General features: G+C 61.7%; 110 protein-coding genes, 6 tRNA genes, 3 pseudogenes and 1 riboswitch (1 of these 120 running past the window's edge). Of the genes and pseudogenes, 57 read left to right on the top strand and 62 right to left on the bottom strand.

Translation table 11 applies throughout. The annotated features are described in order from the left end of the window. A protein-coding gene (guaD, locus tag PQQ51_RS05205) for a guanine deaminase (protein ID WP_408495368.1) crosses the window boundary here: on the top strand, nt 1-799 show its 3' portion. Its footprint begins 539 nt before the window's first position; 799 of the gene's 1,338 nt are visible here — the last part of the coding sequence; its start codon lies beyond the left edge, outside the window; it ends in the stop codon at nt 797-799. Nucleotides 800-894: 95 nt separating this feature from the next. Next, nucleotides 895-1,115: riboswitch (yybP-ykoY riboswitch) on the top strand. Nucleotides 1,116-1,125: 10 nt separating this feature from the next. Next, on the top strand, nt 1,126-1,698 hold the full coding sequence (locus PQQ51_RS05200) for a TMEM165/GDT1 family protein (protein WP_408495366.1): 573 nt from the start codon (nt 1,126-1,128) through the stop codon (nt 1,696-1,698). A 120-nt stretch (nt 1,699-1,818) separates the two neighbouring features. Here PQQ51_RS05200 and PQQ51_RS05195 read toward each other — a convergent pair whose 3' ends face one another. Continuing rightward, entirely contained in the window at nt 1,819-2,523 is a 705-nt protein-coding gene (locus PQQ51_RS05195; RefSeq protein WP_408495364.1) for a DUF4136 domain-containing protein, read from the bottom strand. A gap of 219 nt (nt 2,524-2,742) precedes the next feature. Here PQQ51_RS05195 and pepN point away from each other — a divergent pair, with 219 nt between their 5' ends. From pepN to PQQ51_RS05170, 5 genes are all read left to right on the top strand, one after another. Beyond that, nucleotides 2,743-5,448: an aminopeptidase N gene (pepN, locus tag PQQ51_RS05190; protein ID WP_408495362.1), complete on the top strand. Its 2,706-nt coding sequence runs from the start codon at nt 2,743-2,745 to the stop codon at nt 5,446-5,448. A 196-nt stretch (nt 5,449-5,644) separates the two neighbouring features. Continuing rightward, a complete protein-coding gene (locus tag PQQ51_RS05185; RefSeq protein ID WP_408495360.1) occupies nt 5,645-5,926 on the top strand; it encodes a type II toxin-antitoxin system RelE/ParE family toxin in 282 nt (93 codons plus the stop codon). Between the two features lie 16 nt (nt 5,927-5,942). After that, entirely contained in the window at nt 5,943-6,398 is a 456-nt protein-coding gene (locus PQQ51_RS05180) for a HigA family addiction module antitoxin (RefSeq protein ID WP_408495358.1), read from the top strand. Between the two features lie 132 nt (nt 6,399-6,530). Continuing rightward, the gene (locus PQQ51_RS05175; protein ID WP_408495356.1) at nt 6,531-7,547 is read left to right on the top strand and encodes a class 1 fructose-bisphosphatase; all 1,017 of its coding nucleotides are present in this window, start codon (nt 6,531-6,533) and stop codon (nt 7,545-7,547) included. A 55-nt stretch (nt 7,548-7,602) separates the two neighbouring features. After that, nucleotides 7,603-7,678: transfer RNA gene (locus PQQ51_RS05170), tRNA-Thr, on the top strand. 71 nt (nt 7,679-7,749) lie between these two features. Here PQQ51_RS05170 and PQQ51_RS05165 read toward each other — a convergent pair. After that, nucleotides 7,750-7,953 (bottom strand): hypothetical protein, encoded by a 204-nt coding sequence (locus PQQ51_RS05165; protein ID WP_408495354.1) that lies wholly within the window; start codon nt 7,951-7,953, stop codon nt 7,750-7,752. A 178-nt stretch (nt 7,954-8,131) separates the two neighbouring features. On the opposite strand from PQQ51_RS05165, the gene PQQ51_RS05160 reads away from it, so the two are divergent. From PQQ51_RS05160 to PQQ51_RS05150, 3 genes are all read left to right on the top strand, one after another. Beyond that, nucleotides 8,132-10,834, top strand: a complete 2,703-nt coding sequence (locus PQQ51_RS05160) for an ATP-binding cassette domain-containing protein (RefSeq protein WP_408495351.1) — start codon at nt 8,132-8,134, stop codon at nt 10,832-10,834. A 566-nt stretch (nt 10,835-11,400) separates the two neighbouring features. Next, the gene (locus PQQ51_RS05155) at nt 11,401-11,550 is read left to right on the top strand and encodes a hypothetical protein (protein WP_165614451.1); all 150 of its coding nucleotides are present in this window, start codon (nt 11,401-11,403) and stop codon (nt 11,548-11,550) included. A gap of 305 nt (nt 11,551-11,855) precedes the next feature. After that, nucleotides 11,856-12,452: a chorismate mutase gene (locus PQQ51_RS05150; RefSeq protein WP_408495349.1), complete on the top strand. Its 597-nt coding sequence runs from the start codon at nt 11,856-11,858 to the stop codon at nt 12,450-12,452. Between the two features lie 88 nt (nt 12,453-12,540). Here PQQ51_RS05150 and PQQ51_RS05145 read toward each other — a convergent pair whose 3' ends face one another. Together PQQ51_RS05145 and PQQ51_RS05140 are read right to left on the bottom strand one after the other, a co-directional pair. Continuing rightward, entirely contained in the window at nt 12,541-13,692 is a 1,152-nt protein-coding gene (locus PQQ51_RS05145; protein WP_408495347.1) for an exonuclease domain-containing protein, read from the bottom strand. 355 nt (nt 13,693-14,047) lie between these two features. Then, nucleotides 14,048-14,251 (bottom strand): cold-shock protein, encoded by a 204-nt coding sequence (locus tag PQQ51_RS05140; RefSeq protein ID WP_408495345.1) that lies wholly within the window; start codon nt 14,249-14,251, stop codon nt 14,048-14,050. 435 nt (nt 14,252-14,686) lie between these two features. Here PQQ51_RS05140 and PQQ51_RS05135 point away from each other — a divergent pair, with 435 nt between their 5' ends. From PQQ51_RS05135 to PQQ51_RS05125, 3 genes are all read left to right on the top strand, one after another. Next, a complete protein-coding gene (locus PQQ51_RS05135; RefSeq protein WP_408495343.1) occupies nt 14,687-14,929 on the top strand; it encodes a hypothetical protein in 243 nt (80 codons plus the stop codon). 562 nt (nt 14,930-15,491) lie between these two features. Beyond that, nucleotides 15,492-16,640, top strand: coding sequence for a porin (locus tag PQQ51_RS05130; protein WP_408495341.1), 1,149 nt, complete (start codon nt 15,492-15,494; stop codon nt 16,638-16,640). A 113-nt stretch (nt 16,641-16,753) separates the two neighbouring features. Beyond that, nucleotides 16,754-17,062 carry a transposase gene (locus tag PQQ51_RS05125; RefSeq protein ID WP_408495339.1) on the top strand — a complete coding sequence of 103 codons (309 nt, stop codon included), beginning with the start codon at nt 16,754-16,756 and terminating at the stop codon, nt 17,060-17,062. A gap of 50 nt (nt 17,063-17,112) precedes the next feature. Here the strand turns inward: PQQ51_RS05125 and greB are convergent, their stop codons facing one another. Beyond that, a complete protein-coding gene (gene greB / locus PQQ51_RS05120) occupies nt 17,113-17,682 on the bottom strand; it encodes a transcription elongation factor GreB (protein ID WP_408495337.1) in 570 nt (189 codons plus the stop codon). Nucleotides 17,683-17,803: 121 nt separating this feature from the next. Here greB and PQQ51_RS05115 point away from each other — a divergent pair. Continuing rightward, nucleotides 17,804-17,880 (top strand) — tRNA-Arg (locus PQQ51_RS05115). A gap of 86 nt (nt 17,881-17,966) precedes the next feature. After that, nucleotides 17,967-18,043 (top strand) — tRNA-Arg (locus tag PQQ51_RS05110). Between the two features lie 100 nt (nt 18,044-18,143). Here the strand turns inward: PQQ51_RS05110 and PQQ51_RS05105 are convergent. From PQQ51_RS05105 to PQQ51_RS05085, 5 genes are all read right to left on the bottom strand, one after another. After that, entirely contained in the window at nt 18,144-18,632 is a 489-nt protein-coding gene (locus PQQ51_RS05105; protein ID WP_408495335.1) for a phage protein NinX family protein, read from the bottom strand. A gap of 167 nt (nt 18,633-18,799) precedes the next feature. Continuing rightward, entirely contained in the window at nt 18,800-21,157 is a 2,358-nt protein-coding gene (locus PQQ51_RS05100) for a RelA/SpoT family protein (protein WP_408495333.1), read from the bottom strand. Nucleotides 21,158-21,276: 119 nt separating this feature from the next. Then, complete coding sequence (rpoZ, locus tag PQQ51_RS05095) at nt 21,277-21,480, bottom strand: DNA-directed RNA polymerase subunit omega (RefSeq protein WP_006025620.1); 204 nt, start codon at nt 21,478-21,480, stop codon at nt 21,277-21,279. 141 nt (nt 21,481-21,621) lie between these two features. Next, entirely contained in the window at nt 21,622-22,302 is a 681-nt protein-coding gene (gene gmk / locus PQQ51_RS05090) for a guanylate kinase (RefSeq protein WP_408495331.1), read from the bottom strand. Nucleotides 22,303-22,320: 18 nt separating this feature from the next. Further along, a complete protein-coding gene (locus PQQ51_RS05085; protein ID WP_408495329.1) occupies nt 22,321-23,244 on the bottom strand; it encodes a YicC/YloC family endoribonuclease in 924 nt (307 codons plus the stop codon). Between the two features lie 220 nt (nt 23,245-23,464). Here PQQ51_RS05085 and rph point away from each other — a divergent pair, with 220 nt between their 5' ends. The 4 genes from rph (at nt 23,465) to PQQ51_RS05065 (ending at nt 26,207) form a co-directional block, all read left to right on the top strand. After that, nucleotides 23,465-24,205, top strand: coding sequence for a ribonuclease PH (gene rph / locus PQQ51_RS05080; protein WP_408495326.1), 741 nt, complete (start codon nt 23,465-23,467; stop codon nt 24,203-24,205). Beyond that, nucleotides 24,198-24,836, top strand: a complete 639-nt coding sequence (rdgB, locus tag PQQ51_RS05075) for an RdgB/HAM1 family non-canonical purine NTP pyrophosphatase (protein ID WP_408495324.1) — start codon at nt 24,198-24,200, stop codon at nt 24,834-24,836. Before rph ends, rdgB begins: the two co-directional genes overlap by 8 nt. Next, nucleotides 24,833-26,062 carry a radical SAM family heme chaperone HemW gene (gene hemW / locus PQQ51_RS05070; protein WP_408495322.1) on the top strand — a complete coding sequence of 410 codons (1,230 nt, stop codon included), beginning with the start codon at nt 24,833-24,835 and terminating at the stop codon, nt 26,060-26,062. Before rdgB ends, hemW begins: the two co-directional genes overlap by 4 nt. Nucleotides 26,063-26,117: 55 nt before the next feature. After that, nucleotides 26,118-26,207 (top strand) — tRNA-Ser (locus tag PQQ51_RS05065). A gap of 88 nt (nt 26,208-26,295) precedes the next feature. On the opposite strand, the gene PQQ51_RS05060 is transcribed toward PQQ51_RS05065, so the two are convergent. The 4 genes from PQQ51_RS05060 to PQQ51_RS05045 form a co-directional block, all read right to left on the bottom strand. Then, nucleotides 26,296-27,195 carry an SGNH/GDSL hydrolase family protein gene (locus PQQ51_RS05060; RefSeq protein WP_408495320.1) on the bottom strand — a complete coding sequence of 300 codons (900 nt, stop codon included), beginning with the start codon at nt 27,193-27,195 and terminating at the stop codon, nt 26,296-26,298. Nucleotides 27,196-27,199: 4 nt separating this feature from the next. Then, the gene (locus tag PQQ51_RS05055; protein WP_408495318.1) at nt 27,200-28,363 is read right to left on the bottom strand and encodes an acyltransferase family protein; all 1,164 of its coding nucleotides are present in this window, start codon (nt 28,361-28,363) and stop codon (nt 27,200-27,202) included. A 153-nt stretch (nt 28,364-28,516) separates the two neighbouring features. Further along, nucleotides 28,517-28,747, bottom strand: coding sequence for a hypothetical protein (locus tag PQQ51_RS05050; RefSeq protein ID WP_408495316.1), 231 nt, complete (start codon nt 28,745-28,747; stop codon nt 28,517-28,519). A 121-nt stretch (nt 28,748-28,868) separates the two neighbouring features. After that, nucleotides 28,869-30,089 carry a Bcr/CflA family multidrug efflux MFS transporter gene (locus tag PQQ51_RS05045; protein WP_408495314.1) on the bottom strand — a complete coding sequence of 407 codons (1,221 nt, stop codon included), beginning with the start codon at nt 30,087-30,089 and terminating at the stop codon, nt 28,869-28,871. Between the two features lie 264 nt (nt 30,090-30,353). Here PQQ51_RS05045 and PQQ51_RS05040 point away from each other — a divergent pair, with 264 nt between their 5' ends. From PQQ51_RS05040 to PQQ51_RS05025, 4 genes are all read left to right on the top strand, one after another. Next, nucleotides 30,354-30,812 (top strand): hypothetical protein, encoded by a 459-nt coding sequence (locus PQQ51_RS05040; protein WP_408495312.1) that lies wholly within the window; start codon nt 30,354-30,356, stop codon nt 30,810-30,812. 174 nt (nt 30,813-30,986) lie between these two features. Next, nucleotides 30,987-32,270, top strand: coding sequence for a glutamate-1-semialdehyde 2,1-aminomutase (gene hemL / locus PQQ51_RS05035; RefSeq protein ID WP_408495310.1), 1,284 nt, complete (start codon nt 30,987-30,989; stop codon nt 32,268-32,270). A gap of 68 nt (nt 32,271-32,338) precedes the next feature. After that, on the top strand, nt 32,339-33,496 hold the full coding sequence (ribD, locus tag PQQ51_RS05030) for a bifunctional diaminohydroxyphosphoribosylaminopyrimidine deaminase/5-amino-6-(5-phosphoribosylamino)uracil reductase RibD (protein ID WP_408495308.1): 1,158 nt from the start codon (nt 32,339-32,341) through the stop codon (nt 33,494-33,496). A 15-nt stretch (nt 33,497-33,511) separates the two neighbouring features. Next, entirely contained in the window at nt 33,512-34,147 is a 636-nt protein-coding gene (locus PQQ51_RS05025) for a riboflavin synthase (protein WP_408495306.1), read from the top strand. Nucleotides 34,148-34,171: 24 nt separating this feature from the next. Here the strand turns inward: PQQ51_RS05025 and PQQ51_RS05020 are convergent, their stop codons facing one another. Beyond that, nucleotides 34,172-34,975 (bottom strand): PTS sugar transporter subunit IIA, encoded by an 804-nt coding sequence (locus tag PQQ51_RS05020; protein WP_408495304.1) that lies wholly within the window; start codon nt 34,973-34,975, stop codon nt 34,172-34,174. A 419-nt stretch (nt 34,976-35,394) separates the two neighbouring features. Between PQQ51_RS05020 and PQQ51_RS05015 the strand changes: the two genes are divergently transcribed. Further along, nucleotides 35,395-36,174: a TraB/GumN family protein gene (locus PQQ51_RS05015; RefSeq protein ID WP_408495302.1), complete on the top strand. Its 780-nt coding sequence runs from the start codon at nt 35,395-35,397 to the stop codon at nt 36,172-36,174. Between the two features lie 57 nt (nt 36,175-36,231). Then, nucleotides 36,232-37,647, top strand: coding sequence for an aminotransferase-like domain-containing protein (locus PQQ51_RS05010; protein WP_408495300.1), 1,416 nt, complete (start codon nt 36,232-36,234; stop codon nt 37,645-37,647). Nucleotides 37,648-37,928: 281 nt separating this feature from the next. On the opposite strand, the gene cyoD is transcribed toward PQQ51_RS05010, so the two are convergent. From cyoD to cyoA, 4 genes and pseudogenes are all read right to left on the bottom strand, one after another. After that, nucleotides 37,929-38,312, bottom strand: coding sequence for a cytochrome o ubiquinol oxidase subunit IV (gene cyoD / locus PQQ51_RS05005; RefSeq protein ID WP_408495298.1), 384 nt, complete (start codon nt 38,310-38,312; stop codon nt 37,929-37,931). Next, nucleotides 38,309-38,922: pseudogene (gene cyoC / locus PQQ51_RS05000) on the bottom strand (cytochrome o ubiquinol oxidase subunit III). Before cyoC ends, cyoD begins: the two are co-directional and overlap by 4 nt. Continuing rightward, nucleotides 38,919-40,901, bottom strand: a complete 1,983-nt coding sequence (cyoB, locus tag PQQ51_RS04995) for a cytochrome o ubiquinol oxidase subunit I (RefSeq protein ID WP_408495296.1) — start codon at nt 40,899-40,901, stop codon at nt 38,919-38,921. The pseudogene cyoC and the gene cyoB overlap by 4 nt, the downstream one beginning before the upstream one ends. A 5-nt stretch (nt 40,902-40,906) precedes the next feature. Then, complete coding sequence (gene cyoA, locus PQQ51_RS04990; protein WP_408495294.1) at nt 40,907-41,914, bottom strand: ubiquinol oxidase subunit II; 1,008 nt, start codon at nt 41,912-41,914, stop codon at nt 40,907-40,909. Nucleotides 41,915-42,119: 205 nt separating this feature from the next. Between cyoA and PQQ51_RS04985 the strand changes: the two genes are divergently transcribed. Continuing rightward, the gene (locus PQQ51_RS04985; RefSeq protein WP_408495292.1) at nt 42,120-43,514 is read left to right on the top strand and encodes an aminotransferase-like domain-containing protein; all 1,395 of its coding nucleotides are present in this window, start codon (nt 42,120-42,122) and stop codon (nt 43,512-43,514) included. A 57-nt stretch (nt 43,515-43,571) separates the two neighbouring features. On the opposite strand, the gene PQQ51_RS04980 is transcribed toward PQQ51_RS04985, so the two are convergent. Next, nucleotides 43,572-43,964 (bottom strand): winged helix-turn-helix transcriptional regulator, encoded by a 393-nt coding sequence (locus tag PQQ51_RS04980; RefSeq protein ID WP_408495290.1) that lies wholly within the window; start codon nt 43,962-43,964, stop codon nt 43,572-43,574. Nucleotides 43,965-44,308: 344 nt separating this feature from the next. Then, the gene (gene ilvD / locus PQQ51_RS04975; protein ID WP_408495288.1) at nt 44,309-46,171 is read right to left on the bottom strand and encodes a dihydroxy-acid dehydratase; all 1,863 of its coding nucleotides are present in this window, start codon (nt 46,169-46,171) and stop codon (nt 44,309-44,311) included. Between the two features lie 230 nt (nt 46,172-46,401). Between ilvD and ribBA the strand changes: the two genes are divergently transcribed. From ribBA to PQQ51_RS04955, 4 genes are all read left to right on the top strand, one after another. Continuing rightward, complete coding sequence (gene ribBA, locus PQQ51_RS04970; RefSeq protein WP_408495286.1) at nt 46,402-47,538, top strand: bifunctional 3,4-dihydroxy-2-butanone-4-phosphate synthase/GTP cyclohydrolase II; 1,137 nt, start codon at nt 46,402-46,404, stop codon at nt 47,536-47,538. Nucleotides 47,539-47,588: 50 nt separating this feature from the next. Beyond that, entirely contained in the window at nt 47,589-48,095 is a 507-nt protein-coding gene (ribH, locus tag PQQ51_RS04965) for a 6,7-dimethyl-8-ribityllumazine synthase (RefSeq protein WP_408495284.1), read from the top strand. Next, on the top strand, nt 48,092-48,526 hold the full coding sequence (nusB, locus tag PQQ51_RS04960; RefSeq protein ID WP_408495282.1) for a transcription antitermination factor NusB: 435 nt from the start codon (nt 48,092-48,094) through the stop codon (nt 48,524-48,526). Before ribH ends, nusB begins: the two co-directional genes overlap by 4 nt. 67 nt (nt 48,527-48,593) lie before the next feature. After that, nucleotides 48,594-49,790 (top strand): pyridoxal phosphate-dependent aminotransferase, encoded by a 1,197-nt coding sequence (locus PQQ51_RS04955; RefSeq protein WP_408495280.1) that lies wholly within the window; start codon nt 48,594-48,596, stop codon nt 49,788-49,790. Nucleotides 49,791-49,917: 127 nt separating this feature from the next. Here the strand turns inward: PQQ51_RS04955 and PQQ51_RS04950 are convergent, their stop codons facing one another. Further along, the gene (locus PQQ51_RS04950; protein ID WP_408495278.1) at nt 49,918-51,102 is read right to left on the bottom strand and encodes a transglycosylase SLT domain-containing protein; all 1,185 of its coding nucleotides are present in this window, start codon (nt 51,100-51,102) and stop codon (nt 49,918-49,920) included. A 615-nt stretch (nt 51,103-51,717) separates the two neighbouring features. On the opposite strand from PQQ51_RS04950, the gene PQQ51_RS04945 reads away from it, so the two are divergent. Together PQQ51_RS04945 and PQQ51_RS04940 are read left to right on the top strand one after the other, a co-directional pair. Next, nucleotides 51,718-53,286, top strand: coding sequence for a UbiD family decarboxylase (locus PQQ51_RS04945; RefSeq protein ID WP_408495276.1), 1,569 nt, complete (start codon nt 51,718-51,720; stop codon nt 53,284-53,286). A 69-nt stretch (nt 53,287-53,355) separates the two neighbouring features. Next, nucleotides 53,356-54,033 carry a LysE family translocator gene (locus tag PQQ51_RS04940; RefSeq protein WP_408495274.1) on the top strand — a complete coding sequence of 226 codons (678 nt, stop codon included), beginning with the start codon at nt 53,356-53,358 and terminating at the stop codon, nt 54,031-54,033. Nucleotides 54,034-54,115: 82 nt separating this feature from the next. Here the strand turns inward: PQQ51_RS04940 and PQQ51_RS04935 are convergent, their stop codons facing one another. From PQQ51_RS04935 to PQQ51_RS04925, 3 genes are all read right to left on the bottom strand, one after another. Further along, nucleotides 54,116-55,081 carry a threo-3-hydroxy-L-aspartate ammonia-lyase gene (locus PQQ51_RS04935; RefSeq protein ID WP_408495272.1) on the bottom strand — a complete coding sequence of 322 codons (966 nt, stop codon included), beginning with the start codon at nt 55,079-55,081 and terminating at the stop codon, nt 54,116-54,118. Nucleotides 55,082-55,345: 264 nt separating this feature from the next. Then, entirely contained in the window at nt 55,346-55,657 is a 312-nt protein-coding gene (locus PQQ51_RS04930) for a hypothetical protein (protein WP_408495270.1), read from the bottom strand. Between the two features lie 386 nt (nt 55,658-56,043). Further along, on the bottom strand, nt 56,044-56,448 hold the full coding sequence (locus tag PQQ51_RS04925; protein ID WP_408495712.1) for a hypothetical protein: 405 nt from the start codon (nt 56,446-56,448) through the stop codon (nt 56,044-56,046). Here PQQ51_RS04925 and PQQ51_RS04920 point away from each other — a divergent pair. The 14 genes and pseudogenes from PQQ51_RS04920 to PQQ51_RS04855 all read left to right on the top strand — a co-directional run bounded on the left by PQQ51_RS04920 (nt 56,447) and on the right by PQQ51_RS04855 (nt 69,274). After that, complete coding sequence (locus PQQ51_RS04920; RefSeq protein ID WP_408495268.1) at nt 56,447-57,385, top strand: Rossmann-like and DUF2520 domain-containing protein; 939 nt, start codon at nt 56,447-56,449, stop codon at nt 57,383-57,385. The genes PQQ51_RS04925 and PQQ51_RS04920 overlap by 2 nt on opposite strands. Nucleotides 57,386-57,462: 77 nt before the next feature. Further along, nucleotides 57,463-57,783, top strand: coding sequence for an EthD family reductase (locus tag PQQ51_RS04915; protein WP_408495266.1), 321 nt, complete (start codon nt 57,463-57,465; stop codon nt 57,781-57,783). A gap of 250 nt (nt 57,784-58,033) precedes the next feature. Continuing rightward, a complete protein-coding gene (locus PQQ51_RS04910; RefSeq protein WP_408495265.1) occupies nt 58,034-58,597 on the top strand; it encodes a YggT family protein in 564 nt (187 codons plus the stop codon). A gap of 535 nt (nt 58,598-59,132) precedes the next feature. Further along, nucleotides 59,133-59,408: a hypothetical protein gene (locus tag PQQ51_RS04905; RefSeq protein WP_408495264.1), complete on the top strand. Its 276-nt coding sequence runs from the start codon at nt 59,133-59,135 to the stop codon at nt 59,406-59,408. Then, nucleotides 59,405-60,310 carry an HlyD family secretion protein gene (locus PQQ51_RS04900; protein ID WP_408495263.1) on the top strand — a complete coding sequence of 302 codons (906 nt, stop codon included), beginning with the start codon at nt 59,405-59,407 and terminating at the stop codon, nt 60,308-60,310. Before PQQ51_RS04905 ends, PQQ51_RS04900 begins: the two co-directional genes overlap by 4 nt. A gap of 49 nt (nt 60,311-60,359) precedes the next feature. Further along, on the top strand, nt 60,360-62,531 hold the full coding sequence (locus PQQ51_RS04895) for a peptidase domain-containing ABC transporter (RefSeq protein WP_408495262.1): 2,172 nt from the start codon (nt 60,360-60,362) through the stop codon (nt 62,529-62,531). A 381-nt stretch (nt 62,532-62,912) separates the two neighbouring features. Beyond that, nucleotides 62,913-63,410: a MerR family transcriptional regulator gene (locus tag PQQ51_RS04890; protein WP_408495261.1), complete on the top strand. Its 498-nt coding sequence runs from the start codon at nt 62,913-62,915 to the stop codon at nt 63,408-63,410. Between the two features lie 187 nt (nt 63,411-63,597). Further along, entirely contained in the window at nt 63,598-63,918 is a 321-nt protein-coding gene (locus PQQ51_RS04885; protein ID WP_408495260.1) for a hypothetical protein, read from the top strand. A 266-nt stretch (nt 63,919-64,184) separates the two neighbouring features. Continuing rightward, entirely contained in the window at nt 64,185-64,706 is a 522-nt protein-coding gene (locus tag PQQ51_RS04880; protein ID WP_408495258.1) for a fimbrial protein, read from the top strand. An 87-nt stretch (nt 64,707-64,793) separates the two neighbouring features. Next, nucleotides 64,794-65,369, top strand: coding sequence for a fimbria/pilus periplasmic chaperone (locus tag PQQ51_RS04875; RefSeq protein ID WP_408495257.1), 576 nt, complete (start codon nt 64,794-64,796; stop codon nt 65,367-65,369). Nucleotides 65,370-65,389: 20 nt separating this feature from the next. Further along, nucleotides 65,390-65,867, top strand: a pseudogene (locus tag PQQ51_RS04870) (FimD/PapC N-terminal domain-containing protein); the annotation flags it as partial. Nucleotides 65,868-66,005: 138 nt separating this feature from the next. Further along, the gene (locus PQQ51_RS04865) at nt 66,006-67,949 is read left to right on the top strand and encodes a fimbria/pilus outer membrane usher protein (RefSeq protein ID WP_408495702.1); all 1,944 of its coding nucleotides are present in this window, start codon (nt 66,006-66,008) and stop codon (nt 67,947-67,949) included. Beyond that, nucleotides 67,936-69,114 carry a fimbrial protein gene (locus PQQ51_RS04860; protein WP_408495255.1) on the top strand — a complete coding sequence of 393 codons (1,179 nt, stop codon included), beginning with the start codon at nt 67,936-67,938 and terminating at the stop codon, nt 69,112-69,114. Before PQQ51_RS04865 ends, PQQ51_RS04860 begins: the two co-directional genes overlap by 14 nt. A gap of 86 nt (nt 69,115-69,200) precedes the next feature. Continuing rightward, nucleotides 69,201-69,274 (top strand) — tRNA-Gly (locus PQQ51_RS04855). A 72-nt stretch (nt 69,275-69,346) separates the two neighbouring features. Here the strand turns inward: PQQ51_RS04855 and PQQ51_RS04850 are convergent. Then, nucleotides 69,347-69,730 (bottom strand): aggregation-promoting factor C-terminal-like domain-containing protein, encoded by a 384-nt coding sequence (locus tag PQQ51_RS04850; protein WP_408495254.1) that lies wholly within the window; start codon nt 69,728-69,730, stop codon nt 69,347-69,349. A 318-nt stretch (nt 69,731-70,048) separates the two neighbouring features. Between PQQ51_RS04850 and trmB the strand changes: the two genes are divergently transcribed. Further along, nucleotides 70,049-70,834, top strand: a complete 786-nt coding sequence (gene trmB, locus PQQ51_RS04845; RefSeq protein WP_408495253.1) for a tRNA (guanosine(46)-N7)-methyltransferase TrmB — start codon at nt 70,049-70,051, stop codon at nt 70,832-70,834. A 110-nt stretch (nt 70,835-70,944) separates the two neighbouring features. On the opposite strand, the gene PQQ51_RS04840 is transcribed toward trmB, so the two are convergent. From PQQ51_RS04840 to PQQ51_RS04830, 3 genes are all read right to left on the bottom strand, one after another. After that, complete coding sequence (locus PQQ51_RS04840; protein WP_408495252.1) at nt 70,945-71,781, bottom strand: undecaprenyl-diphosphate phosphatase; 837 nt, start codon at nt 71,779-71,781, stop codon at nt 70,945-70,947. 75 nt (nt 71,782-71,856) lie between these two features. Continuing rightward, nucleotides 71,857-72,450, bottom strand: coding sequence for a DUF1439 domain-containing protein (locus tag PQQ51_RS04835; protein WP_408495251.1), 594 nt, complete (start codon nt 72,448-72,450; stop codon nt 71,857-71,859). A gap of 66 nt (nt 72,451-72,516) precedes the next feature. Beyond that, nucleotides 72,517-72,846: a YkgJ family cysteine cluster protein gene (locus PQQ51_RS04830; RefSeq protein ID WP_408495250.1), complete on the bottom strand. Its 330-nt coding sequence runs from the start codon at nt 72,844-72,846 to the stop codon at nt 72,517-72,519. A 231-nt stretch (nt 72,847-73,077) separates the two neighbouring features. Here PQQ51_RS04830 and hemN point away from each other — a divergent pair, with 231 nt between their 5' ends. From hemN to PQQ51_RS04815, 3 genes are all read left to right on the top strand, one after another. Next, nucleotides 73,078-74,463, top strand: coding sequence for an oxygen-independent coproporphyrinogen III oxidase (hemN, locus tag PQQ51_RS04825; RefSeq protein ID WP_408495701.1), 1,386 nt, complete (start codon nt 73,078-73,080; stop codon nt 74,461-74,463). Between the two features lie 106 nt (nt 74,464-74,569). Next, nucleotides 74,570-74,654 (top strand) — tRNA-Leu (locus tag PQQ51_RS04820). 173 nt (nt 74,655-74,827) lie between these two features. Further along, on the top strand, nt 74,828-76,051 hold the full coding sequence (locus tag PQQ51_RS04815; protein WP_408495248.1) for a tyrosine-type recombinase/integrase: 1,224 nt from the start codon (nt 74,828-74,830) through the stop codon (nt 76,049-76,051). A 371-nt stretch (nt 76,052-76,422) separates the two neighbouring features. Here the strand turns inward: PQQ51_RS04815 and PQQ51_RS04810 are convergent, their stop codons facing one another. Beyond that, nucleotides 76,423-76,710: a hypothetical protein gene (locus tag PQQ51_RS04810; protein ID WP_408495246.1), complete on the bottom strand. Its 288-nt coding sequence runs from the start codon at nt 76,708-76,710 to the stop codon at nt 76,423-76,425. Nucleotides 76,711-76,812: 102 nt separating this feature from the next. Here PQQ51_RS04810 and PQQ51_RS04805 point away from each other — a divergent pair, with 102 nt between their 5' ends. Next, nucleotides 76,813-77,535, top strand: coding sequence for a hypothetical protein (locus PQQ51_RS04805; RefSeq protein ID WP_408495245.1), 723 nt, complete (start codon nt 76,813-76,815; stop codon nt 77,533-77,535). A 25-nt stretch (nt 77,536-77,560) separates the two neighbouring features. Here PQQ51_RS04805 and PQQ51_RS04800 read toward each other — a convergent pair whose 3' ends face one another. From PQQ51_RS04800 to PQQ51_RS04690, 23 genes are all read right to left on the bottom strand, one after another. Next, nucleotides 77,561-77,854 (bottom strand): hypothetical protein, encoded by a 294-nt coding sequence (locus PQQ51_RS04800; RefSeq protein ID WP_408495243.1) that lies wholly within the window; start codon nt 77,852-77,854, stop codon nt 77,561-77,563. A gap of 53 nt (nt 77,855-77,907) precedes the next feature. Continuing rightward, a complete protein-coding gene (locus tag PQQ51_RS04795) occupies nt 77,908-78,396 on the bottom strand; it encodes a hypothetical protein (RefSeq protein WP_408495241.1) in 489 nt (162 codons plus the stop codon). Beyond that, nucleotides 78,378-79,250 (bottom strand): DUF6731 family protein, encoded by an 873-nt coding sequence (locus PQQ51_RS04790; protein WP_408495240.1) that lies wholly within the window; start codon nt 79,248-79,250, stop codon nt 78,378-78,380. The genes PQQ51_RS04795 and PQQ51_RS04790 overlap by 19 nt, the downstream gene beginning before the upstream one ends. Before the next feature lie 191 nt (nt 79,251-79,441). After that, a complete protein-coding gene (locus PQQ51_RS04785; RefSeq protein WP_408495239.1) occupies nt 79,442-80,008 on the bottom strand; it encodes a hypothetical protein in 567 nt (188 codons plus the stop codon). A gap of 69 nt (nt 80,009-80,077) precedes the next feature. Further along, the gene (locus PQQ51_RS04780; RefSeq protein ID WP_408495238.1) at nt 80,078-80,833 is read right to left on the bottom strand and encodes a hypothetical protein; all 756 of its coding nucleotides are present in this window, start codon (nt 80,831-80,833) and stop codon (nt 80,078-80,080) included. 218 nt (nt 80,834-81,051) lie between these two features. Continuing rightward, nucleotides 81,052-82,164 (bottom strand): tyrosine-type recombinase/integrase, encoded by a 1,113-nt coding sequence (locus tag PQQ51_RS04775; RefSeq protein WP_408495237.1) that lies wholly within the window; start codon nt 82,162-82,164, stop codon nt 81,052-81,054. A 3-nt stretch (nt 82,165-82,167) separates the two neighbouring features. Beyond that, on the bottom strand, nt 82,168-82,761 hold the full coding sequence (locus PQQ51_RS04770) for a phage baseplate assembly protein V (protein ID WP_408495235.1): 594 nt from the start codon (nt 82,759-82,761) through the stop codon (nt 82,168-82,170). After that, a complete protein-coding gene (locus PQQ51_RS04765) occupies nt 82,758-83,906 on the bottom strand; it encodes a phage baseplate assembly protein (protein ID WP_408495700.1) in 1,149 nt (382 codons plus the stop codon). Before PQQ51_RS04765 ends, PQQ51_RS04770 begins: the two co-directional genes overlap by 4 nt. A 32-nt stretch (nt 83,907-83,938) precedes the next feature. After that, the gene (locus tag PQQ51_RS04760; RefSeq protein ID WP_408495233.1) at nt 83,939-84,109 is read right to left on the bottom strand and encodes a hypothetical protein; all 171 of its coding nucleotides are present in this window, start codon (nt 84,107-84,109) and stop codon (nt 83,939-83,941) included. A gap of 234 nt (nt 84,110-84,343) precedes the next feature. Continuing rightward, complete coding sequence (locus PQQ51_RS04755) at nt 84,344-84,838, bottom strand: pentapeptide repeat-containing protein (protein WP_408495232.1); 495 nt, start codon at nt 84,836-84,838, stop codon at nt 84,344-84,346. A gap of 279 nt (nt 84,839-85,117) precedes the next feature. Further along, nucleotides 85,118-86,077 carry a substrate-binding domain-containing protein gene (locus PQQ51_RS04750; RefSeq protein WP_408495231.1) on the bottom strand — a complete coding sequence of 320 codons (960 nt, stop codon included), beginning with the start codon at nt 86,075-86,077 and terminating at the stop codon, nt 85,118-85,120. 179 nt (nt 86,078-86,256) lie between these two features. Further along, nucleotides 86,257-86,925 carry a hypothetical protein gene (locus PQQ51_RS04745; protein WP_408495230.1) on the bottom strand — a complete coding sequence of 223 codons (669 nt, stop codon included), beginning with the start codon at nt 86,923-86,925 and terminating at the stop codon, nt 86,257-86,259. 114 nt (nt 86,926-87,039) lie between these two features. Continuing rightward, nucleotides 87,040-87,528, bottom strand: a complete 489-nt coding sequence (locus PQQ51_RS04740; protein WP_408495229.1) for a TubC N-terminal docking domain-related protein — start codon at nt 87,526-87,528, stop codon at nt 87,040-87,042. Beyond that, entirely contained in the window at nt 87,525-89,744 is a 2,220-nt protein-coding gene (locus PQQ51_RS04735; RefSeq protein ID WP_408495228.1) for an AAA family ATPase, read from the bottom strand. Before PQQ51_RS04735 ends, PQQ51_RS04740 begins: the two co-directional genes overlap by 4 nt. Next, complete coding sequence (locus PQQ51_RS04730; protein ID WP_408495227.1) at nt 89,741-90,073, bottom strand: hypothetical protein; 333 nt, start codon at nt 90,071-90,073, stop codon at nt 89,741-89,743. Before PQQ51_RS04730 ends, PQQ51_RS04735 begins: the two co-directional genes overlap by 4 nt. After that, nucleotides 90,066-90,278 (bottom strand): hypothetical protein, encoded by a 213-nt coding sequence (locus PQQ51_RS04725; RefSeq protein WP_408186114.1) that lies wholly within the window; start codon nt 90,276-90,278, stop codon nt 90,066-90,068. The genes PQQ51_RS04730 and PQQ51_RS04725 overlap by 8 nt, the downstream gene beginning before the upstream one ends. Then, the gene (locus tag PQQ51_RS04720) at nt 90,268-90,498 is read right to left on the bottom strand and encodes a hypothetical protein (RefSeq protein WP_408186115.1); all 231 of its coding nucleotides are present in this window, start codon (nt 90,496-90,498) and stop codon (nt 90,268-90,270) included. Before PQQ51_RS04720 ends, PQQ51_RS04725 begins: the two co-directional genes overlap by 11 nt. Then, nucleotides 90,491-90,655, bottom strand: coding sequence for a hypothetical protein (locus tag PQQ51_RS04715; protein ID WP_408495226.1), 165 nt, complete (start codon nt 90,653-90,655; stop codon nt 90,491-90,493). Before PQQ51_RS04715 ends, PQQ51_RS04720 begins: the two co-directional genes overlap by 8 nt. Nucleotides 90,656-90,765: 110 nt before the next feature. After that, on the bottom strand, nt 90,766-91,032 hold the full coding sequence (locus PQQ51_RS04710; RefSeq protein ID WP_408495225.1) for an XRE family transcriptional regulator: 267 nt from the start codon (nt 91,030-91,032) through the stop codon (nt 90,766-90,768). 213 nt (nt 91,033-91,245) lie between these two features. Further along, entirely contained in the window at nt 91,246-91,557 is a 312-nt protein-coding gene (locus tag PQQ51_RS04705; RefSeq protein ID WP_408495223.1) for a transcriptional coactivator p15/PC4 family protein, read from the bottom strand. Continuing rightward, nucleotides 91,554-91,766: a helix-turn-helix transcriptional regulator gene (locus tag PQQ51_RS04700; RefSeq protein ID WP_408495222.1), complete on the bottom strand. Its 213-nt coding sequence runs from the start codon at nt 91,764-91,766 to the stop codon at nt 91,554-91,556. Before PQQ51_RS04700 ends, PQQ51_RS04705 begins: the two co-directional genes overlap by 4 nt. Nucleotides 91,767-91,893: 127 nt before the next feature. After that, nucleotides 91,894-93,357: a hypothetical protein gene (locus tag PQQ51_RS04695; RefSeq protein ID WP_408495221.1), complete on the bottom strand. Its 1,464-nt coding sequence runs from the start codon at nt 93,355-93,357 to the stop codon at nt 91,894-91,896. A 625-nt stretch (nt 93,358-93,982) separates the two neighbouring features. After that, complete coding sequence (locus tag PQQ51_RS04690) at nt 93,983-95,368, bottom strand: amino acid permease (protein ID WP_408495220.1); 1,386 nt, start codon at nt 95,366-95,368, stop codon at nt 93,983-93,985. 213 nt (nt 95,369-95,581) lie between these two features. Here PQQ51_RS04690 and PQQ51_RS04685 point away from each other — a divergent pair, with 213 nt between their 5' ends. Next, entirely contained in the window at nt 95,582-96,505 is a 924-nt protein-coding gene (locus tag PQQ51_RS04685) for an alpha/beta fold hydrolase (protein ID WP_408495218.1), read from the top strand. A 23-nt stretch (nt 96,506-96,528) separates the two neighbouring features. Here PQQ51_RS04685 and PQQ51_RS04680 read toward each other — a convergent pair whose 3' ends face one another. From PQQ51_RS04680 to PQQ51_RS04645, 8 genes are all read right to left on the bottom strand, one after another. Then, nucleotides 96,529-97,368, bottom strand: a complete 840-nt coding sequence (locus PQQ51_RS04680; protein WP_408495217.1) for a M55 family metallopeptidase — start codon at nt 97,366-97,368, stop codon at nt 96,529-96,531. Then, nucleotides 97,368-98,453 (bottom strand): DmpA family aminopeptidase, encoded by a 1,086-nt coding sequence (locus PQQ51_RS04675; RefSeq protein WP_408495216.1) that lies wholly within the window; start codon nt 98,451-98,453, stop codon nt 97,368-97,370. Before PQQ51_RS04675 ends, PQQ51_RS04680 begins: the two co-directional genes overlap by 1 nt. Continuing rightward, nucleotides 98,450-99,355: a glutathione ABC transporter permease GsiD gene (gene gsiD / locus PQQ51_RS04670; protein ID WP_408495215.1), complete on the bottom strand. Its 906-nt coding sequence runs from the start codon at nt 99,353-99,355 to the stop codon at nt 98,450-98,452. Before gsiD ends, PQQ51_RS04675 begins: the two co-directional genes overlap by 4 nt. 7 nt (nt 99,356-99,362) lie before the next feature. After that, entirely contained in the window at nt 99,363-100,283 is a 921-nt protein-coding gene (gene gsiC, locus PQQ51_RS04665; protein ID WP_408495214.1) for a glutathione ABC transporter permease GsiC, read from the bottom strand. A 101-nt stretch (nt 100,284-100,384) separates the two neighbouring features. After that, the gene (gene gsiB, locus PQQ51_RS04660) at nt 100,385-101,947 is read right to left on the bottom strand and encodes a glutathione ABC transporter substrate-binding protein GsiB (protein ID WP_408495213.1); all 1,563 of its coding nucleotides are present in this window, start codon (nt 101,945-101,947) and stop codon (nt 100,385-100,387) included. A 72-nt stretch (nt 101,948-102,019) separates the two neighbouring features. Continuing rightward, on the bottom strand, nt 102,020-103,942 hold the full coding sequence (locus tag PQQ51_RS04655; protein ID WP_408495212.1) for a dipeptide ABC transporter ATP-binding protein: 1,923 nt from the start codon (nt 103,940-103,942) through the stop codon (nt 102,020-102,022). Nucleotides 103,943-104,003: 61 nt separating this feature from the next. Then, a complete protein-coding gene (locus PQQ51_RS04650; protein WP_408495211.1) occupies nt 104,004-104,996 on the bottom strand; it encodes an isoaspartyl peptidase/L-asparaginase family protein in 993 nt (330 codons plus the stop codon). Next, nucleotides 104,993-106,054: a MurR/RpiR family transcriptional regulator gene (locus PQQ51_RS04645; RefSeq protein WP_408495209.1), complete on the bottom strand. Its 1,062-nt coding sequence runs from the start codon at nt 106,052-106,054 to the stop codon at nt 104,993-104,995. The genes PQQ51_RS04650 and PQQ51_RS04645 overlap by 4 nt, the downstream gene beginning before the upstream one ends. 253 nt (nt 106,055-106,307) lie before the next feature. Here PQQ51_RS04645 and PQQ51_RS04640 point away from each other — a divergent pair, with 253 nt between their 5' ends. Beyond that, nucleotides 106,308-107,015, top strand: coding sequence for a pseudouridine synthase (locus tag PQQ51_RS04640; RefSeq protein WP_408495208.1), 708 nt, complete (start codon nt 106,308-106,310; stop codon nt 107,013-107,015). Between the two features lie 177 nt (nt 107,016-107,192). After that, entirely contained in the window at nt 107,193-107,381 is a 189-nt protein-coding gene (locus PQQ51_RS04635; RefSeq protein ID WP_408495207.1) for a hypothetical protein, read from the top strand. Between the two features lie 9 nt (nt 107,382-107,390). Here the strand turns inward: PQQ51_RS04635 and PQQ51_RS04630 are convergent, their stop codons facing one another. Continuing rightward, entirely contained in the window at nt 107,391-108,461 is a 1,071-nt protein-coding gene (locus PQQ51_RS04630; RefSeq protein ID WP_408495206.1) for an NAD-dependent epimerase/dehydratase family protein, read from the bottom strand. 90 nt (nt 108,462-108,551) lie between these two features. On the opposite strand from PQQ51_RS04630, the gene PQQ51_RS04625 reads away from it, so the two are divergent. From PQQ51_RS04625 to PQQ51_RS04615, 3 genes and pseudogenes are all read left to right on the top strand, one after another. Continuing rightward, the gene (locus PQQ51_RS04625; RefSeq protein WP_408495204.1) at nt 108,552-109,583 is read left to right on the top strand and encodes a CDP-6-deoxy-delta-3,4-glucoseen reductase; all 1,032 of its coding nucleotides are present in this window, start codon (nt 108,552-108,554) and stop codon (nt 109,581-109,583) included. Between the two features lie 364 nt (nt 109,584-109,947). Then, entirely contained in the window at nt 109,948-111,132 is a 1,185-nt protein-coding gene (locus PQQ51_RS04620; RefSeq protein ID WP_408495202.1) for an acetylornithine transaminase, read from the top strand. Nucleotides 111,133-111,145: 13 nt separating this feature from the next. Further along, nucleotides 111,146-111,616: pseudogene (locus PQQ51_RS04615) on the top strand (GNAT family acetyltransferase); the annotation flags it as partial. Nucleotides 111,617-111,689 lie beyond the last annotated feature (73 nt).

Genomic DNA, 111,689 nt, shown 5'->3' with positions numbered 1-111,689 from the left:
CAGCGCCGAGCTGATCGGCCGCTGGCACAATCGCGGCCGCCAGATGTACGCGCTCACGCCGCGCTTCGCGCCGACCTCGACCGAAGCGCAGCTCGAAGCGTGCGGCGTGCTGGCGGCCAAACATCCGGATATTTTCATTCAAAGCCATGTCGCGGAAAACACCGACGAGGTGAAGTGGGTCGCCGATCTGTTTCCGGGCCATCGCAGCTATCTCGACATTTACGATCACTATGGGCTGCTGCGTCGTCGCGCGGTGTACGGCCACTGCATCTACCTCGACGCGGAAGATCGCAAGCGCATGGCGCAGACCGGTACGGTCGCGTCGCACTGCCCCACTTCTAACCTGTTCCTCGGCAGCGGCCTGTTCGACTTCGACAAGGCCGACGAAGCAGGCATGCCGATCGCGCTCGCGACCGACGTCGGCGGCGGCACGTCGTTCTCGATGCTGCAAACGATGAACGAGGCGCACAAGGTCGCGCGGCTGACCGGCCATCACCTGACGGCCACGCGCATGTTCTACCTCGCGACCGCGGGCGCGGCCGAAGCACTCGATCTCGCGGACAAGGTCGGCACACTGAAGCCGAAGTCGGAAGCGGACTTCGTCGTGCTCGATCCGCAAGCGACGCCGCTGCTCGCGCGCCGCACCGCGCGCACCGAATCGCTGGAAGAACTGCTGTTCGCATTCGCACTGCTCGGCGACGACCGCGCCATTTACGAAACTTACGCGGCGGGCAAACGCGTGCATCGCCGTGACGATGGGCGGCAGCATGCGGTGCGGGCGGCGCAGATCGCGGCTTGATGGAGCGGCGATGGTGAGCGCCTGACGCCGTCGCCATTTCAAGCGTCTTACATCACGCATTGCCCCTTATGGCCGACCATTCGCCCTGCTATACTCCGTCGCTCATTGGGGAGTAGCCGCCTCGCGAGACCTCTGCACCGCTGTCATCCGGGTGTGTCGAGCGTTCGATTCGCGGGGGCGCCTGTCAACAGACTTGGCCAGCATTGGCCATGGCAGACGCAGCCTCTGGCCTGGCGAGACCGATGATCCACACACGCCGCATCAGGGCCCGGCGATGTCGTGGGTCGTCGCTCGTTCATATCTCGGCCCCGGGGGAAAAACATAAAGTGGATCACGCCTTCGTCATCTCGACGGGCGCGGTTGCGCTCGCCGAAATCGGCGACAAGACGCAATTGCTCTCGCTCGTCCTTGCCGCCCGCTATCGCAAACCGCTGCCGATCATTCTCGGTGTATTCACCGCCACGCTCGTCAATCACGCGTGCGCCGGCGCGCTCGGCGCGTGGCTCGGCACGCTGCTCACACCAACCGTCATGCGCTGGGCGCTGGCCGCGTCGTTCATCGGCATGGGCCTGTGGATTCTGGTGCCCGACAAACTCGACGACGAAGAAGCCAACACCAGCCGCACGCATTTCGGCATGTTCGGCGCAACCGTGGCGACCTTCTTTCTCGCGGAAATGGGCGACAAGACGCAGATCGCGACTGTTGCGCTCGCTGCGCGCTTTCACGATTTCTTCGGCGTGGTGGCGGGCACGACGCTCGGCATGATGATCGCCAACGTGCCGGCAATCCTGCTCGGCGACCGCTTCGCGCATCGGCTGCCGACCACAGTCGTGCACGGGATCGCCGCTGTGATGTTCGTGATTCTCGGCACACTGGCGTTGCTCGGTATCGGCGTGTGACGCGCTTCGATCGCGCAAAAAAAGAAGGCCCGGCAGGATGAACTGCCGGGCCTTCCTGATCGAAGCACGCCTATCGCACTACGGACCGAAACCGTCAGTGCATTTTCAACTTGCTGCCGCTCACTGCGCAGCCTTCGCACCCGACGCCGGAGCCGGCGCGGCCGCAGGCGTAGCGCCGATCTCGTTCGACGCGCCGCCGTTCTTGTCGAGCGGAATCTTCACCGTGTGGACCACGCCGTTGCCGAGCGGAAAGTCCGACAAAGCGCTACGCGCCAGATACGGCATAGCCCGCACCAGCGACGATTCCTCGCCCGCATTACGCGCGGTCACGTTATAGACCTCTTTCCCGGAAGCCCGCTCAGTGATCCGCACGCCGAGCAGATGCGTAAATACCGGATAGCTCTGGTTCACGTAAGCAGTCGCATACGGCCCGTACGGACCCCACGGGCCCCACGGATCGAACGGCCGGCCCCAGCCCCAGTAAGGCGCGGGCCACGGGTTGTAGTACACCGGCTGGGCGACCGTCACCATGTCCGAGCGAATCCCATACGACAAACCGACCAGATAACGCGCGGCGCCGGCATCGACCTGCCGGAACGCATGGGTGGCGAGTTCGTTGGCGACGATCCGTTCGTAAGTGGTGAGTTCGAGATTGTTCTGCTGGTCCGCCGTGCGCGTGAACGCGTACGTGCGGGTGGCGTCGCTGCCGCTCCAGTCGGAGAACGCCGTGACCTGGGTGGTCACATAGGTCGTGCAGCCGGACAGCAGCACCGTCATCGTCGCTAGCAGCAGCGCGGCGTGGCGGGTCCATCGATGAAAGTTCATGGTCTAACCTCGTATTACCTGTTTTGACTCCGGCACCGCCGGGTTCCTCGGTGCGCAGCGCTTCCACGCGCACAGCGCGCCCGATAATACGCTGACCAGGCGATTCGGTAAAAAGTTCGCGCCGCACGATCCGCCGAGGCTTTGTACAATGGCTCGACAAGCCCGGCTCGCGCGCCCTCGGCGCGCATGACGGCTCGAGTCCCATCACTACAGAACGCCATGGCCGATACCGCAACGCCCAATGTGATCCGCCGCGCCGATTACGCGCCGCCCGCCTTCCTGATCGACACCGTCGCACTGGAGTTCGATCTGGTTCCCGAACGCACGGTCGTCAGGAATACGATGCGTGTGCGCCGCAATCCCGACGCGGCGCGCGCCGCGCACTTCGAGTTGATGGGCGAGCAACTCGAGTTCGTCGGCGCAACGATCGACGGCGCGCCGTTCGCCCACGCGCGCGCGCACGAGCACGGCCTCACGCTCGACAACGTGCCGGACAGCTTCGAAGTCACGCTCACCAATGTCTGCAATCCGGCGCAGAACACCACGCTGTCGGGCCTGTACGTGTCGGGCGGCAACTTCTTCACGCAGTGCGAGGCCGAAGGCTTTCGCCGCATTACCTACTTCCTCGATCGCCCGGACGTGATGGCCACGTTCACCGTCACGCTGCGCGCCAGCAAGGCCGACTATCCGGTGCTGCTGTCGAACGGCAACCTGCTCGAAGAAGGCGAGTTGCCCGACGGCCGCCATTTCGCGCGCTGGGAAGATCCGTTCAGGAAACCGAGCTATCTGTTCGCGCTGGTCGCGGGCAAGCTCGTCGCGCTCGAAGAACGCGTGAAAAGCGGTTCGGGCAAGGACAAGCTGTTGCAGGTGTGGGTCGAACCGCACGATCTGGACAAGACCCGCCACGCGATGGATTCGCTGATCAACTCGATCCGCTGGGACGAGGAACGCTTCGGCCTCGAACTGGATCTCGACCGCTTCATGATCGTCGCGGTGAGCGACTTCAACATGGGCGCGATGGAGAACAAGGGGCTCAACATCTTCAACACGAAGTACGTGCTGGCGAACCCCGAAACGGCGACGGACACCGACTTCGCGAACATCGAGGCGGTGGTCGGCCACGAGTATTTCCACAACTGGACCGGCAATCGCGTGACCTGCCGCGACTGGTTCCAGCTGAGCCTGAAAGAAGGCCTGACCGTATTCCGCGACCAGGAATTCTCGGCCGACATGGCCGGAGGCCAAAGCAACAGTAGCGATGAAGCCGCCCGCGCCACCAAGCGCATCGAAGACGTGCGCGTGCTGCGCCAGATGCAGTTCGCCGAAGACGCGGGTCCGATGGCCCACCCGGTGCGTCCGGAAAGCTACGTCGAGATCAACAACTTCTACACGATGACGGTCTACGAAAAAGGCTCGGAAGTCGTGCGGATGTATCAGACGCTGTTCGGCCGCGACGGCTTCCGCAAAGGCATGGACCTGTACTTCAAGCGTCATGACGGCCAGGCGGTGACCTGCGACGATTTCCGTCATGCGCTCGCCGACGCGAACGGCCGCGATCTCGCGCAATTCGAGCGCTGGTATAGCCAGGCCGGCACGCCGCGCGTGTCCGTACGCACGCAGTACGACGCCGCGCAACGGCGCTACAGCGTGACGCTCACGCAAGGCTACGGCGAAGCCGCGCCGTCCGCGCGAGATACCCAGAAGGGACCGCTGCTGATTCCGTTCGCGATCGGTCTGATCGGCAGCGACGGCACGGATCTTCCGCTGCAACTTGAAGGCGAAGCGCAGGCTTCCGACGCCACGACCCGCGTGCTCGAATTCACGCAGACGGAACAGACTTTCACGTTCGTCGATGTCGCACAGGAACCGCTGCCCTCGCTGCTGCGTAACTTCTCCGCGCCGGTGATCGTCGAATACGACTACTCGGCGCAACAGCTCGCGTTCCTGCTCGCGCACGACAGCGATCCGTTCAACCGCTGGGAAGCCGGTCAACGGCTCGCCACGCGCGAATTGCTGACGCTGGCGGGCCGCGCGGCCACCGGCGTGCCGCTGCAACTCGACGACTCCGTAGTCGACGCATTCGCGCGCGTGCTGACCGACGAGACGCTTTCACCCGCGTTCCGTGAACTGGCGTTGATGCTGCCGTCGGAGGCGTACCTGGCCGAACAGATGGCCGAGTCGAACCCGGCCGCCGTGCACGCCGCGCGGCAGTTCGTGCGCAAGCGCCTCGCGAATGCGCTGAAGAACGAGTGGCTGGCCGTGTACGACAAACATCGCACGCCCGGCGAGTACGAGGCCACGCCCGAGGCTTCCGGCCATCGCGCGCTGAAAAATCTCGCGTTGTCGTATCTCGCCGAACTGGACGATCCGGCCGAGACCGTGCGCGTCGCGTCTGCGCAATACGATGCGGCGAACAACATGACCGACCGCTCGGCGGCACTCTCGGCGCTGCTCAATGCGTCGGCGGCGAACGGCGGCAGCGCCGAAGCGCAGCGCGCGCTCGACGACTTCTACCAACGCTTCGAGAAGGAGCCGCTCGTCATCGACAAATGGTTCGCACTGCAAGCCACGCAGCGCGGCAGTGCGAAGCGTCCGGTGATCGACGTCGTGCGCAAGCTGCTCGCGCATCCGGCATTCAACCTGAAGAACCCGAACCGCGCCCGCTCGCTGATTTTCAGCTTCTGTGCCGCGAACCCCGCGCAGTTCCATGCCGAAGACGGCTCCGGCTACGCGTTCTGGGCCGAGCAGGTGATCGCGCTCGACGCGATCAATCCGCAAGTGGCGGCGCGTCTCGCCCGCTCGCTGGAACTGTGGCGCCGCTTCACGCCGACGCTGCGCGACGGCATGCGCGCGGCGCTGGAGAAAGTGGCATCGCAGGTGAAATCGCGCGACGTGCGGGAGATCGTCGAGAAGGCGTTGGCATGATGCCCGTCTGAACAGGTTTCAGACATCGGAGAGCCGGCACAGTGTTGCCGGTTTTTTTCGTCCTGCGCCGGTGGCGTCGCACGCCGGATGCGGCACACGTTAGCCATCTGGACGACTGTTCTTATCCACGTCACAGGGTGAAAGTAAACGCATTCATTTAACGGTTTACGTTTAACGCATCGCGTTATATCATCCCATGATCACGACATTCGGCGACAAAGCTACGGCAAGAATTTTTCAGGGCAGGTTCGTGGATTCGCTGCCGCATCACATGCAGGCGCTCGCGCGCCGCAAGCTGCTGATGATCGACGCCGCGCATTCGATTCACAACCTGCACGCACCGCCCGGCAACCGGCTCGAAGCCTTGCAGGGGCAGCGCAGCGGGCAATGGAGTATCCGCATCAACGCGCAGTGGCGGATCTGTTTTCATTTTGTCGAAGGCGAGGCGCTGAATGTCGAAATTGTCGACTATCACTGATTACTGGGAGACCAGCATGGTCATCAAACGCTCCGAACTGGCGAGCATCGATTTCTCGGACATCGACACGGGCGAAAGCATCCCTGAGATACACCCCGGCGAGATCCTGCGCGGCGAGTTTCTCGAACCGCTCGGCATGTCCGTCAATGCGCTCGCACTCGCGCTGCGGGTACCGGCGCCGCGCATCAACGACATCGTTCGCGGCAAGCGCGCCATTTCGGCAGACACCGCGCTGCGGCTCGAACGCTACTTCGGCGCGAGCGCGCAGTTCTGGCTGAACCTGCAGATCGGCTACGACTTGCGCGTCGCGACGGCAGCGGCCGGCGAGCAGATCGAGCGCGAGATCGAGCCCATGCCCAAGGCGGAGCGGCCGAAACTGCCCAAAATGTCGGCTGAACATGCGCGCGCGGCGGCACTCGCCGCCAGCCTGAGCGGCAATGCCGCCGCCGGCAACGCACGCCGCAAAGCCTGAGCACGCGTCGATTTCACCGCGCGCGGCAGCGGCCGGCCGCATCGCCCCGTACGTTCGCGAGTCAAAAGCACGGAGCCGACACAACGAACGGTTAAAATCGAGATATTCCTCAAGCCTCCCCGGAGTACAGCAATGGCTTTGCAACGTCGTACCACTCTCACGAAGTACCTGATCGAACAGCAGCGCGAGACCAACAACCTGCCGGCGGACCTGCGCCTTTTGATCGAAGTCGTCGCGCGTGCATGCAAAGCGATCAGCTACCACGTCAGCAAGGGCGCGCTGGGCGATGCGCTCGGCACCGCGGGCAGCGAGAACGTACAGGGCGAAGTGCAGAAGAAGCTCGACATCCTGTCCAACGAAATCCTGCTCGAAGCGAACGAATGGGGCGGCAATCTGGCCGGCATGGCTTCGGAGGAAATGGAACAGTTCTTCCCGATTCCCGCGAACTATCCGAAAGGCGAATACCTGCTGGTGTTCGATCCGCTCGACGGTTCGTCGAACATCGACGTGAACGTGTCGATCGGCACGATCTTTTCGGTGCTGCGCTGCCCGGACGGCCAGCAGCCCACCGAGCAATCGTTCCTGCAACCCGGCACCCAGCAGGTCGCGGCGGGCTACGCGGTGTACGGCCCGCAGACCGTGCTGGTGCTGACCACCGGCAACGGCGTGAACTGCTTCACGCTGGATCGCGAGCTCGGTTCGTGGGTGCTCACGCAAAGCGACATGACGATTCCGGTGGAAACGCGTGAATACGCGATCAACGCGTCGAACGAACGTCACTGGTATCCGCCGGTCGAGCAGTACATCGGCGAGTTGAAAGCCGGCAAGGACGGCTCGCGTCAGAGCGACTTCAACATGCGCTGGATCGCGTCGATGGTGGCCGACGTGCACCGTATCCTGAACCGCGGCGGCATATTCATGTATCCGGCCGACAAGCGCACGCCGGACAAGCCTGGCAAGCTGCGCCTGATGTACGAAGCGAATCCGATGGCGTTCATCGTCGAACAGGCGGGCGGCGCGGCGACCAATGGCGAGAAGCGCATTCTGGACATTCAGCCGAAAAGCCTGCACGAGCGCGTGGCGGTGTTCCTCGGCTCGAAAAACGAAGTCGACCGCGTCACCCGCTACCATCTCGAAGCAAAAAAGTGAGCGTGGGGGCTTGCCAAGCCGATAAAGAAGTCCCTATAATCTCGTTTCTCCTGATGCCGGAATAGCTCAGACGGTAGAGCAGCGCATTCGTAATGCGAAGGTCGGGGGTTCGATTCCTCTTTCCGGCACCACAAGATTCAAGCAAAAAGCCCAGTCCTCGTGACTGGGCTTTTTGCTTTTACGGCGTCTGTTTTCCGCTTGATTACGCGCCGAAATTCTGCCGCTCGAACGAAGCGGTCACGCCGAAGTTGTGCGCAACCACCGCATCTTCCCGCGCGCTGCTTTCCGTGCGCTGCGGCGAACCATACGCAACCACGGCCTCCTGCGGCGCCGACGCAAACCACGAAATCCGGCCGGCACATTCGATTCCGACCTGACGTCCATTCCAGTAGACAGCGTTTTCCATGGCGAACTCTCTGAGGGGCAAAAACCGCCATCTTCCGCGCGAGTGGTCGCGCGTCCGTTAGCTAACGCACTCTGCAGCGCGAATAACTGTCTTTCCGTGATAGATATTGTCGGGCACGCTCCGTGCAGCCTCGCCAGCAATCGCCGGCCCGGCGACGCCCCACTCCAGACCGACACTCATGGACGTTATCCGCAAAAAGCCCCGCCCGACTCCGAAACCGAATACCAGCAACACGCCCTCACCTGCGGGTTTCGTCCGCGTGCGCGGCGCTCGCGAACACAACCTGAAGAACGTCGACGTGGATATCCCGCGCGACGCGCTCGTCGTGTTCACCGGCGTGTCAGGTTCGGGCAAGTCGTCGCTGGCCTTCGGCACGCTGTACGCCGAGGCGCAACGCCGTTACTTCGAATCGGTGGCGCCGTATGCGCGACGCCTGATCGACCAGGTCGGCGTGCCCGAAGTCGACTCGATCGAAGGTCTACCGCCCGCTGTCGCCTTGCAGCAGCAGCGCGGCACGCCGAGCGCGCGTTCGTCGGTGGGCAGCGTGACGACCTTGTCGAGTCTCGTACGCATGCTGTATTCGCGCACCGGCGACTACCCGCCGAAACAACCGATGCTGTTCGCCGAAGACTTCTCGCCGAACACCGTGCAAGGCGCTTGCCCCACGTGTCACGGACTCGGCCGCGTCTACGAGGTGACCGAAAAATCGATGGTGCCCGACGACTCGCTGACCATCCGCGAGCGCGCGATCGCCGCATGGCCGCCCGCGTGGCACGGCCAGAATCTGCGCGACATTCTGGTGACGATGGGCTACGACGTCGACACCCCCTGGCGCGACTTGCCGAAGAAAGACCGCGACTGGATTCTCTTCACCGACGAACAGCCGACCGTGCCCGTCTACGCCGGTTTCACGCCGAAGGAAACGCGCGCCGCGTTGAAGCGCAAAGCCGAACCCAGCTATATGGGCACCTTCACCGGCGCGCGCCGCTACGTGTTGCACACCTTCGCGAACACGCAAAGCGCGCTGATGAAAAAACGCGTGTCGCGCTATATGGTCGGCAGCATCTGTGCGACGTGCCACGGTAAGCGGCTCAAGAAGGAAGCCCTGTCCGTGAAGTTCGCCAGTCTCGATATCGGTGAATTATCACAACTACCGCTCGCGCAACTCGCGGCGCTGCTCGAACCGATCGCCCGAGGCACGTGGCCCGACGAGCCAGCAACGGCCACGGGCAGCAAAAGCAGCGTGCTCAGCAAACATGCGATGCGCGAAGCCGTCGACAAGCGGGTCGCCGCCGGCGGCTCCGCGCACAAGGCGTCACCGGATGTGCGACGCACGCCGAATCTCTCCGAAGAAAAACGCGTCGCCGCACAGCGGATCGCGGCCGAACTGCTCGAACGCCTGAGCACGCTGATCGACCTCGGCCTCGGCTATCTGGCGCTCGAGCGCAGCACGCCGACGCTGTCGTCGGGTGAGTTGCAGCGCTTGCGGCTGGCGACGCAATTGTCGTCGCAACTGTTCGGTGTCGTGTATGTACTCGATGAGCCGTCCGCGGGCCTCCATCCCGCCGACGGCGAAGCGCTCTTCACCGCGCTGGAAGGCCTGAAGGCGGCGGGCAATTCGCTGTTCGTCGTCGAACACGATCTGCAGATGATGCGCCGCGCGGACTGGCTGGTCGACGTCGGCCCCGCGGCCGGCATTGCGGGCGGCCACATCGTCTACAGCGGTCCGCCCGCGGGACTCGCCGAAGTCGAAGCGTCGCAAACGCGCCGCCATCTGTTCGCGCCGGCCGCTTCACCGACGTCTATCGATCGCTCGCCGCGCTCGCCTGCCGGTTGGCTCAAGCTTGCCGGCATCACGCGCAACAATCTGCACGGACTCGACGTCGCGTTTCCACTCGGCTGCCTGACGACCGTTACCGGCGTGTCGGGCTCCGGCAAATCGAGCCTCGTGAGTCAGGCGCTGCCGGAACTCGTGGCGAGCCGGCTGGGACGCATCGTCGAAAGCGCCGATGAAGACGAGCAGGACCCGTTGCTCGCCGTGCTCGCCGCCGAAACCGTGCCGACAAGCGGCCACATCGCCGACGGCATGGACGCGCTGCGACGCCTCGTGCGCGTCGACCAGAAGCCGATCGGACGCACGCCGCGCTCGAATCTCGCGACCTACACCGGCCTGTTCGACCACGTGCGCAAGCTGTTCGCCGACACACCGCTCGCGCAAAAACGCCGTTACGGCGCGGGCCGCTTTTCGTTCAACGTCGCGCAAGGCCGCTGCCCGACCTGCGAAGGCGAAGGCTTCGTCAGCGTCGAGTTGCTGTTTCTGCCGAGCGTCTACGCACCGTGCTCGACCTGCCACGGCACCCGCTACAACCCGCAGACGCTGGAGATCACGTGGCGTGACAAGAACATCGCCGAGGTGCTCGATCTGAGCGTCGACGCCGCGTGCGATTTCTTCACCGACGAAGCGCAAGTCATGCGCGCACTGAATGTGTTGCGCGACATCGGCCTCGGCTATCTGCGGCTTGGCCAGCCCGCCACCGAACTGTCCGGCGGCGAAGCGCAGCGCATCAAGCTCGCCACGGAGTTGCAACGCGCGCAACGCGGCGACACGCTGTACATCCTCGACGAACCCACCACCGGCCTGCATCCCGCCGACGTGGACCGCTTGATGGTGCAACTGCAAGGTCTCGTCGACGCGAACAATACGGTCGTAGTGGTCGAGCACGACATGCGAGTGGCCGCACAAAGCGACTGGGTCATCGATGTCGGCCCGGGCGCGGGTGATGCCGGCGGCACGATTGTCGCGAGCGGCACACCGGGCGAGGTGGCTCGCGCGAAAGACAGCCGTACCGCCGCATACCTGAAGCAGCGGCTCGCGGTGTGAACGTCAAGTCAAGCGCCGACGTCAGCGACCACAATCCCTGCACCCACCGCGTGACGGACCCATGTCGCTAAGGCGCTGAGTTCGACCGGAACACGGCGCCTACTAATTTGCGTAAAACGCCTTAAAAACTATTTTCGACCGTCAACGAAGTCGCGGAATGAGTCGTTAACCAAAATATCAGGCGCGGTGAATCGACTGAACAAAACGGTAATTAACGAACGTTCGGACGGGCGCGCGGAAAATCATGCAGATGTGGCAACGCACAAAATATGCGGCAATCCTTTTTTATCGCCAATTGTGAACCAGTGGTATTGAACTGGAATGCAGTTAATCCACCAAAGGTCGGCGGGACAAGCTCAAGCGGGGAAGCGACAGAGAAATACCTGAGGTAAACCACGAGCGGCAGCAATTACAGCTAAAGCAAAGTGAACCGGTAAATTCTATTTAAAAATTCTGCCTGGATGTGCGTCTGTGCCGTTAATGCAACACACAACATGTGATCCGCATCAGACACTGGTGCAAAACGGGGACCGAGGCAGATAATCGGTTTGTAAAGGAGAGAGATCATGGATGCCAAACCAACGAAAATTCCGACCCCGGATAAAGTTTTCAGCCCGGATCCGGAACCCGCTGGCGTCGAGTTTTTGGGTGCAGAACTGCCGGAGCACGTTCGCGCCTTTTTCGACGAACAACGCAAGTCGTGCGACTCGAAGTAATTGTGTTGCAGCGCGAGGCGGTATCGAACTCCGCGTGTTTCTCGCGCGGAGAATGCGAGCACGCGCGTGACAATTCTTTTAGCGCTTGCCTGGTGACGCGGATTACGATCGTCCCGATCGGGTCTTCGATCGCCTGATTACGACGCCTGGCCTGACGGTTCGGCGTCAGTTTGCTCATGGCCGCGAGCAAACGAATTCGGAAAACTTCCTTTGCTGCGTGTGAATGCCAGCGCAACTCGAGCGTTCAGGCCGCATCGTCTATTCTTCTGTTTTTCTTCCACGGTCGTTTGACCCAATCCGCCTTCATGAATCGTTCGTATCGCTTCGGCGCGTCATGCGCACTTGCGTTGTTCGTCGCGTTCGCGCTCTCGCCTACCCCCGCAGTGGCCGACGGCGACGACACCGCGCTCACCAACTTAATCGCGCTGGCTTCGCAACGCCTCGCGCTAGCCGAGCCGGTGGCGCGCTGGAAATGGGCGAATCATCAGGACATCACCGATACGCCGCGCGAAAACGCGCTGCTCGCCGACGTCGCGAAACGCGCCGTGGCCGCGAACGTGGAGCCAGCTTTTGCGCGCGCGTTCTTCCAGGATCAGATCGACGCCAGCAAGGACGTCCAAAACGCACTCTTTGCAAGCTGGCGCAGCACGCGGCCGCCGGAAGGGCCCGCGCCCGATCTTGCGACCAGCACGCGCCCCCAACTGGATCGGCTGACACAGGCGCTCATCGCCGGACTCGCGCGAGTGCAACCGATACGTGCGGCGCCGGATTGTCCGTCGCGCGTCGCGCAGTCGCTCGCTAACTGGAAATCGCTGACCCGTTACGACTCGGCACGCTCGAGCGCCCTCACGCGCGCGCTCGGCCATGTGTGCGAAACGGGTGGTGTCGGCGCGACCGGTTAAACGCTCTTGATGCGATTGGGTATCCCGGGCGGCAGACGTCCGGTTGATCAGACGCGGCTCGTCGTCACGGGCTCGCTAACTCCGGCAACTACGCGACGCTAGCCACAGGCACGCCGCTCGACACGCTCAGCGGCAACACCCGCAAGCCGCGGGCAAGATGGCTCTGCAGAATGCGATAGGTCGACAGCTCGAACATTCCGACGACGCTCGACGCGTGCAACGCCGCCGCCTGCGCGAGCGAAGCCGCGTGACCGAGGTAACACCACCGGTCGACCACATGAAACGCGCGCGCCAGCGACTCCGCTTCGCGCTCTTCGAACACGATCGGCCCGTCGAACGGCCACGGCGCGTCCTTCGGATCGCTCTTCGCGATGCGCGGCACGCGATTGTGCCCGGGCCGCAAACTAGCGATCCATTGCGCCTCGGCGAGCATCGCACCGAGTTCGCCACCGGTCGCGCGCCATTCGACGCGCCGCACCTGCAGCGCGAGCCGCATGTCTTTCGCTGAGCGCCGCTCGCCGGTCAAATGCGCGCGCAGCCGCTGGCGCACCCGCACGCTGCGCCCGACGAAAAGCGGCAAATCGTGTTCGCCATAAAACACATAGACGCCGCAACCGGCCGGCGCGGTATCGAGAAAATCCTCGGTGATGTCGCCGGCCAACCGGTATCGCCGCGTGGTGCGCTCGATCTGCGCGCGCAGCACGTCCAGCGGCACGAGCCCATGCAATCGCTGCCAGAACTGCCAGATCAGATCGGCGTCGGCGAGCGCCCGGTGGCGGTCGGATGGGACAAGCGCATGGCGTTCGACCAACGCATCGAGTCCGTGGCGCTTTTCCGCCGGAAACAGCGCGCGCGACAGACGCACCGTACACAGCACGTCCGGATCGAACGCGAGGCCCACGCGACGAAATTCGCCGCGCAGAAAGCCGCGGTCGAAGCTCGCGTTATGCGCAACAAACAGTTTGCCGTTCAAACGCTCGAACAGATCGGGCGCAATGGCGTCGAACGTCGGCGCGCCGCGCACCATCGCATTCGTGATGCCGGTGAGTTGCTGGATAAACGACGGAATCGGCTGCTGGGGATCGACCAGGGTGCTCCAGCGCGATACGCCGGCCGGCCCGACTTCGACCACACCGACTTCAGTAATGCGATGCTCGCTGGTTGAGCCGCCGGTAGTTTCCAGATCGACGAAGACGATCGGCACGTCGAGGGCCGGTTCCGGCAGAAACTGTTCAGACATGGAAAAAGATACTTGGACGCGTGATTTTGCAGCAAGTATGCACCAGATGACTGTCGCGTACTCACTTCGGATCGCTTCGCGATGGATAAATTCGCGCCACCGGCGCCTGTGTTCATCAAAGTCTGACGATGGGATTTGGAAAGGCCACGATTATTTTTCCACGACGTTGCGTCGATTAAACAAAGCGCCCTCATTTTAATATTTGATAAAAATCAATGCCCACTGAAATCGCCGATCTAACTGGATAGTTAATCAGCGCTGCATTTGATCGACGAGGGCGCATAAAAAACCCTCGCGTATAGCGAGGGTTTTGATCACAGACCGCCTACGCGCGCTACACGCGGCGTAGCGTAACTTATAGCGGCTGGATATTCGCTGCCTGCTTGCCCTTGGGGCCTGCCTTGACGTCGAAGGAAACGCGCTGATTTTCCTTCAGCGACTTGAAGCCCTCGGAGCGAATCTCCGAGAAGTGCGCGAACAGATCGTCGCCACCCGAATCCGACGTGATGAAGCCAAAGCCCTTAGCATCGTTGAACCATTTGACGATACCAGTTTCCATGTTCCAGTTTCCCTCAAGATTTTTATCAAAAACGGGCGATGCCCTTAAAACCGAATTTCTCCGAGCAAGGCTACCGCCGGATTTCTGTCCGCACCTTGCTATCTCTATAAAGATGGAAACTCAGCATTGCCGTTATACGGGGAACGAAGAATCTCCGTCAAGAGAATTTTTCGTATGCGCTTAGCACGCAATCCGATTAATCTTCGCCAGGCTAATCGACAACTTGCTACGCATATTCATAGTGGCTTGGATACGCACGATGTCATTATTACTTGATGAATTTGACTTATGTCTGTCAGCGGGAATTTTTTCTTAAAATTTTTGAAGGATGTAACAAACTTTGATTTTGGTAAGTGTTTGTCCGACTTGTTGCACTGCAGTTGCGGTCGCATGATTGGGACGCGAACACATCGTATTGCGCATCAGGAGAGTGCCATGCTGTTCAATGATTTCCGCCGCTTCATCGCCCGGCTCACCCAATCTCACGCGAAGATGGCTTCCGACCAACCGGCATCGGCCAGCACCGTCTCGTCAGTCTTTGATTTCGATCCGATGTGGCACGGAGACCACTGGCAGAATCTGTTGGCTTCCCCAATGGACGCGCGCCGCTACGTCATGGAAGACTGGAGCGCATCGGTACAGACCAATTGGGACGTGGCAGAAGCGCCCGCACACTGACGATGGCGTCCAGGCGACAACACTACAATGCCCCTTTGAGCAGGTAGTAATCAGACAAAAATCAGGCAAAAAAAAGCGCGACTGGGGAGTCGCGCCGACAAAGGTTTGGAGATCTTTTTCGTCAACGAAAAAGTCTGCTTCGGAAAGCAGAAACTTCAGTATAGCGGCCAGATACATTCTCATTATTCTCATAAATAACAACCATGTATTGCCGTAAACACAACAATCGTTCCATACCCTTTATTGCGTTGTTTTTTCGCATCGATTAGTGTCGCAATTGAGCAACGCAATTCATTTGGGCTACCTCCTCAATTTCCGCCGATTACCCTGAAAGCCTTTATTACCAAGGCTTCCAAGGTATTCATTTATCGTTTCAAATCGCGTAATACTTTATTGCGCAAATCGGAATGCCCACGCCAAGTGGCGCCTCTCTACACTCTGCCTAACCGGAAACCAGCGTGTCTGGAGAACGACATGCATCTCACGCGGATCGCGCCTCTCGCAGCGCCCGCGTGAAGGTCCCCCTAAGCCTGACACCCACTCTCGCTCTCGGAGTTAGAAAATGAAAAAGACTCTCATGGTCGCTGCCCTCACGGGCGTTTTTGCAACGGCTGCGCATGCACAAAGCAGCGTGACGCTGTACGGCTTGATCGACGCAGGTATCACCTACACGAACAACCAGCACGGTCACAGCAACTGGCAGGAAACCAGCGGTTCGGTGAATGGCAGCCGTTGGGGCCTGCGCGGTTCTGAAGACCTGGGTGGCGGTCTGAAGGCCATCTTCACGTTAGAAAACGGCTTCGGCATTAACGACGGCACGCTCAAGCAAGGCGGTCGTGAATTTGGCCGTCAAGCGTTCGTCGGTTTGACTAGCGACCAGTTCGGCGCCGTGACCCTCGGCCGTCAATATGACAGCATGGTCGACTACGTCGGCCCGCTGGCTCTGACCGGCACGCAATATGGCGGCACGCAATTCGCCCACCCGTTCGATAACGACAACCTGAACAACTCGTTCCGGGTGAACAACTCGGTCAAGTATCAGAGCGTCAACTACGGTGGCTTCAAGTTCGGCGGCCTGTACGGCTTCTCGAACCAGGCTGACGGCTTCGCGAACAACCGCGCCTACAGCGCCGGCGCGTCGTATAACTGGGGTGGCCTGAACCTCGCGGCCGCTTACCTGCAACTGAACAGCAACGGCGCAACTGGCGCGGCTGCAGCGTTCAATTCAGGCGGTGCGGTTTCGAGCGACAACACGTTCTTCGCTGCGCGTCAGCAAACGTGGGGCGCAGGCGCTAACTACGCGTTCGGCCCGGCAACGGTCGGCCTCGTGTACTCGCAAACCAATCTGTCGGGTCTCGCCGGTATCGGCGCAGGCGCTTCGGGTCAAACGGGCGGTGTTGGCGGCTTCGGCGGCAGCAGCGCGCACTTCCAGAACTTTGAAGCCAATGCTCGCTATGCGTTGACGCCGGCAGTCAGCGTCGCCGGTTCGTACACGTACACCCGCGCAAGCCTGGCTGGTACGCGTCCGCACTGGAACCAGTTCAACCTGCAAACCGCGTATGCGCTGTCCAAGCGTACCGACGTGTACCTGCAAGGCGAATACCAGCAAGTCAACGAAAACGCAGTCGTCGATGCCGACATCAACGGTCTCGGCGCTTCAGGCAACAACAAGCAAGTCGCTGTCACCGCAGGTCTGCGTCACCGCTTCTAAGCTCGCTTTAAAGCCTGCTTTCAGGCCACTGGCAATACCCGCCGCATCGAAAGGCGCCGTTCGCGGCGCCTTTTTTCTTGCGGCATGGAATCAGATTTACGTAGGAGAACGAGATGGACCGGCTGTCAGACGCCGAATGGGAGCGCATCAAACACCTATTACCCGCGCCGGGCGCCCACAAGTCGACCGGACGGCCAACCGCCGATTCGCGCGCCGTGCTTAATGCCATTCTCTGGATCGAGCGAACAGGCGAGCGCTGGCTATATCTGCCGGCGCACTTCCCGCCGCAACAGACGTGCTACGCCAGATATCTGCAATGGAAGCGCAACGGCATCCTGGATCAGATTCACGCGCTACTCGCTGGCGCCGGCACTTGCACCCGTCTGGAGCCGAATACAAACAATCCGGTTGCGGCCGGCTGAATCGCTCGCCCTCCGCCTGCCTGATTCGACAACCCGCCGCGGCGCCGCCCTTAACCGCCGGCGTCAGGCGGCGGATACCTGACGTCCAGAATGTCGATCGGCTGTGGGCCGGCAGGCGTGTACAACGTCACTGTATCGCCGATTCTGGCTTTGAGTAACGCCCGTGCAATCGGCGAAATCCAGCTTACGTGGCCGACATCCAGATCGACCTCGTCGACGCCGACAATCGTCACCTTGTGATCCTCACCGTCTTCGGTTGAATATTCGACGGTCGCGCCGAAGAAAACCTGATCGACGTTTTCCTGCTTGCTGCTGTCAACCGGTTCGGCGAGATCGAGGCGTTTGGTTAGGAAGCGGATCCGCCGATCAATTTCACGCAGACGCCGCTTGCCGTAGATGTAGTCGCCGTTTTCAGAGCGATCGCCGTTGGACGCCGCCCATGACACGAGCTTCACGACCTCGGGCCGCTCGTTGTCGATCAGATTCAGCAGTTCGTCACGCATGCGCCGGTAGCCGGCAGGCGTGATGTAGTTTTTCGTGCCCGGCGGAATTTCGGGCTGCGCGACGTCGAGATCGTCGTCATTCTCTTCGCTCGACTCTTTGACAAAGGCCTTGTTCATGATGGTCCATTAACTGCAGCAAACGACTGCCCCATCAAGGTTACACGATCAGGGGAGTGAGACAAATCATCGTTACATGCTTCCTTTTTTCAAAACCTTTGCTATAATCTCGTTTCTGCGTGCGGCTGTAGCTCAGTTGGATAGAGTACTTGGCTACGAACCAAGGGGTCGTGGGTTCGAATCCTGCCAGCCGCACCACTTATTCGAGGGCCTCCCTCTGGGGAGGCCCTTACGTTTTACCCAGTTTCATCGCAGTATCACTGCAAGCGTTACCTGTTTAGCGTGCGGCTGTAGCTCAGTTGGATAGAGTACTTGGCTACGAACCAAGGGGTCGTGGGTTCGAATCCTGCCAGCCGCACCACCTATGAAGGGCCTTCCGATCGGAAGGCCCTTTGTTTTTCAGGCGTCGTTTCTGCGCGGGCATCTGTCGCCGTGCTCGCGCAAGTGCTAACCGGCACTCACTACCGCGGTGGCGACTGAATATCGCCAATCTGCCCGTCCGGGCTCGGTACATCCACGAACGACCCACCCTCCGTTTGCTCACCGATCGGATGTACACGATCGCCCTGGAGCGTTTGCGGCTGACGCAGCACGTCGTCGACGCTATCGCCGAAGCGGCTTTCGACAAACGCCCTCAACAACGCAACCTGCAACGAATCGCCTCGCCCCTCTACGGTGCGATGGCCGCCCTGGAATTCCGCGACGCAATGTGCAGCGCCCCGCTCGGTCCGCTCGCGCACCTCCAGCCGCTGTGCGCGCTCCAACACGGCGGCAGCCGCTTCCCACGACGTCGACGGTGTGAAACGGCCATCCCACGGACGGCCGCGATCGTTGCCGCGAATCGCGACGGTTTCGCCGCTGTCGGTAAAGTAGATTTCGCGCACGAAGTCGTGCAGGCTGCGGGCGACCCAATAGTCGAGCGCCATGCCGTTGAGGTCGGCTACGTTCATCTGCGTGTTCTCCCTGAAGAACAGGTGAGACTCGCCGACGGCCGGCGCGTTCAGATTGGAATGGTGTACGGGCCTGAGGTGCCGCAAAAGAGGTCGCGCGAGGCGATCGGGCGCACGGGCGCACGGGCGATCGGACGACCTAAAGCCCGCCCGCTCCGCACAAGAGATCAGTAATCAGCCCGCTCGCGGTCGATCCTCATCCCACCGTCGTGCCGATGATGACCTTCGTCGCTCGGCCGCTCACGGGCGATCCGCATCACGTCCGGATTGGTCCGCACGCGGCGCATCACGTTGGCGAGATGCACGCGATCGCTCACCTGAATCACGAAGCGCAGCACCGTGGATTCCTGCGACAGGTCTTCGTCCATTGCGATGTGGACGATGTTGGCGTCTGCCGACGTGATGTCGGCCGCCACGCGGGCGAATACGCCCTTGGTGTTCTTCACCAGCACCTTCACGGCGACGTCGAACAGACGCCCAGGCTGCGGCGCCCACGCGACGTCGATCCAGCGGCCCGGATCACGCCGGTGAATGCGCTGCGCGACGCGGCAATCGGTGGTGTGGATCGCCATGCCGAGGCCGATGCCGATATAGCCCATGATGTCGTCGCCCGGAATCGGACGGCAGCACGCGGACAACTGCACCGACATGCCCTCCGTGCCGGTAATCACCACGGGCGGCGCATGCGGGTGGCTGCCGTCGGCGCGCGAACCGTCGTCGTCGGCATCGCGGCCGCTCATCAATACCTCGATGCGCTTGGCCATGACCGCCGCGACACGTCGGCCCAAGCCGATGTCCGCAAAGATTTCCTGACGATTCTTGTTGCCCGTCCACTGCACGAGCTTTTCCCACGCTTCCGGCGTGACATCCGACAGCGCAAGCCCGTAGCCCTTCAATGCCTGATCGACGAGCCGCTCGCCGAGTTGTACGGACTCGTTCAGACGCATTGTCTTCAGGTAGTGGCGGATCGCCGAACGCGCCTTGCCGGTACGCACAAAACCGAGCCAAGCCGGATTCGGCTTCGAATACGGCGCGGTGATCACTTCGACGATATCGCCGCTCTTCAACTCGGTACGCAGCGGCAGCAGTTCGTTGTTGATCTTCACCGCAACGCACTGGTTGCCCAGGTCGCTGTGGATCGAATACGCGAAGTCGAGCGCGGTGGCGCCGCGCGGCAACGCCATGATCTTCGACTTCGGCGTAAACACGTAGACCGCATCCGGGAACAGATCGATCTTCACGTGCTCGAGGAATTCGCTCGAATCGCCCGCTTCGCTCTGAATGTCGAGCAGCGACTTCAGCCACTGATGCGCGCGCTTTTGCACGTCGTTCAGATCCGCGCCGCCGTTCTTGTATAGCCAGTGCGCGGCGACGCCCGCTTCGGCTATCTCGTGCATCTTGCGCGTGCGCACCTGGAACTCGATAGGCGCGCCGAACGGACCGACCAGCGTGGTGTGCAACGACTGATAGCCGTTCACCTTCGGGATCGCGATGTAATCCTTGAACTTGCCCGGCACCGGTTTGTAGAGCGCATGCAGCGCGCCGATGCAGGTGTAGCACTCCAGCGCGCTCTCGACCACCACGCGAAAGCCGTACACGTCCAGCACCTGCGAGAACGACAACTGCTTGTCGCGCATCTTCTTGTAGATGCTGAAGATGGTTTTCTCGCGGCCGGTGACTTCGGCGTCGAGCTTCGCGTCAGCAATCGCGCGCTGCACCGACTCCAGAATCTTGCCGACCACTTCGCGCCGGTTGCCGCGCGCGGCCTTGACGGCTTTTTCGAGCGTGGCGTAGCGATGCGGATTGAAGTTCGCGAAGCTCAGGTCCTGCAGCTCGCGATAAGTATTGTTCAGGCCAAGCCGGTGCGCGATCGGCGCGTAGATATCGAGCGTTTCGCGCGCGACGCGGCGGCGCTTTTCGTGCGGCACCGCGCCCAGCGTGCGCATGTTGTGCAGGCGGTCGGCGAGCTTCACCAGAATCACGCGGACGTCGCGCGCCATCGCGAGCAGCATCTTGCGGAAGTTTTCCGCCTGCGCCTCTTCGCGATTGCGAAACTCCATCTTGTCCAGCTTCGACAGACCGTCGACCAGCTCGGCGACCTTCGCGCCGAACCGCTCGGCGAGCTCGGCCTTGGTCACGCCCTGGTCTTCCATCACGTCGTGCAGCAACGCGGCCATCAACGCCTGAGCGTCGAGGTTCCAGCCGGCGCAGATTTCCGCGACGGCGACAGGATGCGTGATGTAGGGCTCGCCACTCTGGCGGTACTGGCCGAGGTGGGCTTCGTCGCTGAAATGGAAGGCCGCCTTGATCTCCTTGATCTCTTCCGGCTGCAGATAGCCGGATAGAACGGAGGTCAGCTTGGCAATCGAGACGACGTCATGCCGGCGCGGTTGCTCCGGCGTGGCGGTCGGCCCGAACAGATGGCGAAACGACTGTTCGAGGACCGCGTCGATGTACTTCCGTGCAGACGAGGGCGAGTCGGCGTCGTGTTCCACTTCCGTGGCGGTGGGCGGGGTAGTACTCAATTTCGCCTCCGTAGCGGTTAGGGTTGGACGCCGGTCTGCACGTTGATGCAATTACTATGGCCAACAGGGTGTAGCAAATGCGGGTAATTCAAAAAAACGCGAAACCGGAACCGTGAGCGTTAAACCGGCACCTTCTTCAGCATTTCGACGCCGACCTGGCCGGCTGCGATTTCGCGCAGCGCGACGACCGTGGGCTTGTCGCGGCTTTCGATCTTCGGCGTATGACCTTGAGCGAGCTGACGTGCGCGATAGGTTGCGGCAAGCGCCAGTTCGAAACGATTCGGGATCTGTTTGAGGCAGTCTTCGACGGTAATGCGGGCCATGTTGAGTTCCTTCTTTCCAGAAAACGCTGGGCCGCCCCAAGTCTTCTTGTTGCCCTCGGGGGGCCTGGCGCGAAGCGACAGGTCTGGGGGCGTTAATTGATGTTGCTTATTCTACCTTATGTGCTCGGTACACCGCCGCGCTCACGCGTGCGGCAGATGGATTCCGAGCTGCACGAAAAGCTGCGTATGGCGCGCGTATTGCGACGCGAAGCGCGAACGCGTCGCCGCCACCAGACATTGCAGTTCGCCGAGCGCGCGATCGAAGTTCTCGTTGATCACCACGTACTCCGCTTCGGCCGCGTGCGCCATCTCGCTGCCGGCTGCGAGCAGGCGTCGCGTGATCACGTTCGGCTCGTCCTGGCCGCGCTTTTTCAGACGCTCTTCGAGCGCTTCCAGCGACGGCGGCAAGATGAAAATTTCGACCGCGTTGTGAAACTGTTTCTTCACCTGCTGTGCGCCCTGCCAGTCGATTTCGAGCAGCACGTCGTGGCCGCTCTTCATCTGCTGTTCGATCCACACGCGCGACGTGCCGTAGTAGTTGCCGTGCACTTCCGCGCTTTCCAGAAACTCGCCTTCGTCGTGGCGCTTCATGAAATCGTCGACGGTGGTGAAGTGATAGTGCTCGCCGTCCTGCTCCTTCGGACGCGGCGGGCGCGTCGTGTACGAGATCGACAGACGGATCGCAGCGTCGCCGGCGAGCAGCGCGTTCACGAGCGTCGACTTGCCCGCGCCCGACGGCGCGACGACCATGAACAGGTTGCCGGGATAAGCGCCCGCGTAAGGATTGCGCGGTGCGCCGTGTTCGCGTGTGTGGTCGGTCATGTTCGTGTTGCTCCAGCTTTATTCCAGATTTTGTACTTGCTCGCGCATCTGCTCGATAAGCAGCTTCAAGGTCATCGACGAATCCGCCAGTTCCTTCGCGGCCGCCTTCGAACCGAGCGTGTTCGCTTCGCGATTCAGTTCCTGCATCATGAAGTCCAGACGCTTGCCGACCTTGCCGCCCTTCTGGATCACGTGACGCGTTTCGTTCAGATGAGCCGTGAGACGCGACAGTTCTTCGGCGATGTCGATCCGGATGCCGTACATCGTCACTTCCTGGCGAATCCGTTCGTTGATTTCTTCACGCGACACGATCGTCGCCGCCGTGTCCGGCGCGGCGATGCCGAGCGCTTCCTGCAAACGTTCGACGATCTTTTGCTGGTGCTTCGTGATCAACTCGGGCACGAGCGGCGTGATCTTCGTGACGATCGCTTCCATTTCGGTGACGTTGGCGAGCAGCATCGTCGCCAGTTGCGCGCCTTCGCGGGCACGCACGTCGATCAGATCGGCAATCGCCTGCTTGCCGCATGCGAGCACCGCGTCGCGCAACACTTCCGGCGCGACGCCGGTTTCGGCCAGCACGCCCGGCCAGCGCAGAATTTCGCCGGTGCGCAGGCGCCCGGCTTCCGGGAACGTCGACAGCACGGTGCGCTCGAGCAGCGCGAGTTGCGCCAACGCATCGCGATTGATCGAGCCGGCGTTCGCCGATTGCTCGCTGCGCTGCAGGTTGATACGAATATCGACCTTGCCGCGCGACAGCTTGTTCATGAGCATTTCGCGCAGCGTCGGTTCGGTGACGCGCACGTCTTCCGGCATCCGGAAGTTCAGATCGAGAAAGCGCGAGTTCACCGTGCGCAGTTCGACCGACACGCTCACGCCGCCCGTGCCCGAAGCCGCGACGAGTTCGCGCGTGGCGCTCGCATAGCCAGTCATGCTGTAGATCATCGTATTTCTCGCGATTGTGGCCATGCTTTCGAAGATGGCCGAAGAGTCGAATCGCCCGGCGTGTACGAGACGCGGGGCGGAGAATCCGCATTATCCCATTTTTGCCGGCAGCACCCGTTGGCGAGCCCCGGCGGATGCGGCCGGCCGCACGAATGTGCGCCCCGCGGGAACGGCGGTAAAATCGCGCTTTCCCTCTGCTTTCTTCGACACCTATCCCAACATGACCGACACCACCCAACGCCCCAGCGGCCGCCCGGCCAATCAGCTGCGCGACGTGCGCATCACGCGCCACTACACGAAGCACGCGGAGGGCTCGGTGCTGGTCGAATTCGGCGACACCAAAGTCATCTGTACGGCGAGCATCGCCGAAAGCGTGCCGTCGTTCCTGCGCGACCGCGGCCAGGGCTGGCTGACTGCCGAATACGGAATGCTGCCGCGCGCGACCCATACGCGCAGCGATCGCGAAGCGGCGCGCGGCAAACAGACCGGACGCACTCAGGAAATCCAGCGTCTGATCGGCCGCGCGCTGCGCTCGGTGTTCGATCTCGAGAAGCTCGGCGCGCGCACGCTGCATATCGATTGCGACGTGATCCAGGCCGACGGCGGCACGCGTACCGCGAGTATCACCGGCGCATTCGTCGCCGCGCATGACGCGGTCGCCAAACTGCTGGCCACGGGCCGCATCGAAAGCTCGCCGATCACCGATTACGTCGCGGCGATTTCGGTCGGCGTGTACGACGGCCTGCCGGTGCTCGATCTCGACTACGACGAAGACTCGCAGTGCGACACCGACATGAACGTCGTGATGACGGGCTCGGGCGGCTTCGTCGAAATTCAGGGCACTGCGGAAGGCGTGCCGTTCTCGCGCGACGAAATGAATGCGCTGCTCGATCTCGCGAGCGGCGGCATCAACACGCTGATCGCGAAGCAGAAAGCGGCTTTGGAGCTCAAGGGTGAGTGAGCTTGGCGACCGCGGTGCGTCCGGCGCGCCGTTGAAGAAGATCGTGCTGGCGTCGAACAACGCGGGCAAGCTGCGTGAATTCGCTGCGCTGCTCGGCGCGGCCGGCATCGAACTGATTGCGCAGGGCGCGTTGAACGTGCCGGAGGCCGAAGAGCCGTATCCGACGTTCGTCGAGAACGCGCTGACCAAGGCGCGTCACGCGGCCAGACTCACCGGCCTGCCCGCGCTCGCCGACGATTCGGGCCTCTGCGTGCGCGCGTTGCGCGGCGCGCCGGGCGTCTACTCGGCACGCTATGCGCAGCTCGCCGGCGGCGAGAAAAGCGACGCGGCGAACAACGCCCGCCTCGTCGCGGCTTTGCAAGGCGAAGCCGACCGCCGCGCGTATTACTTCTGTGTGCTCGCGCTGGTGCGCCACGCCGACGATCCCGAACCGCTGATCGCCGAGGGCCGTTGGCACGGCGAGATTGTCGATGCGCCGCGCGGCGCACATGGCTTCGGCTACGACCCGCACTTCTTTTTGCCGACGCTGAACGCGAGCGCCGCGGAACTGGAGCCGGCCGTGAAGAACGCCAGCAGCCATCGCGCGATTGCGTTGCGTCAACTGTTAGCGCGTTTGACGGAGGAAGCGTGATTCCGATCAAGCCGGCGCCGGCCGACATCGGCAACGGCGTGATCAAGGCCTTTACGTCGCCGGGCAGCATTCGTCTGACGTCGTTGCCGCCGCTCGCCTTGTACGTGCATTTTCCGTGGTGCGTGCGCAAGTGCCCGTATTGCGATTTCAATTCGCACGAGTGGAAGGGCGACAGCTTTCCCGAGAACGACTATCTCGATGCGTTGCGTGCCGATCTCGAGATGGCGCTGCCGCTCGTGTGGGGGCGTCAGGTGCATACGGTGTTCATCGGCGGCGGCACGCCGAGTTTGCTGTCGGCGGCGGGACTGGATCGCATGCTGTCCGACATTCGCGCGCTGCTGCCGCTCGACGCCGACGCGGAGATCACGCTCGAGGCCAACCCCGGCACGTTCGAAGCCGCGAAGTTCGCGCAGTTTCGTGCGAGCGGTGTGAACCGGTTGTCGGTCGGCATTCAGAGTTTCGACGAAGCACATCTGAAAGCGCTCGGCCGGATTCACGATTCGACGCAGGCGCGTCACGCGGTCGACGTGGCCGCCGGCACCTTCGACAACTTCAATCTCGATCTGATGTTCGCGTTGCCCGGGCAGACGCTCGCGCAATGCCAGGCCGACATCGAGACGGCGTTGTCGTACGCGCCGCCGCATCTGTCGCTGTACCACCTGACGCTCGAACCGAACACGCTGTTTGCGAAATTCCCGCCTGCGCTACCCGACGACGACGCATCCGCCGATATGCAGGACTGGATTCACGAACGCACGACGGCGGCCGGTTACGGTCGCTACGAGGTGTCCGCTTATGCGCAACCGCATCGGCAGAGCAAACACAATCTGAACTACTGGCGTTTCGGCGATTATCTCGGCATCGGCGCGGGCGCGCATACCAAGCTGTCGTTTCCGAACCGCGTGCTGCGTCAGGTGCGCTACAAGCATCCCACTACGTTCATCGAGCAGGCTAAAGCGGGCACGGCCGTGCAGGAAGAGCACGAAGTCGGGCCGCGCGATCTGCCGTTCGAATTCATGCTCAACGCGCTGCGTCTGGTGGAAGGCTTTCCGGTGTACCGGTTCATCGAACGAACGGGGCTTTCGATGACGTCGATCGAGCCGGCGTTGCAGGAAGCGGAACGACGCAAGCTGATCACGCGCGACCATGAAAAAATCGCGCCGACGCCGCTTGGCCAGGCGTTCCTGAATGATCTGCAAGCGCTGTTTCTGAAGGATCCGCAGTGATTGCGACTCGACCGGGCGCCGCAGTGAGGTTTTTTCAGGTTACAATTTAGGGCTTGGAGGTGTGGCCGAGTGGTTTAAGGCACCGGTCTTGAAAACCGGCGAAGGAGTGATCCTTCCGTGAGTTCGAATCTCACCGCCTCCGCCAAGGTATTTAATGAAAACGGGCCGCTCGGCCCGTTTTTCGTTTCTGCATGGCCGATGTCGCGGGTGTCTGCTAACGGAAGGCCGCTCCCTCACCACCCCCGCCGTCGAACAAACCCCGCAACCTGCTGCGCGACAATCCGATACCCGCCCGCGCTCAAATGCTGGTTATCCACACGCAACGACCCCGGCACGACATCGGCGGAACGATCGGCCTGGTCCGCCATCGACGCATTGGCGCTCGCCACCAGCGCCGCGCGCACATCGACGAAATTATTTGGAAAGCGCGCTGCCAGTTGCCGGTTCAGCGCCACCACCGTGTCGTACTTCGCCGTGCCCCTGCCCTCGCCCGCCCCGTTCAAAATCGCCAGCACGATAAAGCGCTCGTGTCCGACATGCGCGGCCATCTGTTCGATATTGCTCACGGTCATGCCGGTCCGTTCCGTGTTGACATCGTTGCGGCCGGCCCAGAACACGTTGATGTCGTGACGATAGTCGTCCACCAGAAATGGACTGTCGGGCGGCACAGTCACTGACGCCCCCTCTGTATCCCGCACGAAAACATGGCCGCCCGTCGGTGCGTAGGCCAGCTTGCCCGGCGTGCCGAGCAAGCCGCCATGCACCTCGCCAATCCCCGCACCGGGAATCGACACGTCGTTCGTCAACGTGACCGCAACGCTTCCCGCAGCCGGCAACCGGTTACCCGCCACCCGCAAGCGCGGCACCAGCGCGCCCTCGCGCGCCGCGATCGAATCCGATGTCTGCCCCGACACGCCGAAATTCCGCACAACACGGCCGTCAAGCAATGCGGCCAGTTGATAAGGCCATGTGCCAGGCAAACCACCGATACCAGGCGTGCCGGTGGTCAGCGAATCGCCCCATGCGTCGATGGGCTGGTTCGGCGAACCGGCCTGCGCCGACGATGTCTGCAGAACGCCAATCGTCGACACAGTTAGCAGCAGCGCGAACCAGCGTGAATAGCGCGCGCTCATGATCTCAACGCGATGCGTCGATGGGAGCCGCGCGTTGCGTCGGCGTGCGGCCGCTTGCCAGCTTTCGCGCGAGCAGGCCGCCGAGTGATATCCCCGGACGCTCCAGGCACACATACCCCAGATAACTGACCGGCACGATCATCAAGGCAGCGAGAATCAGCGACCACGTGGCCCCAAGCGAAGTCGCGGAAACATGAACGACAGCCAGCAGCACGACGGCGTGAAACAGATACAGGCTGTACGAGATTTTGCCGAGAAACGGCAACGGCCAGACGAGCAGCAGGCGCGCGAACGAAGCGACCGACACCGCCGACGCAATGATCCCGCACACCGCGAGCAACACGAACCAGTCGAACAGATAGTCGCTGAGCACGCCGGACACGACGAAAGACATCGGCCGTGCCGCCGCATATAGCAGCAACGAGCCGCCGAGCACGACGAAGCCGAGGCGGCCCGCCGCCGGCGTCCCGCTCAACCGTGCGGCAATCTCGCGCCGATGTTTCGCCAACGCGCCGCCCGCCACGAACATCAACAGATAATGCAGCGTCGGCAACCATTCGGCCGACACGCTGGCCTGAATGACCGGATGAGCGGTCCACATCGCATGAACACCCACCGCGAGCGAAATTGCGGCGGCGCCGAACAGCGAACACCACGTCGGCAAATAACGCATAACCACGACAATCGGCATGAAGATCAACGAAATGCGCATTTCGTACACGAGCGACCACACCACGGGATCGAGCCGGTCCGATTGAAACGGAAGCACGAACAGCACATGACGAACCAGGTCGACGCCGGCGAGCGTCGGCTGCCAGCCGCCGTTGAACCACGGTCCCGCCCAGTCGACGGTCCCGCCATACGTGAACACGTAGCACGCGTACGCAAACGCAATCGCGCCCGCATACGGCAAATAGATGCGGCAGATGCGCCGGATCGCGTACTCGCCGTAGCCGGGTTGGCGAGCGCCGTCGATTTGCAGCGTCAGCACGAAGCCGCTCAACGCGAAAAACAGGATCACGGCTTCATGGCCGCCGCAAAACAGTCTCAATGGCGTATGGCGCAGACCCAGCAACGGAGCCAGCAACGTGAAATGCGAGAGCACCACGGTCAGAGCGGCAACGCCACGCAATGCGTCGAGTTGTGCATAGCGCCCATCGCGATCCATCGAGCCTCCCCGTCGTCATACTCGCGGCATCGGCGCGCGAAGATGCGCGCGCCGATGCCGGCGAGAAGACTCGATTGTTATGAGGTTTCGCCGACGGGTCTGTGTCCTGGCCAACCTTTGTCATGCGATTGCCATCGAAATCGCCAGCTATCATCACACGCTAAGCACGTCCAGCTTCTCGCGTGCATCCGCGCACCGGCGATTCAGGTCGCGATGCATCAACTGGCTGTCGAGCAGCGCCGATACATCGGTCAAACCATAATCAAAGCGCAACACGTACTCGATATCCGTGTAATCGTGATAAGCGCCGCTATCGGCCAGCTTCTGCGCTTCGACGAAAGCCGCATGTTGCCGCTCGCCGTTCATCAGGTCTCTGATCGCCATGGTTGCCGCTCCGAGGAACAGTGGCTCCCATCATAGCAATGCAAATTCAAACGCACGGTAGCGCGCACGCAACACCTGGTGTTTTCCGTAGACGCCGCCGCTGCGTGCCGCCGCTGTGTGATCACACCGCCGCAACCGGCACCTCGATGTCACGCCATCTGACGATAAGAATTCGTCCGACATAACACAACGTGCCCGCCACGCCGACAACCACGCCCATCCCCGTCGGCGAAGTCCCTTCCCACAGTCCGACCGCGAGACTCGACAATGCGCCCAGCGCGAGCTGCATCGCGCCGAACACAGCGGCTGCGGCGCCGGCGTTCATCGGATAGCGGTGCATCAGATCGGTCGTGCAATTCGCGGACAACAACCCCACCACGCCCACGACGAAAAACAGGCCCGCGACGATCGACCACAAGCCGCCCCAGCCGGTCAACGACACGAGACAGACGAACAGCGAAGCCACGCAACTGACGGTGGCCGCGAACGAAATGATCGGCAGCGAGCCGAGCCGCCCGACGAGTCGCGTATTCATGAAGTTGCCGAACATGATGCCGACGATGTTCAGCGCAAACAGAAACCCGTAATGCTGCGCAGGCACATGGAAGTATTCGATGTACACGAACGGCGTCGCGGTGATGTACGCGAACATCGACGCGAACGCCATCCCGCCGCACAGCATGTGCCCCCACGCGACCGGATCGCGCAGCAGCTTGCCGTAAGCGCCGAACGACCGGAACAGCGCCGACTCGGCCCGCTTCTCGCGCGGCCACGTTTCCGGCACCTTCAGATACGCGGTGGCCGCGCACACGGCGCCGAACAGCGTCAACGCGACGAACACCACACGCCAGCCGCCGAGCAGCAGCAACTGTCCGCCGATCAGCGGCGCGAGCAGCGGACCGATCGACGTCACGATCGCCAGCATCGACAGCACGCGGGCGGCATCGGTCGGGCCGTGCGCATCGCGGGCGATCGCGCGCGCCAGCACGGAGGCTGCACCCGCGCCAAGCGCCTGCACGAAGCGGAATATCACCAGCGAACCGATCGAGAACGACAGTGCGCACGCGATGGTGGCCAGCGTATACATGACGATGCCGCCCAGCAGCACCGGCCGGCGGCCATAGGTATCCGATAGCGGCCCATACAACAGCATGCCGAACGAGAAGCCGAACATGAAGCTGGTCAGCGTGGTTTGCGCCGCGCCGGTGCTGATCGCGAAGGCCTGCGCGATGGTCGGCAGGCTCGGCAGATACATGTCGATGGAAATCGGCCCGCACGCGGCAAGCGCGCCGAGCAACAGGATCAGCCGGCCATCGGGCCGGCGACTGGCGACGTGAGACATGGGAATCCAGATGAAGCGCCGCGATTGGCAACGAAACGGGATGACACAGAGAAAACGGCCAACCTTCAGCGCGTGAACAGCCCCGATTGTACGCGACGGGTAATGTGATCGTCAGCGCGTCCGCCTTACCGGAAGCCACCGGAGCATGGCACGCGAGCGCTGAGGCAAGCGTACTCGCGATCAGTTAAGCTGCCGCGTGAACGCCGCCGGTGAGACGCGAAAGCGTCGGCGGCGCCTCTTCAATCTGTCGATTCCAACAATCCGATGACCGCCTTTCTGCTGATCTGGAGCCCCAGGAAATGGCCGTGGCCCGAGCTGCCCGACGTGGCGAAACGCGTTGCCGCGGGTGTCGCCGTCGCGGATGTCTGGGGCTGCGGATTCGCCCGCAGCATCCTGCCGGGCGACCGCGTGTTTCTGCATCGGGTCGCGCAGGAGCCGAAGGGCATCTTCGGCTCGGGCTACGTGACGCGGGCGCCCTACGAAGTACCCGACGCGGCGACCAAACGCGGCTATCGGCTGTGCATCGACTTCGTCTACGACTGGGTGGTGGATGCGCACGAAGGCGTCGTCATTTCACGCGACGCGTTGCGCACGCATCCGTTTTCCGTGCAGACATGGGATGCGCAGAGCTCCGGCACAGTGATCAAACCGATCGCCGAGGGCGCGCTGGAAAAGCGCTGGGCCGAATTGACCGGCAAGCGCAAACCGCCGCGCGGCATCTGAAGCATCGCCCGGGCCATGCACAAGGCCTGCCAGGCCCAACCAGGCCCAAAACCTCATCACGCCGACTCCGGTACAATTTCTCCACCTTCCCCAGCGCCGCACGCGCCGCACCGTGGGCAGTCCATCTGCCCGTCGCCGCTCGTGCCGCTGCGCAACCCGTTCCAGCCAGACACCATGTCCAGAAACCAGATCCTGTTCGACCGCGCCCAGCAAACCATTCCCGGCGGCGTGAACTCGCCCGTGCGCGCGTTCCGCTCGGTAGGCGGCACGCCGCGCTTCATCGAACGCGCAGAAGGCGCCTACTTCTGGGACGCCGACGGCCAGCGCTACATCGACTACATCGGCTCGTGGGGTCCGATGATCCTCGGCCACGTGCACCCCGAAGTACTGGAAGCCGTGCAACGCGTGCTCGCCAACGGCTTCTCCTTCGGTGCACCGACCGAGTCCGAAGTGGAAATCGCCGAGGAAATCTGCAAGCTGGTGCCGTCGATCGAACAGGTGCGGATGGTGTCGAGCGGCACCGAGGCGACCATGAGCGCGCTGCGTCTCGCGCGTGGCTTCACGAACCGCAGCCGCATCGTCAAGTTCGAGGGCTGTTATCACGGCCACGCGGACAGCCTGCTCGTCAAGGCCGGCTCGGGTCTCCTGACCTTCGGCAATCCGACCTCCGCGGGCGTGCCGGCGGACATCGCGAAACACACCACCGTGCTCGAATACAACAACGTCGCCGAACTCGAAGAAGCGTTCAAGGCGTTCGGCAATGAGATCGCCTCGGTGATCGTCGAGCCGGTGGCGGGCAACATGAACCTCGTGCGCGCCACGCCCGAGTTCCTGCAAGCGTTGCGGCGCCTGTGCACCGAGTACGGCTCGGTGCTGATTTTCGACGAAGTGATGTGCGGCTTCCGCGTAGCACTCGGTGGCGCGCAACAGGTCTACGGGATCACGCCTGACCTCACCTGCCTCGGCAAGGTGATCGGCGGCGGGATGCCGGCGGCGGCCTTCGGCGGCCGGCGCGACATCATGGCTCATCTCGCGCCGCTCGGCGGCGTCTATCAGGCGGGCACGCTGTCGGGCAATCCGATCGCGGTCGCCGCGGGCCTGAAAACGCTGCAGTTGATCCAGGCGCCCGGCTTCTACGACACGCTCGCCGCGCGCACCGCGCGTCTCGCGCAAGGTCTCGCCGACGTCGCACGCGAAGCGAAGGTGCCGTTCTCGGCCGATTCGCTTGGCGGCATGTTCGGCCTGTATTTCACGGAGTCGATCCCGACCAGTTTTGCCGAAGTCACGAAGAGTGACGTGCCGCGCTTCAACGCGTTCTTCCACAAGATGCTCGACGCGGGCGTGTACTTCGCGCCGTCGGCGTATGAAGCCGGCTTCGTTTCGAGCGCGCACGACGACTCGATCATCGACGCCACGCTCGACGCCGCACGTGGCGCGTTCGCGTCGCTCGCGGCCTGAGCCCCGGCGAATCCGAACACGAACACAGACACGACGAACACGAAGCTCAACCACCCGACCGGACACCGATGTTTTCGCAAACCGACTTCGTCCATATGGAACGCGCGCTCGCGTTGGCCAGGCGCGGCATGTACACCACCGACCCGAACCCGCGCGTCGGCTGCGTGCTCGTCAAGAACGGCGAGGTGATCGGCGAAGGCTTCACGCAACCCGCCGGCCAGGACCACGCCGAAGTTCGCGCGTTGAAAGACGCGCGCTCGCGCGGCCACGATCTGCGCGGCGCGACCGCTTATGTGACGCTCGAACCGTGCAGCCATTTCGGGCGCACGCCGCCGTGCGCGAACGCGTTGATCGACGCGCACGTCGAACGCGTGGTCGCGGCGATGGAAGATCCGAATCCGCAGGTCTCCGGCCGTGGTCTGAAGATGCTGCGCGACGCGGGCATCGAAGTGCGCTGCGGATTGCTCGCGAACGAAGCGCATGAACTGAACATCGGCTTCGTGTCGCGCATGACGCGCGGCCGGCCTTGGGTACGCATGAAAGTGGCGGCCTCGCTGGATGGCCGTACCGGTTTGCCTTCCGGCGTCAGTCAGTGGATCACCGGCGAGGCCGCGCGCGCCGACGGTCACGCGTGGCGCGCGCGGGCCTCGGCGATCCTGACCGGCATCGGCACGGTGCGCGAAGACAATCCGCGCATGACCGTGCGCGCGATCGACACGCCGCGCCAGCCGCAACGCGTGCTGATCGACAGTCAGCTCGACGTGCCGCCCGACGCGCAGATACTCGCCGGCGCGCCCACGCTGATCTTCTGCGGCAATCTGGATGAGCGCCATACCGAACGCGCCAGCGCGCTGCGCGATCGCGGCGCGGAGATCGTGCAACTGGCCAACGCTTCCGGCAAGGTCGATCTGCCCGCGATGCTGAAGATTCTCGGCGAGCGCAACGTCAACGAATTGCATGTGGAAGCGGGTTACAAGCTGAACGGCTCGCTGCTGCGCGAAGGCTGCGTGGACGAGCTGCTGGTCTATCTCGCGCCGAGCCTGCTCGGCATGGATTCGATGAGCATGTTCAGTCTCGCCGCGCCGGCAACGCTCGACGAGCGCGTGCAACTGAGCTTCCACTCGGCCGACCGGATCGGCGAAGATCTGCGCATTCTCGCGCGCTTCGTGCCGCGTAGCGCACCGGCTACCGACGCCGAGCCCGCTCCCCAACCTACTTCGAATTGATCAAGGATTAGCACGATGTTTACAGGAATCGTCGCGGCAGTGGGCCGCATTGAATCGGTCAAACCCCTCGGCACCGATGGCGACGCGGGCGTACGCCTGCATGTCGAAGCCGGCGGCCTCGACCTCGAAGACGTGCAGCTCGGCGACAGCATCACGATCCAGGGCGCCTGCATGACGGTGGTGGAGAAAACCGCGCGTTCGTTCGACGTGGACGTATCGCGGGAAAGCCTGAACTGCACGGTCGGTCTTGGCGAGCCGGGCGACGTCAACCTCGAGAAAGCGCTGCGCGCGCACGACCGGCTCGGCGGCCATATCGTTTCCGGTCACGTGGACGGCCTCGGCACGGTCACGCATTTCGCGCCGGTCGGTGAGTCGCATGAGTTGCGTGTGCTGGCGCCGCGCGAGATCGGCCGCTATCTGGCATTCAAAGGGTCGATTACGGTCAACGGCGTGAGCCTGACGGTCAACTCGATCGCCGATCGCGCCGATGGCTGCGAATTCTCGATCAATCTGATTCCGCACACGGTGCAGGTGACGTCGCTGAAGAATCTGCGTGAGGGGTCGAAGGTGAATCTCGAGATCGATCTGATTGCGCGGTACGTGGAGCGGATGCTCAGCGCGAATCAGGACGGCGATAAGCCCTTGAAGTAACTCGGTTTCTCGCCAGGCGACCGTCTACCGATGCGAAGCGCCGCGCTCCGTGCGATCCGCTTCCTCATAGCTCGAGAACAACTGGCACACGGCACCCGCATCGAGACAGCCATGCAGCAGTTCACGAAACTCGTGGTCGCAAAAGCGCTGGGCCACATCGGCCAGTAACCGTAGATGCGTGCTGTTTGCCCATTCCGGAACGAGCAGAACCACCACATCGCTCACCGGTTTGCCATCCGGTGCATCGAACGGAATCGGTATCACGGGGCGAACGTAAAAAGCCATGGCGTGACGCAGCGCTCGTATCTGACCGTGCGGGACGGCCACGCCTTGGCCGAGTCCAGTCGAGCCCAGTGCTTCACGTGCCGTGAGCCCTTCGGTCACGCTCGTTGCCGATAACCCATGGTGTTGTTCGAAGAAGCGGCCGAACTGCGCGAAAAGTGTCTCCCGGTCAACCGCGTCCAGACCAAGCAGAACATGCTGCGGTGAAAGCAGTTGCGCAAGGGTGCCTCCTTTTTCGGCCGTTTCAACACGCTCAATGGGTAAGTCGGCGCGCGGCAGCGTCTCGCCATTCATCAGGTCCCGCCAGGCGTCCGTCGGCGCGTCGGGGATTTCAAGCAGCCGCCCCATCTCGGCTGTCGGCGCCAGATGGGCGAGCCGCTGAATCGCCCCGTTGACCGCTTCCTTCGGCAGATAGAGCGATAGCCGCACACGGCCGGTTCCGTGTAGCGGCGTGACGCGAATGGTCCATTGCTGACCACCGCAGTCCCGGATCAGCGCCTGGCGCAACGGCGTGGCGTGCTGGGCGTCCACGGTGATGCGCATCATCACATTGCGGCCGGCCGCGCTCCGCGACCGGCCATGGGGCGGAGTTTTACCCAGTCCGAAAAAAGTCCGTAGACCAACCAGCGCGCGAGTCATAGCGGCCCCTGTGCGTTATCTGCTATCAGGTTAGCCGGATCGCCATTAACTTGGCGTAAAAAGTCGCTGCCGGTCGCTAACCTGATCCCGACGGGTCGTCCCGATGCCTCGCTCCACATAATCGACTGACGACGCTCCCGTGCTCCAGCCTGTCGGCGGTAATGAGCCGGTCCACATCCTCCGTGCTGCGCACAACTGGTAGCATTCGGGGCACTCGCACAGGCCGCATCCGGGTCATCAGATCGGATGAAAAACTTGAGTCCAGTGATGGCGGCATTGAGCGACAACGGTGAAACTCTGTTCTCAACGCTTGTAGGGATGTTCCAATGCTCTGGAAGATTGAAGGCTCCGAGACGCATATTCTGGGTTCGGTTCACTTCACCAACCTTGATCCGCTTCGGTTACCGACCACTGCCGTAGAGGCATTCAGAACCTCCCGTCATATCGTATTCGAAGCGGAGTTGTCGACACCTCCCGACTCCGCGCCCCTCTTGCTGTCGAATGACACGACACTCAAAGAATGTGTGACCGACGTGACGTATGCGCGGGCTCATTCGCATTGGCGGCGGCTAGGACTTCCCGTCACCCATCTTCCGCGATTCAAGCCCGGTGCGGCGGCGCTGATCCTTCACCTGAACCAAGCGGCAAAGAACGGCTATGTGATCGAACGAGGCATAGATCGGGTTCTTTGGGATCGTGCTGCTCGCGACGCAAAGCGTCGTGGGGCGCTTGAGACAATTGAAGCTCAGACCACTGCATTGACATCGTCGCCGATTGCAGAACAGGCCTCCATGTTGGAGTACTTCGTCAACGGCGATCTCGGTCTTTCCGCGTTGTCTTCGCGAGTGCGCGCCTGGATGCACGGTAATACCTTGCCGTTCGACGCCGCGTTGGCGGACAACCGTCGGCGGTGGCCGGCAATGTCTGAAATTCTGATCGATCAGCGAAACAGGAATTGGGTACCAACCATAGTCCGAATGGCCGGCGATCAGGAGCGTCGACTTATCGTGGTCGGCGCGCTCCACACAGTCGGTCCGATCGGATTGCCGCGACTCCTGTCGAAGCATGGGCTGTGTTTGCGTCCCCGAGCCTGGCACCTCGCTTAATCACTTTACAGACACCATTGCGTGACGGTATTCGCCCGGGTCGACAACGGCGGTTGAATGAAACGATTTGAACTGCTCGCCCATACCATGGCCGACGAAATTCGCTCGGGCCGCCGCCCGGTGGGCTCCCGGATGCCCTCGCTGCGACAACTGACCACCCAGCACAGCGTCAGCCAGTCCACCGTATTCCGCGCCTACTACCTGCTTGAAGAAATGGGCCTGATCCGGGCGCGCGAGCGCTCCGGATACTACGTCGCGCCGGGCGCCGCGCTCGATCGGCAAACAAGCCCGCGTCCCTCCGTGGCAGTCGAGGCCGCCAAAGTCGAGATTAGCGACCTTGTTTTTTCGGTACTCGATGCCGCGAAACATCCTGATATCGTTCCGCTGGGCTCGGCATTTCCGTCGCCGCTGCTGTTTCCGCTGCAACGTCTCGCCAAGTCGCTCGGCCACGCCAGTCGTCTGATCGGTCCGTGGAGCACGGTCGTGGATTTGCCGCCCGGAAACGAGCAATTGCGCCGCCAGATTTCCTTACGCTATAGGGGAATGGGTATCGCGCAATCGATGGAAGAGATCGTGGTCACCAATGGCGCGTTGGAAGCGCTCAACCTGTGCCTGATGGCCGTGACGCGCCCAGGCGATCTCGTGGCAGTCGAGTCGCCCGGTTTCTATGCGGCATTGCAAGCGATTGAGCGGCTCGACCTGAGAGCGGTTGAGATTCCTGTCGACCCGGTCTCGGGCCTCGACCTGGACGCGTTGTCGGAAGCCCTCGACAGGCAGCCCATCCGGGCCTGCTGGTTCATGACCAACTTTCAGAATCCGACCGGCGCGGCGATGTCGCTGGAGAAAAAGAAGGCGCTGGTCGAACTGCTGGAGCGACATGACGTCCCGCTCATCGAGGACGATGTATATGGCGAACTGCATCATGGCCCCACTGCCCCGCAGCCCGCGATAGCCTTCGACAAAAAAGGCCTCGTGATGCACTGCAGTTCGTTTTCGAAGACGCTCGCGCCGGGCTATCGCATTGGTTGGGTAGCGGCCGGGCGTTTCACGCACAAGGTACAGCGGCTGAAGTTGATGACCACGCTATCGGCCAGCATTCCGGCTCAGGCAGGTATAGCCGATTACCTTCAGCACGGCGGGTACGACAAGCATCTACGAAAACTGCGCACGGCATTGCGCAACCAGCTTGCCGGCATGGATGCGTTGCTACGACGCTGGATGCCCGGGGATTCGCAATGGACGTTACCGGGCGGCGGCTATTTTCTGTGGCTCCGACTTCCGTCGCGGGTCGACGCAATGAAACTGCACCGTCTTGCGATCGAGCACGGCGTTAGCATTGCACCGGGCCCCATCTTCTCGGCGCGCCACGTGTTTCAGGACTACGTCAGGCTGAATTTTGGCCACCCATGCGACGACAGAACCGCCCATGCCGTCAAGACTTTGCACTCGTTGTTCGAACAGGCTCGCGAATGAACGGGCAACGATAGCCCCGCGACTGCAAAAAGACGGCACGGACCCCGCAGATGCAAAGCGCCAGTTCGAACGCTTCTCCGGCTACTATCAGGCCGACGTCGCAACGGCCGGAACCTTTGCCGGCGGCACGCCTTCTACTGTCGGCCGCTGTTGAACCGAACCGGGATAACGCAGGTATACGAATCGCCGAATGGGGCTCGGCGCTCATGCATCGAGCCCCGCTGCGATACGCGTTCGAACCTGCGGCGCATTGCCGTCCAGAGCCGCGATCGCCTCGGAACCTAATCTCTCGACATCGCCCTGTCGACTGACATCTGCGTCGGCATCATGTTCTCGTTTGCGTTGTGCATGACCCACAACGACAGCCCCACGATGACCGCAATCAGGAATGCCGTACAGGCGAACACCCCGGTGTTGGCCCGTTGGTCGCGTGACGCGCCGATATGAAGAAAGAAGATCAACTGCACGACGAGTTGCACGACGCACAACACGACGATTGCCGCGAGTCCATAAGCATGGGGAAGCTTGCCGAACATCACGACACCAAATGATGCGAGTGTCAGGATAAGCGATAACGCCATGCCGACCCCATAGCTCTGAAGGCTACCGTGGGACGATCCATGTGCTGTGTCGAGCGACACCTGTTGCTGAGAAGTGCTTTTCATACGAAGTTGCGCAGATAGATGAAGGTGAACACGCAGATCCAGATCAGATCGAGGAAATGCCAGAACATGCTCAGACAGGCGAGCCGGCGACGCGTTACGCCAGTCAGGCCGAATTTGTAGACCTGATGCATCATCACGGCGATCCACAAAAGGCGGCGCTTACGTGCAAACCGTGAGTACCGACCAGAACGAAATAGGCGGAGAGAAAGGCGCTGACATGCGGGCCCGCTCCTTCATGAATCAGCTTCGCAAACTCCACCAGTTCCATGCCGATAAAGCCGGCGCCGAACGCAAACGTCACCGCAAGCCAGCCGATCACACTGCCGTTCCGACGACTTTGCATGCAAAGCATGGCCATGCCGAACGTAAAGCTACTGATCAGAAGCAACAAGGTTTCGCCGAGGACATAAGGCACTTCGAAAAGCGCCCGTCCATCGGGGCCGCCGGCCGTCGCATTGGCAAGCACACCAAACGTGGCAAACAGGGTCGCGAAGATGAGACAGTCGCTCATCAGGTAAATCCAGAAGCCAAAGGTGGTTTTGGTGCCGTCGTCGTGGGAATCATGATCGGCGCCGGCATGCGCTACCGCGCGATAAGTCGGTGCATTCATACGGTGGCCACCTCGTTCAACTGCGCATAGCGCGCGCTTTCAATCCGTGCGACTTCGGCCGCCGGTACGTAGTAGTCGACATCCTGGTCGTAGCTTCGGACGATAAACGTGACAACCGCCCCGACCAGACCAACCGCCGCAAAGATCCACATGTGCCAGACCAGCGCGAAACAAAGCAGGAAGCTGAAAGCCGAGACGATCACGCCCGCGCCCGTGTTGCGCGGCATGTGAATATCTTCGTAGCTGTCCGGCTCGACGTAGGCAATACCGGCCTCCTTGTTGTCCCAGTGCTGTTCCAGCGACGTGATGACCGGTACATGGGCAAAGTTGTAGAAGGGTGCCGGCGATGCAGTCGACCATTCGAGGCTTCGAGCGTTCCACGGGTCACCAGTGTGGTCGCGATTTGCGTTGCGATTGCGAATACTGACGGCGATCTGGATGATCATCGACGCAATACCCGCGGCCACGAACAGTGCGCCGATCAACGCCACGACCAGCCATTTGTGCCATTCAGGCACCGCGTAATGGTTCATCCGCCGTGTCATTCCTTCGAAACCGAGGATATAGAGCGGCGTAAATGCCAGCCAATAGCCAATGAGCCAACACCAGAAGGAAACCTTGCCCCAGAATTCGTCGAGCGTGAAACCGAATACTTTCGGAAACCAGAAGCTGATCCCTGCGAGACAACCGAACACTACGCCGCCGATGATCACGTTGTGAAAGTGCGCAACCAGAAAGAGGCTGTTGTGCAGAACAAAGTCCGCGCCCGGCACGGCCAGCAAAACACCCGTCATGCCGCCCACAGCGAACGTGACCATGAAGCCGATCGTCCACAGCGTCGAGGTGTGGTAGCGGATTCGCCCGCGATACATGGTGAACAGCCAGTTAAACAGTTTGACGCCGGTCGGGATGGAAATAATCGACGTCATGATGCCGAAGAACGCGTTGACGTTCGCGCCCGAACCCATCGTGAAGAAATGGTGGAGCCAGACAAAGAACGACAGTATTCCGATCGAAACGGTTGCGTACACCATCGACTTGTAGCCGAACAGCGGCTTGCCAGAAAATGTCGAGATGATTTCCGAGAATGCCCCGAACGCAGGAAGAATCAGGATGTACACCTCCGGGTGTCCCCATACCCAGATCAGGTTGATGTACATCATCGCGTTGCCGCCCAGCTCATTCGTGAAGAAGTGCATGCCGAGATAGCGATCCGCGGCCAATAACGCCAACGTACCGGTCAGAACCGGGAATACGGCGACAATCAATGCATTGGTGACGAGCGCGGTCCAGACAAAAACCGGCATCTTCATCAGGTTCAGACCCGGCGCGCGCATACGCAGGATCGTCACAATGAAGTTGATGCCGGTCAACGTCGTGCCGACACCCGATATCTGCAATGACCAGATGTAATAGTCGACGCCCACTGTCGGGCTATATCCGAGTTCGGAGAGCGGCGGATACGCAACCCAGCCTGTCGCGGCGAAGTCGCCCACGAACATCGACAACATCACGAGCACGGCACCGACGGCGGACAACCAGAAGCTAAGCGAATTGACGAACGGATAGGCCACGTCGCGAGCACCGATTTGCAACGGCACCACTACGTTCATCAGTCCAAGAATGAGCGGTGTCGCCACGAAGAAAATCATGATCACGCCGTGGGCCGTGAAGATCTGATCGTAGTGGTGCGGCGGAAGATACCCTGCCGCGTCACCCGATGCGACGGCCTGCTGCGCGCGCATCATGATCGCATCGGCAAAACCGCGCAATAACATGACGAGGGCGAGAATGATGTACATCACGCCGATTCGCTTATGGTCCACCGAGGTGATCCATTCGCGCCAGAGATAGGTCCATTTCCCGCTGAAGGTGATTGCCGCCAGCAATGCGATGCCGAGGACCGCTACGACTGCCAGTGTGCCCATGATGATGGGCTCGTGATACGGAACAGCGTCGAGATTAAGTTTTCCAAACATGATGACTACTCCACAGCCTTGAGGGCAGGCAATTTGGCTCCAGCGCGGTCGACTGCGAGTGCGGTGGTGTCGGCCTTGCAAATCGGCGCGTCGGACGCGCTATGCATGTATTGACCGACGATGTCGTTGAACAGGCCTCGCGAAACATTGGCATAGACCATCACAGCGTTTTTCTGACTGGGCCTGGCCAACGCTTCGTAGGTGGATTGATCAAGCGAAACCGGCGAGTTCCTTGCGCGCTCGATCCACGCGTCGAAGTCTGCCCGCTTCGTCACGATCGTCTCGAAGTGCATGTCGGAGAAACCCGGACCGCTGAACGCGGCCGACCGGCCCGCGTAGCTGCCCGGCGCATTGGCAATCAGGTTCAATTGCGTCCGCATGCCGGACATCGCATAGATCTGGCCGCCGAGTTGCGGGATGAAAAACGAATTCATCAGCGACTCGGCGGTGAGGTCGAACTGGATCGGCGTATCGACGGGAAGCGCAAGCTGATTGACCGACGCGACGCCATACTCCGGATAGATGAACAGCCATTTCCAGTTCAGCGCAACAACCTCGACATGCACCGGCTTCGTTTTCGATTCAATCGGTTGCGAGGGGTCGAGACTGTGCGTCGTACGCCAGATCACCACGGCCAACGTAGCGACGATCAGACAGGGAATCATCCAGACCACCACTTCGATCGCGGTGGAGTGCGCCCACTTCGGCGCATAAGCCGCTTTCGTATTCGATGCGCGATAGCGCCACGCGAAATAGAGAGTGAGAATAATGACCGGAACGACCACCAGTAGCATCAGTCCCAACGCAAGAAGAATGAGGTTCTTCTCCTGAACACCGATGTCGCCTTGCGGATTGAACAGCACCATGCTGCATCCGCCCAGCAAGCTCGATGTACTCAGTGCAAGCAGGCGTCCCGCAGCAGTACAACGGCGTCGAAATGAACAGACATGGGAATGGTCGATCGAATGAGCCCTGACTAAAGGCTTTCGTTTGAAAATAGCGGAGGTCAGCATGTCTTCTTTCGTAGTTTCCGGTAACTGCATTTATGCATGTAGCCCGCGAAACCAGACAGATTCGACTTGCCCTGCCAAACGACTCATCGCCTGGCCAACCGCATGTCCTGCTAACTATTCCGCTGTAAAATGCGTGGACCTACATACCGTTGTCGGGATCGTACGGTAAGACAAAGTCCATACATCTGCGACGGAATGACGCGAATTGAAGGCCGCACATACTCAGTACGAAGCGCCCCACTGGTTCACAGGATTTGCATCCGGCCATGGTCCGATCTACCTGCAAATCGTTGAATTTCTTGAATCCGCAATTGCCAATGGATCGCTGAGCCCCGGCGATCGCCTGCCGCCCCAGCGTCAACTGGCCGAAACGTTGAAAGTCGATCTGACGACCGTCACTCGCGGATTTACCGAAGCGCGTCGGCGTCATCTGATCGAAGCGAGAGGTGCGCTGGGCACATTCATTGCCGCACCGAAAGTCGATCTGACTCATCGCATCGACCTGAGCATGAACATTCCACCATCGCCTGCCGATGTAGATATGGCCGGCATGCTCAAGCACGGCGCTTCGCAGATCCTCATGCGCTCCGACGTAGACCTTCTGATGACCTACCACCTTGGCGGCGGCAGCAGCGCCGACCGTGACGCGGGTGCTCACTGGTTAAAGCGGATGCTTGGCCGAGTCGATACAAGCCGGGTGATAGCTTGCCCGGGAGCGCAGTCGACTCTCGCCGCACTGATACTCGCGTCGACCCGGCCTGGTGATGTAATCCTGACAGAACCGCTGATTTATCCGGGTTTGCCGGAAGCGGCGATTCAATTGGGCCGACGAGTCGAGACTGTTGAAGTCGACGCATCGGGCATGCGTCCGGATTGTCTCGAAGACGCTTGCCGCACCTATGACGCGCGCCTGATTTACCTGAACCCCACGCTGCAGAATCCGACCGCGCGGACCATGCCCGAAGAACGTCGTCGCGACATCGTCAGAAGTGCCGCCCGCTGTAAAGTCAAGATCATCGAAGACGACCCTTACTGGCTTTTTAGCAACGACGCTCCGCCGCCGCTCGCTCGACTCATGCCGGAGCAAGTCTATTATTTGTCGACGCTTTCGAAATGTATCTCGCCGGGATTGCGTACCGCGTTTCTTCGTCTCCCGACCGGTGAATCGGAAAGCCGGATTCTCTCCGCATTACACACCTTCTCGGCGGCTTCGCCGCTGACCACGGCACTTGCCACGCAGTGGATACACGATGGGTCTGCGGATCAACTGCTGGCAGGCGTCTTACGGGAATCCCATGAGCGGCAACGTGTGGCGACCGATACGCTTACCGGTACGTCGCCCGAATCCGCCGGTTCTGGAATCCATTTATGGTATCCACTCCCGCGTTTCTGGAAGGCCGAAGAATTATCCGCGGCCGCTCATTGCGCTGGTCTTCTGGTCACGCCTTCTCGCGAATTCTATTTGGGAAGCAATCCGCCGAACGCAATACGGATCTCGCTGGGCGGCTGTGCGAGCAGAAAACAACTTGCGGCTGCGTTGAAGAAACTGTCGAATCTTTTGACGCATTCTTCCCCCCACTACGCTGGGGTCACGGCATAAACATCGTTGCCTCGCCAGGGGTTCGGCACTGTCGAACTCGCTTACCGTCTATTGCCATTACTTTTGCGCTCGCGGCGACGTTCGGTCGAACCGCTCGTTACTGATTTCTATATCCACGAGAAAATTCTCAGCCCACTCTTTAAACACGATCGCGATAGGGACTAAGGTTCTCGCAAGAGGACTCAGTGCGTACTCCACACGCAATCGCCTTCCATACTGGTTTCGCATCAGTAAGCCATCGCGCTCCATAACCCTTAACGTTTGGGTGAGCAGTTTGTCGGAGATGCCTTCCAGCCGACGTCTGATGTCGGAAAAATGCAGAGGTTCATCCTTTAGCGCAATAGTGACCAGCAGGGTCCATTTGGTTCCAATCCGGGAAAGCACGGTGCGAGAGGGGCAATCTTTAACGAACGCGTTCGGCGGAAAGTCCGCCTGCTTCAACAGGGTCATGTTTTTCCAACCACGTCTTCCAATGACTTGCACGCAATTGAACGAAAGCGGTTGGACGAGGCGAACCCGATCGTCAGGGATCTTGCTTAAACCGCAAATCGTACGTTCCTATTGGAAAAGAAGGCTACGTAGATACCGCTTCACACTCAAGAAGCAGTTGTCGAAATTTATAACGTAGCAGCGGGAGGGCCAGGACGGCGATAAGCCGTTGAAGTAATCAGGCACCGGGCTATCTGCATTCCCGTTGAACTGAAAATAAAAAAGGGCGGCGCTCTCGACGAACGCCGCCCCCATTCTCACGGTTCCAATTGCAACGAACCGTGACGCTACCCTTCAGCTGAAATTCACTTGCGTTTCAACTGCGAAAGATCGCGCACCGCGCCGCGATCGGCAGAAGTGGCAAGCGCTGCATAAGCCTGCAACGCCTGCGACACCACACGCTCACGATTCACCGGCAACCATGCGTTGTCGCCGCGCGCTTCCATCGCTGCGCGGCGGCGTGCGAGTTCGTCGTCCGACACCACGAGATGCATCTTGCGCTGCGGAATGTCGATCTCGATCACGTCGCCGTCTTCCACCAGACCGATCGTGCCGCCCTCGGCCGCTTCCGGCGACGCATGCCCGATCACCAGCCCCGATGAACCACCGGAGAAACGACCGTCCGTAAACAATGCACAGGTCTTGCCCAAACCCTTCGACTTCAGATACGACGTCGGGTACAGCATTTCCTGCATGCCCGGACCGCCCTTCGGACCTTCGTAGCGAATCACGACCACGTCGCCCGCGACGACCTTGTCGCCGAGAATCGCTTCGACGGCGTCGTCCTGGCTCTCGAACACGCGCGCACGACCCGAGAAAACCCATTGCGATTCGTCGACACCTGCGGTCTTGACGATACAGCCCTTCTCCGCGAGATTGCCGTATAGCACGGCGAGACCGCCGTCTTTCGAATACGCGTCCTGCTTGCTGCGGATACAGCCGGTTTTACGGTCGGTGTCGAGCGTGAGGAACGTGCGGTCCTGGCTGAATGCGACGGTGGTCGGAATGCCGCCGGGCGCCGCGCGATAGAACTTCTGCGCTTCTTCGCCCGCGCCGCCGGCGATGTCCCACTTGGCGATCGCGTTGCCCAGCGTGCCGCTATGCACGTTGCCGCACGACAGATCGAGCAGCTCCGCGCGCGCCAGTTCGCCGAGAATCCCGAGGATGCCGCCGGCGCGGTGCACGTCTTCGATATGGTATTTGTCGGTGGCGGGCGCCGCCTTGCACAGGCACGGCACTTTGCGCGAGATACGGTCGATGTCGGACATCGTGAAATCGACGCCCGCTTCCTGCGCGGCCGCCAGCAAATGCAGCACGGTGTTGGTCGAACCGCCCATGGCCACGTCGAGCGCCATGGCGTTCTCGAACGCCTGCTTGCTGGCAATGCTGCGCGGCAGGACCGACGTGTCTTCTTCCTGATAGTAGCGGCGGCACAGGTCCACCACCAGACGGCCGGCCTGTTCGAACAGGCCCTTGCGCCAGGCATGCGTGGCGACGATCGTGCCGTTGCCCGGCAGCGCGAGGCCGATCGCTTCGGTCAGGCAGTTCATCGAGTTCGCGGTGAACATGCCCGAGCACGAACCGCATGTGGGACAAGCGCTGCGTTCGACTTCGGCCACTTCGGCGTCGCTGATCTTCGGGTCGGCGGCTTTGATCATCGCGTCGATCAGATCGATCTTGGCGATCACCTGGCCGTCGGTCGGCGATTTGATCTTGCCCGCTTCCATCGGACCGCCTGACACGAACACGACCGGAATATTCAGCCGCATCGCGGCCATCAGCATGCCCGGGGTGATCTTGTCGCAATTGGAGATGCAGACCATGGCGTCGGCGCAATGCGCATTGACCATGTACTCGACCGAGTCGGCGATCAGTTCGCGCGACGGCAGCGAGTACAGCATGCCGCCGTGGCCCATCGCGATACCGTCGTCGACGGCGATGGTGTTGAATTCTTTGGCCACGCCGCCGGCCGCTTCGATTTCCTTCGCGACCAGCGCGCCCAGGTCGCGCAGATGCACATGGCCCGGCACGAACTGCGTGAACGAGTTGACCACGGCGATGATCGGCTTGCCGAAATCGTCGTCTTTCATTCCGGTGGCGCGCCACAGGGCGCGGGCGCCGGCCATGTTGCGGCCGTGGGTCGATGTGCGTGAGCGGTAATGCGGCATGGTCTGTCTCGAACGTTTAGCGGGGAGTGTGTTCTGGGGGCGGCCTTCGCGGGCGCGACGGATTATAGCAACGCGAACCCACACGGGTCCCATGCAAAGCGGTCGACCCACCGTCAGACGCCCCACGCACGGTCCTTGAGATTCGTCAAACGTCCTATACCGTCCGGCGGAGGCGACTTGGCGGCGCGCGTGGCGTAAAATACGCGCTTTCTTCGAAAATCTCCGCCAACATGACGCTCGCCTCCACCCAAGAGATCATCGCCGAACTGAAAGCCGGCCGGATGGTGATCCTCGTCGACGAAGAAGATCGCGAAAACGAGGGTGACCTCGTGATCGCCGCCGAATTCGTCACGCCGGAAGCGATCAACTTCATGGCCCGCTACGGCCGCGGCCTGATCTGCCTCACGCTCACGCAGGAACGCTGCAAGCTGCTGAATCTGCCGCTGATGACCTATCGCAACGGCACCCAGTACGGCACCGCGTTCACGGTCAGCATCGAGGCGGCCGAAGGCGTCACCACCGGCATCTCCGCGGCCGACCGCGCCCGCACGATCGCCACGGCGGTCGCGCCGGACGCGAAGGCCGAACACATCGTGCAGCCGGGCCATGTGTTCCCGATCATGGCGCAGCCCGGCGGCGTGCTGATGCGCGCCGGCCACACCGAGGCCGGCTGCGACTTCACCGCGCTGGCAGGCCTCACGCCGGCCGCGGTGATCTGCGAAATCATCAAGGACGACGGCACGATGGCGCGCCTGCCGGACCTGATGGAATTCGCCAAAGAACACGCTCTGAAAATCGGCACGATCGCCGATCTGATCCACTACCGCAGCCGCACCGAATCGATCGTCGAGCGCATTTGCGAGCGCACCATGCAAACCGCGCACGGCGCGTTTCGCGCGGTGATGTATCTCGACCAGCCGAGCGGCCAGCCGCACCTCGCGCTGGTGCGCGGCATGCCGAATCCGGACCAGGACACGCCAGTGCGGGTGCACGAGCCGCTGTCGGTGCTGGATCTGCTCGAGGTCGGCGAATCCACCCATTCGTGGACGCTGGATGCCGCGATGAAGGAAATCGCCCGGCGCGATCTCGGCGTGATCGTGCTCTTGAACTGCGGCGATTCGAAAGACCATCTGATCGACGTCTTCAAGGCGTTCGATTCGAAAGAAAAGGCCGAGGCGCTCAAACGCCGGCCGGTCGACTTCAAGACTTACGGCATCGGCGCGCAGATTCTGCGTGAACTCGGTGTCGGCAGGATGCAGGTGCTGTCGAACCCGCGCAAGCTGGGCAGCATGTCGGGCTACGGACTCGAAGTCACGGGTTTCGTGCCGATGCCCGGCAGCACCGCGCAGGCCGCGCAGCAAGGCTGATCCGACCATTCACGCGCTTCTGGCGCTCACTCAAACACTACGGAATTCACATGGAAATCGGACAATACCAACCGAATCTCGACGGCGACGGACTGCGCATCGGCATCGTCCAGGCGCGCTTTAACGAACCCGTCTGCAACGGCCTCGCGGATTCGTGCATCGAAGAACTCGAACGCCTCGGCGTGACCGGCGAAGACGTGCTGCTGGTCACGGTGCCGGGTGCACTGGAAATCCCGCTGGCGCTGCAAAAGCTCGCCGAAAGCGCGCAATTCGACGCGCTGATCGCGCTCGGCGCGGTGATTCGCGGCGAGACGTATCACTTCGAACTGGTGTCGAACGAAAGCGGCGCGGGCATCACCCGGATCGGCCTCGACTTCGGCATTCCGGTGGCGAACGCGGTGCTGACCACGGAAAACGACGAGCAGGCTGTCGCGCGCATGACCGAAAAGGGTCGTGACGCGGCGCGCGTAGCCGTCGAAATGGCGAACCTCGCGGTCGCGCTCGAACAACTCGGCGGCGACGACGAGGAAGAAGACGAAGAAGAGGACGAGGCATGAAGAGCGCACGCCGACGCTCCCGCGAACTGGCCACGCAGGGGCTTTACCAGTGGCTGCTGTCGGGCTCGCCCGGCGGCGAAATCGACGCGCAATTGCGCGGCGCGCAAGGCTTCGACAAAGCCGACCACGAGCATCTGGACGCGGTCCTGCATGGCGTGATCCGCGATTCCGAAGCGCTCTCCGCGGATATCGCGCCTTGCCTCGACCGTCCGCTCGAGCAACTGTCGCCGGTCGAACGCGCGGTTCTGCTGGTTGCCGCGTTCGAATTCAAGAATCACGTCGATATCCCGTATCGCGTGGTCATCAACGAAGCGGTCGAGCTGGCCAAGACGTTCGGCGGCGCAGACGGCTACAAGTACGTGAACGGCGTGCTGGACAAGCTGGCCGCCAAGCTGCGCACGGCTGAAACGCAGGCGGCCCGCAAGTCTTGATGGCCGTCGGGGGGGCGGCGCCATGCGCACGCCGCCCCGCTTCTGCTTTAGAACTGGATTTGACTGTATGAACTCCGTGACCGAACCTCTCGTGCGGCTTGCTGCCCGCGTCGACGCCATTCAGCCGTTTTATGTGATGGAACTGGCCAAGGAGGCCGCGCTGCTCGAGCGCGACGGACGCGACATCATCCATATGGGAATCGGCGAGCCCGATTTCACCGCCCCCGAGCCGGTCATCGAGGCGGCCGCGAGCGCACTGCGTCGCGGCGTCACGCAATACACGAATGCGCTTGGGCTGCACGCGCTGCGGGAGGCGATCTCCGCGCATTACGCCGAGGTCTACGGCGTGAGCGTCGATCCGGCGCGGATCGTCGTGACCGCGGGCGCGTCCGCCGCGCTGCTGCTCGCGTGCGCGGCGCTGGTGGATCGCGACGACGAAGTGCTGATGCCCGACCCGTGCTATCCGTGCAACCGTCACTTTGTGATCGCCGCCGAAGGCAAGCCGGTGATGGTACCGAGCGGCCCGGCCGAGCGTTTCCAGCTGACGGCCGCCGATGTCGGGCGCCTGTGGAGCGAGCGCACGCGCGGCGTGCTGCTGGCCTCGCCGTCGAACCCGACCGGCACGTCGATCGAGCCGGCCGAACTCGAATGTATCGTCAAGGCCGTGCGTGCACGCGGCGGCTTCACGATCGTCGACGAGATCTACCAGGGCCTGAGCTATGACGTGAAGCCCGTGTCGGCGCTCTCTTTCGGCGACGACGTGGTGACCGTCAACAGCTTCTCCAAATACTTCAACATGACCGGCTGGCGGCTAGGCTGGCTGGTGGTGCCGCCGGGCCTCGTCGGCGCGTTCGAAAAACTCGCGCAGAATCTGTTCATCTGCGCGTCGGCGCTCGCCCAGCACGCGGCACTCGCGTGCTTCGAACCCGAAACCATCGCCATCTACGAAGCGCGCCGCCTCGAATTCAAGCGTCGCCGCGACTTCATCGCGCCAGCACTGGAATCGCTCGGCTTCTCGGTGCCGGTGATGCCCGACGGCGCGTTCTACGTGTACGCGGACTGCACGACGGTCGCCCATCCGGCCGCCGGCAACAGCGCCGCGCTGACCCGCGCGATGCTGCACAAAGCGGGCGTGGTGCTGGTGCCGGGTATGGACTTCGGCACGCACGCACCGAAGGAGCACATCAGACTGTCTTATGCGACGGCCTATCCGACGCTGGAAGAAGCCGTCGAGAGGCTGGCGAAGCTGTTCGGCCGGCATTGAGGTTTGACGAAGCCCGTAGCCGTCGCGGAAACGAAAAAAGGACACCCTCAGCAGGTGTCCTTTTTCTTTGGCGGCCCCCCTGTGGCCGCGCTTACGCGCCCACGAGGCACCGCTTACATCACAAACTTCAAGCCCCCAGCTCCGACGCCGATGCAACGTGCTTCGGCGCATTGGCGCTAGCATCGTCCTGCTCCGACACCGGCGTCTTCGCCGGCGCGGCCGAACTCAGCGGATGGCCGCCGTCGAGCGTCATCTGCACGCGCTTGCCGGCGCCGGCGGCGGCCGTAGCCGTCCCAGCAGTACCCGTAGCAGTGTTCGACGCAGTCAGAACCGGCGCCTGCGGTGCGTTGATCGGCACCTTGCGGCCGCGCGCCACGTCGCGCAGACGGCCACGCTCCGCCATCACCTTGGCGCCGTAGCCGCCGTCGTCCTGCGAGGTCGAGCCGACGTACAGACGCAAACCGCCCGGCAACGAACCGCCGCGAGCGATGCAATCCTTCAATACCAGCGCGCCCACCTTGATGTTCGCGACCGGCTCGAGCGCCGCGCTCTCGCCGCCGAAATACTGGAACTTGTCCGAGTGCACCTTGGACATAACCTGCATCAAGCCCTGCGCGCCGACGCCGCTCTCGGCGTACGGGTTGAAGCCCGATTCGATCGCCATCACGGAGAGCAGCAGCAGCGGATCGAGGCCGACTTCGCGGCCGGTGTCGAACGCCGCTTTCACGAGTTCGCTGACGGGCTCCTGAGCCACGCGATAGCGCCGCGCCAGGTACGACGCGACCAGATCCTGCTCGCGGGTGGAAACCAGCACGCGGTCGTCGCGCGCATCGGCGGAGACGCGTTGCGACGGAATCAGGCGCGCGAGCGCCGTGACGCTTTGCATGGTGCGCGGGTCGAGGCCGTTGAGCGCGGCGACGCCCATGCCGGAACCGTCGAAGGCGCCGTCGTAGCTGGTATTGCTGACGGTGGTGGCGCCGGTGTTGCCGCTGCTGGCGGCGTCGTTGCCGGTCGAATTCGCAGACAGCGAGTCGTCGGAGGACGCGCCGTTGGGCGGTCCGAAAGCCGGCAGCGGGTTGCCCTGCAGCAGACGGGCGGGACCGGCTTGCACGGCGGCGGAGATGACGGGCATCAGCTTGGCGGCAAGCGCGCCGCGCCAGGCCGGCATCAGCCACAGTGCGAGTGCCAGCACGACCGCGAAACCGCCGACCATGCTGAACAGGTGATGACTCATTCGCGTCCCGCGACGCAACGCACCACGCACGACTTGCGCAATACGTTCATCGGGACGCCACGATAACCAGGCGTTCATTCAGATCTCCCATGTTGCATGATCCGCGAGCCACGCCGCTCAACAGGCGGCGACACAGGTTCGCAGGGTCAAGACATCGCGCGCTCTGTCTGGTTAGGGCAGCAGCGACGTCGGGAAAACGGCAAATACCGTTTGTGGGGAGCCATCTGGAACAATGGTCCGCGGCACGCCGGAAGCATGCGGGCGGAGGCTCCCACGCGAAAAACCAGCGTCGGATAAACGCTGGCGAGGACTTCAGTAAGACCGTCAGATACCGTGCAGGGGGTCGGCAAACGGCGACGCGGTGCGTCGAAAGGGACCGGGGGCAGTGGTAAAAAGGTCACGCCCTGCAACCAATGTGGACGGATTCTATGCAGGGTTTTATAGATCGTCAACACTATAGACCGCCAAAAATATAACTAATTGTAATAATGAACACTGTTCAGTCGGTCCAGAACCGCGCGCCATGCGCCTCTTGAGCGACCTCAAATCCTCCCTTCGACCCAAGCCGTTCGGCCGAGGGGCGTGCGCCAGTCAACACAGGTAAAATCGACCCTCTTTGCGGCATTGCAATGCGCCGCAGCGCCGCCCTTCGTGGTCCCTTTTTGCCGCTCGCGCGGCCTTGATCAGCACGAGATGAAATACAAAGACCTGCGTGATTTCGTTGGCCGCCTCGAGACGATCGGCGAGTTGCGCCGCATTCCGCAACACGTCTCGCCGGTACTCGAAATGACCGAACTGTGCGATCGCGTGCTGCGCGCCAGCGGTCCGGCGTTGTTGTTTGAGAGCCGCGCACAGCATGCGTTCCCGGTGCTCGGCAACCTGTTCGGCACGCCACGGCGCGTCGCGCTCGGCATGGGTGTCGACGCCGAGGCAGGCGCGGGCGACGGCGCGGCGCTGGAGTCGTTGCGCGACGTGGGCCGCCTGCTCTCCGCATTGAAGGAACCGGAGCCGCCCAAAGGGCTCAGGGACGCCGGAAAACTGCTCACGCTCGCGAAGGCGGTGTGGGACATGGCGCCCAGAACGGTCAGCGCGCCGCCGTGCCAGGAAATCGTCTGGGAAGGCAACGATGTCGACCTCGCGAGGCTGCCGATCCAGACCTGCTGGCCGGGCGACGCAGGGCCGCTGATCACATGGGGCCTGACCGTCACGAAAGGCCCGAATAAGAGCCGACAAAATTTAGGCATATATCGCCAGCAGGTGATCGGCCGTAACAAAGTGATCATGCGCTGGCTCACGCATCGTGGCGGCGCGCTCGATTTTCGCGAGTTCGCGCTGCAGAACCCGGGCAAGCCGTATCCCGTCGCGGTCGTGCTGGGAGCCGATCCCGCCACCATCCTCGGTGCGGTGACGCCGGTGCCGGACACGCTCTCCGAATACCAGTTCGCCGGCCTGCTGCGCGGCGGCCGCACGGAACTCGCGAAGTGCCTCACGCCGGGCGTCGACGGCTTGCAGGTGCCCGCGCGCGCCGAGATCGTGCTGGAAGGCTTCATTTATCCGCAGGAAGGCGCGCCCTCGCCGGCTCCGACCGGTGCGCCGCCGCGTCCGGCGAAAGGCGCGTCGGCCGCGTACGAACATGCGCTCGAAGGCCCCTACGGCGACCACACCGGTTACTACAACGAGCAGGAGTGGTTCCCCGTCTTCACGATCGAGCGGATCACGATGCGGCGCGACGCGATCTATCACTCCACCTACACCGGCAAACCGCCCGACGAACCGGCCGTGCTCGGCGTCGCGCTGAACGAAGTGTTCGTGCCGCTGTTGCAGAAGCAGTTCACCGAGATCACCGATTTCTATCTGCCGCCCGAAGGTTGCAGCTACCGGATGGCGATCGTGCAGATGAAGAAGAGCTACCCCGGCCACGCGAAACGCGTGATGTTCGGCGTGTGGAGCTTTTTGCGGCAGTTCATGTACACGAAGTTCATCGTCGTGGTGGACGAAGACGTGAACATTCGCGACTGGAAAGAAGTCATCTGGGCGATCACCACGCGTATCGATCCCGCGCGCGACACCGTGCTGGTGGACCGCACGCCGATCGACTATCTGGATTTCGCGTCGCCGGTAGCAGGTCTCGGTTCGAAGATGGGCCTCGACGCGACCAACAAATGGCCCGGCGAAACCGATCGCGAATGGGGCCGCCCGATCGTGATGGACGATGCGGTCAAGCAGCGCGTCGATACCTTGTGGAGCGAGTTGGGGCTGTAAAACACGCAGTATTCGGGCGTCTCGCGTTCGAACCAATCCAATAACAGAACTGACGGAGCCGTTGCGCGGATGCATCCCTTTTCACTCATGTCGGATGGTTTTTTCCTGTCGTTGTCGTTGTGTCTGGACATTGGTCTTGTCAATGTCGCGATCATTTCGCTGACCTTGTCGCACGGTTTCAAACCGGGCTTCTGGCTGGGCCTCGGTTCCTGTGTCGGCGATCTGATTTACGCGGCGCTCGCGCTGGCCGGCATGGCCGCGCTGCTGCAATTCGAATCGGTGCGCTGGGTGGTCTGGATCGGCGGCGCGGCCATTCTGCTGTTCCTCACGTGGAAGATGGCGCGCGAGGCGATGTTCCCTGCATCCGCACCGCCGGTCGCCGGTGACGCGGACAGCTCGGCGCCGCATCCGTCGGCATGGCGCGGCTTTCTGCGCGGTGTGTTGCTGGCGGTTTCGTCGCCGTCGGCGATTCTCTGGTTCGCGGCCGTAGGCGGCGCATTGATCGCAAAAGCCGGTGCTACCGGCGTCGCTACAGCGCCCGTGTTTCTCGGCGGCTTTTTTCTCGGCGGCCTCTGTTGGACCCTCTTTATTTGCGGACTCGGCAGTCACGGACGCAAACGCGCCGGCACCGGTTTGCTGCGCGCGTGTCATGTGTTGTCGGCGCTGTTGTTCGCTTACTTCTCGTATAGCGTGATCGTCAACGGGTATCGCGACCTGATCGTGCAAACCGCGCAGGCGGTGAGCTAACCCTAAAAAAACGGCTCGCGCATGGCGAGCCGTTTTGCTGTCGAACTCCGTTACGCCGTTGGCCGCGGCAGCGCTTCAGGCTTCAAGCAAAATATTGCGCGAGCTTCGCCAGATCGACGTTGCCGCCGCTCACCACCACGCCCACACGCTTGCCCTTCACCGGCACGATGCCATTGAGCACAGCGGCCGCGGCGAGACAACCGGTCGGCTCGACCACGATCTTCATGCGTTCAGCGAAAAAGCGCATCGTCTCGATCAACTGCTGGTCGCTGACCGTTTCGATTCGCGCAACGAGCTTCTGAATGATCGCAAACGTGTAGTGGCCAAGATGCGTGGATGCAGCGCCGTCCGCGATCGTGCGCGGCGCTTCGATGTGCACGATCTCGCCCCGCGCGAGCGACTGCTGAGCGTCGTTACCTGCCTCGGGCTCAATGCCGATCACCGTGCATGCCGGGCTCAACGCCGCCGCCGACAATGCGCTGCCGCCGATCAGCCCCCCGCCGCCAAGACAGACGAACAGCAGGTCGAGCGGCCCGGTTTCGTCGATCAACTCCTTGACCGCGGTGCCCTGCCCCGCGATCACATGCGGATGGTCGTACGGCGGAATCAAGGTCATGCCACGCTCCCCGGCAAGACGCCGCCCGATCTCTTCGCGATTCTCCGTGTAGCGGTCGTACGTAATGACCTCGCCGCCGTAGCCCTTCGTTGCCGCAACTTTCGCGGCGGGCGCGTCGTGCGGCATGATGATCGTCGCGTGAATGCCGGCGAGGCGCGCGGACAGCGCGATGGCTTGCGCGTGATTTCCCGACGAATAGGCCAGCACGCCTGCGTTGCGTTGCTCGGCGTCGAAATGCGAGATCGCGTTGTAGGCGCCGCGAAACTTGAACGCGCCCATACGCTGAAAATTTTCGCACTTGAAAAACACGGAGGCGCCCGTGCGTTCGTCGAACGTGGTCGAGGTCAGAACCGGGGTGCGGTGTGCGACGCCTTCGAGACGGGCGGCGGCGTCGAGTACGTCATCGAAAGTGGGAGCGGGAAGCGCGGACATCGGCGAAATTCTCCAGAGCGGTGGCGAAACCGCCATTCTCCCAGCTTCGCCCCCACTTTGGTACGCCGACGTATGCCGATCACAGAACCGACAACCACAAATAGCACCGGGCGCCACGCGTTTGTAGCAAACGTCGACGCCTGCATTAATGAATAACAATCCCCAACGATCCCATAAAACACAAACGGCGCAACCCGGCAATCAAGCCGGCGTTGCGCCGTCTACGGACCTCAGGCTCGTATGCACTGAAGCCGCATGCCACGTTTAGCGGCGATAGTAACCGTGCCCGTAATAACCACGGCCATAACCATAATAGCCATGGTGATAGTAAGGCCGGCCATAACCGCCGTAATACCCACCCACGACGACAGCCGGCGGCGGCGCATACACGACGGGCGGCGCATAAACCGGCGGAGGCGGCGGCGCGTAATAAACCGGCGGCGGAGCCGCATAAACCGGATAAGCCGGCGCAATCGGCACCCCGATGCCAATACCCACGGAAACGTGCGCTTGCGCACCGGTGACGAATCCCAAGCCGAGTGCGGCGGCAGCTACGAACGGAACGATCTTTTTCACTTTATTCTCCAGAGCGGCCACTAAGGTCGCCGACTTCGCATGCCTTGCATGCTCTGAATTGAATGTATCGAAAAAGACCGCGAGAGGTTGTCTCTATTTGTTGCAAATTGCAATTGAGCCGGATAAAGAAGGTGGCTTAAACGCCCGTCACGCAAAGGGCGCACGGCGTGGAAGCCTGAAACTCAAGGGTGGGCGCAGGTCCGCATGGCAGCGCGGCTCATGGAGACAGGCGCAAGACAACGTGAGTCGATTCAGCGGTAATCTTTAATTACAAATTCGCTTCATTCCTGACGGCTAAAAACGCTCGTCCGCTGGACGCCCCAAGTAAAAATGCCCGGCGAGCAAACGCCGGGCACCGGGCACCTTTCACACGCAGATACCGTGTTTCAGCCCACCTTCACATACGCAAATTCTCTGGACACGTTGGGTGGCACATACGCGCCGCTGATGCGCACACGCGGCGACAAGCGCTTCTTTTGCTCCCACCAGCGGCGGCGCTGCGAATGAGTGAGGAACCGCAAGTGCTTTCGGTAAGAAAAAACATTCATCGTGACCTCCCGAATCAGACTGCGAGACAAAAAACCCGGAACAGCAACTACCAAACCGGCCCATGAAGAAATTGTGAGCAGTTCTTGAGCCTGCGGGGCGCGCGCCGCCGGATGACCGGCTCGCCGCGCCATATCGCGCGAAAACTGTTCAGATGAAAGCAACCGTGAAGCCATGCCCGCCGGTTGGCGGATGCGCGATACTGCTGCTTTGCGTTCAAATGTCCCGTCTGGAGCGGCAACCATGTCCCAGTCTTCCCTACCGCGTCTCGGCTTCATCGGCGCGGGACGGCTCGCGCGTTGTCTCGCGCTGAGCTTCTCGCGCGCCGGCTACCCGGTCACGGCGGTAGCGAGCCGCTCGGCGACTTCGGCCAGCCGGCTCGCCAGCCAGATCGAGCATTGCGCGGCATTCGACGATCCGCAACAAGCCGTCGACGCCGCCGACATCCTCTTTTTAGCGGTTCCGGACGACAGCATCGGTACGACAGCGCACACACTGCGTTTTGCTCCCGACGCGGCGAGCGGCACGCATGACAAGGCGCTCGTGCATTGCAGCGGCGCCTCACCGGTCGCTCTGCTGGCGCCCGCGCAAAACCAGGGCGCGGCGATCGGCGGGTTTCATCCACTCTACCTGTTTAGCGGCGATCTCGCCGACATCGAGCGGATTGCCGGTTGCTCGGTCACGATCGAAGCCGACGGCACACTCAAAGAGACGCTGACAGCACTGGCCGTCGCGCTGCGCTGCCATCCGCTGTCGATTCCGCCAGGCGGGCGCATGCTGTATCACGCCGCAGCCCATTACGCCGCGAGCTTTGCGCTATGCAGTCTCGCGGAGTGCGTGGCGCTCTGGCGCACGCTGGGTTTCGCCGAAGACGACGCGTTGCGCGCACTGCTGCCGATGCTGGCCGGCACCATCGAAACCGCGCGTGACAAAGGTCTGCCCAACGCGCTGGCCGGCCCGGTGTCGCGGGGCGACACCGGCGTCGTCGAGAAGCAGTTGGCGCTGCTCGAAGGTCTCGGCGGCGACCACGCGGCGTTGTACGGGCTGCTCTCGCGACGCGCCGTGGAACTGGCCGAACGGCGGACAACGCCGCCCGCCGCAATCGGCGCGATTGCCGAGGCTGTCGAAGATTCGTTGAACCGTTCGCTGAATCAGGCGGCAGCAGGTGCAAGCGTCAAGTAAGCCGTGATAATGTGACGTCCGGCGTCGCGCGCAATCCGCCAGCGCCGCGCTTCGAGACCAACAGACGAGAACGCACAATGATCAAGGTCAGCATCCTTTATCCGTACCGGGAAAACGGCCACTTCGACGTGGACTATTACTGCGTCACGCACATGCCGCTCGCGGCGAAGCTGTTCGGGCCGTCGCTGAAGGGCTGGTCGGTCGACGTCGGTATCAATGCGGGGCCGCCCGGCACGCCGCCGCCGTACGTTGCCGCCGGGCACTTCCTGTTCGACAGCGCGGACGATTTCTACAAGGTCTTCAAGCCGGCTTCAGAGAAATTGCTTGCCGACATCCCCAACTACACGGACGGCGGCAACGGCACGATCCTGATCAGCGAGGTCAAGGTGTCGCATTGATTCGCGTCGGCTTGCTGTGAACCGGCGCAGTGGAGGTTGCTCCGCGCCCCGGTCGCCGGCCGACTCGAATGCGGCGCATTCCTTCCGAAGCACCGCGCTGCTCCTGTAACTTGTGATGTGTGACTTGCGAAGCGCCCTTTTCGCCGTACGGGCGCGTGAAACTCAAATTAACCCGCCGACGCGCCGCCCTGGTCAGCGTCGGCATCCCGCGGCCGCTCGACGGCCGCCATCCGAAGGATAAGGACACGAGATGTTTGGCGATATCGCCCGTTTTCTGCTCAATACCGTCTTCACATTGTTCGGCGCCGCGTTGCTGCTGCGCGCGTGGCTGCAAGTCGTGCGTATGCCGCCGTACAACCCGGTCTCGAACGCGGTGCTGCAAGCCACCAACTGGATCGTGCTGCCGTTGCGGCGCATCCTGCCGAGCACCCGCAATATCGATTGGGCGAGCCTCGTCGCAGCGTTGCTGGCCGCGCTGGTGTATGTAGTGCTGATGGTGGTGCTGACCGGCGCCGATCCGCTCACGCTCGCGCCCACTCTGGCGATCGTGGCCGTGCTGACGCTCATCAAGTGGGCGTTGAATCTGATCATCTGGTTGACCATTCTGATGGCGCTGCTGTCGTGGCTCAATCCGCGCTCGCCGGCCATGCCGATTCTTTATCAGTTGACCGCGCCGTTTCTGAATCCGCTGCGCCGCGTGGTGCCGCAGCTTGGCGGGATCGACCTGTCGCCGATCCTGTTGTTTGTGATCGTGCAGGTGCTGCTGATGGTGGTGACACGCGCCGCCGTTCAACTGACTTACTTCGTGATCTGAGTTTCGGACGCGGCGAGGCAGCTGGCTTCATTGCAGCGAGCCTCGTCGCCTAGTCTTGCCATCACTGCGACTACCGGCGGCGCTGGCCGCCGGTAGTCGACAACTCATCTCCTCGACGCGTATCGAAGTCGCCGCAGCGCGCTTGCACTCCTGATACGACTTGAATCCCCGCTCGACAGCAGATCCGGCACTCGCTCGCACAGAGCGCGTACTCGCGAAGAGAGAATAAAACCGCCCGAAGACATAATTAAATCCGTGCCCGGATAAATATCAAACGTTAATAACACCCGATTGCGCTAATGATTCAGGCCGGAATAACTTCAACATTTTAAAAAATAAAAATGTAATCGGCACATTATCACGAAGTTATTTTTTATTGTCAATTTCCCACAATTACGCTCACACCCCGCTTCGCCCGACCCTATAATCCACGCAGAAAATAAACGAGTATTCAATTAACAAGTATTCCTGACAGAAACCACGTTGAGTGCGCCAGCACATTCAGACGGCATCACCCTAATGCGCAGTAATAAAAATGGACGTAAAAATCCTTGTGATTGTGTATGGCTGTCTATCGGCAAATCTGGGGAACGCAGCGGATCTGGTCGATGCAGTCAATGCCGCACGCAGTTTCGACACGGACATGGCAGCAGCCCGCGAAGGCCGGCAGGCGGGGCACGAGAAGCGATGGCAAGGCATTGCCGGGTTTCTGCCGAGCGCGCAACTGGACGGCGGCTACAACAAGAATAGCCAGCCGGGTATGCCATACGGCGAGTACGTGCAGAAACACAATTGGTCGGCGAGCAGTTGAAGCTGCAACGGACAAAACTGAACACCGCGCTCGTCAGCCGCGCGGAACTGAACGAAGCGCAATGGCATGGATTGCAGATGCGCGCGGGGCAAATGAAGAGTCAGCTTGCCGAGGTGGATGAGGAGAAACTCGAGCGTCAACGCCAGATTGTGCTCGCGCGGCAACAACTCGAAAAAATCCAGTTGATGCACGACAAAGGGTACGCGTCCAACACGCAACTCGAACAACAGGAAGACACCGTGCTGAGTGCAGAAGGCCGTCTGCGCGAACTCGCGCGCCAGCGCCTCGAAACCGAACAGCAACTCAGCGCAATCACCCAGCAGTTGCGCGAGCTTCCGCTCAACACGCGCAATGAGCACGACGAGATCGAACGAAAGCTCGCCGATCTCGACCAGGCGATTGTCGAAAACGAGTCGCGCCGCGAAACGATTTTGCGTGCGCCAGAAAACGCGGTGGTCGCGGCGTTGCTCGCCAAGCCCGGACAAACGATCGGCGCCGGGCAAACGGCCGTCACGCTGCTGCCCGCGGGCGCAAAACTGGAAGCGCAATTGATGGTGCCGAGCCGCGCGATCGGCTTCATCCGTCGCGACGAGCGCGTCGTGCTGAGGTACCAGGCCTACCCCTATCAGAAGTTCGGGCAGCAGTACGGCCGTGTCAGCGAAGTATCGCGCACCGCGCTTTCGCCTCAGGAAGTGAGGCTGTTGACGGGCCAGCCGAATGTCGTGGAACAGCAATATCGCGTCGTCGTCGCGCTCGATCGTCAGGACATCATGGCCTACGGCAATGCCGAATCGCTGCGCTCCGGCATGGCGCTCGAGGCCGACATCCTGATCGATACGCGCAGCCTGATCGAATGGGTGCTCGAGCCGATCGTCGCGATCGGCCGGCGGATGTCGTCATGAAAGCTCGTCGCCGCCTTTTATCCACCTTGCTCTCGGAGCACCGCGAATCATGATTGCTCTGCGTTTCAGCTGGCGCCGAAGTCTGCCGATCATGCTGCAAACCCAGGCGGCCGAGTGCGGCCTCGCCTGCATCGGCATGGTCGCGAACTACTTCGGTCATGCGATCGACCTGGCCGCGCTGCGCCGGCGTTTCGTCACGTCGCTCAAAGGCGCCACGCTCAGCGACATCATGCTGGTCGCTCACCGGCTCGGACTCGCGAGTCGCGCGCTCAGGCTGGACGTCGACGAACTCAGCCAGTTGCGCCGTCCCTGTGTGCTGCATTGGGACATCAATCACTTCGTCGTGCTGAAGCAGGTGGCGCGCAACAGGATCACGATCCATGACCCGGCGGGCGGCGTGCGCGACGTGCCGATGAGCGAGGTTTCAAAGCATTTCACGGGCGTCGCGCTCGAACTGATGCCGTCGGCATCGTTCAAGCGGATCGAGGAAAAAGAATCGATCTCGATGCGGGCGTTGCTGGGCAGCGTCGCCGGCATCGGCTCGGCCTTTACGCAGGTGCTGGTGCTGTCGATCGCGCTCGAACTGTTCGGCGTGCTGTCGCCGTTCTACATGCAGTGGGTGATGGATCAGGTCCTGGTTTCGGCCGATGCCGATCTGCTGACGCTGCTCGGCATCGGCTTCCTGATGGTCGTCGTGTTTCAGGGCGCGCTATCGGCGCTTCGTTCGTGGCTGGTGGTCTGGTTCTCCAGCACGCTCAACGTGCAGTGGACCGCGAACGTGTGCGCGCATCTTCTCAAGCTGCCGATGTCGTATTTCGAACAGCGTCATATCGGCGACGTGCTGTCGCGCTTCGGCGCCGTCAACGCGATTCAAGGCACACTGACGACACGCTTTGTCAGCACGCTGCTCGACGGTGTGATGGCCATCGCCACGCTCACGATGCTGTTCGTGTACAGCGCGACGCTCACGTGGCTGGTGCTCGGTCTGTTCGCTACTTACGCGCTGATTCGCTGGGTCGCCTATCGGCCATTCCTGCGCGCCAATGAAGAACAGATCGTCTACGCGGCGCGCGCGCAGTCGCAGCTACTGGAATCGATTCGCGGCGTGCAGACGGTCAAGCTCGGCAACAGGCAGGACTCGCGCGCCTCGGCTTACACCAATGCCATGGTGGAAACGGCTAACCGGAATGTGGCGATCCAGCGCCTCTCGATCAGTTTCAGCACGTTGCAGTCGATCATTGCCGGTGGCGGCCGGGTGATCCTGATCTGGCTCGCGGCTCGCCAGGTGCTCGCGGGTTCGTTTTCCGCCGGGATGATGGTCGCGTTTTCGTCATTCGCCGATCAGTTTTCCTCACGCGCGTCGGGCCTGATCGACACCATGATCGAATTCCGGATGTTGCGGCTTCAGGGCGAACGGTTGGCGGACATCGTGTTGACCGATGTCGAAGCGAATATGGAGTCGAGCGCCGCGCCGGCAGTGCCGCTGGAAAACGAGCCACCTCCCACGATCGAAGTACGCGAGCTCAAGTTTCGTTATGGCGAGACCGAAGAGTGGGTTATCGACGGCCCTTCGTTTTTCATCCGCGCGGGCGAATCCGTCGCGCTGGCGGGACCGTCGGGGCAGGGCAAGACCACCATGGCCAAACTGCTGCTCGGTCTGCTCACGCCCGAGTCGGGCCAGGTACTGGTGGACGGCATCGACATTCGCAAGCTCGGCCTGCACCGTTATCGCGACCAGATTGGCTGCGTGATGCAGGACGACATTCTGTTCGCCGGCTCGATCTCGGAGAACATCGGCTTCTTCGATGACACACCGGATCAGCAAAGGATCGAGGAAGCCGCGCGGCTCGCGCAAATTCACGACGACGTGATGGCGATGCCGATGGGCTATCAGAGTCTCGTCGGCGATATGGGGTCGTCGTTGTCGGGCGGCCAGTGTCAACGAGTGCTGCTCGCGCGCGCCTTCTACCGCCGGCCACGCATTCTCATACTCGACGAAGCGACCAGTCATCTCGACATCGAGCGCGAACGCCTGATCAACGACGCAATCCGCGACATGCCGGTGACCCGGATCATCATCGCTCACCGGCCGGAGACGATTCGAAGCGCGGATCGCGTGATCGTGCTGGAACGCGGGATAGCGCGCGAAATCGACGGCGACGTGCAGGCTTGTCGGCAAGGGCTGCCCACGATGGACGGACCCGACCGCGCTGTTCCCTAAGTCATCCATAAAGGCTGGAAATAGCTGCTGCTTCATTGCGATGCTGACCGCCGGTCACCTCCGGTGCCTATATGCTGATTCGCTCTCCATCTGGATACAGTGGTCGGTTTATTTCACTTCCTTCATATATATGCAAATTATTCTACCTAACGACTCGACCGATGCGTCATGGCTAACCTAGCGAATCCGACTATTGCGCACTTCATTCAAAACCAATCCCAGCAAAAATTCGATCAAATCGATCGTCAAAACGCTCTTTTAAATCTTCAAGTCAAAGCCGGCTAAACATACAGCAATTTTGCGGATAAACGAAAGGGATACCGCGCGCAATTAATTATCTAGTTGACTTGGACCTCGGGGCCGCCTTCATGATTTTTTTAATTGGCAATCGTCGAGGTGATTATGAATTCTGCTGCTCCATGTTTGAACGCTTCCGAAGCGGCCAAGCGGCTTGGCGTGTCGACCAAAGCGCTGCGGCTTTATGAAAAGCACGGCCTGTTGGCCCCAAAGCGAACCTCCGCCGGATACCGCGTCTATGGGCCGAAGGAGATGCTTCGCGCTACCGAGATCATAGCCCTGCGTGCGCTCGATCTCAGTCTCACCCAGGTTGAGCGCGTGTTGAATGGCGACGCTGAAAGCCTGGCCACAGCATTGGCTGTCCACGAGGCAACGCTCGAAGACGAAATCAACCGGCTCGGATGCAAGATCGATAAAGTCCGACGCCTGCGAAAAGACGTAGCCCGAGGGCAAATGCCCGACAACGGGGAGTTGTTGCATCTGCTCGACCACGGCGTGGAAACAGGCGGGCCATTCGAACACTCGCGTCACGGCGCGTCAGGCGGTGTGAACTTCGCAACCAACGCGGGGAATTCGAGGTGACGCGACTCTCCATCCCGGCGACTAGCCGGGATTTGTGGCGCGCAACGCGTGATCGCAGCGCGCCGAGCGGTATCGCGATATCGACACTAAAGACCTGTCTCAAACCATGCCGCAATCATGACGCGGCACGGATAGACCGAAGCCGGGCCGGTCGTCATGCCCGGCAACACAGTTTGGAGATTAAACAATGCGTGAACTTAATGCCGTTGAATTGGAGCAAGTGTCCGGCGGCGCTTGCGACTTTTTCTCAACGCTCGGCGCCATCGTCTCGGGCGGCTGGTACGGTGTGATGACGGGCTCCGCCAAGGGCGCGGCGACAGGCGGCGCAAACGGCGGCGTACTCGGCTTCGGCCTGATTGGCGAAGCCGTCGGCGCTATCTGGGGCGGCATTTCCGGGGCAATCTCTGGTGCATGGTACGGCCTCGTCAACGGTTGGGACAAAACCAGCGCGACCGTCAGCCGTGGCTATGAAGCCTGGGCCGATCCCACCGCGTCGTTCCCGAAGTAATCTTCAGGCAAGCCTGAACACCGGATCCTTCCGATGCGTGAGCATCGGAAGGCCGCAGATGGATTGCCATCAAATTGGCTCGCTGACTTTTACTTCGTATTCCAAACATATACGCCAAGTCGACGAAACACGTTTTCCGACCATTTCATTTACGGCATTTTGCGTCTGCAAGGTTGGCCACAATCCCGATTTATCAGGAACATCGATGAAAAATACTTCTCAGCAGCGCCCTGGTCTACGCAGGATCGCTTGTCACTTTTCTCGCGGTGCCTGTCGCGGCGCAAGCAAGCGACGGCACGATTACTTTCAAGGGAAAACTGGTATCCACAACCTGCACGATCAGCGTCAACGGCGGCTCGAACTCCGCCACGGTCAGCCTTCCCACCGTGGCAACGACTGCTCTGACTAGCGCAGGACAGATCGCCGGCGGAACCCGGTTCTCGATCGTGTTGTCGGCGTGCTCCAAGCAGACCGGTAGTGCGGTTGCCTACTTCGAGCCGGGAGACGGGGTGAACTCCGCCGACAACAACCTGCGAAATACCGAGACCACCACCCCGGCGGGCAACGTGGAAGTCCAGTTGACGAATCTGACCGGTACGCCGATCAAGATTGGCGACAAGGCATCGCAAGAAGCCATGTCGACCGGCACCCCTCCCACCCCGCTGAATGGCGCAACCATCGTCAATGGTGCTGCAACGCTTTCGTACGTCGCGAGCTATTACGCAACGGGGCAATCCACAACCGGTGCGGTGACGGCGAGCGTGACCTACTCAATCGACTACTTCTAGGACGATCCTTGTCCGGCGCCGCGCCGAGGATGAGTGCCGGACACTTGATCGGTATGCGAAACGTTAAGATCCCAGGTACTCGAAGAAATGAACGTCGACAAACTGTTCCGAATGATGCCCAAATCGATCCGGTGGAAACATTCGCTGACGTCCTCGATCTGGATTCTCCTCGCAAGCACCGCGTGGGCTAACGTGGTGATCACTGGAACGCGGATTATCTATCCCGAGAGTGCGCGCGAAGTGACCGTCAAGCTGGACAACCGCGGTGACAAGCCGGCTCTCGTGCAAACATGGATCGATAACGGCGACTCGAAAACGCAAGCGGACAAAGCGGACGTACCATGCGTTCTGCTGCCGCCGGTATTCAGAATCGAGCCCGGCAGAGCACAGACGCTGAAAATGACCTACACACACGATCCCCTCCCGCAAGACAGGGAATCGATGTTCTGGCTCAACGTTCTCGACATTCCCCCCAACCCGGACAGCAATGAAAGCACGAATCTATTGCGGCTTGCGTTCCGCTCACGCCTGAAAATTTTCTTCCGCCCAGAAGGCCTGAGCGCAGAGGGTGCGGCCGCCGCGGCCACCGCCGTGACCTGGAAGCTGGTGCGCGCGCCGCGCGGCGAAGGATTTGCAGTCGAGGCCGGTAATGCGTCGCCCTAATTGCGTATTCGACATTGTCGATGGCGGCGTCGCAGAACCTCACGGCAGACGGTGAAACGCAGCAAAAGAAGTCCGCGCAAGAAACCCTGCTCGCCCAGACAACCTTCGCGCAAGCCACGTTCGATCCGTCGTTCCTGATCAATACGCCAGGCAGCAACGTCGACGTGAAGCGTTACGAGAACGGCAATGTCGTGATTCCCGGGCAGTACACGCTCGACACGTTTTTGAGCGGCACGTCGATTGGCAACGAACCCGTCGAGATCCGCGTCGACAACGGACACCCTCGGGGGGTGCTTTAACCGCGCGTTGCTCGATCGGCTCGGCATCGATCTCGCGGGCGCACAACAAAGCGTACTCGACGAGCTGACCGATCCCGGCGCCTGTGTCGAACTGAATCGCGTGATACCGGCCGCGACCGTGAACTTCGACAGCTCCGCGATGCGGCTCGATGTGAGCGTCCCGCAAGCCTCGCTCAGACACACCGCGCGAGGTTCTGTCGACCCGCGACTGTGGGATTCGGGCGTCACCGCGCTCGTACTCGGTTACACGGCGAACGCATTCCACAGCATCTCCAGCGGCGTGCAGACCGACTCTGCCTATGTCGGACTGAACGCCGGTTTCAATATTGGCGGATGGATGTTCCGGCACGACGGCGCCTTCAACTGGTATCGCCGTGCAGGCGATCAATACAGCGACATCAATACTTACGTGCGACACGATCTCACCGCGTGGAAGGCACGCGTGACGATCGGCGACGCGAACACGACGGGCGACGTGTTCGACACGTTCGCCTTTCGCGGCGTGCAGCTCGCCACCGACGACCGCATGCTGCCCGATTCGCTCAACGGCTATGCGCCTGTCATTCGCGGGATCGCCGAAACGAATGCCCGGGTGACCGTGAGGCAAGGCACGTCGGTCATCTACGATCAACCGATGCCGCCCGGACCGTTCGTCATCGACGATCTCTATCCGACGGGCTACGGCGGGAATCTCGATGTCACCGTGACTGAAGCCGATGGGCGCACGCGCTCGTTCCAGGTTCCGTATGCGTCGGTGGCGCAACTGTTGCGTCCGGGTCAGACGCGCTATAGCGCGGTGGTCGGCAACATCCGCAACATGAGGCTCTCCTATACCCCCCACGTGCTTCAGGCGGCGATACAGCGGGGCTTGACCAATTCGGTCACGCTGTACGGCGGCGCCCTCGCTGCCAGCCACTACGCGTCGATACTCGGCGGCAGTGCGGTGAGCACGCCGATCGGCGCGCTCGCACTCGACCTGTCCGCTGCGCAGACCGCCGCCCCTGCACAGACCATGCGCGGCGTGAGCGTCCGGGTAACTTATAGCAAGCTGTTCACCGCGACCAGCAGCAATCTTTCGGTCGCCGCTTACCGGTTTTCGTCGTCGGGCTATTTCGATCTGAATGGCGCGATGGCCTACGTCGATGCCGGGCGCAGCGGCTTCGCGAATCCCGCCGGCGCGGTCAACTGGCGCGCGCGCAATCGTCTGTCGATCATGCTAAGCCAGCCACTGGGCGACATCTGGGGAAATCTTTTTTTCAGTGGCTTCACTCAGGATTACTGGACACGCAGCGGGACGGACACGCAATTCCAGGCCGGCTACAACAATCACTATCGCTCGGTGGGCTACAGCGTGTCCATCAACAGGACCCGGACCGGCAATGGCCAGATGGACATGCAGTACGGCCATACGAGCCACGCGCCCACCATGAGCATGAACCTGATGCAGGACTCGAGCGGCGGCATGTCCGCGCAGGCGGTCGTCAACGGTCAGGCCGGCACCGACAATCAGTTCGGCTACTCGGTGGAAGGCTCGCGGAATTCGGACCGCACCTACGACGGCAGTGTGTCCGGTCAGTATCGCTCGCCGTACACGTCGATCAGCGCAATGGCCGGCGGCGGCGCGCGCTATTCGTCTGAATCGCTGGGTCTGACCGGCTCGGTCGTCGTGCATCCTGGCGGCATCACGGCCAGTCCCTATGCGGCCGACACCATCGCGATCGTCGCCGCACCCGCCGCCGCCGGTGCAGCCGTGGAAAGTTATCCGGGTGTGAGACTCGATCCACGCGGCTATGCAGTGGTGCCCTATCTCACGCCGTATCGCATCAACGAGGTGACGCTGAGTCCAGCGGGCCTGTCCGACGACGTCGAACTGGAAGTCACTAGCGAGCAGGCCGTGCCGCGTTACGGCGCGATCGTGATGCTGCGCTATCCGACCGTTTCCGGGCGCCCGGTGCTGATCCGCTCGAGTCTTCCGGATGGTCAGCCGTTACCGTTCGGCAGCTCGGTTTTCGATGAAAAGGGCAAGGCGGTCGGCACGGTCACGCAGGGCGGCCAGATCTATGCGCGGCTCAACAGCAAACACGAACGGCTCACGCTGAAATACGGACCCGCGGACGCGTCGCAATGCACGATCGACGTCACGCTCGATGACCCGACGCCGCGCACGGGACCGATACGTTACATGCGCTTGCAGGCGCGATGCGTGCCGGGCGAATCGCCCTCGCCGTCGCACGAAACACCGACAGCCGCGGTGCAGAGTAAGGGCGATGCGCCGCAATGATCGCGACGACATCGCCGTTGACGCAAGTTCCATTCATATCGAGGACGTGGGCATGACAGGCACAACAATCAGGCTGGGTTTTTCGCGCGACTACCCGGATCGGCCCGCGTTTAAGAGACGATCTGGCAAATGCTGGCTAAGTCGGACGGGCAAGTTTTGCATCGCCGGCCTCATCGGACTCGGCTGTCCGTTTGACGCAGCCGCGAGCATCATTTGCTCCGTCAACTCGGGCTCACCCTCTATCGACCTGCCGCCGCTGAAGATTGCGGCCGATGCACCGATCGGCCAGGTGTTCTGGCATCAGAGCGGGATTTCGCTGAGCGCTGGATGCAGCCTCGCGACGATGATGGGTTCTCCCGAGCCGGCTTATCTGCTGCGGCGCAATCTGGATCTCGGCAATGGCCTGTCGTTCATGTTGCAGTTCGACGGACCAAACCACGACCGTGGCAGTTCCGAACAGATCTATTCGACCGACACCATGGTCAAGGCCTACCACTTCTCCGGCGTACCCAGCTCGCTCACGACGGTCACAACGACGTTCTCGCTTGCACTCGTGAAGACCGGCACGACGGTCAACACCGGCCAGGTCCCGACCTTCTACGGCGCGGGGATGACCGTCGCCACCATCGGCAGCGGTCCAGGGGTGGCCGACGCAAAACGTAACGATGCCGAATTCCGCGTTCGCAACCTCGACAACGTCTATATCGCCGCCAGCACCTGCAAGGTCGAGCAGAACTCGCGCAATATTATCGTGCAACTGCCTACAACACCGGTCGGCACCCCCAGCGGATTCGGCTCTTTCGTCGGCAGTACCTCGCAGTCGCAGCCGTTCTCTATCAACCTGAAATGCGATGCGCTCAAACCCGGCAGCGGCGGCGGCGTTTATCTCGCACTCGACGGAACCACGTTGCCCTCATTCGCGACGGCCGGCGTGCTTGCGCTAACCAACAGCACGGCGAGCGGTGTCGGCGTGCAGGTGTTAAGGGGAGACGCCTCGAGCGGCCAGACTCCGGTGATGTTCGGCACCCCTTGGCGCGTCGGAACATTCGACAAAACAGCAAAGGCCGTGAGCATTCCCTTTCAGGCGCGCTACTACCAGACGGAAAAACAGGTGTCCGCTGGCGAAGCCGACAGCACCGCCACCTTTACGTTGACCTACGACTGACGACGCGCCCGAGATGGGCTGCGGACACGCGAATGGGGCATCACCTTTGCCTAAAGTGCCGAAACCCGTGTAGAATCCGTCGCTCTGCGGGCGTCGTATAATGGTAATACCCTAGCTTCCCAAGCTAGAGCCGTGGGTTCGATTCCCATCGCCCGCTCCAGATATTTTCCCGCCTGGGTTTCTCCATCGAATAGTAGGCAGCGCGCCTCGAGCGCGCCACCCTTCTACAGCATCAAACCCACTGATTCGCTTCCCACCGCAAGCGCGCCGCCGCCGCAGTGTGATAACGGCCGAGCACGTAGCGGATTCCGCCCCGACATTCTTCGACAGCGTCGCCGAATGATTTCTCGCCATTCGGATTCAATTCATATTGCGGCGGGATTAATTGATAAAGACCGCGCGCCGACAACCTGGGATTGCGCAAATCCACGACCCCGCCCGATTCCTGCGCCATCAGCCATAGCAGGTCGTCGAATTGAGTCAGCGCGACCTTTTCGATCGACATGGCTTCACGCAGCGCATTCTGGGAAGTCATCGGAACGGTAGTCGGGTCGATTGACACCCAGCCTGTTTTGCCCGCTTTTGCCTGGCGGTGATTGTGTGCGTGTTTGCTCATCGGAATGCTCGTCTGGTTAATCGTTTCAATGAATGACTGACTGACTGACGGAACGATTAAATCATACGAATCGCTTTCCATGTTATTGAAATGTAATGACAAGCGTATTTTCGACGGCAGAGCGGTCCGCCGGCTGTCTGGACGCACCCTTTTCGGTTGTGCTACCTTACGCGCACTTGCAACGCCCGCTCCACCTTCCGGCTGAGTCTTCAGCGGAATCCCGCACGAGCCGCCTCCCTGAAGGCGGCTTTTTTGTAGTAGCGGCGGCCTCGCGCGGCGCATGCCGCATGGCCCTCGCCCTGACAAGCAGTATCGAAGATGATCCACGATCCAAACGACGCCGGCCTGCCGGACGAACTCCCGCCGACTTCGAGCGACGAAACCGAAAGCCAGCCCGTGAGCGCCGAAACCGCCGCGGACGACACCCTGCACCACCGCCGTATCCGCAGCTTCGTCACGAGGGCGGGCCGCGTCTCCACCGGTCAGCGCCGCGCGATGGACGAACTCGGTCCGCGCTTCGTCGTGCCGTACGCGCCGCAACAGCCGGACTGGAGCAGCGTGTTCGGCCGCACGGCGCCACGCGTGCTGGAGATCGGCTTCGGCATGGGCGCGACCACGGCGGAGATCGCAGCGCTTCGTCCGGACGACGATTTTCTCGGCGTGGAAGTGCATGAGCCCGGCGTCGGCGCATTGTTGAAGCTGATGGGCGAGCAGACTCTGTCGAACATCCGCATCATCCAGCACGACGCGGTCGAAGTACTCGAACAGATGATCGCGCCGGATAGCCTCGACGGCATGCACATCTTCTTTCCCGACCCGTGGCACAAGGCGCGCCATCACAAGCGCCGGCTGATCCAGCCGAAGTTCGTCGCGTTGCTGGTGTCGCGTTTGAAGCCGGGCGCCTATCTGCATCTGGCGACCGACTGGCAGAACTACGCGGAGCAGATGCTCGAAGTGCTCAGCGCGGACCCGGACCTGCAAAACACCGCCGACGGTTATGCGCCCCGCCCCGACTATCGCCCGGTGACGAAGTTCGAACGCCGCGGTTTGCGGCTCGGGCACGGCGTGTGGGATCTGCTGTTCAGGAAACGCATCGTCGAATAACGGCGCCCCCGACTGCGCGCGTAGCAACTCACGCCACGTTGCAAATAAAAAAGGTCCGCGGTTCAAACACGCGGACCTTTTTTCGTTTCGAGGATCGGCAAGCGCTACGCTCAGTCCGCCCAGCTCAGCGCGCCGCTATAACCAACCAGCAAAATCAGCAGCCCGAAGCCGATCCGATACCACGCGAATGCGGTGAAATCGTGCGCGGCGATATAGCGCAACAGCCAGCGAACGCACGCAAACGCGCTCACGAAAGCCGCAATGAAGCCGAGCGTGAACATACCCAGCACATCGACGGACAGCAGATGCCAGTCCTTGTACAACTCGTACGCGGTCGCGCCGAAAATGATCGGGATCGCGAGGAAGAACGAAAATTCGGTGGCCACTCGGCGGTCGAGGCCGAACAGCATCCCGCCGATGATCGTCGAGCCTGAGCGCGACATGCCTGGAATTAGCGCGAAGCATTGCGCAAGGCCGACTTTCAGCGCGTCGAGCGGGCTCAGATCGTCCACGTTGCGCACGCGCGCCGGCACTTCGCCACGCGAGCGCTGGCGCGCTTCCGCCCACAGGATCACCACGCCGCCCGTCACCAGCGCGAAAGCGACCGGCACCGGTGAAAACAGCGCCTCCTTGATCGCCTTCTCGAACAGCAGACCGAGCACCACGGCCGGAATCGTCGCGACGATCACGTTCAGCGTGAAGCGGCGCGCGTCAGGCCGGCTGGGCAGGCCCGCCACCACGCTGCCGATCCGGCGGCGAAACTCCCAGCACACGGCCAGAATCGCGCCTAGCTGGATCACGACGTCGAACGTTTTCGCATGGTCGTCGGTGAAGTTGAGCAGACTGCCCGCGACAATCAGATGCCCCGTGCTCGACACCGGCAAAAATTCCGTCAGCCCCTCGACCACGCCCAGAATCAACGCCTTGCATGCCAATAGCCAATCCATCCGTGTCCCTCATCGTCGTAAATGTCGGTACAGGGTTCGCACGGAAACGCGCGGCCCCGCCGGCCGCGCGCCACGTCATCGTTCGACGATTTGCACACGTATGCCGTTTGTAAGGATGGTGATTGTACCGGGTTCGTAATTCACGCCGGCAAATTGCAATTGTTCGGGCTTGAACGTGTAGATCGGATAGTTGGTCAGCAACTGCGTCGCGAGCAGCGCCGCAGCGGCATTGATCTGTTGCGTATAGGCCTGCGCCTGCCCGCTCACGCTAACGTTGTCGACGTTCGGCGACTTCAGCACAACTGATTTGCTGGCGGCGTCGTAGGCCAGTTCGCTCGACAGCGTGAAGACGCCGTTGACCGGCTGCGGCATGAACGGACTCACGAGCCGCGCGTCGAGTTTCACCGAGATGCGATTCGTGTCCGGCAGGAAGCCGACCACCGGATTGGTCAGCGCGACGTCGAATACCTGCGACACCGTGCGCTGATACGGGAACTTGCGCTGCACCGCGTCCTGCACCTGCTGTTGCGAGAACGTGTAGTGCGACGGGATGAACGGAAACGTGGACGTCGCGCAGGCCGTCAGCGACAGCGTGATGCCAAGCGTCGTGCAGCCGGCCAGCGCCGCGGCCAGGAAGCGGCGCCGGGCCGGCGCGGTGGATCGATTCATGCAAAATCTCCAGTGGCAATCTGTTGAGGCATGCGGGTGGATTCGGTGCGGCGTAGCGGTCCGTTTCTAGCTGTTCGCCGCGCGCTCGGGCTGAGTCTGCGCTTCGAGTTGCGTGAGCCACGCGAGCGCTTCGCCGCGATTCGCGCCGCACATGTCCGTTTGCGGTTGCAGACCCGAGCAGCATGCGGGCCGCTCCGGCTGACCGAAGATCGCGCAGCGCAGATCGTCGCCGAGTTGCGCGCAGCGCACGCCCGCCGGCTTGCCGTTCGGCATGCCCGGAATCGGGCTCGAAATCGACGGCGCGATACAGCACGCGCCGCAATCGGGGCGGCACGCATGACCGCTCACATGGAACGGCGACTCGCGCGTCACAACGGGGTTCGACACAACTTTCACGACGTTTTCCTATACCTGTCGACCGGCAACAACCGCCGACGCCATCCAAGACCCGCATTGTGCCACCGCATTCCATGCGACCTTTTTACACAATCGCGCCCACACGCCGTCACGTACACTCGAACCGATACGAAAGGCCATGCAGAAGAGATGTCTGCGCTGTCCGATCAGGTCGTGCGAAGCGCGGCCGGTTCGTGCCTCTTCCGTGGTGGCCGCCAACGCGAGGCTTCGATGACCACCGCCAACCCGCTATTCCGCCCGGACCTGCTCGCCAGATACAGCGCGAACGGTCCACGGTATACGTCCTATCCGACCGCCCTTCAGTTCCACGACACGTTCGATCCCGCCGACTACCTGCGCGCCGCCGCCGACCCGAGCGCATCGTCCACGGACCTGTCGCTGTACTTCCACATCCCGTTTTGCGACACCGTGTGTTTCTACTGCGGCTGCAACAAGGTCGCGACGAAAAACCGTGCGCACGCGCGCCCGTACGTCGACCGGCTCAAGCGCGAAATGGCTGTGCAGGCGGCGTTATTCGACACGCGGCGCCCGGTTTCGCAACTGCATTGGGGCGGCGGCACGCCTACTTTTCTATCGCATGGCGAGATGGCGGAATTGATGGCCACCGCGCGTGAGCACTTTGCACTGCTGCCTGATAGCGAAGGCGAATATTCGATCGAAGTCGATCCGCGCGAAGCGTCGCCGGACACCATTGCACATCTGCGCAAGCTCGGCTTCAACCGGCTCAGCCTCGGCGTGCAGGATTTCGATCCGCGCGTGCAGCAGGCCATCAACCGTATCCAGCCGTTGCAGATGACTACGTCGGTCATGCAGACCGCGCGCGATACGGGCTTCCATTCGATCGGCGTCGATCTGATTTACGGGCTGCCGCATCAGACCGTGGACAGCTTCAGCCGCACGCTCGACACGATGCTCGCGCTCGCGCCCGACCGGCTCTCGGTGTTCGCTTATGCGCACATGCCGCAGCTCTTCAAGATGCAACGTCAGATGGACGAAGCCACGCTGCCGTCGCCCGTGGTGCGGCTCGCGATACTGCAACGGGTGGTCGAGCGATTGACGGGGGCGGGCTATGTCTACATCGGCATGGATCACTTCGCGCTGCCCACCGACGAACTCGCGCTCGCGCAGGCCAAACGCACGCTGCATCGCAATTTTCAGGGCTACAGCACGCGCGCGGAATGTGACCTGATCGGCTTCGGGGCATCGTCGATCGGCAAGGTCGGCGATGTCTATGCGCAAAACATCAAGGATCTGCCGGGCTATGCGGCCGCGATCGACGCGGGGCGGCTCGCGATCACGCGCGGCGTGAGGCTCACCGTGGACGACCGTCTGCGCCGCGACGTGATCACGCAACTGATGTGCAATCTGGAACTGCGCTTCGATGAATTCGAAGCGGTCTACGGCATCCGTTTCGCCAACACGTTCGAAGCGGAACTGGAGCGCCTGCGCGCCTTCGAGCGCGACGGCCTCGTGTCGCTCACGAGCGGCAAACTCGAAGTGCAAATGGCCGGACGCATGCTCGTGCGCAACATCGCGATGGTGTTCGACCGCTACCTCGGACAGCAGATACTCGAGCGGTTCTCACGCACGGTTTGACGATTGTGCGGGCGATCCAGGCAACCGGCTTGCCCGTCGCCGGATTTTCCGCCATAATCTGCGTCTTCGCCGCGCGCCATACCCTGACGCGTGCGCTGCAAGACCTGCCCAGGTGGTGAAATTGGTAGACGCAGGGGACTCAAAATCCCCCGCCGCAAGGCGTGCCGGTTCGATTCCGGCCCTGGGCACCACAAAGCATTCCGAGTAGTTCCAAAGAAGTACTGAAACCCGCGACAGCTAAAGGCTTCGCGGGTTTTTTGTTTCCGGGATGTTCCGACAAGGCGCATAGACAGCCGGTGGTATCGGGTGGTACTTTTGGTGGCATCTCTTGAATCTTCGGCCCCCACCCGCTGAAAATACCACCATGCCACTCACTGATACGCAGGTAAGGAACGCACGATACAACCCTGACGGCGGGGGCAACCGTTTGTCAGACGGCGGCAGGATGTATCTGCAGCTCGACAAGTCGGGCGCGAAATACTGGCGGCTCAATTACAGATTTGCTGGTAAGGACAAGACGCTGGCGCTCGGCGTCTATCCGGACGTGGGGCTGGCCGCGGCCCGCAAAAAGCGTGATGAGGCACGCGAGAAGCTGGCAGCGGGCACCGATCCCGGCGAAGCAAAGAAGATCGAGAAGCGTGCGACCCTGCTTGCCGCCTCCAACTCGTTTGAATCCGTCGCTACGGCATGGATGGAAGAGCGCCGCTCGTCTGTCGAACCGGCTCAATATGACAAAACGCTGGCGCGCTTCAAGGCCGACGCCTTCCCGTGGCTCGGGAAGCGTCCCATTACGGAAATTGACGCGCCGGAAATTTTGGCGGTGCTCAAGCGGGTGGATGCACGCGGGGCTCGCTTCACATCCCATCGGCTCCGCAGCGAGATCAGCCGCGTTTTCCGCTACGGCATCAAAGAAGGGTATTGCAAGGCAGACCCGGCCAAAGAACTGACCGGGGCGATTCCGCCGGCCCAAACAACCCACTTTGCTTCAATCACTGAGCCCGCAAAGGTGGGCGAGATGCTGCGTGCGTTCGAGGGATTTTCAGGAACCTTCCCGGTGCTATGCGCGCTCAAGCTTGCGCCGATGCTGTTCGTGCGGCCTGGCGAGTTGCGTCAAGCCGAGTGGACACAGATCGACTTGGACAAGGGCGAATGGCGCTATCTGGTCACCAAAACAAAGACCGAGCATCTGGTGCCGCTCGCCACTCAAGCGGTGACTATCCTGCGTGAGCTGCACGCCCTGACCGGCAAAGGTCGCTATGTCTTTCCCGGTGCCCGCTCTGCCCTGCGCCCAATGAGCGAGGCCGCTATCAATGCGGCGCTGCGTCGATTGGGCTATGACACTCGCACGGAAATCACTGGTCACGGGTTCCGGGCAATGGCGCGCACGATCCTGCACGAGGAACTGGACCAAAAGCCGGAAGTGATCGAGCATCAGCTTGCGCACTCGGTACCGGATAACCTCGGCGCAGCGTACAACCGCACGAAGTTCATCAAGGATCGGCGAGAGATGATGCAGAAATGGGCCGATTACCTGGACCGAATCAAGGTCGGTGCGCAGATCATCTCGATGAGCAAGATCGCTAGCTAACGCGGCTATTGGCGCGCGCGACTAATGGCGCCTGAAGCGCCGTGCTGGCGACGGCGCGGATGTCCTCCAATTTTCGGAAGATTTTGGGCTCGCCGCACGCGGAGACTTCCGCCATTAAGGCGCGTTCCGCACCATGCTCAATGCCTTGCCCAGACTGCGTTTGCAATAGATGCTTCTGTTTTTGTGTCCCGCCCGACAAGTCCAAGCGCACCGCTCCGATGTCGATGCGGGCAAGGGCAGCAGGCCAGCTCACGAGCGTTTTGGTACGTGCGTAATGTGTGGGTCAATCACAAAGGGCGCGGACGCTTCGAGTGGCCGCGGAGGCCCTCTAAACGGAGACGTTCCGCGGCCCGACGCAGGTTGTGAAAGCATCAAGTGGCGAGGCGCGCCGCCGCCAAATCATGGGCGTCCATCAACACCTCCGCTTGGGCGGGATTTGTCGCTGCGGCGATTTCCGCCCGTGATCGAAGCCCGGCGATGAGGTTGCGTTTGTTCTGTAGCTTATCGCCATCGACCCACACATCCAGATGCTTCATTGCCTTTTCGACCAGCGCTCGATTCTCTTTCGCGACGTCGGCGCCCGCGTAAGCTTTCATGCCCAACTGCATAAACTCGGTCAAGTAACCATTCACGATGCCGCCGTCCTGCTGTGTCGTCATGTCTAATCCCCCCGTTGGTTTGAACTGCGCAATACGCCCATGCTAGCAGAATCACCCCTAGGGCAATTGCGGCGAGAAGGCGACAGCCTTTAGCATTCGCGCATGAAAAATAATCGAAATGACACGTTCTTTTCGCGGTTGGTTGCGCCGATGTTGGACCAACTTCGGCGCATTGCCGGTGTTACTCGCGGCGAGCAGTCCGTCGATGACTTGAAGGCCGAAGCTTGGATCGCAGCTCAGGAGGTTCGCTGCGAGATGGGCGACGCAGTTGAGCCGGAGGACGAGCGTCTACAGAGCGCAGTGTTGACAAAACTGCGTAAGGCGTTCGGTAAGTTCGTGAATCGAAAGATGCGGTTCGCCGTGCAACTGGATCACGAACAGCCTGGAGACGATGGTGATTTTCTTCCGAACAGTGTCGCCGCGAGCCTCACTGGCCCGGAAAGTTATGAGCCGGGGGTCGCTCTGGAGTTGGCAGAAGAGCGCGCCGCGCGCGAGCGTTGTCTGACAGAGCGATTTACCGAGGCAGTCGCCTACGTCCGCACACTCAGCCACTTCGATCATGATAAACACGCAATTGCAACCTACCTCGCAATCCCAACGAGCACACTCGAGGCTCGGCTTCGCTGTGCGGAGTACATTGCCGCCAGCCAGCCATCGATATTCGACGGAATCGAAACTCTGCCGACCGACTTCCTGCCGCTTCGTGGCCGTCGGTGTCAGTCGAGACGGGTGCCGAGACGTTGCTGGGTCTCACCTTGCCTGGTCGCCAAGTATTGTCAACTGCGACTGTTCTCTCGTGGCCGCGCAATCTTCTGCGGCCAGTAACTCTATGATAGATAGGCGCAGTAAATCACATCGGCTGCAGATTTTCGGACGCCCAGTCCACGAACTGAACGACGTAAATTCGAAATGCCAAACCCGGCCGCAGGCCGTCGCTGACGACAGCAATCGCCGCATTTCGCACGGACCTAGCGCCGTCATCGGCGACATGAACATATTCGGCGGGAGGGAGATGATAAGTGCGACCGTCGTCAGCGACTACGGCAGTCGCAAAGCCGCTTGCCATCATGCGCTGATGCAGGGCGCCATAGTCGTCGCCATTGGCCCCGTTTAGCAGCTCTACTCGAACATTGAACCGATCCATACTTCCTCCGATGCGGCCATGTTAGCCGCTAAACATCGCCCGCCCGTGCCCGCTCACTGACCAGTGCCGACGGAAGGGTCATTGAGCAATCCAAATATCACCTTTACAACACGGTAGAAAGTAAGAAAAGCGAACGTCGACAGAGCAATCCAGCAAGGCATCAGGACCGTGTCCACTTTGAAATTCTCGAACTGCCATTCGGCGAAGCGCTTCACATCAATCGAAAACAGAATCAGCGAAAATACGCACAATGCCAAGCTAGCCAACAGCGCCCATCTGAAGTAGGAAAGGAGTAGCGCCCAGAGGCGCTTGTTCCCTCTGATGCCACGGAACGTTTTCGAGTTAAACGTTAGAAGCATGGCCTGCGCAGTACCCAAAAAGCCCATCAGGATGGCGGACACGTTTATCGTGGACGAAAGCTGATTACTGTACTTATCAGACTCGAACCGAAGATTGAGGTGGTGCGCGCCCAATGCGGCCACCACCGCAATGACGAGCGGATAAAATCGTTCGATGAGTCGCTTTAGTGGGAACCGTCCCATTCGCGCAAGGCCTGTTCGAGTAGCTGCGACATGTATTCCGGTGAGTACCGGCGCCCGGTGGTGCGCGGGATGCTTTCCGCATTGTATTCGACGTATTTTCGCGACTCAAGGAGGTTCAGTAGCTCGATTGCGTCTTCCTCCTCCGCCTTAGCTCCCACCATCAGCTTGTCGTCTTCACCGCTCCGGCCAAGGAGTCTGTCGATCAGCGGTCTCACGAAATCACTGGAAAGCCGGTTTTTCTTTTCGCGTGCGTCAACAGATAATGAGAAACGTACGCGTGTCGCGCCAGCGTCACAGCCTTCTTTTATCGATCCGCTCAGGCCGCTGCCGTTGAAATACGCCAGGTCCTGAGGCGTCAAATTGTCGATCTGCGCATCCACAGAGGTGATGATCTGCTTATGGCCAAACTTTTCCAGGGTATCTTCGGTGAGCACGGGGAGCAATTGGTAGCCGCCCTCGCCGAATTGTCCGCACTGGGTAAAGTATTCTTGGATCTTGGACGCCCGTACCCCGAAGTGATTGTATTGGATCACCATGCGCTTCTGCGCCGGAGCAAAAAGCACGGAGGTCTCTTCGGAAAGCAGCGCATCGTCTTCCAGATCCAGGTCCTTCGACGCCTCCTCGATAGTTGCAACACCCGGCCAATTGTCATCTCGGAAACGTGAGAATCGCAAAGTCCAGAAGGCCTTGTCTTTCGAAGGCGCAATGATGTCGTCGAGGCGGATTTGTGTGTAGTTGCAAGTGCGAGTCCGATCAGCCAGATCCAAAGCAGCCAGCTTTTCAATGACCTGTTCAAGCGGCTCCGTCTTCCCGAAAACGTCAACGCTGTAGTAGTACACCCGTAGTTTTTTCATGGCCTATCGCCCCGTTGGTAGCTCCACTGTTTGGAGTTCGGGCATTACTAGACCGTAAACTGTCGCGCGTAGCAATGGAAATCGCCTAGGAACTGGGAGAATCGTTATCGCTGCGCTCGGGCAGTACGCGCGGGTTGACCAACGTGCACTGACTGTGGAAGTTTTAGGTCGCTGCGGCAACGCGGGTCCGGCTAGCGTTCGGAGAAGTTAGCCTCAGGTTCGCCGAGCTGGCGGAGCTGCTGGTGGACATACTCTGAGAGCACCGCGGTTACCTTGTCGGCCGCCGCGATGCCGAGATCCGCGGCCACGAGCGCGCCGACCTTGGACGGCCAGTTTAGCCACGCATCGCGCGACGCACGCGCGCTCTCAAACAGGATGCTACTGGCGAGATCCAGATCGACAAGCGAGCCCGATTTCTGCTCATAATCCTGCCGGTGCAAGAGCGCGAGATACACCTCTTTGAGGCGACGCGCTTCGTCGTAACTGGTGGCGTCGACATCGATCTCGCCGACAAGGCGAGCTGCTGCATCGTCCAGCGTTTCGCCCGGATCGAGTTCGATCTCGACGACCCGTGACGCGGCCGGCTCGCTCTGGACCGGTGAACCACCTTTCCGGACGCGCCCTAGGCGGGCAAGCGAAGCATCGACGTCGACGCGCGCGCCCTGCATGACAAGCTTGCCTTCCCGCTTCCAGTTTAGGACCGCTTGCCGCGACACGTCGCAAAGCTCGGCGAACTCAGATTGTTTTACAAAGGCCATGTTCCACCATCATGATTTTGGGTTTGTTGAGGCTGAAGGGGTGACCGAATCGTCACCCCTTCCATCGTCTTACGGCAACGCGCAGTTCTCGCAGAGACTGAAGGTCACTGGCGTCCCAAAGGGACGCGCCAACAGGGGTAGCGCGGGCATCAGGGCGCTTGGGACGTCAGCGCCGCCGCCCAGCCACCACCGCAGCATGTCGAGGGCGCAGTAGGCGTTTTCATCGAATGTGCCACCATCGCACAGGAAGTGGGACTCACCGCCGCGGCGAAGGTCAATATCGTCACCGTCAAACACCGGCTCAAAGCCCAGTATCCGTGCCGCGTCTGTTACGCGCTTCTGCAACCCTGCGCGCGAAAAGTCGAATACCTGGGTTCCGTCGAGAGCACGGAGCAGCGACGGAACGACGGGGGTCTCGCTGGCCGGCCGCGCGGTCCGCACCTCCGGAGCGAATTCGCCCAGGGCAATCCCGGCAACCAACTTGCCGTCCAGCGGCGAGCCTCCCTTCTGGTTCTTCCTCATCCTCTCATGCGTCGCCTCGACGTCGACCAGTTCGCCCTGCATTACGAGCCGGCCGGCCTGACGCCATTTCGTGACGGCCTGCCTCGAGACTTCACACAGTTCGGCGAATTTCGCCGGCTTCAACAAGGTCATTTTCCACCTCGAAAAGATGCCGGCTAGGCGCGGATTGCGCGACATAGCACGGCGTTTTGCACAAAAAATAAGCAAAACCAAGGGCCCGCTTCGTGCTCGGTTGACAGTTTTTGTCAACCAGTTGACAAAATCAGCGCGAACGATTGACAGCGAATAAATGCTTTCAGACAAACACTTAGCTCGCTTTTGTCAACCAATAGCTTTCGCCTATTGACCATTCTGTCAACCAAATTTCAAAACTTCATAGCCGCAGAGAATCCAGGGGTTATCGTCCGCGCACTGCATGGACCCATCCAGAGGGACCCGCGATGATTTCAGGGATGAAAACGGGAGGACGGGAGGGTCGTCGGGGCCGGTTTGCAGCCCCGCGGTGGCGATTTCGAAGGGCCTCATCTCGATGACTCGTGGTAAAGAGATGCGCCTTGCTGCATGCCGTTGGGTGCGGTGTCGCTCGCCACCGGATTGCCACTGAGTCCGCTTTGCGTTGCGAATCCCATTTTGTCGGCGATGCGTTGCTGCGCCTGAGTCACGAAGTCCATATTGACTTCGAGATAGGCCATCGTCGTCAGTGGACTCTTGTGTCGCATTGCGCGTTGTATGGACTGGATCGGTGCACCCATCTCGCTCATGAGAGTGGCGAACGTTCCACGAAGTCTGTGGGCAGTGACATGGCCGGCGCCGACGGATTGGTTTGCCGCGAGCATTGCATTCCGGGTGAAGCCGGACGGACAGGGCTTTCCGTTCGGGCGCATGACGATGAGGCCGGACGTCCGACGCAGAGGTTGCAGATAGTCGATCAGCCACTCCGGTACGGGGATCGGATCTGCCTCACGACCCTTTGTTTCGCCTGGCACGTAGACGCGTCGCTCCCAATCCAGCCATTCCCACCGCGCCGTGATGGTCTCGATCTCACGGAGCCCACACCCAAGCATCAGGCGGACAGCGATCCTGACGGCCGGCCGGTCACCCTCATGCTCATCAACGGCGGCTAGCCACTGTTGTGCCAGGGAGGTCGGGAGAATCGCTCTCGGCTTCTTCTGAACCGTCAACGCACGTACGTGAAAGCGCACTGCCGGGATGACTTCGCGACGCACGGCCCAGCTGCAGAGGAGGCGCAGCACCTTGAGCCACTGGTTGGCGCTCGCCGGCGCATGATCTTTCAAATACTCTTTGCGAGCCTCTTCGACCATGTCCGTCGTCAACTCGTCGATCATCACGTTGCCAAGCTGATAGAGGTGCAATCGCCCGAAGACCTCGACAATCGCGGCGTGTGACCGGCTGGCCGTCGGTGTGTGGACCGTGAGCCACTGGGCGACCAGCTCGCGCAAGGTTGGAATCGACTGTTCGCCGCGGCTCCACAGCGTGGCATTGCGATGCGCGCGCGCGGCGATGGGTTCAGCTCGATGCCTGAGCGTCTCGCCGGTCGATCGCTGGACCCGCTTGCCGTCAATCTGGAAACGGTAGTGCCAGACCTTGCCGACGCGAAAGAGGTGGTAGCTCATGCGCTATTCCGTCTGGCTCGGGGCACTCGTAGTGGTACCCGGGCCGCCCAATTGCACATTCGGCACTGGGTGCGTGTGTGTGTCGTAAATCGAACGCATCTGCGCCATCGAGTGCGGGTTCGATCCGAAGTTATCGATGATGTCGCCCGACACCTTTAGGATTGGTGTATTCATCAGCACTTCGGTCGCGGCGTTGATCGTGACCGTTGTCGCCCCATTGACCATCACCGGTTGGCTGTTCGCGTTGACGACGATGCCGCCGTCCGCTGTCATGTAGATCTGCTTGCCGTCCTGGCTATACAGCATCGTCTCGCCGGTTTGCAGGCCGGTAGGCCGCGACGGCTGATGATTGGTAGCGAACACCGCCCCCGCGCTAATGTCGCCGGCAACGTGCAGCGTCAGCACGTCAGAACCGATCGGCGGGTTAGATGTAAATCCAAACTCCGCTACCCGATAGCGATCATCCGAAACGGCTAACAAATTTGTCTTTATCTGCACAACCTGAACCGGGCCAGAGTCGTCGACAAACGTCACACGCCCACGCCCAAACAGACCGCGCAGACGTATGAATAGCTGAGTGATGTCCTGTGCCGTCATGTGTTTGCGTTGCTCACATTAGTGACGTCGGGTGCGATCGGGTAGAGGATGAGCGGCTCTTGATAGAAGGCCTGCGGCGGCATGATGACCAGATCGGCGGTCGTGCCACCTTCGTCACGCTTGTACGTTACTTCGGAGATCAGCCAGCGAACCGGCGGCAGCGTCAGGTTGGGCAGATCTATATCGACGAGTGTATTGGGTTGATACAGCACACCATCGGTGTCCCGCCAGCTATCAGTTGTCAAACGCACTTGCAGTGAACGCCCATAGTTACGAGCCATTTCCCAGTTGACACGCTGCTGGGCCACTATCGCTCCTCCTGTCACGTTTTCTGAAACGATCACGCGATACCGGAATCGTGGGACGGTGCTATCGCTCGCATGGGCGATCAGATTTCCGCCGTCCCCAATGTCTTTCAGCGTGTCGAGCCCTTGGTATAGGGCGTCATAGTTGCTAAACCTACCGTCCATACTGAACATCGCCGAAGCTGCCAGCACGTTGACCCCTTCCGCGAAACCGCCGGCTACTACCCTCGTCCCAATCGGCGCTGCCTGGCTGGAACCGTCTTGCGTTCCGCCGCTGGCTATCAGTAGGCTGCCGTCCGGTTGGTCATACATCAACAGTCCCCGGAAGCGGCAAAGCCGTTCGAGAATGGAGTAGCTTGTCTCGCCCGCCATGACATTGAGTTGCGGAATTGGGTCACCTTGATCAGTGCCGGCGGCGAGATTTACATCGATGCCATAAGCACCACACAAATTCTTGGCTATCTGAAGTACCCGCAAATTGAGCATTTGTCCGTTGGGCCAAAAGGCTGCGCAATCCACCAGCTCCTGACAGAGGCTTCGTCCTGCGATACGGATCGTGTGCTCCCGCGCGCTGTAGCTCGGCTGGTATCGATCAACGAAGCCGGTCAGCACAATATCCGGGCCCAAAATGACTTGCACCCGATCACCGGGCTGTATGAGCAACTCAGTTATTCCGGGAGGCGGTCGGGTGAACGATATGTCGAAGTCAGACGGGAGTCGTTCAATTCCCATGGACAAACGAATGCTCGTCCAGCCAGTGAGATCGCGCCCATTGGACGCGTAGTACGTTGGCTCGCCTTTTGACGGGTTTAAATCGCGGGTACACGTCGAGACGCGCAAGGTAACGGCGTCCTCTCCAACAGTGCTATTCGTCAAAACCTCGCCCCCCCAAGTGTGTGCGCAATGCGTGGCCGGGGGACGCTTGGGTCGTCGTGAATCGGATGCGGCGCCGTCGACGGCATGAAGCCGTCAGGCACTTTCAGAACGATCGCCTGTACGTCATTGGGTACCGGCGCTTCGGCGACTTCGGTTACTTTGTCCATTCGATTTCTCCGCTGCGCTCGATGGCGCCGATTAAGGATCGATCCCATTAGTATTCCTATTCTGTGTTACTGCGCGCCCGCCGCGGATATTGCCGGCCCGAAGGCCGGAGAGCCATCCGCTTCCATGAGCGTCGCGCAGTTGCCGGTGTTTTCACCCACCGCAGGCTGGGGCTCCTTGGCTAATGCTCCACTGATTCCGACGCCAGCATCATTCCGCCGCCGGTTCTGAAGTCGCTATCGCTTCGTGCCATTGCGCTTACTTTCATCGCTTTCCGTCCAGACCAATGCACCGGTCAGATCCGTCTGACTGAAACGCGCGCCGACCAGGCAGGCGCCGCGCAGATTTGCGTGTGCAAGGCTGCCGGACATCATTCGAATACCGCGAAGGTTCGCGTCAGCCAGGTTTGCAAACGTGAGAAGCGTGCCGTCCAACGCGGAGCCCGACAAATCTGCGCCGCGAAGATCTAGTCCGGCGAGGTTTAGGTATCGCAGATCCCGGTTGCTCAGGTCTGCGTTCCGCAGATCCACGCCATCTCGTACAGCCTGTCCGATGGCGCTGTCGAGCGCGGCACAGCGTTGGCGATCGACGGGCATGAAGCTTTGCGGATCGACCCCGGCGTCGAAGCACAAGAGCGTTTCGTCCGTCCCGATCCTTTTGACGACGACCATTTGGGGAGCGGGCGATTCGGCTTGCGTCGAGCTGCGGGAATCGATGGCTTGTTGGTTCATGAATTGCTAGTCCTATGTGCACGCTTTGTTCTGGGGCGCTCGCCGTTAGCTCTTTCGCCGCGTATCATTCGATGGCGTGTCCGCCTCGAGCAAACCGTCTCGCACTGCTGCGCTCCGGCGCATGGTCGCGATTAGGGTTCCGCTTGCTGTGCGGACTGTGACCATGCCTGTCCGCCTGTTCTCACGGATCACGTACGTGTTGGGATGCGATGAGATCCGCTTGTTCATCGCATCCTGCCTGCCACGAGCGATCGAATCCGACGTCTTTCCACACATACATCACCCCCCGAATTGCTCGCGCGACATCGCTGCGGCAGTGATCGCCGCGCCCATGTTCATCTCGACCGGCACGCCGCCCCGGGCGCTGCTGCCGCGCGCGGCGCTTTTGCCAGCATTTGAGTCGGCATCGGCATCTGCCGGCGCTGCGACCTCTGCCGGGCGCTCGATACGGTCGCCGGTGCGGCCGCCAGGGCCGTCCCAAGCTCCCTTCCGGACATAGGGAGCCGGGCGCTTCGCGAGCGGCACATAGGGCCGATGCTTGCGCGCAACCATGAGAGCCTCAGTAATCGGCTTCAGAGCTTCCGCGATTTCGGATTCGGCGGCCGCCGTACCATCGTTCATGAGCGCAAGGAGATTCTGGGAGACGTCGCGCGGTGCGCCGCTGGCATACGAAGCCATGCATTGTTCGAGATCCGGAACATGAGCGCAGAGAAGGAAATCATTCGTTTGCGGGAGAGGCGCAACACGCTGAAGCGCACGTACCTGCGCGTAGAGCATTCGAACGTTCGAGACCTTGTCCCGCAGCTCCTCTGCCAGTTGAGCCTGAAGACTTTGCGCCGCCATATTCACCTCAATACGGACGTACCCGATCGCGATTTCGATTTTGCTGTCGAGATCAGGCGCACGGGCTTCAAGTGCCTCAAGGCGTCCCTTCAGTCGTCGGACGGCAAGGTCTTTGACGTCGATTGCCTCAGCGATTTTCTCGATCTCTTTCTGCAACGAGGGAAGCTTGGCGTCGTCGACGAGCACGACATCTGCCGCGAGCACGCTGAGCTGTCGGCGCATTTCAGAAAGCTCGCCCTCTGCCGAGAAGATGTCAGCCGGAGCGCTATTGACGGCGTCATCGAGCTTCTTGCGCTGCTCGATCAATTCGCGGAGCTCGTTGAGGGTATCGGCGTCGATCGCCAGCTCAAACTTCGGAGCCTGGGCCGAAGTCGCGTTCGTGTTGGTGCGTTTCATGAACTCCTCTCGAAGCGGCGATCGCTTTTGCCGAACTTGGCATCAGGCCGATTGCCGAAATGTCGAAAGGAGTCTAGATGTGGTGAGTGCGGAAGCGCGACCATACGGTGACCATATGGTCACCGTACTGCCGGGGTGGGCGCTGAACGCGCCGCGGAAAGGGATCTCGGGGCCCGACCTTAGACGGAAAACCACTCGGCGGGTTGCTTTCCATCTTCTTCCGGAAATTGCCTGAAGACGTATAAGTGCTGCGGGCAATGCTCTGTGAGTGCTTCTTTCGCGCGGTCCCTCGTCAGCTCGCCGTCTCCGATGAGATGCAAAACGACGGCCCCAACATCCCATCGCGCAATGCGGCGCTTTCCCTCGACTTCCACAGACCTGTACTTTTTCAAGCGAGAATACTGCTCCGCATTCTGCAGGCGCAGCTTGAGCCATTCTGCATCGCGGCCATTACTCAGGTACGGACCGAGCACGGATGCCAGTTCGGCACTTGTCGGCATCTCCTGCAAAGCAGGAATTGCGGCTTTGGCGTTTTCACCCGGAGGCGCCTCCGGATGTGCCGCCGTGTCCGGACCAGCGACGCGAACGCCCACCCCTTGACCGTCGAGCCAAGTATTCAGATCCGCGCAACTAATTACGCAGCTATGAGCGGCGAGCGATGCCGCGATGCCGGCTCGCTGAAGAGGTAGCCTCGTAACGGGGTCGCGATAGACAATCGCATTGGTTCCGACCGCATTCTCCAGCGCACCGACGTAGCACCGCGTTGCCTCGGTCTGGTTCTTTTCATTGCTGGGATGCATCTCGGCGGCGATGGCTTCAGCCGCCTGGTGAATACTGTAAAAATTCATCCGATCCTCTCGTTGAGGTCACGAGTCGTGACCGTGTTGCAATGTCGTTACTCCGGTATCGGGCGTCGTGACTGTTTCCCGATACCCGTTACTTTTGATGCGTGACTGTTCTGGTCACCGGTCGTATTTCCACGAGCGGCGCGCTGCCGTGTGCCTCGATTGTTCGTCGACGCGGGCGGCGGCCAGCCGCTCGCGGAAGTGAGCGAGGTCCGGCCTGAGTGTGCTGATTGGCTGCCGTTCGATGCAGTACACCACACGGTCAAAGTACTCGTCGGGCCAGCGCTCCAGCTTCGCCAGTTCGTCGACCACGTCGAACAACTCGCGCTGCGTTGCCTTCAGCTGAGCCTGATCGACATACGGCCCCCAGGGCAAAAACAGGCCCCCGTCGGGATGACGCAGCGCGCCTGCGCAGTCGGCCGGCACGGGGGGAAGGTCGTTCGATGCCGAGCGCAAATAGGTCAGGACTTCTGGCTTGTGTGCCGCGATGTCAGGCTTGATGGCAGCGATCGCGTCCGCCGGGCCGCGCATCTTGACAATGTCACCGGCGAGCCAAAGGCGCACCCCAAGCGATTGCGCCTTGCTCAAAATGTGGACAATGCTCATATGCCATCCTCCGTCTCGCCAGCCTCAGATTGCGAAGAAATCCCCGAAGATGTCACTCCGTCCGTGTTGGCATCTTCGGCACGAGAACCGAAATCGACCGCCCGCAAACCCGCGTGGTTACGGAAGGTGCCACGGCTCCCCGAAGGTGCCAACGTATAGAGAGTGGCAACTTCGGTGGCACATTCGGAACTTGGCATCTTCGGAAGCGCCCATTGCCAACCTTCTTTCATGCCGATTTTTCGCTTCTCTACCCCCAATGTGTCTGCGGCACGATGCATGGTCCGCCAGGCGTATCCCGCTTCGTCCGCATCCTTACGAATCTGCTTGGAGGACATCGGCCCATCGGAAAGCAGGCCTTCCAGGAACTCGGCGGCCGCTACTCGTTCAGTCTTGGCTTCGTCGTCTTGCTGCTCCACGTCGCCGAGGATCTCTCGAGCCGTACCTTCGATCATGTCGCCCCAAACAACCCGGCTCGCCTGGATACCATTGGCGTCAGCCATTTCAAGGGTATAGCTCACTCCGCCGTCGTCTGGTGCAATGTTGGACTTGGCGCGCGCGAGAATGCGGCGCTCGGCTGCCTCGTCCTTGCCGGCGACGAGCACCATGCGGGCGAGCGCGACGAACGCTTGGGAGCCGATCACCCGCTCAGCCGGCGAGCTGCCCTTGGTGCCCTTCGCGAAGTGACTGATACCCAGCACTGCACACCGGTAGCTCGCAGCCATGTCAACCAGCGCTTGCAGGTTGCGCCGAACATCGTTGACGCGGTGCGCGTCGCCGGAAACGGCAGACACGATCGGGTCGACTATCATCAAAGCCGCGCCACCCATGTCCGCCAGGCGCTCAGCCAGCAGCGGGATGTCGCACGACGGATCAAAGGCTTGTAGCTCGCCGTTTTCGTCCACGCGGTTGCTGACGAAGTGGACCTTGAAAAGATCCGCCCCCGCAGCGCTCAGCCTCGGGGCAAGCACGGTGGAAATATCGTCCTCGCCGGACCAGATAAGCACATTTCCGGGTGCTCGGCACTTCGAGCCATCAGGCCATGCGCCGCCGGTTGTGACGGCTGCCGCCAAGGCGATAGCGAGTGTTGTCTTGCCAGTTCCCGGCGACCCTGCGAGCAAGCTCAGCATGCCGACAGGCAACCAATTTGGCCAGAGCCACTTGATTTCTTCCTGAACCACGTCCGCCGCACATGTCAGGATGACTTGCGCCGAGTTACGCTTGCGTTGCTCCGCTACCCCTCCCGGCGCCGTGGCGGCGTCAACGCAACGACGCAGCGCGTCCAGACCGTCGAGCGCGTGGAGGTCGTTGAAGTCGCTCGACCGGTCGGGGCGATCGGGGCCGAAGTCTGGGACCGCAAGCGATGCACCGACCGCGCGCGCAGCTTCCAACGCTTTCGTCATCCCCGGATTGCCAGCGGTTTCCGTGTCGTCGTCAGCGCAGATCACGATGCGGATCCGTGGATACTTTGCCCGCCACGCCTTTGCGACGTTCAGCAGGTTGCCAGCGTTCATCGCTGCGGCCACCGGGAAACCAGTCGCCTCGTGGAGGCTGCAAGCCGTCGCGAAGCCTTCGGCGATCAGCAATGGAGTGCTGGCGTTCGGCTTCACGCCGGCCGTCACCGCCGCAAAGCAACCGCTAATGCGCCCGCCAGTCTGGAACGTCTTGCCACCGTCCGGCTGGATGTACTGGGTTGAATGGTGCGCACCGTCCACGTCTTGAATCTTGATGACGAGCTGCTCGCGCAGTTGCTTCGCGCCGTAGGGTTTGATCTTCTTTGCACGGACATAGGCATGGTCCGCGTGGACCTTACCCGCTTTGTCCCACAGATCACGCGCCTTGTCCGCGGCTTCGGCCTGGGTGCGCTCATGCTGCGCCGCGGCCTGCTGGGCCTCTTGCTCGCGCGCGGCGCGCCGGCGGGCGTGCTCAGCCGGGTCGAGCGGTCTGAGCGGTTCACTTTCCGTGTATCCGTGTGCGATAGCCTCTTTGAACAGAGTGGCGATCGTGATGCCACCGGCCTTGAACGAGCGCCAGACCGCACGCGTGTCACTTTCGCTGTAGGCATCGCTGGCTTGGGACCAGGTATCCCACAGGTCAAACCCGCTTTCGCCGAGCTCGGCTTTCACCGCCATGCCCATCTGTACCCACGTGTCCCGGTTGTCGGCCGGAACGTGGCTCAATGCCGCGCGAATACGATCTTCTTCAACATACGCGCTCATGCGCCTCCCTGTGAGGAGTCCTCAGCGCTATGCAAACGCCGAAATGGATGATTGGGCAGCGCAGCGGAGTAGCACTCAAAATGAGCGCCGAAGTCTTCGTGGTATTCGGTGAAGTCGCTATCGCGATCTTCACAAATACCCATGCCTACGCAGGCGAGGCGGTTTGCCAACGTGCCTTTCTCCGCCGAGGCTGCGATTGCCTCGAAGAGTGTTGCGATGTCCGAGAATGATCCCGCCGCGTAAGCGAATAAGCCACTAGCCATGTCGATGCGGCGTACAACTTCTTTGAGGTCGATTGGCTCGACGGCCGAGGGGTTGGTATCAGGCATGTTCGATCCCGTCAGCGATGCGATTGATACGGCCCGCGAGATCCGCCGCGAGTTCAAGTGCCGAGTCCTGCAATTCCTCATTCATGCAGCTGAAATGCTCGAAGCCACCACCGTAGCAAAGGTTGAGCAGCGCCTCGAGCTGCTTGGCCTTCGCGCCAATAGCGGACAGGCGCATACAGGCCAGTTCGGCGGAGTTATTGGGCATGGCTCACCTCTGCGAAGAAATCGGCTTCGGTCGCAGCACGCTCACCGTAATTGGCCGTCAGTTCGGCTCCAATTTGAGCGAGCAAGAACACTTCGGTGGGGTCGCTGCCGGCCGCCATCTTCTCCAAGACTTCGAACAGCGCATTCGCTTGATTCAACGCTGTTACAGCGGCGGTTAGCTCATCTGCGGCCCGCTTTGCAATGTCAGTGCGGTTACCCATGACGCACCTCCGCATGGGATTGCCGGGCGATCGACAGCGCGATTTCGCGTGCGAAGGCATCGTTAAAGGCTTGGCGACGATCAGCATCACCAGCGAAAACGGTGTCACCGGCGACAAGGTTGCGGTAACGCAGATCGCGAAAGTCGGCCATGCTCATCGGTGCACCGGCAAGCCAGAGCTCGGCAGCGTTACGGCCGGCATAAGCGAACAGCGGATAGGGTTCGGTGAGGGTATTCGGGATAGGCCGATGCTGAGCGGAGCCGGACTTTACAGCTCGTCGATCTCGATCGTCGCTCCGACGGACCGCATGCGCGTCAACACACGCTCGATTGCTTCCGGCTCCAGTTCCAACCGGGCCATCGCGAAGAACAGCATGTGCATCCCCATATCGCGTTGATCGATGGATGATGTGTATTTGCGCCACTGGCGGCCCGTCGCCACACCGAACAGTTCCGCCATCTCGTTGCTGCTCTTGCCGAGTTCCGTCTTCAGGCGGAGGAGATCCTCCGGAGTCGGCGGGGTGTAATTTGTCATGTTTTTTTGGGGCGCACAAACGCGCGAGAAGTTGGATCTTCACGGAGGCCTTCCTTTCGGAGAATCGGGCCACACGACGCGCGCAGCCCATACGGCCATAGTAGGCCCTTTGGGTACCTTCGGTCAAGGAGCCTCCGATGTCAATCTGCAGATCGTGCGGAATGTGCGATGTCGAACGCTGGGCTATTCGTTGGTTTTCAAGCTTGCGGAGCATCAGTTCGCCTCCTTCGGATCGAAGGACTGCGCAGCGAGCGCGATGCCTCGCAGCAGTTCGGGCGCCAACGCAGGCTTGATCATGATGCCCTTGCTTGATGGTCGGTAATCGCCGTCATCGGTCACGTACCAGACTCGGATGTCGATGTAGGTGTTGCCGCGGTAGGTCTTCACGTCTACGCGGAGCCGCTCGCTTCCGTTCTTAACCGCGTCCAAAAAGCGAACAAGGTATTCGGAGCCGCTGCTAGAATTATCGGTGTCGTTCCGGCCTGCCTGGGCTTTGCCTTGGTGGGCTATTTTTTTGTCCGTCATGCGTCCGCCGCACGATAGGTAGCCGGCGCTGCGAGAAAGGCATCGATGTCACCTGCCCGCCAGCCTACGGAGCGCGGGCCGAGCTGTACCGCTGCGGGAAAGGTTTTTTGCTTGATTCGCTGATAGATGGTGGAACGAGAAAGCCCCGTTGCTGCCTCGACCTGTCGGCGGCGCAGGATGGTCAGTGCTGTTTGAATTTGTTCGGCCATGTTTCACCCGTAGTGAACGTTCTGGGACCGTCCCGGAACGCATGGCACATTGAAGCGCACGACCTAAGCGACGGGGAAACCCGTCATACCGTCAGAAGGTGCCGACGGACGCATGTCGCCCTTCTGATCACCGCTTCTGGTTCCTCCCGTCTGACTCGCTCAGCTCATCCGGGCGGATTGCCGCCGCCAGCGTTTGCGCACGACGCGACGGCTCTCCGTTGGCCTGTGCCGCCCATCCCATCCGCTCGTCAAGATCTCGAGCGACGCTCGTTTGCTTCGGCGGATTTCTCGGGTCGTACTTGCCGAACGATGCGCGCATGACCTCAAATAGACCGGTAAGGGTGTTGGTCACATGTGGCAGCGAGATGGTTACACCACCCCGCCCTAAGGCGCGATCGTCTCTGCCATCCGCCGTTAGACGCGCGTTTTCGTGACGCAGATTATTTATTTCTTCCTTGAGGGCCGCGACTGACATGGGCTCATTCAAATCGTCATCGCGTCCCGCCTGTAGTTGCCCAATCCTCTTCGACAACTGGGCATTATGAGACTGCAAAATTTCGACGCGCGCTTGGGCCTGGTGCGCATAGGCTTTCCATCCAGATGCATCCAGCCTGTGCATAGCCAAATCTACGCCTGCTGAGTCTTCACTCTCTCGGCGCGGCACCCATTCCGCCAGAAGGAAGGTTGGGCAGTCCGCTCGCATCGCGAAGTCCATAGCTCCGACGTTCGCACCCATATCGATCGCGAAACGCCAAAACTCGTCGCGTGACCAGCGCAACTCGGCATTCGCACTTCGCTGGATAGTGCCGACCGCGTCGTACCACAGATCTGCCTTCAGTCGGATCGCGTGAAGTACGCCGAGCGGACCATACGTGAACTCCTCGGCGGACTCGCCCGAATAAACTATCTCAACTTTTGCTGGTTCGAAGTCATCTCCCTCCGAACGTTCATACACGGCGAGCTTTCGATGCGCGCCTTTTTCGATAAGCCATGAAGCCGCATATTCAAACGGCACTTGCTCGATATTCGCCACAAGGTATGCAGCTCGCGCAAACTCGATATAACCACCCTGGCGGTCCTCAAAAGAAGCTCGGAGACCGCGGCCTCGATTAGATCTATCGTGTGCAGGAGCGCTGCAAGTACTAGCAGCCTCCGAGGTCATGAAATCTGCATGCAGAAACGACGGGCATTGACTGATTTCCGGAAACATATCTGCCGATAGCGTGACGCCTTTGTCCGCAACGAATTGCCAAAACTCATCGCGGAGCCATCCAACGCTTCCCATGCCACCCATGCCCCAATTTTCTTCTAGCTTGGCGCCATGTGCCTCGATCAGAGCAAGCCCCTCACGTAGAATGGACCGCGCCTCCTCCGTCGACTTTTCGTCAAGAATGTCTTGGGTCTTCGGCCCATACTCTAGACGGTGGTATGAAATGAACACCGGTACCAGAGAGTCGACAACGCAATGGTCGTTGAGCCACGTAGCGGCTTGGTTACTGCTGATGTTCTCGAATGAGGCTAGCCAGCCGACCGCGTCACTAGCGGAGATGTTCGCGCGAACACCGCGCTCCAAATCTTGCAGGATTCCCATTGCGTCCCTTCACGCATGCCCTTTGATGGGAGCCGCGCCGGCCGGGTAAGGGTCCCCGGTTTTCGATTGGCCGATCTAGGCGCGGCTTGATGCTCGCCGTCAGGTGCAACGACTAGCGCATAGTCTACTGTGGTTTTGTACAGTGTAGGGAATGCCGAGGAGTTCTTGCGCCAATTCGTGCAGCACCTTAGCGCCGGTGGTATTTTTGGTGGTATGCGTGACTAACTAAAATCACACACCCTTTACCAGCAATCGTTTCCTCGAATTATTTCATTCCGGCCCTGGCACCAACAAGAATTCAAGCAGTACCGCATTGAATTGAAAAAGCCCCGTACAGCGAATGTTGCACGGGGCTTTTTATTTGTCCTCGCCTATTGCCGCGCCGCGATCTCATGGACGCTAGCGACCGGCACAGCATGAGCACGCGATCGACAGCAACAGATTAACTAACGCGCGCGTCGTGGTGTTCGAGGGTGGTGTTCATGGTCGGCGCCCGACTGGCCACATTGCACCTATCAGCTTGGACAATGATTGCATAAGCAATATATGGCGTTTGGTCGCAATTTGAAGCCGCCCTCCAAGACGAGGCAAAAGCGGAAAAGACCGATGAAACCGCCCTCGCCCTTTACTGCCGTGCCACGCCCCCCGCACCCTGCACCGCAGCACGCCGACGCTTGAACACATACCCCACCCACATCAGCACCAGCCAAACCGGCACGAGCCACACCGACACGGACAACCCCGGCGTCATCGCGAGAATGACGAGGATCATCGCCATGAATGCGAGGCAGATCCAGTTACTGACCGGAAACCAGAACGACTTGAACACGAGCTTTTCACCGGCCGCTTCCATCGCCTTGCGCGACTTCAGATGCGTCAGGCTGATCAGCGCCCAGTTCAGCACCAGCGCGGCGACGACCAGCGCCATCAGCAGGCCGAGCGCTTCCGCGGGAATCAGATAGTTGATGATCACGCAGGTGAACGTGGCGAGCGCCGACAAACCGATCGCCATATACGGCACGCCGCGTCGATCGACCTTCATCAGCGCGCGCGGCGCATTGCCCTGCTCCGCGAGACCGTAAAGCATCCGGCTATTCGCATACACGCCGCTGTTGTAGACCGACAGCGCCGCGGTCAGCACCACGACGTTGAGCACGTTCGCGGTCAGCGTCGAACCGATCTGCGAAAAGATCATCACGAACGGGCTGCCGCCGGCCGCGACCTGATTCCACGGATACAACGAGAGCAGCACCGTCAGCGAGCAGATGTAGAAAATCAGAATCCGGTAGATCACCTGATTCACGGCCTTCGGAATGCTCTTTTGCGGGTCGTCGGCTTCGGCGGCGGTAATGCCGATCAACTCCAGGCCGCCGAACGAAAACATGATCACCGCGAGCATCATGAACAGCCCGTGGAAACCGTGCGGGAAAAAGCCGCCGTCGGCCCACAGATTCGTGATCGACGCCTGCGGGCCGCCGTGGCCGCTGATCAGCAGATAGCCGCCGAACACGATCATCCCGATGACCGCCACGACTTTGATGATCGCAAACCAGAACTCGGTTTCGCCGTACGCTTTCACGTTGGCGAGATTGATCGCGTTGATGAGCGCGAAGCACACCAGCGCCGACACCCATGACGGCACAGCCGGCCACCAGTAATGCACATAAGTGCCGACCGCGGTGAGCTCGGCCATGCTCACGAGCACATAGAGCACCCAGTAATTCCAGCCGGACAGGAAGCCCGGAAAGTCGCCCCAATATTTATATGCGAAGTGGCTGAATGAGCCGGCGACCGGTTCCTGCGCGACCATCTCGCCCAACTGGCGCATGATCATGAACGCGATGATGCCGCCGATCGCGTAGCCGAGAATCATCGACGGACCGGCCGCCTGCAACACGCTGGCCGAGCCGAGAAACAGGCCGGTACCGATCGCCCCACCCAACGCGATCAACTGGATGTGGCGGTTTTTCAACCCGCGTTTCAAGCCGTCTTGATGCTGTGCACTATTCAAAATTGCGCCCCAGTGTATGGATGTCGATCGCCTGATCGAACTTGTGGTCCGCTCCGGCAGAACCGCAAATTTTACCTTGGCCGATATTGGCTAAATACTGGTAGCAACCCGCGCATGGTTCCGCACCGCACGGAGCGCCGACGATAGTGATTGACACTGTGTGCCGCTTCGGTATGTTCCCCTAGTCGAGGTTTCAGCCTTCGGAGATTCAACATGTCGCCCAAACGTCTGCTTTGCGCCGCTGCTGTGTGTCTCTCGTTCGCTGGGGCTGGAGCCTTCGCACAAACTGCGGCACCCACGGAGCAGCCTGCCGATACCCCGGATATGGAATCGAGCGCGCCCGAAGTGCCTGCGCCTGCGCCTGCGGTGCCGGTAACGCCCGCGGCGCCCGCTGCCATCGCCCCCATGCCCGTCAAACCACCTGCCGCGCCGATGAGCGGCCCCGTGCGCAACGTCGTGCTCGTACACGGCGCTTTCGTCGACGGTTCGAGCTGGAACGGCGTGGTCGCGAAGCTGCAACAAAAGGGCTATCACGTGAGCTCGGTGCAGAACCCGCTCACGTCGCTCGCCGACGATGTCGCCGCGACCCGCCGCGTACTCGCGCGTCAGAACGGACCGACGATGCTGGTCGGCCACTCATGGGGTGGCGTCGTGATCACCGAGGCGGGCGCGAACGCGCCGAACGTCGCCGGGCTCGTCTATGTCGCGGCAATTGCGCCGGACCTGCATGAATCGACAACCGATCTGATGAAGCGCGCGGCGCCGATGCCCGCGAGCCAGGCAATCACGGCCGACGCCAGCGGTTTCCTGTGGCTCGACCGCACGAAATACCGCGCCGAATTCGCCGCCGACGTTCCCGAGAATCTGACGCGCGTGCTGTCCGCCGCGCAAGTGCCGATCGCGGCCAAGGCCTTCAGCGAAACGGTCAGCCAGGTAGCGTGGCGGGAAAAGCCGTCGTGGTACCTGTTGACGACCCGCGATCGCGCGGTGTCGCCTGAGGTCGAAAGGTTCATGGCCGACCGGATGAACGCGAAGGTGGTGCCGATCTCGTCGAGCCACCTGGTGCCGGTGTCCCATGCAGGCGCGGTGGCCGATGCAATCGATCGCGCGGCGCGTGAGTTAAGCCGGCAGCAGTAGTCGTAGTCCGAACGCTGCTGCGTCTAACGCAGCATGAACGACATCGCCGACAGGCAATTCAGCATTCGCACAGCATGTTCGACCGATGCCGCGCTAAAGCGCAACGTGACACCGTCGACACGCGTAAGCGTCGGCCATTGACAGAACAGATCGGCAAGCGCGGTCGTCTGCACGCGCAGTTCGCAGTCGACCGGTTTCACTTCGACATCAGCGCGCGTCGCTTGCGGCGCGAAACCGCTGGCGATGCAGTGCTGCACCACTTCGCGCGCGGCATGTTCAATCGCGTCGCGCGCGCTCGCAGGTGTCTGCGTGACGCCGCTCGAATGTCCGCTCGCGCTCTTCGTGACGACAAAGCGCGCGTCCGGAAAACGCGGCGCGGTTTCTTCCGCGAACACATCGTCGCCGGATAAAAGCGCGACACGTGCGCCGTATTCTTCCGCGAGCGCGCCATACAACCCCGCTTCGCCGACCTCGACTCCGTTCAGCGAAACCCGTGCGAACGCAAAGCTATTGATCGTATGCGCGAGGACTCCCCGCGTTTGCGCCATCGAGTGATAGCCGATCATGAACACGAGCGCCGCGCCGTATTCGAGGCCGGCCATCATGCCGAGCGTGCGCGGTTTGCCGAGCACGATCTGCACGCGCGGATCGAGCAGATCCGGCAGCAGGTTGCGAAAGCCGCCATGCGAATCGTTGACCCACACGTGCGTCGCGCCGCCGGAGAATGCGCCTTCGATCGCGGCATTCGCTTCGAGCGTCATCCAGCGTCGCGCAGCTTCGTACTCGCCGTTGCCCGCGCGCGTTTGCTCGGGATGAAACACACCGGCCACGCCTTCGATGTCGGCGGAAATCAGGACTTTCATCAGGAAGTTTTCTTCAGAAGTTGAGCGAGATCGGCGGCGGTGTCGCGCAGCGAGAGCCGCCGCTGACCGTCGCGCCCCGTGACGGACGTGGCGCTCCACAACGCATCGACGATGGCCTGCTCGACGCCGTCAGCACACGCGCGGAACAGCGGATCGAGCCGCGCGTCGGCGAGCAACGGCGGCAACGCGACGACATCCGCATCGTGCGGCACTGGGTAGGCGGTCGAGAATGCGAGCGCGATATCGCCGCTGCCGTGCCCGTACACCGAACCGGTTCGCGCGAGGCCGGCTGCCGCGCGCAACGACAGCCGCTTCAGTTGACGCGCATCGAGCGGTGCATCGGTCGCAACGATCATGATGATCGAGCCTTGTTCGGGCTGTTTCGCGACGGCCGCAGCAGCTGTGTGCGACGCGCGTTCGGCCAGCACCCGGCCGAGCGGCACACCGTCGACGGTCAGCATCGGCAGGCGTCCGAAATTCGCGAGCACCAGCACGCCGACCGTATAAAGCTGCCCCGCTACCTCGACCCCGCGCGACGCATTGCCGATCCCGCCCTTCAGATCGAAGCACGACATACCGCGCCCGGCGCCGATCGAACCGCTCGCTACATCGACGCTCGCCGCCGCGCACGCTTCGTTGTAATGGCGCTCGCCGATAGCCAGCGCCTGAATGTCGTTCAGATAGCCGTCATTGCATTCCAACACCAATGGATTCACCGTCGACCACTCGCGCCCGATCCGCGGATTCGCGTCGATCGCCGCGCGTATCTGCGCCTGCGCAAGCGCTGCAACGCCGAACGTATTGGTCAAGGCAATCGGCGTTTCCAGCACGCCGAGTTCTTCGACCTGCACGAGCCCGATGCTTTTGCCGAAACCATTGATCACCGACACCGCTGCGGGCACCTTCGCGACAAACGGATCGCCGCCGTGCGGATGAATCACGGTCACGCCGGTCTGGACCGCGCCGTCCGCGAGCGTGCAATGGCCGACCGTCACACCGTACACGTCGGCGATCGAGCCGCGCGGACCTGCCGCCAGCGTACCGATATGCGGCGCGCCGGCGTCTGACGTGTGCGCGGAACTCATGGCCGGTCGAGCTTCGGATCGAGCGCGTCGCGCAAGCCGTCGCCGAGCAGATTGAACGCCAGCACCGTCAGGAAAATCGCGAGACTCGGAAACAGCGCGATATGCGGCGCGGTGACCATGTCGGCGCGCGCCTCGTTGAGCATCGCGCCCCACTCGGGGGTCGGCGGTTGCGCGCCGAGTCCGAGAAACGACAGGCTCGCCGCGGTGATGATCGATGTGCCGATCCGCATCGTGAAGTACACCACCACCGACGAAATCGTCCCCGGCAAAATGTGTCGCACGATGATCGTCCAGTCCGACGCGCCGATGCTGCGCGCCGCTTCGATATACGTGAGTTGCTTGAGCATCAGCGTATTGCCGCGCACGAGCCGCGCGAACGCCGGAATGCTAAAGATCGCCACCGCGCAGATCACGTTGATCATCCCGTTGCCGAGAATCGCGACCACGCCGATCGCGAGCAGAATGCCGGGGAACGCGAACAGCACATCGGCGACGCGCATCGTGATGCGGTCCCACCAGCCTTCGTAATAGCCGGCCAGCAAACCGAAGAACGTGCCGATCGCCGCGCCGATCGCAACGGACAAAAACCCGGCTTCCAGCGAAATGCGCGAGCCCGCCAGAATGCGGCTGAAAATATCGCGGCCCAGCGAATCGACGCCGAACCAGTGCGCGGCCGACGGGCCCGCGTTCAACGCGTCGTAATCGAAGAAATTCTCCGGGTCGTACGGAACGATGTGCGGCGCCGCGATCGCGACCGCGATCAGCAACAGCACGAAAATGCCCGCGGCGAGCGCCACGTGCTGCTTGCGGAACTTGCGCCAGAACTCGCTCCACGGGGTGCGGATCGCGCTTTCTACGACGGCGGCCCTGGCCGCATTCGCCTCGGTAGCTGACATGCTCATACGGGCCTCACTTGAAACGGATGGTCGGATTGATCACCGCGTACAACACGTCGACGACCAGATTGATGATGATGAATTCGAGCGAGAACAACAGCACTTCGGCCTGAATCACCGGATAGTCGCGCATCGACACGGCGTCCACCAGCAGACGTCCGAGGCCCGGCCAGTTGAACACCACTTCGACCACGATCGAGCCGCCCAGCAGAAAACCGAACTGCAAACCCATCATCGTGATGACGGGAATCATTGCGTTGCGCAAGCAGTGTTTGACGATCACGAGCCGCTCGGGCACACCCTTCGCGCGCGCGGTGCGCACGAAGTCTTCGTTCATCACTTCGACGAACGAAGCCCGCGTGAAGCGCGCCATCACCGCCGCGACAGCCGCGCCGAGCGTCAGCGACGGCAACACGTAACTCTTCCACGATCCGTCGCCGACGATCGGCAACCAGCCGAGCTTCACCGAAAAGATCTCCATCAGCAGCATGCCGAGCGCGAATGCGGGAAACGAAATACCCGACACCGCGAGCGTCATGCCGAGCCGGTCCGGCCACTTATTGCGCCACACCGCGGAGACAATGCCGATGCCCATCCCGAGCACCACCGCCCACACCATGCTAGCGAGCGTCAGCAGCAGCGTCGGCATGAAGCGTTCCGCAATTTCCTGGCTGACCGGCCGCTTGCTGCGCGTCGAGGTGCCGAAATCGCCGTGCGCGATCTTCACGAAGAAGTTGGCGAATTGCTGCGGCATCGGCTTGTCGAGTCCGAGATCGGCACGCACCAGCGCGACGGTCGCTTCGTCGGCTTCCGGGCCGGCGGCGAGACGCGCGGGGTCGCCCGGCAACAGATGCACGAACAGGAACACCAGCACGGCGACGATGAAAAGCGTCGGCAGCAGGCCAAAGAGACGTTTGACGAGAAAGTTCAGCATGAAACCCAATCCGGCAATGATGCGGGCAACGAAAGATACGGTGCGGCTGCAACGCGCGTCGGATCGGCGGACTCACACACAGAGCCCGCCGGCCACGGCGATCACCTGATCGCGATCTCGTCGAAATTGAACGAGCCGTCCGGCGCGACATAAGCGCCTGACAGGCGCTTGCTGCGCGCGTACACCACCTTCTCCTTGACGAGGAAGATCCACGGCGCGTCGGCCCAGATGCGCTTTTGCGCGTCCGTGTAGAGCTCGGTCTTCTTCGCGCGGTCGGTGGTTTCGAGCGCCTGCTTCAGATCGCTGTCGACGGTGTCGTTCTTGTAGTACGCGGTGTTGACCATCTTCGGCGGGAACGACACCGAACCCAGCAACGGCGTGATCGCCCAATCCGCCTCGCCCGTCGACGACGACCAGCCCGCGTAGTACATCCGCACCGGCGCGGTGGCCGGGTCCTGCGCGCTTTCGACCTTCGCGACACGCTGGCCCGCTTCGAGCGCTTCGACCTGCGCCTTGATGCCGACCTGCGCGAGTTGCTGCTGCACGAACTGGATCACCTTCTGCGCAGTCGAGTAGTTATAAGCGGACCACAGCGTGGTTTCGAAACCGTTCGGATAGCCCGCTTCCTTCAACAGCTCGCGCGCCTTCGCCGGATCGTAAGGCCAGGGCCCGAGCTTCGTCGCGTACTCGACGCCTTGCGGCACCACGCCGTCCGCCGGCGTCGCGTAACCCGCGAACGCGACCTTCGTCAGCGCGTCCTTGTTGACCGCGTAGTTCAGCGCTTCGCGCACCTTCGGGTTGTCGAACGGTTTCTGATTTACGTTCAGGCTGATATAGCGCTGGATGATCGACGGCGACGCGATCAGGTCCACCTTCGGGCTCGACTGCAATTGCGCGGCCTGTTCGAACGGCACCTGGAACGCGAAGTCCGCTTCGCCGGTACGCATCAGCGCGGCGCGCGTGTTGTTGTCGACCACCGGCTTCCAGTCGATCGCGTCGACCTTCGGATAGCCCTTCTTCCAGTAGCCGGCGAACTTCTTCACCGTCAGATCGCCTGCCGGGTCCCACTTCACCAGTTCGAACGGACCCGTGCCGACCGGATGGAACGCGATGTCCTTGCCGTACTTCTTCAGCGCGTCCGGCGAAATCATCACCGCCGACGGATGCGCGAGCACGTTGACGAACGCCGAGAACGGCGCCTTCAGCGTGATCTTCACCGTGTACGGATCGACCACTTCGGTCTTCTCGATCCGGTTGAACATGTTGTAGCGCTTGAGCTTGTTCGCCGGATCGGTCACGCGGTCGAAGTTGGCTTTCACCGCTGCCGCGTTGAAATCGGTACCGTCCTGGAACTTCACGCCGTGGCGCAGCTTGAACGTATAAACCTTCGCATCCGGGCTCGCTTCATAGCTGTCGGCCAGCACGTTGACCAGCTTCATGTCCTTGTCGAAGCCGAACAGGCCTTGATAGAACGACTTCGCGACGGCTTGCGACAGCGTGTCGTTCGCGTCGTACGGATCGAGCGTCGTGAACGTCGACGCGACAGCCATCACGGCGGTCGTATCGGCATGCGCTGCATTGCCCGCGAGCATCGCGAACACCACCGCGCCGCCGCTGATCAGCGCGCGCAAACGAAACGGAGAGGACGGGACCAGCAGGTTCATGAGGTTGGCTCCAGGCTGCGAAATGACACAAGGGATACAGGGTTAGGGGCTGCGAGATGAAGCGGTAAGAATCTAGTACGCGCCGCCGATCCGATGCTGTGCGACGAAATGGTCGGGGCCGACCGCGATCAGCGGCGCGACGACCGGCTCGTCGTTCAGCGCACGGATCGGGCTCGGAATCTCGTCGGCGGCGAGCATCCGTTTCGCGTGACGACGCGACGGGTCCGCCACCGGCACCGCGCCCATCAGCTTCTTCGTGTACGGATGTTGCGGCGCTTCGAACACCGCGCGGCGCGGGCCGATCTCGACGATCTGGCCGAGATACATCACCGCGACGCGATGGCTGACGCGCTCGACCACGGCCATGTCGTGCGAAATGAACAGATAGGCGACGCCGAGTTCGCGTTGCAGATCGAGCATCAGATTGACGATCTGCGCCTGCACGGAAACGTCGAGCGCGGACACGGATTCGTCGGCGATCACGACCTTCGGATTCAACGCGAGCGCGCGCGCAATCGCGATCCGTTGCCGTTGACCGCCGGAGAATTCGTGCGGATAGCGGCGCGCGGCTTCGGGCGGCAGACCGACCTTGTCGAGCAGCCACGCGACGCGCGCCTGCGCTTCAGCACCTTGGGCGACGCCATGCACGAGCAACGGCTCCATGATCGAGAAGCCGACCGTCAAACGCGGATTCAGCGACGCGAACGGGTCCTGGAAGATGAACTGGATATTGCGGCGCAGCGCCTGCAATGCGGGGCCTGTGAGCGAACTGATTTCCTTGCCATCGAATTCGATCGAGCCGCTCTGGTTTTCCACGAGACGCAGCAACGAGCGGCCGGTGGTCGACTTGCCGCAACCCGATTCGCCGACCAGCGCCAACGTTTCGCCGGGCCGCAGATCGAAGCTGACTTTTTCGACCGCATGCACCCGGCCCGTCACGCGGCCGAACACGCCGCTCTTCACCGGAAAGCGCGTGACCAGATCGCGCACGCGCAGAATCGGCGGCGTGCTGTCTTTCACTGCCGGCTGCGATTCCGCCGCGACGGCAGCGGCCGGTTGCACCGCATCGTCGGCGCCGGCGAGCGAGGCCTGCTCGACCGTCAGAATCGGAAACCTGGCCGGCCCGTCGGTGCCCTGCATCGCGCCCAACCGCGGCACGGCGGCCAGCAACGCCTTCGTATAAGGATGCGACGGCGCGGCGAACAGCGCGTCCGACGCGCCCTCTTCCACCTTCTCGCCGCGATACATCACCAGCACACGATCGGCCACTTCGGCCACCACGCCCATGTCGTGCGTGATGAAAATCACGCCCATGTTCATCTCGTCCTGCAAGCCGCGGATCAGTTGCAGGATCTGCGCCTGGATCGTCACGTCGAGCGCGGTGGTCGGTTCGTCCGCGATCAGCAACGCGGGTTTGCACGACAGCGCCATCGCGATCATCACGCGCTGACGCATGCCGCCCGACAACTGATGCGGAAAACGCGCGGCCACGCGGCGCGCTTCGGGGATCCGCACGAGCTCCAGCAGACGCAGCGTCTCGGCATGCGCGGCCGCGCGGCTCTTACCCTGGTGCAACGCGATCGCTTCGCCGATCTGATCGCCGACGGTGAACACCGGATTCAGCGACGTCATCGGCTCCTGGAAAATCATCGCGATGTCGGCGCCGCGAATCGAGCGCATCGTGCCGGACGACGCCTTCGCGAGGTCGAGCACGCTGCCGTCGCGGCGCCGGAACGCGATGCTGCCGCCGGCGAGGCGCCCACCGCCATGCTCGATCAGCCGCATCAACGCGAGTGACGTAACCGACTTGCCCGAACCCGATTCGCCGACGATCGCCAGCGTCTCGCCGCGCTCGACGCTCAGCGACAGATTGCGCACCGCGTTGAAGGTCGTCTCGCCGCTGCGAAACGCGACCGACAGGTCGTCGACCGCGAGCACGCGTTGCGGCGGCAAGGTGTCGATAAGCGGACGGGCGGAGTGCGATGAAGTCGGCACAGTGGTTTCCTTTGAATTCGAACGCGGCGGATGCGGGAGGCGGTCTGAACGGCAGGCCCGCTCAGCGATAGATCGCCGTCACCGGCGTCTCGCCGAGGCGAGCGAAGCCGCGATACATCCCTTCGGTGTTGAACGGCAGCGTGACGTTGCCGCGTGCATCGACGGCAATCAGCCCGCCGCGGCCGTCGATTTTCGGCAGACGGTTCATCACCACGTCGAGCGCGGCTTCTTCGAGCGACACGTTGCGATAGGCCATCTGCGCGGCGACGTCGTACGCGGCGACCATCCGCATGAACATCTCGCCGGAACCGGTGGTCGACACCGCGCAGGTGGCGTCGTCCGCGTAGCAGCCCGCGCCGATCAGCGGCGTGTCGCCAACCCGCCCGACCTGTTTGTTCGTGATGCCGCCCGTCGACGTCGCGGCCGCCAGATGACCGTGCCGGTCGAACGCGACCGCGCCGACGGTGCCGAACTTGCGGTTCGGATCGAGCGGCTCGTGCGGCGTGGGGTCCTCGCTGTGCGGCCCGGCGGACGACGCCAGCGACGCGCCGTCGTGGTCGAGCATCGCGCGCTGCTGGCCGCGCGCAAGCAGCCATTGTTTGTGGCGTGCTTCAGTATCGAAGTAGCCCGGTTCGACGAACTCGAGTCCCTGCGCGGCCGCGAACGCTTCCGCGCCTTCGCCGGTGAACAGCACGTGTTCGCTGCGTTCGAGCACGCGGCGCGCCGCCAGAATCGGATTGCGCACGCGCTTCACGCAGCAGATCGCGCCGGCGTCCAGCGTGCTGCCGTCCATGATGGCCGCGTCGAGTTCGTGCGTGCCCGCAGCGGTATAAACCGCGCCGCGGCCCGCGTTGAAGAGCGGACAGTCTTCGAGCAGACGCACGGCTTCGCTGACGGCGTCGAGCGCGCTGCCGCCGTCGGCGAGCACGCGTTGGCCCGCGCTCAGCACGTCGTGCAACGCGGCGTGATACTCGGCTTCGGCGCTGGCCGACAGCGACGCGCGCAGGATCGTGCCTGCGCCGCCGTGAATGGCAATGACTGCGTTGGAATTCATCGTTTGGCTTTCGGGACTTTCGGGACTTTCGGGACTTTCGGGACTTTCGGGACTTTCGGGACTTTCGGAGCTTTCGGGACTTTGGTGGCTTGAGCGGTGCGGGTCGATGCAGGCGTCGATGCGCGAGTCGATTTGTCGACGGCACCGGAAGGCGCGGCTTGCGGGCTGCTTTGCGGATCGGTAAGCCACGGCAGCACGAATTCGCTGACGCCGGCCGCGGCCTTCACCGAGCGTTTGGCGCGGTAGGCGACCGCATCGCACAGCGCCTCGATCACGGCCAGCACCGCCGAATCCGCGTTTGCCGCGAGCCGTCGCTCGGAGCGGATGTACAGCGAGAGATCGGCGAATTGCGCGAGCGGCGAGCGCGGGCTGTCGGTCAGCGCGAGGATGCGCGCGCCACGGCTCGCCGCGCGGCGCGCGAGTTCGATCGTGTCTTCGACATAACGGGGAAACGCGATGCCGATCACCAGATCGCGCTCGTCCGAAGTAAACAGACGCCGCGCGGCATGCGACGGTCCGCCGATCAGCGCAAGCGACTGCACGTTGTCGTGATACGGCATCAGCCCGTGTTCCATCAGGCCGGCGAGAAACGCGCTGGAGCCATAACCGAGCACGAACACGCGGCGCGCGGCCGTGATCGCGTCGACCACGGCATCCGCGGCGGCGCTATCGATCGCGGTGCGGGTGGTGTGCAGATTGGCGGCGGCCTGTTCGAGCAACGCGTCGAGCAGATTGTCGCCGGCCGCGAGCGACTCCTGTGCGCTGCGCAGGCGTTCGACCGGCGCGAGCGTCGCTTCAAAACCGCGCACGAGCGCTTCGCGAAACTGCGGGTAGCCGTCGAAGCCGAGCGCACGCGCAAAGCGATTCGCGGTCGCCACCGACGCGCCCACCACGCTCGCCAGTTCGTCGATCCGCATGGTCGCCGCGCGAAACAGATTGGCCAGCACGTATTCGCCCATGCGCCGGTGGATCGGCGTGAGATCCGGCATCGCGCTAGCGATGCGCGTCGCGATCGCCTGTTCGGCGGAGTTCGTTGCAGCGGACGAATGAGGGTTCATGCAAGCGGATCGCAGCGCGGTCTGTAATTAAGTTGAATGAAAGTATATTTACATGAATTCCCGTTGAGAAAAAATTCATTTTCATTTTTGAGGGTTTTCACCCAGCCGATCGCTGCGGTGTCTCAATGTCGGAGCCGCCGGATGAAAAACCGTTTTCATCGTGCTTCATCGCGCGAGCCCGGCGCATATGCATGCGTCGCCGTCCCCGCGCCGCAGGGCGCTCCGCTTCTTGCGGTGTTATTCTTCGCTCGCCATGAATCTCGAAAGCATTCTCTTTACTCAAGGTTTCGGCTCACGCCGCCAATGCCGCGCGCTGATCGCCGACGGCCGCGTGAGCATCGACGGCGCGCTCTGCACCGATGCCGACGCCGACTTCCCGGTTAGTGACGCCTTGCGCTTCAGCGTGGACGACGTCGACTGGCCGTATCGCGAGCACGCGTATCTGCTGCTGAACAAGCCCGCGGGCTACGAATGTTCACGCGAGCCGCAGCATCATCTGAGCGTGTTCAATCTGCTGCCGCCGCAATTCGCAGCGCGCGGCGTGCAATGCGTCGGACGTCTCGACCAGGACACGACCGGCCTGCTGCTCCTCTCCGATGACGGCAAGTTCGTCCATATGTTCACGTCGCCGAAACGCAAAGTGCCGAAGCTCTATGTGGCGACCACGCGCCATCCGATCGACGCGGCGCAACTCGCCGCGTTGCGCGACGGCGTTCTGCTGCATGGCGAGCCGAAGCCGATCGCGGCAGTCGCGGCCGACGCACGCGGCGACCACACGCTCGCGCTCACCGTAATGGAAGGCAAGTATCACCAGGTCAAGCGGATGATCGCGGCCGCCGGCAACCGTTGCGAAGCGCTGCATCGCGAGCGCATCGGCGGACTTGCGCTGCCCGCCACGCTGCCTGTCGGCGCATGGCAATGGCTCGATGAAGCGGACCTCGGATTTTTACGGAGCGGGTAAACCGGTAGCGCCCCTTTAAATCGACTTAAAACCTTGATCCGTCAGGAGATTCGCGCAGACGCCCGCACGCGGGCCGGGCGCGGCGCCTGGCGTGCGTTGCGCCGCAGCATGCCCTTCCTTACGAGCCGCCCTATACTCGATTAAACAAGGACTACAAAGGTTTCAAGGAGGGGCGCCATGACTATCCATGACACGCTGGCGATGCCGTACGCGATGATCGCATTCACATGCGTCGGGCTTCTCTTGATCGGTGGATTGCTGGTGGTGATGCGGCTGCGTCACACATATCATCCGAACCTGATCGGCGCATTGATCGGCGCGATGCTTTGCTTCCTGCTGCTGGAAGCATTACCCGCGCTGACATAAACACCGCGATCACACCTGGCGTCGAAGTGGACGACGCGGCGCCGAGGTGGACGGCGCCGGTGAAGTAGCGTCCTGCAAAAAATCCTCGACGCTCGGATAGCGCAGACGCACTCGCAACTCTTCTTTCAGGCGCCGGTTCACGAGGCGGCGCGACTCCCGCATGAACGACAGCAAGGTCGGCTCGATCTGCTGCTCGGCTTCCACTCGCGTGATGCGCGGCGCACGCTCCAGACCGAACGCGTCCGCCACCACATCGAAGTACTCCCCCATTTTCAGCGCGGAATCGTCGGACGCGTGGATCACGCGCGCGGGCCGGCCGTGCGTCGCCATGCGCACGAGGATCGCGGCGAGGTCGTCGGCGTGAATGTGATTGGTGTACACGTCGTCGGCGTCGATCAAGGCCGGCGTGCGTTTGTCGAGGCGCGCCAGCGGCAGACGGTTGCCCGCGTAAATGCCAGGAATGCGCGCGATGCTGGCGCTGACCACGCGGCGGACCGTCGCGCGACGCAGTTGCCGTTCTGCCGAGACGCGGCGCGTGGCGCGCGGGTTGGTCGCCCGGGTCGCGCGCGTTTCGTCGATCCACGCGCCGCCGCAGTCGCCATAGACACCCGTGGTGCTCGCATAGACGAGCCGCACCGGAGCACGCGACGCGGCGGTCCAGCGGACCCTGTCGGGTACAATATTGGCTGTTTCAGATTCCGCCCATGAAGCGCGCATGCGGCGCAGCCGCCCGACAGGCGCCACCGCGCCGCGAGCGGCACGCAGCGCGCGATCGCGGCGCGTACCTAACGTGGCGAGCAGAGCGCGGGTGCGGCGGTCGTCGTCGCCGCTCTTTTGCGGGGGCGCGAGATGCAGCACGGTCGGTGCGAGACCCGCGAGCCGTTTCAGGCTGCGGCGCTCGTCGAGATCGCCGACCAGCGGCGTCACGCCCGCGGCGCGCAGTTCGGCGCGGCGCTCCGCGTGGCTGGTCAGCGCGAAGACATGCGCGCGCGGCTGCAATAGAGGCACGCAGCGCATGCCGACATCGCCGCAGCCCACAATCAGCACGCGCGGCCGGCGTAAGTTTCGTGTCGCTTTCATGGTGCACGCATTGTAGCCGTCAAGCGCTGCGGGCACCGCGCAGCTGGCCGCAAGTTCTATAACGATCACCCACTTTTTCGATTTCACGCTATGGCATTTAACGTCACGCTCCGGCAAAGCGGCCGGCAATTTCAGGTAGAACAGGATGAACCGCTGCTGAGCGCCGCGTTGCGCCAGGGCGTCGGCTTGCCGTACGGCTGCAAGAACGGCGCGTGCGGTTCGTGCAAGGGCACGGTGTTGAGCGGCGAGATCGAGCAGCGTGCGCATTCGTCGTCGGCGTTGTCGAACGACGAAAAAACGCGCGGCATGGCGCTCCTGTGCTGCGCGACCGCGTGTTCGGATCTCGAAGTGGACATCCGCGAAGTGGCGGGCGTGGGCGACGTGCAGGTCAAGAAGCTGCCGTGCCGTGTGAACGCGATCGAGCGCAAGGCCGACGACGTCATCGTGCTGAAGCTGCAATTGCCCGCCAATGAACGTTTGCAGTATCTGGCCGGCCAGTATCTCGAGTTCATCCTGAAGGACGGCAAGCGCCGCAGCTATTCGATGGCGAGCGCGCCGCACACCGAAGGCCCGATCGAGCTGCATATCCGCCACATGCCCGGCGGCGCTTTCACCGATCACGTATTCAACACGATGAAAGAGCGCGACATCCTGCGCTTCGAAGCCCCGCTCGGCACGTTCTTCCTGCGCGAAGACACCGACAAGCCGATCGTGCTGCTCGGCTCGGGCACCGGCTTCGCGCCGCTGAAGGCGATCATCGAGCATGCGGCGTTCAAGAACCTCGACCGGCCGATGACGCTCTACTGGGGCGCGCGTCGCAAGAAGGATCTGTATCTGCTCGAACTCGCCGGGCAATGGGCTCGCGAGATTCCGAACTTCACGTTCGTGCCGGTGCTGTCGGAGCCGGACGCGAGCGACGCGTGGACGGGCCGCGTCGGCTTCGTGCATCGCGCGGTGATCGAGGATCTGCCGGATCTGTCGGCGTATCAGGTGTATGCGTGCGGCGCGCCGGTGATGGTGGAGTCCGCGCAACGCGATTTCACGCAACATCACAAACTGCCGGCAGACGAGTTTTATGCGGACTCGTTCACGAGCGAGGCGGATCTGGCGAACGCGGTTTGAGGGGGTGAAAGGCTCGATCCGTCGCGATCGAACCTTTCATCAAAACGCAATTAGCAAGCTGGCAGACTGGCACGAATCCGCATTTCTTGAGGGTTCGCGCAAATTCATGGTTTACACCGGCGCTTTCCTTGTCGTATTCTTTCGCGCATGAACCGCATCCAGTCCGAACTCCGACGTCGCCGCTCGCCGCTCCCTTAGGGACGCCGCTGGCTTCGTCACGGATTCGCGCCGCACACGGGCGCACGCAGTTCGAATCATGAAAGCCACGGCATGCCGTGGCTTTTTTGTTTTTGTGTCCTCCGGCCCTGTTTCCTATCCGGCCAATCGTTCATCAACCTCATCCCGCTGTCTGGAGCCTGCCGTCATGAATTTCACTGAGTACCCAATCGAGTCGCTGATGTACATCACGAACCGGCCCGAAATCGTTTTCACGCACGGCAAGGGCTCGTGGCTCTATGACAATAACGGCAAGCGATATCTGGACTTCATCCAGGGTTGGGCCGTCAACAGTCTCGGCCATTGCAACGACGGCATGATCGAAGCGCTGAACAGGCAATCGAAGCTGCTGCTGAACCCGTCGCCCGCGTTCTACAACGAGCCGATGGCGCAACTCGCCGGCCTGCTCACGCAGCACAGCTGCTTCGACAAGGTATTCTTCGCGAACAGCGGCGCCGAAGCCAACGAAGGCGCGATCAAACTCGCGCGCAAGTGGGGCAAGAAATTCAAGGACGGCGCGTTCGAAATCATCACGTTCGATCACAGCTTCCACGGCCGTACGCTCGCCACCATGTCGGCCAGCGGCAAGCCGGGCTGGGACACGATCTACGCGCCGCAAGTGCCGGGTTTCCCGAAAGCGGATCTGAACGACATCGCGTCGGTCGAAAAGCTGATCAACGCGAAGACCGTCGCAGTGATGCTCGAACCGATCCAGGGCGAAGGCGGTGTGATTCCCGCCACGCGCGAGTTCATGCAGCAACTGCGCGCGCTGACCCAAAAGCACAACCTGCTGCTGATCGTCGACGAAGTGCAAAGCGGTTGCGGCCGCGCGGGCACGCTCTTCGCGTACGAACTGTCGGGCGTCGAGCCGGACATCATGACGCTCGGCAAGGGCATCGGCGGCGGCGTGCCGCTCGCGGCGCTGCTCGCGAAAGCGGACATCGCGGTGTTCGAAGCGGGCGACCAGGGCGGCACGTATAACGGCAACCCGCTGATGACCGCAGTCGGCTATTCGGTGATCTCGCAACTGACCGCGCCCGGCTTTCTCGAAGGCGTGCGCGCGCGCGGCGAGTACCTGCGTGCGAAGCTGCTGGAGCTGTCGGCGGAACGCGGCTTCGAAGGCGAACGCGGTGAAGGCTTGCTGCGCGCGCTGCTGCTCGGCAAAGACATCGGCAACCAGATCGTCGAGAAGGCGCGCGACATGCAACCGGACGGCCTGCTGCTGAACGCGGCGCGCCCGAACCTGCTGCGCTTCATGCCCGCGCTGAACGTCACGAACGAAGAGATCGACCAGATGCTGGCGATGCTGCGTTCGATTCTCGACTCGCTGTAAGCGTCGCTGGAGACAGCCTATGACCGCAGCCGCAACGCTATCGATCCGCCGCTTCGACGCGCGCGACACCGATGCCGTGATCGCACTCTGGCAGGAAGCGTTCCCCGAGTACCGGGACGCGACGCGGCCGCAGCGCAATCCGCATCTGTCGATCGCCAACAAGCTGGCGACCCAACCTGAGCTGTTCTTTGTCGCGGTGCTCGACGAACGCATCGTCGGCACGGTGATGGGCGGATACGACGGCCACCGCGGCTGGATGTATTCGCTCGCGGTAGATGAGTCGCTGCGTCGTCACGGTATCGGCACGCGCCTGATCGCGCATGTCGAAAAGGTGTTGACCGAGCTTGGCTGTCCGAAGCTGAATCTGCAGATTCTGTCGGCGAAAACCGAGTTGCGGCAGTTTTACGAGGCGCTCGGTTATCGCGCCGATGAAGTGATCAGTCTCGGCAAACGCCTCGGTGAGGTGGCTGCTTCGGCGGCCTGACACACCAGGTAGCGCGCGGTAAAGAAAATGGCCGCATGCGTTTATCAACGCATGCGGCCATTTTTATCGGCGC

Source organism: Paraburkholderia xenovorans (assembly GCF_046030735.1).
Lineage (GTDB): Bacteria > Pseudomonadota > Gammaproteobacteria > Burkholderiales > Burkholderiaceae > Paraburkholderia > Paraburkholderia xenovorans_A.
The sequence above is the reverse complement of the archived record's forward strand: the minus strand, read 5'-3'. Positions and strand labels throughout refer to the sequence as shown.

Bases quoted from the DNA above. Each gene is read 5' to 3' on its own strand.
- PQQ51_RS05195 (WP_408495364.1), bottom strand. From the start codon at position 2,523: ATGAACTTTCATCGATGGACCCGCCACGCCGCGCTGCTGCTAGCGACG.
- pepN (WP_408495362.1), top strand. From the start codon at position 2,743: ATGGCCGATACCGCAACGCCCAATGTGATCCGCCGCGCCGATTACGCG.
- PQQ51_RS05185 (WP_408495360.1), top strand. From the start codon at position 5,645: ATGATCACGACATTCGGCGACAAAGCTACGGCAAGAATTTTTCAGGGC.
- PQQ51_RS05180 (WP_408495358.1), top strand. From the start codon at position 5,943: ATGGTCATCAAACGCTCCGAACTGGCGAGCATCGATTTCTCGGACATC.
- PQQ51_RS05175 (WP_408495356.1), top strand. From the start codon at position 6,531: ATGGCTTTGCAACGTCGTACCACTCTCACGAAGTACCTGATCGAACAG.
- PQQ51_RS05165 (WP_408495354.1), bottom strand. From the start codon at position 7,953: ATGGAAAACGCTGTCTACTGGAATGGACGTCAGGTCGGAATCGAATGT.
- PQQ51_RS05160 (WP_408495351.1), top strand. From the start codon at position 8,132: ATGGACGTTATCCGCAAAAAGCCCCGCCCGACTCCGAAACCGAATACC.
- PQQ51_RS05155 (WP_165614451.1), top strand. From the start codon at position 11,401: ATGGATGCCAAACCAACGAAAATTCCGACCCCGGATAAAGTTTTCAGC.
- PQQ51_RS05150 (WP_408495349.1), top strand. From the start codon at position 11,856: ATGAATCGTTCGTATCGCTTCGGCGCGTCATGCGCACTTGCGTTGTTC.
- PQQ51_RS05145 (WP_408495347.1), bottom strand. From the start codon at position 13,692: ATGTCTGAACAGTTTCTGCCGGAACCGGCCCTCGACGTGCCGATCGTC.
- PQQ51_RS05140 (WP_408495345.1), bottom strand. From the start codon at position 14,251: ATGGAAACTGGTATCGTCAAATGGTTCAACGATGCTAAGGGCTTTGGC.
- PQQ51_RS05135 (WP_408495343.1), top strand. From the start codon at position 14,687: ATGCTGTTCAATGATTTCCGCCGCTTCATCGCCCGGCTCACCCAATCT.
- PQQ51_RS05130 (WP_408495341.1), top strand. From the start codon at position 15,492: ATGAAAAAGACTCTCATGGTCGCTGCCCTCACGGGCGTTTTTGCAACG.
- PQQ51_RS05125 (WP_408495339.1), top strand. From the start codon at position 16,754: ATGGACCGGCTGTCAGACGCCGAATGGGAGCGCATCAAACACCTATTA.
- greB (WP_408495337.1), bottom strand. From the start codon at position 17,682: ATGAACAAGGCCTTTGTCAAAGAGTCGAGCGAAGAGAATGACGACGAT.
- PQQ51_RS05105 (WP_408495335.1), bottom strand. From the start codon at position 18,632: ATGAACGTAGCCGACCTCAACGGCATGGCGCTCGACTATTGGGTCGCC.
- rpoZ (WP_006025620.1), bottom strand. From the start codon at position 21,480: ATGGCCCGCATTACCGTCGAAGACTGCCTCAAACAGATCCCGAATCGT.
- gmk (WP_408495331.1), bottom strand. From the start codon at position 22,302: ATGACCGACCACACACGCGAACACGGCGCACCGCGCAATCCTTACGCG.
- PQQ51_RS05085 (WP_408495329.1), bottom strand. From the start codon at position 23,244: ATGATCTACAGCATGACTGGCTATGCGAGCGCCACGCGCGAACTCGTC.
- rph (WP_408495326.1), top strand. From the start codon at position 23,465: ATGACCGACACCACCCAACGCCCCAGCGGCCGCCCGGCCAATCAGCTG.
- PQQ51_RS05060 (WP_408495320.1), bottom strand. From the start codon at position 27,195: ATGAGCGCGCGCTATTCACGCTGGTTCGCGCTGCTGCTAACTGTGTCG.
- PQQ51_RS05055 (WP_408495318.1), bottom strand. From the start codon at position 28,363: ATGGATCGCGATGGGCGCTATGCACAACTCGACGCATTGCGTGGCGTT.
- PQQ51_RS05050 (WP_408495316.1), bottom strand. From the start codon at position 28,747: ATGGCGATCAGAGACCTGATGAACGGCGAGCGGCAACATGCGGCTTTC.
- PQQ51_RS05045 (WP_408495314.1), bottom strand. From the start codon at position 30,089: ATGTCTCACGTCGCCAGTCGCCGGCCCGATGGCCGGCTGATCCTGTTG.
- PQQ51_RS05040 (WP_408495312.1), top strand. From the start codon at position 30,354: ATGACCGCCTTTCTGCTGATCTGGAGCCCCAGGAAATGGCCGTGGCCC.
- hemL (WP_408495310.1), top strand. From the start codon at position 30,987: ATGTCCAGAAACCAGATCCTGTTCGACCGCGCCCAGCAAACCATTCCC.
- ribD (WP_408495308.1), top strand. From the start codon at position 32,339: ATGTTTTCGCAAACCGACTTCGTCCATATGGAACGCGCGCTCGCGTTG.
- PQQ51_RS05025 (WP_408495306.1), top strand. From the start codon at position 33,512: ATGTTTACAGGAATCGTCGCGGCAGTGGGCCGCATTGAATCGGTCAAA.
- PQQ51_RS05020 (WP_408495304.1), bottom strand. From the start codon at position 34,975: ATGATGCGCATCACCGTGGACGCCCAGCACGCCACGCCGTTGCGCCAG.
- PQQ51_RS05015 (WP_408495302.1), top strand. From the start codon at position 35,395: ATGCTCTGGAAGATTGAAGGCTCCGAGACGCATATTCTGGGTTCGGTT.
- PQQ51_RS05010 (WP_408495300.1), top strand. From the start codon at position 36,232: ATGAAACGATTTGAACTGCTCGCCCATACCATGGCCGACGAAATTCGC.
- cyoD (WP_408495298.1), bottom strand. From the start codon at position 38,312: ATGAAAAGCACTTCTCAGCAACAGGTGTCGCTCGACACAGCACATGGA.
- cyoB (WP_408495296.1), bottom strand. From the start codon at position 40,901: ATGTTTGGAAAACTTAATCTCGACGCTGTTCCGTATCACGAGCCCATC.
- cyoA (WP_408495294.1), bottom strand. From the start codon at position 41,914: ATGCTGACCTCCGCTATTTTCAAACGAAAGCCTTTAGTCAGGGCTCAT.
- PQQ51_RS04980 (WP_408495290.1), bottom strand. From the start codon at position 43,964: ATGACCCTGTTGAAGCAGGCGGACTTTCCGCCGAACGCGTTCGTTAAA.
- ilvD (WP_408495288.1), bottom strand. From the start codon at position 46,171: ATGCCGCATTACCGCTCACGCACATCGACCCACGGCCGCAACATGGCC.
- ribBA (WP_408495286.1), top strand. From the start codon at position 46,402: ATGACGCTCGCCTCCACCCAAGAGATCATCGCCGAACTGAAAGCCGGC.
- ribH (WP_408495284.1), top strand. From the start codon at position 47,589: ATGGAAATCGGACAATACCAACCGAATCTCGACGGCGACGGACTGCGC.
- nusB (WP_408495282.1), top strand. From the start codon at position 48,092: ATGAAGAGCGCACGCCGACGCTCCCGCGAACTGGCCACGCAGGGGCTT.
- PQQ51_RS04955 (WP_408495280.1), top strand. From the start codon at position 48,594: ATGAACTCCGTGACCGAACCTCTCGTGCGGCTTGCTGCCCGCGTCGAC.
- PQQ51_RS04950 (WP_408495278.1), bottom strand. From the start codon at position 51,102: ATGAACGCCTGGTTATCGTGGCGTCCCGATGAACGTATTGCGCAAGTC.
- PQQ51_RS04945 (WP_408495276.1), top strand. From the start codon at position 51,718: ATGAAATACAAAGACCTGCGTGATTTCGTTGGCCGCCTCGAGACGATC.
- PQQ51_RS04940 (WP_408495274.1), top strand. From the start codon at position 53,356: ATGCATCCCTTTTCACTCATGTCGGATGGTTTTTTCCTGTCGTTGTCG.
- PQQ51_RS04935 (WP_408495272.1), bottom strand. From the start codon at position 55,081: ATGTCCGCGCTTCCCGCTCCCACTTTCGATGACGTACTCGACGCCGCC.
- PQQ51_RS04920 (WP_408495268.1), top strand. From the start codon at position 56,447: ATGTCCCAGTCTTCCCTACCGCGTCTCGGCTTCATCGGCGCGGGACGG.
- PQQ51_RS04925 (WP_408495712.1), bottom strand. From the start codon at position 56,448: ATGGTTGCCGCTCCAGACGGGACATTTGAACGCAAAGCAGCAGTATCG.
- PQQ51_RS04915 (WP_408495266.1), top strand. From the start codon at position 57,463: ATGATCAAGGTCAGCATCCTTTATCCGTACCGGGAAAACGGCCACTTC.
- PQQ51_RS04910 (WP_408495265.1), top strand. From the start codon at position 58,034: ATGTTTGGCGATATCGCCCGTTTTCTGCTCAATACCGTCTTCACATTG.
- PQQ51_RS04905 (WP_408495264.1), top strand. From the start codon at position 59,133: ATGGACGTAAAAATCCTTGTGATTGTGTATGGCTGTCTATCGGCAAAT.
- PQQ51_RS04895 (WP_408495262.1), top strand. From the start codon at position 60,360: ATGATTGCTCTGCGTTTCAGCTGGCGCCGAAGTCTGCCGATCATGCTG.
- PQQ51_RS04885 (WP_408495260.1), top strand. From the start codon at position 63,598: ATGCGTGAACTTAATGCCGTTGAATTGGAGCAAGTGTCCGGCGGCGCT.
- PQQ51_RS04875 (WP_408495257.1), top strand. From the start codon at position 64,794: ATGAACGTCGACAAACTGTTCCGAATGATGCCCAAATCGATCCGGTGG.
- PQQ51_RS04865 (WP_408495702.1), top strand. From the start codon at position 66,006: ATGTTCCGGCACGACGGCGCCTTCAACTGGTATCGCCGTGCAGGCGAT.
- PQQ51_RS04860 (WP_408495255.1), top strand. From the start codon at position 67,936: ATGCGCCGCAATGATCGCGACGACATCGCCGTTGACGCAAGTTCCATT.
- PQQ51_RS04850 (WP_408495254.1), bottom strand. From the start codon at position 69,730: ATGAGCAAACACGCACACAATCACCGCCAGGCAAAAGCGGGCAAAACA.
- trmB (WP_408495253.1), top strand. From the start codon at position 70,049: ATGATCCACGATCCAAACGACGCCGGCCTGCCGGACGAACTCCCGCCG.
- PQQ51_RS04840 (WP_408495252.1), bottom strand. From the start codon at position 71,781: ATGGATTGGCTATTGGCATGCAAGGCGTTGATTCTGGGCGTGGTCGAG.
- PQQ51_RS04835 (WP_408495251.1), bottom strand. From the start codon at position 72,450: ATGAATCGATCCACCGCGCCGGCCCGGCGCCGCTTCCTGGCCGCGGCG.
- hemN (WP_408495701.1), top strand. From the start codon at position 73,078: ATGACCACCGCCAACCCGCTATTCCGCCCGGACCTGCTCGCCAGATAC.
- PQQ51_RS04815 (WP_408495248.1), top strand. From the start codon at position 74,828: ATGCCACTCACTGATACGCAGGTAAGGAACGCACGATACAACCCTGAC.
- PQQ51_RS04810 (WP_408495246.1), bottom strand. From the start codon at position 76,710: ATGACGACACAGCAGGACGGCGGCATCGTGAATGGTTACTTGACCGAG.
- PQQ51_RS04805 (WP_408495245.1), top strand. From the start codon at position 76,813: ATGAAAAATAATCGAAATGACACGTTCTTTTCGCGGTTGGTTGCGCCG.
- PQQ51_RS04800 (WP_408495243.1), bottom strand. From the start codon at position 77,854: ATGGATCGGTTCAATGTTCGAGTAGAGCTGCTAAACGGGGCCAATGGC.
- PQQ51_RS04795 (WP_408495241.1), bottom strand. From the start codon at position 78,396: ATGGGACGGTTCCCACTAAAGCGACTCATCGAACGATTTTATCCGCTC.
- PQQ51_RS04790 (WP_408495240.1), bottom strand. From the start codon at position 79,250: ATGAAAAAACTACGGGTGTACTACTACAGCGTTGACGTTTTCGGGAAG.
- PQQ51_RS04785 (WP_408495239.1), bottom strand. From the start codon at position 80,008: ATGGCCTTTGTAAAACAATCTGAGTTCGCCGAGCTTTGCGACGTGTCG.
- PQQ51_RS04775 (WP_408495237.1), bottom strand. From the start codon at position 82,164: ATGAGCTACCACCTCTTTCGCGTCGGCAAGGTCTGGCACTACCGTTTC.
- PQQ51_RS04770 (WP_408495235.1), bottom strand. From the start codon at position 82,761: ATGACGGCACAGGACATCACTCAGCTATTCATACGTCTGCGCGGTCTG.
- PQQ51_RS04760 (WP_408495233.1), bottom strand. From the start codon at position 84,109: ATGGACAAAGTAACCGAAGTCGCCGAAGCGCCGGTACCCAATGACGTA.
- PQQ51_RS04755 (WP_408495232.1), bottom strand. From the start codon at position 84,838: ATGAACCAACAAGCCATCGATTCCCGCAGCTCGACGCAAGCCGAATCG.
- PQQ51_RS04750 (WP_408495231.1), bottom strand. From the start codon at position 86,077: ATGAAACGCACCAACACGAACGCGACTTCGGCCCAGGCTCCGAAGTTT.
- PQQ51_RS04745 (WP_408495230.1), bottom strand. From the start codon at position 86,925: ATGAATTTTTACAGTATTCACCAGGCGGCTGAAGCCATCGCCGCCGAG.
- PQQ51_RS04740 (WP_408495229.1), bottom strand. From the start codon at position 87,528: ATGAGCATTGTCCACATTTTGAGCAAGGCGCAATCGCTTGGGGTGCGC.
- PQQ51_RS04735 (WP_408495228.1), bottom strand. From the start codon at position 89,744: ATGAGCGCGTATGTTGAAGAAGATCGTATTCGCGCGGCATTGAGCCAC.
- PQQ51_RS04730 (WP_408495227.1), bottom strand. From the start codon at position 90,073: ATGCCTGATACCAACCCCTCGGCCGTCGAGCCAATCGACCTCAAAGAA.
- PQQ51_RS04725 (WP_408186114.1), bottom strand. From the start codon at position 90,278: ATGCCCAATAACTCCGCCGAACTGGCCTGTATGCGCCTGTCCGCTATT.
- PQQ51_RS04720 (WP_408186115.1), bottom strand. From the start codon at position 90,498: ATGGGTAACCGCACTGACATTGCAAAGCGGGCCGCAGATGAGCTAACC.
- PQQ51_RS04715 (WP_408495226.1), bottom strand. From the start codon at position 90,655: ATGAGCATGGCCGACTTTCGCGATCTGCGTTACCGCAACCTTGTCGCC.
- PQQ51_RS04710 (WP_408495225.1), bottom strand. From the start codon at position 91,032: ATGACAAATTACACCCCGCCGACTCCGGAGGATCTCCTCCGCCTGAAG.
- PQQ51_RS04705 (WP_408495223.1), bottom strand. From the start codon at position 91,557: ATGACGGACAAAAAAATAGCCCACCAAGGCAAAGCCCAGGCAGGCCGG.
- PQQ51_RS04700 (WP_408495222.1), bottom strand. From the start codon at position 91,766: ATGGCCGAACAAATTCAAACAGCACTGACCATCCTGCGCCGCCGACAG.
- PQQ51_RS04695 (WP_408495221.1), bottom strand. From the start codon at position 93,357: ATGGGAATCCTGCAAGATTTGGAGCGCGGTGTTCGCGCGAACATCTCC.
- PQQ51_RS04685 (WP_408495218.1), top strand. From the start codon at position 95,582: ATGTCGCCCAAACGTCTGCTTTGCGCCGCTGCTGTGTGTCTCTCGTTC.
- PQQ51_RS04680 (WP_408495217.1), bottom strand. From the start codon at position 97,368: ATGAAAGTCCTGATTTCCGCCGACATCGAAGGCGTGGCCGGTGTGTTT.
- PQQ51_RS04675 (WP_408495216.1), bottom strand. From the start codon at position 98,453: ATGAGTTCCGCGCACACGTCAGACGCCGGCGCGCCGCATATCGGTACG.
- gsiD (WP_408495215.1), bottom strand. From the start codon at position 99,355: ATGAGCATGTCAGCTACCGAGGCGAATGCGGCCAGGGCCGCCGTCGTA.
- gsiC (WP_408495214.1), bottom strand. From the start codon at position 100,283: ATGCTGAACTTTCTCGTCAAACGTCTCTTTGGCCTGCTGCCGACGCTT.
- gsiB (WP_408495213.1), bottom strand. From the start codon at position 101,947: ATGAACCTGCTGGTCCCGTCCTCTCCGTTTCGTTTGCGCGCGCTGATC.
- PQQ51_RS04650 (WP_408495211.1), bottom strand. From the start codon at position 104,996: ATGAATTCCAACGCAGTCATTGCCATTCACGGCGGCGCAGGCACGATC.
- PQQ51_RS04645 (WP_408495209.1), bottom strand. From the start codon at position 106,054: ATGAACCCTCATTCGTCCGCTGCAACGAACTCCGCCGAACAGGCGATC.
- PQQ51_RS04640 (WP_408495208.1), top strand. From the start codon at position 106,308: ATGAATCTCGAAAGCATTCTCTTTACTCAAGGTTTCGGCTCACGCCGC.
- PQQ51_RS04635 (WP_408495207.1), top strand. From the start codon at position 107,193: ATGACTATCCATGACACGCTGGCGATGCCGTACGCGATGATCGCATTC.
- PQQ51_RS04630 (WP_408495206.1), bottom strand. From the start codon at position 108,461: ATGAAAGCGACACGAAACTTACGCCGGCCGCGCGTGCTGATTGTGGGC.
- PQQ51_RS04625 (WP_408495204.1), top strand. From the start codon at position 108,552: ATGGCATTTAACGTCACGCTCCGGCAAAGCGGCCGGCAATTTCAGGTA.
- PQQ51_RS04620 (WP_408495202.1), top strand. From the start codon at position 109,948: ATGAATTTCACTGAGTACCCAATCGAGTCGCTGATGTACATCACGAAC.